87 protein-coding genes (1 of these 87 cut by a window edge) are annotated in these 115343 nt (G+C 67.8%); 60 read left to right on the top strand and 27 right to left on the bottom strand.

Annotated elements, in window-relative coordinates; translation table 11 throughout:
- The first annotated feature begins 14 nt into the window (after positions 1 to 14).
- From LXT13_RS18580 to LXT13_RS18550, 7 genes are all read left to right on the top strand, one after another.
- A complete protein-coding gene (locus LXT13_RS18580; RefSeq protein ID WP_233373444.1) occupies positions 15 to 2987 on the top strand; it encodes a type I restriction endonuclease subunit R in 2973 nt (990 codons plus the stop codon).
- The gene (locus tag LXT13_RS18575; RefSeq protein WP_233373443.1) at positions 2987 to 5626 is read left to right on the top strand and encodes a TrlF family AAA-like ATPase; all 2640 of its coding nucleotides are present in this window, start codon (positions 2987 to 2989) and stop codon (positions 5624 to 5626) included. The genes LXT13_RS18580 and LXT13_RS18575 overlap by 1 nt, the downstream gene beginning before the upstream one ends.
- Positions 5608 to 6762: an RNA-binding domain-containing protein gene (locus tag LXT13_RS18570; RefSeq protein WP_233373442.1), complete on the top strand. Its 1155-nt coding sequence runs from the start codon at positions 5608 to 5610 to the stop codon at positions 6760 to 6762. The genes LXT13_RS18575 and LXT13_RS18570 overlap by 19 nt, the downstream gene beginning before the upstream one ends.
- 5 nt (positions 6763 to 6767) lie before the next feature.
- Entirely contained in the window at positions 6768 to 7973 is a 1206-nt protein-coding gene (locus tag LXT13_RS18565; protein WP_233373441.1) for a restriction endonuclease subunit S, read from the top strand.
- Positions 7970 to 9085 carry an AAA family ATPase gene (locus tag LXT13_RS18560; protein ID WP_233373440.1) on the top strand — a complete coding sequence of 372 codons (1116 nt, stop codon included), beginning with the start codon at positions 7970 to 7972 and terminating at the stop codon, positions 9083 to 9085. Before LXT13_RS18565 ends, LXT13_RS18560 begins: the two co-directional genes overlap by 4 nt.
- Complete coding sequence (locus LXT13_RS18555) at positions 9082 to 10713, top strand: type I restriction-modification system subunit M (RefSeq protein WP_233373439.1); 1632 nt, start codon at positions 9082 to 9084, stop codon at positions 10711 to 10713. Before LXT13_RS18560 ends, LXT13_RS18555 begins: the two co-directional genes overlap by 4 nt.
- Before the next feature lie 314 nt (positions 10714 to 11027).
- Positions 11028 to 11681, top strand: a complete 654-nt coding sequence (locus LXT13_RS18550) for a phospholipase D family protein (protein WP_233373438.1) — start codon at positions 11028 to 11030, stop codon at positions 11679 to 11681.
- Between the two features lie 278 nt (positions 11682 to 11959).
- On the opposite strand, the gene LXT13_RS18545 is transcribed toward LXT13_RS18550, so the two are convergent.
- The 5 genes from LXT13_RS18545 to LXT13_RS18525 form a co-directional block, all read right to left on the bottom strand.
- On the bottom strand, positions 11960 to 13441 hold the full coding sequence (locus tag LXT13_RS18545; protein WP_233373437.1) for a peptide MFS transporter: 1482 nt from the start codon (positions 13439 to 13441) through the stop codon (positions 11960 to 11962).
- Between the two features lie 42 nt (positions 13442 to 13483).
- Positions 13484 to 14671 carry a cyclopropane fatty acyl phospholipid synthase gene (cfa, locus tag LXT13_RS18540; RefSeq protein WP_233373436.1) on the bottom strand — a complete coding sequence of 396 codons (1188 nt, stop codon included), beginning with the start codon at positions 14669 to 14671 and terminating at the stop codon, positions 13484 to 13486.
- 118 nt (positions 14672 to 14789) lie between these two features.
- Positions 14790 to 15740 (bottom strand): 4-hydroxyproline epimerase, encoded by a 951-nt coding sequence (locus tag LXT13_RS18535; RefSeq protein ID WP_233373435.1) that lies wholly within the window; start codon positions 15738 to 15740, stop codon positions 14790 to 14792.
- Entirely contained in the window at positions 15737 to 16651 is a 915-nt protein-coding gene (locus tag LXT13_RS18530; protein WP_233373434.1) for a dihydrodipicolinate synthase family protein, read from the bottom strand. The genes LXT13_RS18535 and LXT13_RS18530 overlap by 4 nt, the downstream gene beginning before the upstream one ends.
- A gap of 57 nt (positions 16652 to 16708) precedes the next feature.
- Entirely contained in the window at positions 16709 to 18274 is a 1566-nt protein-coding gene (locus LXT13_RS18525; protein ID WP_304622825.1) for a methyl-accepting chemotaxis protein, read from the bottom strand.
- Positions 18275 to 18431: 157 nt separating this feature from the next.
- On the opposite strand from LXT13_RS18525, the gene LXT13_RS18520 reads away from it, so the two are divergent.
- Both LXT13_RS18520 and LXT13_RS18515 read left to right on the top strand, forming a co-directional pair.
- Positions 18432 to 19007, top strand: a complete 576-nt coding sequence (locus tag LXT13_RS18520; RefSeq protein ID WP_233373433.1) for a hypothetical protein — start codon at positions 18432 to 18434, stop codon at positions 19005 to 19007.
- 31 nt (positions 19008 to 19038) lie between these two features.
- A complete protein-coding gene (locus LXT13_RS18515; RefSeq protein ID WP_233373432.1) occupies positions 19039 to 19533 on the top strand; it encodes a 3'-5' exonuclease in 495 nt (164 codons plus the stop codon).
- Positions 19534 to 19551: 18 nt separating this feature from the next.
- Here the strand turns inward: LXT13_RS18515 and LXT13_RS18510 are convergent, their stop codons facing one another.
- Together LXT13_RS18510 and LXT13_RS28710 are read right to left on the bottom strand one after the other, a co-directional pair.
- Entirely contained in the window at positions 19552 to 21051 is a 1500-nt protein-coding gene (locus tag LXT13_RS18510; protein ID WP_233373431.1) for a malonate--CoA ligase, read from the bottom strand.
- Between the two features lie 239 nt (positions 21052 to 21290).
- Positions 21291 to 21773 (bottom strand): response regulator, encoded by a 483-nt coding sequence (locus LXT13_RS28710; protein ID WP_233373430.1) that lies wholly within the window; start codon positions 21771 to 21773, stop codon positions 21291 to 21293.
- 250 nt (positions 21774 to 22023) lie between these two features.
- On the opposite strand from LXT13_RS28710, the gene uvrA reads away from it, so the two are divergent.
- The 3 genes from uvrA to LXT13_RS18490 are packed head-to-tail and all read left to right on the top strand — an operon-like array spanning position 22024 to position 31893.
- Entirely contained in the window at positions 22024 to 27663 is a 5640-nt protein-coding gene (gene uvrA / locus LXT13_RS18500; protein ID WP_233373429.1) for an excinuclease ABC subunit UvrA, read from the top strand.
- Positions 27664 to 27712: 49 nt separating this feature from the next.
- Positions 27713 to 30100 carry a sensor histidine kinase gene (locus tag LXT13_RS18495; RefSeq protein WP_233373428.1) on the top strand — a complete coding sequence of 796 codons (2388 nt, stop codon included), beginning with the start codon at positions 27713 to 27715 and terminating at the stop codon, positions 30098 to 30100.
- Positions 30101 to 30150: 50 nt separating this feature from the next.
- Positions 30151 to 31893: a sensor domain-containing diguanylate cyclase gene (locus LXT13_RS18490; RefSeq protein ID WP_233373427.1), complete on the top strand. Its 1743-nt coding sequence runs from the start codon at positions 30151 to 30153 to the stop codon at positions 31891 to 31893.
- A 10-nt stretch (positions 31894 to 31903) separates the two neighbouring features.
- On the opposite strand, the gene LXT13_RS18485 is transcribed toward LXT13_RS18490, so the two are convergent.
- Complete coding sequence (locus LXT13_RS18485; protein ID WP_233373426.1) at positions 31904 to 32593, bottom strand: response regulator transcription factor; 690 nt, start codon at positions 32591 to 32593, stop codon at positions 31904 to 31906.
- A gap of 127 nt (positions 32594 to 32720) precedes the next feature.
- On the opposite strand from LXT13_RS18485, the gene LXT13_RS18480 reads away from it, so the two are divergent.
- Positions 32721 to 33122 (top strand): hypothetical protein, encoded by a 402-nt coding sequence (locus tag LXT13_RS18480; RefSeq protein ID WP_233373425.1) that lies wholly within the window; start codon positions 32721 to 32723, stop codon positions 33120 to 33122.
- Here LXT13_RS18480 and LXT13_RS18475 read toward each other — a convergent pair.
- The gene (locus tag LXT13_RS18475) at positions 33112 to 33663 is read right to left on the bottom strand and encodes a DUF1415 domain-containing protein (protein ID WP_233373424.1); all 552 of its coding nucleotides are present in this window, start codon (positions 33661 to 33663) and stop codon (positions 33112 to 33114) included. The genes LXT13_RS18480 and LXT13_RS18475 overlap by 11 nt on opposite strands.
- Positions 33660 to 34856: a M20 aminoacylase family protein gene (locus tag LXT13_RS18470; RefSeq protein WP_233373423.1), complete on the bottom strand. Its 1197-nt coding sequence runs from the start codon at positions 34854 to 34856 to the stop codon at positions 33660 to 33662. The genes LXT13_RS18475 and LXT13_RS18470 overlap by 4 nt, the downstream gene beginning before the upstream one ends.
- Before the next feature lie 42 nt (positions 34857 to 34898).
- Between LXT13_RS18470 and LXT13_RS18465 the strand changes: the two genes are divergently transcribed.
- From LXT13_RS18465 to LXT13_RS18425, 9 genes are all read left to right on the top strand, one after another.
- On the top strand, positions 34899 to 35210 hold the full coding sequence (locus LXT13_RS18465) for a hypothetical protein (RefSeq protein WP_233373422.1): 312 nt from the start codon (positions 34899 to 34901) through the stop codon (positions 35208 to 35210).
- A 67-nt stretch (positions 35211 to 35277) separates the two neighbouring features.
- On the top strand, positions 35278 to 37269 hold the full coding sequence (locus LXT13_RS18460) for a TonB-dependent receptor (protein WP_233373421.1): 1992 nt from the start codon (positions 35278 to 35280) through the stop codon (positions 37267 to 37269).
- 158 nt (positions 37270 to 37427) lie between these two features.
- Positions 37428 to 38861 (top strand): circularly permuted type 2 ATP-grasp protein, encoded by a 1434-nt coding sequence (locus LXT13_RS18455; protein WP_233373420.1) that lies wholly within the window; start codon positions 37428 to 37430, stop codon positions 38859 to 38861.
- A 4-nt stretch (positions 38862 to 38865) separates the two neighbouring features.
- The gene (locus LXT13_RS18450) at positions 38866 to 39267 is read left to right on the top strand and encodes a hypothetical protein (protein ID WP_233373419.1); all 402 of its coding nucleotides are present in this window, start codon (positions 38866 to 38868) and stop codon (positions 39265 to 39267) included.
- Positions 39257 to 40201 carry an alpha-E domain-containing protein gene (locus LXT13_RS18445; protein ID WP_233373418.1) on the top strand — a complete coding sequence of 315 codons (945 nt, stop codon included), beginning with the start codon at positions 39257 to 39259 and terminating at the stop codon, positions 40199 to 40201. The genes LXT13_RS18450 and LXT13_RS18445 overlap by 11 nt, the downstream gene beginning before the upstream one ends.
- 206 nt (positions 40202 to 40407) lie before the next feature.
- Entirely contained in the window at positions 40408 to 43848 is a 3441-nt protein-coding gene (locus tag LXT13_RS18440; protein WP_233373417.1) for a transglutaminase family protein, read from the top strand.
- Positions 43849 to 43928: 80 nt separating this feature from the next.
- A complete protein-coding gene (locus LXT13_RS18435) occupies positions 43929 to 44774 on the top strand; it encodes an alpha/beta fold hydrolase (RefSeq protein ID WP_233373416.1) in 846 nt (281 codons plus the stop codon).
- An 81-nt stretch (positions 44775 to 44855) separates the two neighbouring features.
- Positions 44856 to 47504, top strand: a complete 2649-nt coding sequence (locus LXT13_RS18430) for a circularly permuted type 2 ATP-grasp protein (protein ID WP_233373415.1) — start codon at positions 44856 to 44858, stop codon at positions 47502 to 47504.
- A complete protein-coding gene (locus LXT13_RS18425) occupies positions 47501 to 48421 on the top strand; it encodes a transglutaminase family protein (protein ID WP_233373414.1) in 921 nt (306 codons plus the stop codon). Before LXT13_RS18430 ends, LXT13_RS18425 begins: the two co-directional genes overlap by 4 nt.
- Positions 48422 to 48436: 15 nt before the next feature.
- Here LXT13_RS18425 and LXT13_RS18420 read toward each other — a convergent pair whose 3' ends face one another.
- From LXT13_RS18420 to LXT13_RS18405, 4 genes are all read right to left on the bottom strand, one after another.
- Positions 48437 to 49726 (bottom strand): YXWGXW repeat-containing protein, encoded by a 1290-nt coding sequence (locus LXT13_RS18420; RefSeq protein ID WP_233373413.1) that lies wholly within the window; start codon positions 49724 to 49726, stop codon positions 48437 to 48439.
- A 153-nt stretch (positions 49727 to 49879) separates the two neighbouring features.
- Positions 49880 to 51010 carry an ABC transporter substrate-binding protein gene (locus LXT13_RS18415; protein WP_233373412.1) on the bottom strand — a complete coding sequence of 377 codons (1131 nt, stop codon included), beginning with the start codon at positions 51008 to 51010 and terminating at the stop codon, positions 49880 to 49882.
- Positions 51011 to 51145: 135 nt separating this feature from the next.
- A complete protein-coding gene (locus LXT13_RS18410) occupies positions 51146 to 51703 on the bottom strand; it encodes a pyridoxamine 5'-phosphate oxidase family protein (protein ID WP_233373411.1) in 558 nt (185 codons plus the stop codon).
- Between the two features lie 93 nt (positions 51704 to 51796).
- Positions 51797 to 55327: an indolepyruvate ferredoxin oxidoreductase family protein gene (locus tag LXT13_RS18405; RefSeq protein WP_233373410.1), complete on the bottom strand. Its 3531-nt coding sequence runs from the start codon at positions 55325 to 55327 to the stop codon at positions 51797 to 51799.
- Positions 55328 to 55438: 111 nt separating this feature from the next.
- Between LXT13_RS18405 and LXT13_RS18400 the strand changes: the two genes are divergently transcribed.
- Both LXT13_RS18400 and LXT13_RS18395 read left to right on the top strand, forming a co-directional pair.
- On the top strand, positions 55439 to 55924 hold the full coding sequence (locus LXT13_RS18400) for an Lrp/AsnC family transcriptional regulator (RefSeq protein ID WP_233373409.1): 486 nt from the start codon (positions 55439 to 55441) through the stop codon (positions 55922 to 55924).
- Positions 55925 to 56095: 171 nt separating this feature from the next.
- A complete protein-coding gene (locus LXT13_RS18395; protein WP_233373408.1) occupies positions 56096 to 57649 on the top strand; it encodes a methyl-accepting chemotaxis protein in 1554 nt (517 codons plus the stop codon).
- A gap of 32 nt (positions 57650 to 57681) precedes the next feature.
- Here LXT13_RS18395 and ccsB read toward each other — a convergent pair whose 3' ends face one another.
- The 3 genes from ccsB to LXT13_RS18380 form a co-directional block, all read right to left on the bottom strand.
- Positions 57682 to 59031, bottom strand: coding sequence for a c-type cytochrome biogenesis protein CcsB (ccsB, locus tag LXT13_RS18390; RefSeq protein ID WP_233373407.1), 1350 nt, complete (start codon positions 59029 to 59031; stop codon positions 57682 to 57684).
- Complete coding sequence (locus LXT13_RS18385) at positions 59028 to 61097, bottom strand: cytochrome c biogenesis protein ResB (RefSeq protein ID WP_233373406.1); 2070 nt, start codon at positions 61095 to 61097, stop codon at positions 59028 to 59030. Before LXT13_RS18385 ends, ccsB begins: the two co-directional genes overlap by 4 nt.
- Before the next feature lie 78 nt (positions 61098 to 61175).
- The gene (locus LXT13_RS18380; RefSeq protein WP_233373405.1) at positions 61176 to 61799 is read right to left on the bottom strand and encodes a c-type cytochrome; all 624 of its coding nucleotides are present in this window, start codon (positions 61797 to 61799) and stop codon (positions 61176 to 61178) included.
- A 69-nt stretch (positions 61800 to 61868) separates the two neighbouring features.
- Between LXT13_RS18380 and yihA the strand changes: the two genes are divergently transcribed.
- On the top strand, positions 61869 to 62561 hold the full coding sequence (gene yihA / locus LXT13_RS18375) for a ribosome biogenesis GTP-binding protein YihA/YsxC (protein WP_233373404.1): 693 nt from the start codon (positions 61869 to 61871) through the stop codon (positions 62559 to 62561).
- Here the strand turns inward: yihA and LXT13_RS18370 are convergent, their stop codons facing one another.
- The 3 genes from LXT13_RS18370 to groES form a co-directional block, all read right to left on the bottom strand.
- Positions 62562 to 64598: a DUF1631 family protein gene (locus LXT13_RS18370; protein WP_233373403.1), complete on the bottom strand. Its 2037-nt coding sequence runs from the start codon at positions 64596 to 64598 to the stop codon at positions 62562 to 62564. It abuts the gene before it with no gap.
- 245 nt (positions 64599 to 64843) lie between these two features.
- The gene (groL, locus tag LXT13_RS18365) at positions 64844 to 66484 is read right to left on the bottom strand and encodes a chaperonin GroEL (RefSeq protein ID WP_233373402.1); all 1641 of its coding nucleotides are present in this window, start codon (positions 66482 to 66484) and stop codon (positions 64844 to 64846) included.
- A gap of 98 nt (positions 66485 to 66582) precedes the next feature.
- Positions 66583 to 66873, bottom strand: coding sequence for a co-chaperone GroES (groES, locus tag LXT13_RS18360; RefSeq protein ID WP_233373401.1), 291 nt, complete (start codon positions 66871 to 66873; stop codon positions 66583 to 66585).
- A gap of 414 nt (positions 66874 to 67287) precedes the next feature.
- On the opposite strand from groES, the gene mraZ reads away from it, so the two are divergent.
- The 19 genes from mraZ (at position 67288) to LXT13_RS18265 (ending at position 88971) form a co-directional block, all read left to right on the top strand.
- The gene (gene mraZ, locus LXT13_RS18355) at positions 67288 to 67719 is read left to right on the top strand and encodes a division/cell wall cluster transcriptional repressor MraZ (RefSeq protein ID WP_233373582.1); all 432 of its coding nucleotides are present in this window, start codon (positions 67288 to 67290) and stop codon (positions 67717 to 67719) included.
- Positions 67719 to 68675 (top strand): 16S rRNA (cytosine(1402)-N(4))-methyltransferase RsmH, encoded by a 957-nt coding sequence (gene rsmH, locus LXT13_RS18350; RefSeq protein WP_233373400.1) that lies wholly within the window; start codon positions 67719 to 67721, stop codon positions 68673 to 68675. Before mraZ ends, rsmH begins: the two co-directional genes overlap by 1 nt.
- Before the next feature lie 4 nt (positions 68676 to 68679).
- Positions 68680 to 68943: a cell division protein FtsL gene (gene ftsL, locus LXT13_RS18345; RefSeq protein ID WP_233373399.1), complete on the top strand. Its 264-nt coding sequence runs from the start codon at positions 68680 to 68682 to the stop codon at positions 68941 to 68943.
- Entirely contained in the window at positions 68940 to 70736 is a 1797-nt protein-coding gene (locus LXT13_RS18340) for a peptidoglycan D,D-transpeptidase FtsI family protein (RefSeq protein WP_233373398.1), read from the top strand. The genes ftsL and LXT13_RS18340 overlap by 4 nt, the downstream gene beginning before the upstream one ends.
- A 76-nt stretch (positions 70737 to 70812) precedes the next feature.
- Complete coding sequence (locus tag LXT13_RS18335; RefSeq protein WP_233373397.1) at positions 70813 to 72282, top strand: UDP-N-acetylmuramoyl-L-alanyl-D-glutamate--2,6-diaminopimelate ligase; 1470 nt, start codon at positions 70813 to 70815, stop codon at positions 72280 to 72282.
- A gap of 8 nt (positions 72283 to 72290) precedes the next feature.
- Complete coding sequence (locus LXT13_RS18330) at positions 72291 to 73670, top strand: UDP-N-acetylmuramoyl-tripeptide--D-alanyl-D-alanine ligase (RefSeq protein ID WP_233373396.1); 1380 nt, start codon at positions 72291 to 72293, stop codon at positions 73668 to 73670.
- Positions 73660 to 74838, top strand: a complete 1179-nt coding sequence (gene mraY, locus LXT13_RS18325) for a phospho-N-acetylmuramoyl-pentapeptide-transferase (RefSeq protein ID WP_233373395.1) — start codon at positions 73660 to 73662, stop codon at positions 74836 to 74838. Before LXT13_RS18330 ends, mraY begins: the two co-directional genes overlap by 11 nt.
- 4 nt (positions 74839 to 74842) lie before the next feature.
- A complete protein-coding gene (gene murD / locus LXT13_RS18320; RefSeq protein WP_233373394.1) occupies positions 74843 to 76609 on the top strand; it encodes a UDP-N-acetylmuramoyl-L-alanine--D-glutamate ligase in 1767 nt (588 codons plus the stop codon).
- Between the two features lie 2 nt (positions 76610 to 76611).
- On the top strand, positions 76612 to 77859 hold the full coding sequence (gene ftsW, locus LXT13_RS18315; RefSeq protein WP_233373581.1) for a putative lipid II flippase FtsW: 1248 nt from the start codon (positions 76612 to 76614) through the stop codon (positions 77857 to 77859).
- Complete coding sequence (gene murG / locus LXT13_RS18310) at positions 77856 to 78932, top strand: undecaprenyldiphospho-muramoylpentapeptide beta-N-acetylglucosaminyltransferase (protein WP_233373393.1); 1077 nt, start codon at positions 77856 to 77858, stop codon at positions 78930 to 78932. Before ftsW ends, murG begins: the two co-directional genes overlap by 4 nt.
- Positions 78929 to 80320, top strand: a complete 1392-nt coding sequence (gene murC / locus LXT13_RS18305) for a UDP-N-acetylmuramate--L-alanine ligase (protein ID WP_233373392.1) — start codon at positions 78929 to 78931, stop codon at positions 80318 to 80320. The genes murG and murC overlap by 4 nt, the downstream gene beginning before the upstream one ends.
- Positions 80317 to 81294, top strand: a complete 978-nt coding sequence (locus LXT13_RS18300) for a D-alanine--D-alanine ligase (RefSeq protein ID WP_233373391.1) — start codon at positions 80317 to 80319, stop codon at positions 81292 to 81294. The genes murC and LXT13_RS18300 overlap by 4 nt, the downstream gene beginning before the upstream one ends.
- The gene (locus LXT13_RS18295; protein ID WP_233373390.1) at positions 81291 to 82118 is read left to right on the top strand and encodes a cell division protein FtsQ/DivIB; all 828 of its coding nucleotides are present in this window, start codon (positions 81291 to 81293) and stop codon (positions 82116 to 82118) included. Before LXT13_RS18300 ends, LXT13_RS18295 begins: the two co-directional genes overlap by 4 nt.
- Before the next feature lie 8 nt (positions 82119 to 82126).
- Complete coding sequence (gene ftsA / locus LXT13_RS18290) at positions 82127 to 83356, top strand: cell division protein FtsA (RefSeq protein ID WP_233373389.1); 1230 nt, start codon at positions 82127 to 82129, stop codon at positions 83354 to 83356.
- 84 nt (positions 83357 to 83440) lie between these two features.
- Complete coding sequence (gene ftsZ, locus LXT13_RS18285) at positions 83441 to 84685, top strand: cell division protein FtsZ (protein WP_233373388.1); 1245 nt, start codon at positions 83441 to 83443, stop codon at positions 84683 to 84685.
- A 217-nt stretch (positions 84686 to 84902) separates the two neighbouring features.
- Positions 84903 to 86861 (top strand): sensor histidine kinase, encoded by a 1959-nt coding sequence (locus tag LXT13_RS18280; RefSeq protein WP_233373387.1) that lies wholly within the window; start codon positions 84903 to 84905, stop codon positions 86859 to 86861.
- An 18-nt stretch (positions 86862 to 86879) separates the two neighbouring features.
- Complete coding sequence (lpxC, locus tag LXT13_RS18275) at positions 86880 to 87815, top strand: UDP-3-O-acyl-N-acetylglucosamine deacetylase (RefSeq protein WP_233373386.1); 936 nt, start codon at positions 86880 to 86882, stop codon at positions 87813 to 87815.
- A gap of 10 nt (positions 87816 to 87825) precedes the next feature.
- Positions 87826 to 88011 carry a hypothetical protein gene (locus LXT13_RS18270; RefSeq protein WP_233373385.1) on the top strand — a complete coding sequence of 62 codons (186 nt, stop codon included), beginning with the start codon at positions 87826 to 87828 and terminating at the stop codon, positions 88009 to 88011.
- A 369-nt stretch (positions 88012 to 88380) separates the two neighbouring features.
- Positions 88381 to 88971: a hypothetical protein gene (locus LXT13_RS18265; protein ID WP_233373384.1), complete on the top strand. Its 591-nt coding sequence runs from the start codon at positions 88381 to 88383 to the stop codon at positions 88969 to 88971.
- Positions 88972 to 89124: 153 nt separating this feature from the next.
- Here LXT13_RS18265 and LXT13_RS18260 read toward each other — a convergent pair whose 3' ends face one another.
- Entirely contained in the window at positions 89125 to 90615 is a 1491-nt protein-coding gene (locus LXT13_RS18260) for a carboxypeptidase M32 (protein ID WP_233373383.1), read from the bottom strand.
- Positions 90612 to 91109 (bottom strand): YqaA family protein, encoded by a 498-nt coding sequence (locus tag LXT13_RS18255; protein ID WP_233373382.1) that lies wholly within the window; start codon positions 91107 to 91109, stop codon positions 90612 to 90614. Before LXT13_RS18255 ends, LXT13_RS18260 begins: the two co-directional genes overlap by 4 nt.
- 97 nt (positions 91110 to 91206) lie before the next feature.
- Here LXT13_RS18255 and dusB point away from each other — a divergent pair, with 97 nt between their 5' ends.
- The 11 genes from dusB (at position 91207) to ruvC (ending at position 101924) form a co-directional block, all read left to right on the top strand.
- Positions 91207 to 92268 carry a tRNA dihydrouridine synthase DusB gene (gene dusB, locus LXT13_RS18250; protein ID WP_349254845.1) on the top strand — a complete coding sequence of 354 codons (1062 nt, stop codon included), beginning with the start codon at positions 91207 to 91209 and terminating at the stop codon, positions 92266 to 92268.
- 7 nt (positions 92269 to 92275) lie between these two features.
- A complete protein-coding gene (locus LXT13_RS18245; RefSeq protein WP_233373381.1) occupies positions 92276 to 92527 on the top strand; it encodes a helix-turn-helix domain-containing protein in 252 nt (83 codons plus the stop codon).
- A 7-nt stretch (positions 92528 to 92534) separates the two neighbouring features.
- Positions 92535 to 94112 (top strand): bifunctional phosphoribosylaminoimidazolecarboxamide formyltransferase/IMP cyclohydrolase, encoded by a 1578-nt coding sequence (purH, locus tag LXT13_RS18240; protein ID WP_233373380.1) that lies wholly within the window; start codon positions 92535 to 92537, stop codon positions 94110 to 94112.
- 369 nt (positions 94113 to 94481) lie between these two features.
- Positions 94482 to 95903, top strand: a complete 1422-nt coding sequence (locus LXT13_RS18235; protein ID WP_233373379.1) for a coniferyl aldehyde dehydrogenase — start codon at positions 94482 to 94484, stop codon at positions 95901 to 95903.
- Positions 95900 to 97549, top strand: a complete 1650-nt coding sequence (locus LXT13_RS18230) for a GMC family oxidoreductase (protein WP_233373378.1) — start codon at positions 95900 to 95902, stop codon at positions 97547 to 97549. Before LXT13_RS18235 ends, LXT13_RS18230 begins: the two co-directional genes overlap by 4 nt.
- 65 nt (positions 97550 to 97614) lie before the next feature.
- A complete protein-coding gene (locus tag LXT13_RS18225; protein ID WP_233373377.1) occupies positions 97615 to 98163 on the top strand; it encodes a GNAT family N-acetyltransferase in 549 nt (182 codons plus the stop codon).
- Positions 98160 to 98549 (top strand): GFA family protein, encoded by a 390-nt coding sequence (locus LXT13_RS18220; protein ID WP_233373376.1) that lies wholly within the window; start codon positions 98160 to 98162, stop codon positions 98547 to 98549. The genes LXT13_RS18225 and LXT13_RS18220 overlap by 4 nt, the downstream gene beginning before the upstream one ends.
- Positions 98550 to 98691: 142 nt before the next feature.
- Positions 98692 to 99588 carry a tetratricopeptide repeat protein gene (locus tag LXT13_RS18215; RefSeq protein WP_233373375.1) on the top strand — a complete coding sequence of 299 codons (897 nt, stop codon included), beginning with the start codon at positions 98692 to 98694 and terminating at the stop codon, positions 99586 to 99588.
- Between the two features lie 128 nt (positions 99589 to 99716).
- Positions 99717 to 100367, top strand: coding sequence for a lysophospholipid acyltransferase family protein (locus LXT13_RS18210; protein ID WP_233373374.1), 651 nt, complete (start codon positions 99717 to 99719; stop codon positions 100365 to 100367).
- The gene (locus LXT13_RS18205; RefSeq protein ID WP_233373373.1) at positions 100367 to 101365 is read left to right on the top strand and encodes a phosphatidate cytidylyltransferase; all 999 of its coding nucleotides are present in this window, start codon (positions 100367 to 100369) and stop codon (positions 101363 to 101365) included. The genes LXT13_RS18210 and LXT13_RS18205 overlap by 1 nt, the downstream gene beginning before the upstream one ends.
- Positions 101366 to 101375: 10 nt before the next feature.
- The gene (ruvC, locus tag LXT13_RS18200) at positions 101376 to 101924 is read left to right on the top strand and encodes a crossover junction endodeoxyribonuclease RuvC (protein WP_233373372.1); all 549 of its coding nucleotides are present in this window, start codon (positions 101376 to 101378) and stop codon (positions 101922 to 101924) included.
- Positions 101925 to 101972: 48 nt separating this feature from the next.
- Here the strand turns inward: ruvC and LXT13_RS18195 are convergent, their stop codons facing one another.
- Together LXT13_RS18195 and LXT13_RS18190 are read right to left on the bottom strand one after the other, a co-directional pair.
- The gene (locus tag LXT13_RS18195) at positions 101973 to 102485 is read right to left on the bottom strand and encodes an FxDxF family PEP-CTERM protein (protein ID WP_233373371.1); all 513 of its coding nucleotides are present in this window, start codon (positions 102483 to 102485) and stop codon (positions 101973 to 101975) included.
- 17 nt (positions 102486 to 102502) lie between these two features.
- Positions 102503 to 105577 carry an ExeM/NucH family extracellular endonuclease gene (locus LXT13_RS18190; RefSeq protein ID WP_233373370.1) on the bottom strand — a complete coding sequence of 1025 codons (3075 nt, stop codon included), beginning with the start codon at positions 105575 to 105577 and terminating at the stop codon, positions 102503 to 102505.
- Between the two features lie 163 nt (positions 105578 to 105740).
- On the opposite strand from LXT13_RS18190, the gene LXT13_RS18185 reads away from it, so the two are divergent.
- The gene (locus LXT13_RS18185; RefSeq protein ID WP_233373369.1) at positions 105741 to 107513 is read left to right on the top strand and encodes an ABC transporter ATP-binding protein; all 1773 of its coding nucleotides are present in this window, start codon (positions 105741 to 105743) and stop codon (positions 107511 to 107513) included.
- Between the two features lie 164 nt (positions 107514 to 107677).
- Complete coding sequence (locus tag LXT13_RS18180; protein ID WP_233373368.1) at positions 107678 to 109465, top strand: ABC transporter ATP-binding protein; 1788 nt, start codon at positions 107678 to 107680, stop codon at positions 109463 to 109465.
- Here the strand turns inward: LXT13_RS18180 and ubiG are convergent.
- Positions 109443 to 110180 carry a bifunctional 2-polyprenyl-6-hydroxyphenol methylase/3-demethylubiquinol 3-O-methyltransferase UbiG gene (gene ubiG / locus LXT13_RS18175; protein ID WP_233373367.1) on the bottom strand — a complete coding sequence of 246 codons (738 nt, stop codon included), beginning with the start codon at positions 110178 to 110180 and terminating at the stop codon, positions 109443 to 109445. The genes LXT13_RS18180 and ubiG overlap by 23 nt on opposite strands.
- Before the next feature lie 38 nt (positions 110181 to 110218).
- Positions 110219 to 110608, bottom strand: a complete 390-nt coding sequence (locus LXT13_RS18170) for a thiol-disulfide oxidoreductase DCC family protein (RefSeq protein WP_233373366.1) — start codon at positions 110606 to 110608, stop codon at positions 110219 to 110221.
- Positions 110609 to 110718: 110 nt separating this feature from the next.
- Between LXT13_RS18170 and ubiM the strand changes: the two genes are divergently transcribed.
- Entirely contained in the window at positions 110719 to 111882 is a 1164-nt protein-coding gene (gene ubiM, locus LXT13_RS18165) for a 5-demethoxyubiquinol-8 5-hydroxylase UbiM (RefSeq protein ID WP_233373365.1), read from the top strand.
- Between the two features lie 128 nt (positions 111883 to 112010).
- On the opposite strand, the gene LXT13_RS18160 is transcribed toward ubiM, so the two are convergent.
- The gene (locus tag LXT13_RS18160; protein WP_233373364.1) at positions 112011 to 112637 is read right to left on the bottom strand and encodes a phasin family protein; all 627 of its coding nucleotides are present in this window, start codon (positions 112635 to 112637) and stop codon (positions 112011 to 112013) included.
- A 177-nt stretch (positions 112638 to 112814) separates the two neighbouring features.
- Here LXT13_RS18160 and LXT13_RS18155 point away from each other — a divergent pair, with 177 nt between their 5' ends.
- Together LXT13_RS18155 and LXT13_RS18150 are read left to right on the top strand one after the other, a co-directional pair.
- Positions 112815 to 114821, top strand: a complete 2007-nt coding sequence (locus tag LXT13_RS18155) for an SDR family oxidoreductase (protein WP_233373363.1) — start codon at positions 112815 to 112817, stop codon at positions 114819 to 114821.
- A gap of 10 nt (positions 114822 to 114831) precedes the next feature.
- Positions 114832 to 115343 carry the 5' portion of a GNAT family N-acetyltransferase gene (locus LXT13_RS18150; protein WP_233373362.1) on the top strand. It continues 34 nt past the right edge of the window, so the window shows 512 of its 546 coding nt (coding positions 1-512); it begins with the start codon at positions 114832 to 114834; its stop codon lies off the right edge, out of view.

Here is a 115343-nt window from a genome sequence, read left to right as displayed (position 1 = left end):
GCAGGAACAGACTCATGACGACCACCGAACACCAAATCGAGTTGGACCTGATCAGCAAGCTCGGCGACCTCAAGTACACCTATCGCCCGGAAATCCGCGATCGCGCCGCATTGGAAGCCAACTTCCGCGCCAAGTTCGAAGCGCTCAACCGGGTACATCTGACCGACAGCGAGTTCCAGCGCCTCCTCGATGGCATCGTCACCCCAGATGTTTACAACGCAGCCCAGACGCTGCGCAACTTCAACAGCTTTGAGCGAGACGACGGAACGCCGCTGAACTTCAGCCTAGTGAACATCAGGGACTGGTGCAAGAACGACTTCGAGGTCGTCAATCAGTTGCGTATGAACACCGATAACAGCCATCACCGCTACGACGTGATGCTGCTCATCAACGGTGTGCCGGTAGTGCAAATCGAGCTGAAGACCCTGGCCGTCAGCCCACGCCGGGCCATGCAGCAGATCGTTGATTACAAGATCGATCCCGGCAATGGCTACGGCAAAACGCTGCTGTGCTTCCTGCAGCTCTTCATCGTCAGCAATCGCAGCGATACCTGGTACTTCGCCAACAACAACGCGCGGCACTTCAGCTTCAACGCTGATGAGCGCTTCTTGCCGGTTTACCAGTTCGCCAGCGAGGACAACAAGAAGATCACGCAGCTCGATAGCTTTGCTGAGAAGTTCCTGGCCAAGTGCACCTTGGGCCAGATGATCAGCCGCTACATGGTGCTGGTGGCCAGCGAGCAGAAGCTGCTGATGATGCGGCCGTACCAAATCTATGCCGTCAAAGCCATCGTGGAGTGCATCCACCAGAACTGCGGCAACGGCTACATCTGGCACACCACCGGGTCAGGCAAGACGCTGACTTCGTTCAAGGCGTCCACCCTGCTCAAGGACAACCCGGACATCGACAAGTGCCTGTTTGTGGTGGACCGCAAAGACCTGGATCGCCAGACCCGTGAGGAATTCAACCGCTTCCAGGAAGGCTGCGTCGAAGAGAACACCAACACAGAAGCGCTGGTACGCCGCCTGCTGTCCGACGACTACGCCGACAAGGTTATCGTCACCACTATTCAGAAGCTGGGCCTGGCTCTGGACGGCACCAATAAGCGCAACTACAAAGAGCGTTTGGAGGCGCTGCGCGAAGCTCGCATCACATTCATTTTCGACGAATGCCACCGCTCGCAGTTCGGCGAGAACCACAAAGCCATCAAAGAGTTTTTCCCCAACGCTCAGCTCTTTGGCTTCACTGGCACGCCAATCTTTGAAAAGAACGCCAGCTATCAACAAATTGAGGGACAGCAGGCCAGCTACCGTACCACCGACGATCTATTCCAGCGCTGCCTGCACCAGTACACCATCACCCACGCCATTGAGGACCGCAATGTCCTGCGCTTCCACGTGGACTACTTCAAGCCCGAGGGCAAGAATCCGCCCAAGCCCGGCGAAGGCATTGCCAAACTGAAGGTCATTGAAACCATCCTGGCCAAGCACGACGCCGCTACCAATGGGCGCAAGTTCAACGCTGTGCTGGCGACCGCCAGCATCAATGATGCTATCGAGTACTTCGAACTATTTGCCAACGTTCAGAAGCAGCGAGCGGAGCAAGACCTCGAATTCCGCCCGCTGAACATTGCCTGCGTGTTCTCCCCGCCCGCCGAGGGTAACAAGGACGTGCAGCAGATTCAGGAAGACCTGCCGCAAGAAAAGGAAGACAACCAGCAGGACCCTGAAGGCAAAAAAGCGGCGCTCACCCGTATCGTCGCTGACTACAACGCCCGCTTCGGTACCAACCACCGCATCGGCGAGTTCGACCTGTACTACCAGGACGTGCAGAAGCGCATCAAGGACCAGCAGTACCCGAACACCGATCTACCAGCTGCGCAGAAGATCGACATCACGATCGTGGTGGACATGCTGCTGACAGGTTTCGACTCGAAGTACCTCAACGCGCTGTATGTGGACAAGAACCTCAAGCACCATGGCTTGATCCAAGCGTTCTCGCGGACTAACCGCGTGCTGAACGACAGTAAACCCTACGGCAACATCCTCGACTTCCGCCAGCAGCAGAAGCCGGTCGAAGAGGCGATTGCGCTCTTCTCCGGCGAGAAGATCGACAACCCGCGCGAAATTTGGCTCGTAGACCCTGCGCCCAAGGTCATCGACAACCTGCAGACGGCCACCCAGAAGCTGGCTGACTTCATGCAGTCACAAGGCGTGGCCAATGCGCCGGAAGAGGTAGCCAACCTAAAGGGCGACGCCGCTCGGGCGCAGTTCGTCAACCTGTTCAAGGAAGTGCAGCGCCTCAAGACCCAGCTCGATCAATACACCGATCTTTCCGAAGAACAGAAGGCGCAGATCACCCAGATTGCGCCGCCCGATCAGCTGCAAGGCTTCAAAGGGGTGTACCTGGAGACTGCCAAACGGCTGAAGGAACAGCAGGATCGCGATCAGGCTCCGCCCGAAGTGCAGCAGCTTGATTTCGAGTTCGTGCTCTTCGCATCGGCGGTGATCGACTACGACTACATCATGGGCCTCATTGCGAAGCTGACGCAGCAAAAGCCCGGCAAGCTCACCATGAACCGGGAGCAGCTCATCGGTCTGATCCAGTCCGACGCCAAGTTCATCGATGAGCGCGGGGACATTGCCGAGTACATCCGGGGCCTGCCGGTCAATGAAGCATTGGACGAGAAGCAAATCCGCAGCGGATTTGACCGTTTCAAGGCAGAGAAGAAAGCACGGGAACTGACCGATATTGCCAACCGCCATGGGCTTGAGCCTGACGCCCTGCAAGGCTTTGTCGATGAAATCCTGCGACGCCGCATCTTCGACGGAGAGAAGCTCACCGACTTTCTAGAACCGCTCGGACTCAACTGGAAGAGCCGGCGTGTGAAGGAGTTGGCCCTGATGGAAGAGCTGGCTCCACTGCTGCAAAAGCTCGCCCAGGGCCGAGAGATCGCTGGTCTGGCCGCATATGAGGAGGGACGATGATGGGGGCCGTCTTTGCACAAGGGGCACAGTGGATTCGCGCAGACTTCCATCTGCACACCCGCGCAGACCGCGAGTTCAAGTTCACGGGTGATGACAACTTCTATAACAGCAACTATGTGGATGCACTAGAGAACGCGGGCATCCAGTTGGGAATCATCACCAATCACAACAAGTTCGACTTCGAGGAATTCAAGGCATTACGCAAGACAGCCCTGAAAAAAGGCATCGCACTGCTGCCCGGTGTCGAGCTGTCGGTCAATGACGGTGCCAATGGCATTCATACGCTTGTTGTCTTTTCCGAGGACTGGTTGGCCGATGGTCATGACCATATAAACCCCTTCCTGGGCGTTGCGTTTGAAGGAAAAGTCCCAGCCCAGTACGAGCAGGAAAACGGGCGTTCCTCTCTGTCGCTGCTGGAAACTATCAAGAAGCTGGAAAGCTACCATCGCGACTTTTTCCTTGTCTTTGCCCACGTCGAAGCACCGAGCGGGCTCTGGGCCGAGCTGGATGGGGGGCGTCTGGCCGAACTAGGCCAGAACGAGTTCTTCCGCCGCCGCACCCTGGGCTTCCAGAAGGTACGCACGTACAACAAGCAGCAAGAGAAGAACAAGCCCTGCCGGACCAAAGCGCAGCAGCATCTAGGTGACTGGTACCCCGCCGAACTCGAAGGCTGTGACGCCAAATGCGTAGAGGATATCGGTCAGGGCAAAGCCTGCTATCTCAAATTGGGCGAGCTGTCCTTTGAGGCGGTCAAGTTTGCCTTGAGCGATCCCGCTGCGCGGGTCGCCACGGAGCCACCCAAGCATCAGGCGTCGCACATCCGCAGCATCCACTTCGACGGGGGCATCCTCGATGGGCAGACGCTGCACTTCTCTTCCGAACTCAACACGCTGATCGGCATCCGGGGCAGCGGCAAGTCATCCATCCTGGAGGCGGTGCGCTACGCCCTCGATATTCCACGAGGTGAGAAAGCGCAGGACACCAAGTACAAGGACGAGTTGATCCGGCACACCCTTGGCAGCGGCGGCAAGGTCACGCTGACAGCCTGCGACGTGTACGGACAGGAGTTCACCATCTCCCGCATCTTCCGCGAAGCGCCGAACGTCTACCTAGGCGGCAAGTTGCAGCCCGGCGTGTCGATCCGGGAGACCGTACTGCGTCGCCCGATCTACTTCGGCCAGAAAGACCTTTCCAGCACCGGCGAAGGCTTCGAGACCGATCTGGTGGAAAAGCTGGTTGGCGAGAAGCTGCGTGTGCTGCGTGACGAGATCGAGGCCCAACGCCAGCGTGTGCGCGACGCTGCTCAGCGCTGGCTCAAGCTCAGCAACACGGCCGAACTCAAGCGCGACTTCGAGACCCAGCTCAATGATGCCAATTTCCGTCTGACCAAGTTCGCGGAGCACGGCGTTGCGGACAAGCTCCAAAAGCGCCTCGGCTTCCAGCAGGACGCCACTGCGCTCGCGCGCATGAAGGAGCGGGCAGACAGCTTCATCCTCGCCCTGGGGCAATTGATTGCCGAGCATGAGGACGAGTTGCGCAACGCGACGAGTTACGTGTCCAAGCAGAACCCAGATTTCTTCACGGCCTACTACGCCGAGTTCTCCAAGCTCGTTGCCAAGGTCGATCAGCTCAAGCAGATCGAGCAAGACGCGCGAGCCATTGCGGGTCGCCTCCAGGCCAAACAGGGCGAGTTTGAAGGCGCAAGCAAGAATCTTCGGGAGGAGTTCGCACAAGTCGAGCGCCAACTGGCTCAGGAGCTCAAGCAAACCGGCATGACAGCTATCCAGCCGGACGACTTCCTGACCCAACAGCAACGCAAGACCAAGTCGGAGCAAATGCTGGAGGCGTTGGCCAAGCAGGAATCACAGCAGACCAGCATCCGCGACGCACTGTTTGCAGAGATAGACAAGCTCAATGAGCTCTGGCTGCGCGAGTTCAACACCATCAAGGCGGAACTGGACGGCGTGAACGCTGGCCACACTGCACTGCAGATCGAAGCCGACTTCAAGGGCGACAAGGAAGCCGCGATCAGCTTCATGCAGCAACTCTTCAAGGGCAGCAACATCCGCGAAACCACCCTGCGCGCAGTAATGGAGGACTATGCCGACTTCGGCGGCCTCCTGCGTGCCCTGCCGGGAGCCTTGGCGAAGGCCGGTAGCACACCCGAGGTCTTCGAAAAGACCTTCATGCAGAACCTGACTGAGTTCGTCAGCTGGCAGGTGCCCAACCGCTTCGTCATCCGCTATCGCGGCAAAGAGTTGAAGCACCACTCTCTCGGGCAGCGCGCTTCAGCGCTGCTGCTGTATGTGCTCAGCCAACGCCAGAACGACGTGATCATCATCGACCAACCGGAAGACGATCTGGACAACCAGACCATCTACGACGATGTGATCAAGCTGCTGCGTGAGATGAAACCTTACGCCCAGTTCATCTTCGCCACCCACAACGCAAACTTTCCAGTGCTGGGTGACGCCGAGCAGGTGCACGCCTGCCAATACCAGGACGAGAAGGTCGCCACGCGAAGCGGAAGCATCGACGCCCGTCCAGTGCAGGACGCCATCATCAAAATCATGGAAGGAGGCCAAGAAGCCTTCAACCGTCGCAAAGAGGTCTACAACTTATGGAAACCACAGAGCTGATCGACCTGCTCAGCCGAGGCGAGGACAGTCGGCAGCAGTTCAAGACGGACATGAACAATGCCGACGCCTTGGCGGCAGAGATCGTTGCCTTCAGCAACACCGCTGGTGGGCGCATCTTCATCGGGGTGAACGACGACGGTTCGGTACGCGGCCTATCCGGCGCCGACGTTTCTCGTCTCAACCTCCTCATCGCCAACGTGGCCTCACAGGTCGTGCGTCCCGCCGTGAACCCGCTCACGGAAAACGTGCCCCACCCGGCAGGCACGGTGCTGGTGCTCTCCATCGCTGAGGGCGTTAACAAGCCCTACATGGACAAGAACGGCGCAATTTGGGTGAAGAACGGCTCGGACAAGCGCCGCGCCACCTCGCGCGAGGAATTGCAGCGGCTGTTCCAGCAGGCGGGCTTGGTGCACGCCGACGAAACGCCCGTGGCGGGCTTGAGCGCGGGCGATGTGGACATGCCCTATTTCGAAGCCTTTTTCGAGCAGCAATTCGGTGAGCCACTCGCCCAGCACAACCAGCCGCTGCCACAGTTGCTGACCAACATGAACCTGATGAACCAGGGGCAGCTCAACGTGGCGGGCGGCCTGCTATTCGCAAAGACACCGCAGTACGCGCTACCCGCCTTCATCGTCAAGGCCGTCGCTTTTGTCGGCACAGAGATCGAGGACGAGCGCTACATCGACAGCCGGGACATCACCGGCAAGCTGGCTGATGTGTTCCAGCAGACGCTGGGCTTCATCGTCGCCAACACCCGAGCCGCGCAGGGCGAGCAGGGCTTCAACACCCAGGGCCAGCCTGAGATTCCGCGCATCGTCTGGGAAGAGTTGGTCGCCAACGCCCTCATCCACCGCGACTACTTCGTCAGCGCGCCGGTCCGTGTTCTGGTGTTTGCGGATCGGGTCGAGATCATCAGTCCCGGCCACCTGCCCAACAACCTGACCATCGAGAACATCAAGGCTGGCAACTCCAATATGCGCAATCCCATCCTGGCATCGTTTGCCGCCAAGCTCCTGCCGTATCGCGGACTGGGTAGCGGTCTACTGCGTGCCTTACGAGCCTGGCCGCAGATTGAACTAATCGACGACCGAGTCGGGAATCTGTTTAAGGCCATCGTCGCGCGGCCGCAGGAGTAACGCGCATGAGTGAAAAAGTAGAATGCCCTTTGGTTCCACGGTTGAGGTTTCCTGAATTCCGAGAAGCCGCAGAATGGGGTAGTGAAAAGTTGGAGCAACTTATCACTACGGTTAGTCCCCCCTTGAAACTGCAATCGTCCAGCTATCGGATGCAAGGTAAGTTTCCCATCATCGACCAGTCCCAAGGACCCATTTGCGGCTGGACTGATGATGAGAGCGCTGTAATTACTGAATCGCTGCCACTCATCGTATTTGGCGACCACACCTGCACCCTCAAGTTTGTTGACAAACCATTTGCACAAGGCGCCGATGGCATCAAAATTCTCAAAGCAAAATCCGCCATCTCCGCTGAATATCTGTTCCATTCCCTCAGCCACCGTCAGTTGGCGATGGAAGATTACAAGCGTCATTTTTCAATACTGAAAGAGCGTGCAGTTGTTTTTCCGGACATCAAGTCTGGAGAACAACAAAAAATCGCCGACTGCCTGTCTTCCCTTGATGAGCTGATCACAGCGGAAACCAGGAAGCTGGACACCCTCAAGACACACAAAACGGGCCTAATGCAACAGCTTTTCCCCCGCGAGGGTGAGACGCTGCCTCAACGGCGCTTCCCGGAATTTGCGGATACAGAGGAATGGCCGGAGTGGAGCATAGGTCAGCTTGGGGAAGTAATCACAGGCAACACTCCGAGCACATCAAAGCGTCAATACTATGGCGGCGAGTTTGATTTCGTTTCTCCTGCCGATATTTCAGATCACCGATTTATTGAGAAAACAAAAACATCCCTAACCAAGCTTGGCCTCGAGCAGACAAGGCAAATTGCAGAAGGCAGCGTTTTATTTGTCTGCATTGGGTCAACGATTGGCAAGGTCGCGCAGAACAAGTTTAGGTGCGCGACCAATCAACAGATAAACTCTCTGGTTCCGTTCGCCGACTTCTCCGGAGATTTCATCTACTACCTGTTACTCCGAGAGTCTGCGCGCATATCGGAGTTGGCTGGAAATCACGCGGTTCCAATCATCAACAAGACAACATTTTCAGAGATTATTGTGCGTTGTCCCAAGAAGAGGGAGCAAGAGCGAATCGCAGAAAGCCTTGGAGCACTCGATAAATCGATTGACATCCAGGCCCAGAAAATAGGCGCACTCAAGACCCACAAAATGGGCCTGATGCAGCAACTTTTCCCCGTACTTGATGGGGTTTCAGCGTGAAGCCAGGCCAGACCGTTGCCGACCTCACTGCCCTTGCCACCCTATTGCGTGCGGAACTGGAAGCCAAGAAAACCATCCTGCTCTACGCCTACAACGGCACCGGCAAGACTCGGCTGTCCATGGCTTTCAAGGACATGGGCAAGCAGGGCGAGGCCCGCGATACCCTGTACTTCAACGCCTTCACCGAAGATCTGTTCCACTGGAACAATGATCTGGCAGACGATTCTGATCGCCGCTTGCTGCTCAATAGGGATTCGCGCTTTTTCCAGGGCTTGTTCGAGCTGGAAATGGACAACCGCATCCGCCCGCTGCTGCGACGTTATGCAGACTTCGATTTCCGCATCGACACTCAAGGCGCCGAGTGGGCAGTGCGCTTTTCGCGCTTGGTAGACGGGCAGACCGTTGACAACATTAAGGTATCGCGCGGCGAGGAAAACATCTTCATCTGGTGCTTCTTCCTGGCCGTGGTCGAACTGGCGATGGACCCGGAGATCGAGGCTTACCAGTGGGTGAAGTACTTGTATATCGACGATCCGATTTCCTCGCTGGATGAGCACAATGCGATCGCCGTTGCCAACCATCTGGCGCAATTGCTTAAACGGCAGGACAACAAGCTGAAGACGGTGATCTCCACGCATCACACTTTGTTCTTCAATGTCCTGTGCAACGAGATGGGCAAGGCCCGCAGGTATGTCGTCAACAAACAATCGGCAAGCGGTAGCTATCTGCTGCGCCCCGAAGATGGCGACACGCCATTCTTCCACCACGTAGCTGCCTTAGCCGAGCTGTACCAGGCTATGCAGGAAGACCGGTTGTTTACCCACCACTTCAACATGCTGCGCACGATTCTGGAGAAGACGGCCAGCTTTCACGGGCACAAGAATTTCTCGGTATGCATCAAGCAAGACGATGACGACCCGGACGGCATTCTGCACACGCGCCTGATCAACATCCTCAGCCACGGCAACTATTCGCTATATGAGCCGCAGCAGATGCTCGATGAGAACAAGGCTTACTTCAAGAAGATTCTGAACGACTTCCTGAATCGCTACCCATTCAATCCCGATTTGTTCCCGCAGGCTCCTGAGGCCGCAACAGCAGGTACATCATGACCGATCTCGAAAAACGAAAACTGGGCGCGACCCTCTGGGCCATTGCCGACCAACTGCGCGGCGCGATGAATGCGGATGACTTCCGCGACTACATGCTGGCCTTCCTGTTTCTGCGCTATCTGTCGGACAACTACGAAGCAGCCGCCCAGAAAGAGCTGGGGTCGGACTACCCGCCGCAGATCGATGGTTCGGTCTCCACGCCGCTGCAGCAATGGTATGAAGGCAATCTAGACGATGTGCCCGAGTTCGAGAAACAAATGCGCCGCAAGGTGCATTACGTTATTGAGCCGCAATACCTGTGGGGCAATATCGCCGAGATGGCTCGCACACAGCACGCTGAGTTGCTCATCACGCTACAAGCCGGCTTCAAATACATCGAGGAAGAATCCTTCGCCAGCACCTTCCGGGGGCTGTTCTCGGAGATCAACCTGGCGTCGGACAAGCTGGGCAAGACCTACGCCGAGCGCAATGCCCGCCTGTGCAAGATCATCGCCGAAATCGCCAAGGGCCTGGGCCAGTTCTCCACCGACAGCGACACCCTGGGCGACGCCTATGAATACCTGATTGGCCAGTTCGCGGCAGGCTCGGGCAAGAAGGCTGGCGAGTTCTACACGCCGCAGCGCATTTCAGACATCCTGTCGGCCATCGTCACGCTGGACAGTCAGGAGCCCGCCACGGGCCAGCGTTCGCATCTGGACAGCGTGCTCGACTTCGCTTGCGGTTCTGGCTCTTTGCTGCTGAACGTGCGCCACCGGATGGGGCCGCATGGCATCGGCACGATTCACGGGCAGGAGAAGAACATCACCACCTACAACCTGGCGCGCATGAACATGCTGCTGCACGGGGTGAAGGACTCGGAGTTCGAAATCTTCCACGGCGACACCCTGCTCAACGAGTGGGACATGCTGCGTGAAACCAACCCTGCCAAGATGCCGAAGTTCGACGCGGTTGTGGCCAACCCGCCATTCAGCTACCGCTGGGAACCGAGCGAGGCGCTGGGCGAGGACACCCGCTTCAAGAACTATGGCTTGGCACCGAAGTCTGCCGCTGACTTTGCCTTCCTGCTGCATGGTTTCCACTTCCTGAAGCAGGACGGCGTGATGGCCATCATCCTGCCTCACGGCGTGCTGTTCCGTGGGGGGGCTGAGGCGCGTATCCGCACCAAGTTGCTCAAGGATGGGCATATTGACACGGTGATCGGCCTACCGGCGAACCTGTTCTTCTCCACGGGCATTCCGGTGTGCATCCTGGTGCTGAAGAAGTGCAAGAAGCCCGATGACGTGCTGTTCATCAACGCGGCTGAGCACTTCGAGAAGGGCAAACGGCAGAACCAGCTGCTGCCCGAGCACATCGACAAAATCGTCGATACCTACCGCTACCGAAAGGAAGAGCCTCGCTACTCGCGTAGGGTGCCTTTGGAAGTCATCGAGAAGGAACACGACTTCAACCTGAACATCTCGCGCTACGTGAGCACGGCCGAGGCAGAGGAAGAAGTCAAACTGGCGGCCGTGCATGCGGAGCTGGTGGCGTTGGATCAGAAGATCAGGGCAGCCACCGATCAACACAATGAATTCCTCAAGGAACTGGGGCTGCCACCGCTCCCTTACGGCGCCGAAGTAGAACGGTAAGGGCTACCGCTGGCAATCTGGCTGCCTTCTTCGAGCTCAATGACTGTGGCTGCTGCTGCGGTGCGTTGATGCAAGTAAGCGTCTGACCATGCGGCGTCGGTCGGCAGCAAGCCATGGCCCTACTTGCTGGTGTCGTATGACGAGATGTCGGAGTCGGGGCGGTTGGCGAATTTTGTGCGGTTCGAGGTGAGCCGGTGCACCCGTGATCAAGTTGCAGCTGGTCGAACAAGTCGCAACTTGCGGGCGTTCCAGGCGTGCAGAATCAGCCGCAATGTACGGACTCAGGGTGGATGTGTTTAACAGGACAAGCGGCAATGCCGATCGCAATCGCAGTTCGTACGCAGTTTTCAGACAGCCATTTTCGTGACGTGCTGATACGCGCACTCAGGTCGTGGGACATCGACAGCATCCATATCGCCTCCGGCTTTTTCAACGATTTCACCGCCGAGCTGGCGGACTGGGCTCCTGACTTCCAGATCGACGAAGAGATGGGCGGAAAGGAGGTGTTCCTGTATGGCGGATACCACGAGAAGGCGGATTCAATGTGTGCCCTCAGGGACGCGCTCGTCAAATGCGGGATCAACACCAGCGCCAATCGACTACGCGCGCCTCGTACTGGCGAGCAAGCACTTAGATGGCACGCGAAAGTCTCAGTTTTCGTCAGTGGGGAGCGACCCGTGCTGGCGATCGTGGGCAGCAGCAATCTCACAAGTCCCACGATGTATGGGAACAGCGAGCACAAGTTCGTTGCGTCACCGGAGCGCGTCAATGTTGAGGCTGACAGCTTCTATTGGCTGCGCACGCACGCAGATGCTGATCAAGCCGTGCACGATGCGTTCCACTACTGGGGCGGCGGTCGACTCGCGCCTCACATCGCGTTTTACGATGAAAAATTCGACGATGAAGTCGAGCGGCTGATGCGACCGCTGCTCAAGACGGTTCTCTCGTACCCCTGGCAGCGTCTCTAGCCTTAGCCATACGACCGCATGTGGCGGGCGGTTCCTATCGCGCTGCGGCATCGCCAAGCGATGGGGAAGTGGTCTGGTCTGGTGTCAGAGTGCCAGTCCGATGCGTCGTCCTTGAAGCTAGGGCTTGCAGCTTATGCGTTAATGTTGGCGGAAACTTGCAGCTTATGGGGGTCGAAGCTTGCAGCTTATGGTGAGTGGAGCTTCGCTAAGTGCTTGTCAGATAAGGGCTTGAACTTGCAGCTTATGAGTCAGCGCACACACGTTGCCCGGCGGTGCCTTCAGCGACTTCCGTCCGTTGCTGCGCTCCGGCCTTCGATCAGTTGCCTCAGCCACGGCCTCAGCCCGAACAGCAGCGCACCGGTCACCAGGCTGCCCACCGCCAACTGCGTGAACAGCGTCGCATAGGCTGCATTGGTGGCCAGCGCCGCGCCTTCCACCGGCTGGGTGACGACGCCCGAGAAGTCGCCGGCGAAGAGCGACGCCAGCCCGGTCACGAGCATCCACGCGCCCATCATGACGCCCTGGTACTGCCGTGGTGCCAGGCGGCCGATCATGGCGTAGCCGACGGGTGAGATCAGCAGTTCGCCCACGCTCTGCAGCACGTAGCTGAGGAACAGCCAGAAGAAGTCCGAGCGACCGGTGGCGGGATCGGCGAAGTGGATGCCCAGCGGCAGTGCGAGGAAGCCCAACCCCATCAGTACCAGCGAGGCCGAGAACTGCGCCGGGATGTCCACCGGCCAGCCGCGGGCGCGCCAGCGTGTAAACACCGCCGCTAGCCACGGCCCGCCGATGACGATGACGACCGTGTTGATGTTCTGTACCCATTGCGGCGCGACCGGCACGCCCCAGACGTTCATCCAGACGTTGCCCACGGCGAATAGCTGCAGCCCGTTGGGCGCCATCTGGTAGAGCGACCAGAACACCAGTGAGCCCAGCGCCAGCACCAGGTAGGCCAGCATGCGGCGGCGTTCGTCCGGCACCGGGTGGCGCAGCGTGACCCAGGCCAGCGCCGCGCCGACCGCGCCGCACAGCGCCTTCATGCCGATGGCAGTGTCGCCGGGCTGGCGCAGCAGCCAGGCTAGCAGCGGCACGAGGCCTGCCAGCACGGCCAGGCCGACGGCGAAGCGGCCCCAGAAGTCCATGCCCTGGCTGCGCGACAGCGGCGTGTCGCGGTCGGCCAGCGAGCGCCAGAAGACCAGCGCCAGCACGATGGCGCCGGCATTGCCCAGCGTCGCGAACCAGAAGATCGTGCTGTAGGCCTCGGTCAGCTGGTACTGGCCCGCCACCGTGAAGCCGACGAAGAAGCCGACGTTCATGCCCGCGTAGTTCCACAGGAAGGCGCTCTCGCGGCGTTCGTCCTGCGGCTCGAAGCGCTGGGTCAGCATCATGTTGATGCACGTGACGTTCAGCCCGCTGCCTGTCAGGAACAGCGACAGGCCCCAGTACAGCCCGTCCAGCGAGCCGGTGGCGATGGTGCCGCAGCCCAGCACCTGCAGCGCCATGCCGCCGACGAACAGGTTGCGGTTGCTCAGGAACCGGCCGCCGAGGTAGCCGCCGAACAGGTGCAGCCCGTAGTTGAACGCGCCGAACAGGCCCATCATCAGCGCTGCCTGGTCGCTCCCGAAGCCCAGGCGCCGCGTGCAGTACAGCACCAGCGTGGACTGCAGCACGGCGAAGCCCAGCGTCGCGAAGACCTGGATGGAGAAGAGGACGGCCGATCCCTCCGGGATGCGGGCCCAACGGTGTTGCAGTCGGTTCATGGGGCCGCGATTGTCCGGCCAAGCTGCAGGAGGTCCCGTGTGTCAGGCCTGCGGTCGGAACGAGCGGTAGGCGCCGCGCCGCTCGGGCCGCGTCAGCACCAGCTGCCACAGCTGCCCCTGGCGCGAGCGGAAGAAGCCCGCGCAGCTGAGCAGGTAGTAGCGGAACATGCGTCGGAATGCCTCGTCATACCGCGGGGCCAGGCGCGGCCAGGCTGCCTCGAAGCGTTCGGCCCAGCACATCAACGTGCGGTCGTAGTCGGTCCCGAAGTTGTGCCAGTCCTCGATGACGAAGCGGCCCTCCACCTCGTCGGCCAGCTCGCGCGGGGAAGGTAGCTTGCCGTTGGGAAAGATGTAGCGCTCGATCCACGGATCGGTGTGCGGCGCGCTGCGGTCTACGCCGATGCTGTGCAGCAGGAATAGGCCGTCCGGCGCCAGCAGCCGTCGTGCCGTGTCGAAGTAGAGGCCGTAGTTCTTCAGCCCCACGTGCTCGAACATGCCGACCGAGACGATCTTGTCGAAGCGACCCTGCAGCGAGCGGTAGTCCTGCAGCAGCAGCGTGACGGGCAGCCCTTCGCAGCGCTGTTCGGCCAGCGCCAACTGCTCCCGGCTGATCGTCACGCCGGTCACGCGCGCGCCGTGGCGCTGCGCCGCGAAGCGCGCCAGGCCGCCCCAGCCGCAGCCGATGTCCAGCAGCGTCTCGCCCGGCTGCAGCTCCAGCTTGCGGCAGATCATCTCGAGCTTGTGTTCCTGGGCCTGTTCCAGGTTCCGCGCGCCGGCGCCCCAGTAGGCGCAGGAATAGATCATGCGAGCGTCCAGCATGGCCTCGAACACGTCGTTGCCGGCGTCGTAGTGGCGCTCGCCCACCTGGTGCGCGCGCTCGGCCGTCTGCAGGTTGAACAGCCGCTGGCGCAGGCTCTCGGCTAGCACCTTCAGCCTGGCTAGGCCCGGCACGGTGCGGTCCAGCTCGGCGCGGATGAGCCGCTCGAACATCATGTCCAGCCGTTCGCAGTCCCAGTCGCCGTCGACATACGACTCGCCGGCTCCGAGCGACCAGTGCGCCAGGATGCGGCGGTAGGCCCGCGCGTCGTGGACGCGCATGTCCCAGGGCCGCGTGCCGTTGATCTGTACGTCGGCGCGGGCCAGCAGCTCGCGCAGCACCTGGGGTGGATGCGCGGCCGGTTGCGGCTGGGGTCGGCGGGGGCGGGTTAGCGCGGCTTGCTCGGACTGCATGAGCGACGGCTCCTTCCAACGACATCGCCAGGCCTCGTGGGCCCGGCTGATGGACCGAGTGTGCCGCCGGGGGCGCATCGCCGCAGCCCCATGGATCAATGTCCCAGTAAACAGCGGGTCAGGCGCTTGCGAGGCCCCAGCCGAACGGGTCTGCCGGGTTGATCAGCAGCGTCGCTTCGGCGTTGATGAAGGCCTGGCCGCGGATCGTGGGCACGATGCTTGCCGCTTCTGCCGCGTGAGCCTCGTACCAGCCCTCGAACACGCTGCCGATGACGCTGGCCTGCCGCCAAACGTGGCCCGGCGCCAGCTTGCCGCGTGCCGCGAGGCAGGCCAGCTTGGCGCTGGTTCCGGTGCCGCAGGGCGAGCGGTCGTATTCGCCGCCGGGGCACAGCACGAAGCTGCGGCTGTCGGCCAGCGCCGGGTCGGCCTCTGCGAACAGTTCGATGTGGTCGATGGCCGCGCCACCGGCGCCGCGGTGGCCCTGGGCGTTCAGCGCCTCGGCCAGCCGGCCGGCGTAGTCGATCAGCGCACCGACGCGTTCGGGTGCGATCACCTGGCCATGGTCGGCGCACAGGAAGAACCAGTTGCCGCCCCACGCGATGTCGCCGGTGACGAGTTGACCCGTTGGCAGCGTCACGGTCACGTCTGCCGCCAGCCGCCAGGCCGGCACGTTGCGCACGCTCACCCGGCCGTCGTCGTGCAGCGTGGCGCGCACGTCGCCTACCGGCGTCTCGATGACGTGCTCGCCCGGCTGGATTTGCCCCAGGTGAGCCAGCGTGGCGACCAGGCCGATGGTGCCGTGGCCGCACATGCCGAGATAGCCGGCGTTGTTGAAAAAGATGACACCGGCCGTGTGCGCTGGGTCCTGCGGCGCGCACAGCAGCGCGCCGACGAGCACGTCGCTGCCGCGCGGCTCCAGCAGCGTCGCGCGGCGGAAGCGATCGTGCTCGCCGGCCAGGCGGTCGCGGCGCTCGGCCATCGAGCCGCTGCCGAGGTCCGGGAAGCCGGCGGTGACGACGCGCGTTGGCTCGCCGCCGGTGTGCGAGTCGATGACGTGGATGCGCTTCACGGCTGCGAGCGGCAATGATCGGGCCGCGTGGCCAGCGCCTTCGCCACGAGTGCCTCCACGCGGGCGCGCTCGTCGCCCACCAGCGGCAGCCGCGGGCGGCGCATGGGCTCACTGCCTACGCCCACCAGCGCATCGATGAGCTTGAGGTTCTGCACCAGCTTGGTGGAGACGTCCAGGTGCAGAAGCGGCGTCATCCAGCGGTAGATCGCGCGGGCCTCGTCCCAACGGCCGGCCTGCATCAGCTCGAACAGCGTGACTGTCTCGCGCGGGAAGGCGCAGCCGACGCCGGCCAGCAGGCCGTCGCAGCCCAGCGCCAGGCCCTCGAACGCGAGGTCGTCCACGCCCATGAAGAGCCGGTAACGGTCGCCCAGCAGGTTGCGCAGGTCGGTGATGCGCGTCACGTCGCCGCTGCTCTCCTTGATGGCGGCGACATGCTCGCAGTCGGCCAGCTCGGCGAAGTGCTCGGGCCTCAGGTCCACGCGGTAGGCGACCGGGTTGTTGTAGACCATCAGCGGCCGCTGTGCCGCGTTGGCGTAGGCGCGCACATTGGCCATCGCCTCGCGGGCATCTGCCACGTAGATGACCGATGGCATCACCATGTAACCCGCCACGCCGAGCGCGTTCGCGCCCTCGATGAAACGCAGCGCCTCGCGCGTGCTGCCCTCCGACACGGTAGCCAGCACCGGCACGCGGCCATTGGCGGCGTCCAGCGCGCAGCGCGCCACGGCCAGCTTCTCGTCCAGTGTCAATGTGCTGGCTTCACCCAGCGAGCCGCAGCAGACCACACCGTGGATGCCGTTGCGGATCTGGAAGTCGATGTGCCGGGCCGTGCCGGCGAAGTCCAGGCTCTCGTCGGCGTGGAACTTGGTGGTGACGGCGGGAAAGACGCCGCGCCAGGGGACGTTGTGCATCGCTGGGCTCCTTGTGGGAGCCCGATGTTCGCTCAGAAGCGGCGCCTGTTGCCGGGGTCAGGCCCGCGCAGCAGCGGCGTCGAGCTTGAAGGCGGCCACCGTCTCCGCCAGCGCCTGGGCCTGGCTGCGCAGGCTTTCGGCCGCGGCGGCACTTTCTTCCACGAGCGCGGCGTTCTGCTGCGTGACCTGGTCGAGCTGGCTGACGGCGTCGCCCACCTGGCCGATGCCTTTGCTCTGCTCGGTGCTGGCGGCGCTGATCTCGCCGATCAGGTCAGCCACGCGGCGCACCTGGCCCACCACGTCGTCCATCGTGCGGCCGGCCTCGCCGACAAGCGCGTTGCCCGACTCCACGCGCTCCACGCTGGCGCCGATGAGCGTCTTGATCTCGCGCGCGGCCTCCGCCGAGCGCCGCGCCAGCGAGCGCACCTCGCCGGCCACAACGGCGAAGCCGCGGCCCTGCTCGCCGGCGCGGGCCGCCTCGACGGCGGCGTTCAGCGCCAGGATGTTGGTCTGGAACGCGATGCCGTCGATGGTGCCGATGATGTCGGCGATCTTCTGGGAGCTGGTCGTGATCTGTGCCATCGTGCCGACGACCTCGTTCATGACGCGGCCGCCGGTCTCCGCGACGCGGGCCGCGGCGTCGGCCAGTTGTGCGGCCTGGCGGGCGGTATCAGTGTTGTGGTTGACCGTGGCGCTGAGCTCCTCCATCGAGGCGGCTGTCTGCTGCAGGCTGCTGGCCTGCTCCTCCGTGCGCTGGCTCAGGTCGGCATTGCCCTGGGCGATCTGCCCGCTGGCCGTGGCGACGCTCTCGGCGTTGCCGCGCACCGAGCTGACGATGCCCACCAGCGAGTCGGCCATGCGCTGCAGCGCATTCAGCAGCTGGCCGGCCTCGTCCGGGCGTTCGCTGGCCAGGTGCAGCCGCAGGTCGCCGCCGGCGACCGTCTCCGCCGCATGGACCGCCTCGCGGATCGGCGCAACCACCGAGCGCGTAATCAGCCACGCCAGCGTCGCGCCGAGCACGCCGGCGGCGATGGCCAGCGCCAGCACGGTGTCGCTTGCGAAATCGACGAGGTCGTTCGCCGACTTGGCCGAGTCCTGCATCAGCTGCCGCTGGAAGTCCATCAGCGCGTTCAGCGTAACGAGCATGGTCTCGCGCTTCTTGCGTGCCTCGCCGAGCAGCAGGCTGCGTGCCTCTGCGCTCTCGCCGGCGCGGTGGAGCTGGATGACGCGGTCGATGGACGCCGCGTAGGCGTCGCGGGCGTCGCCGATCTCTTTGAGCAGCTCGCGGCCCTTGGGACGCTGGATGCTGTTGTCCAGGCTCTTGATGATCTCGGCGTCCGCGCGGCGCACGTCGGCAATCCGCCCGACGCCGCGTTGCGTCTCGGCGTCGTTGTCGGCCAGCACGATGTTGCGCACGGCCAGCGCGATGACGTTGACGTTGTCCTTGAACTGGCTCAGTTGAGCCACCTTCGCGAGGCGGTCGTTGACCATGATCTCCAGCTGGTCATTGATGCGCACCAGCGAATGGCGCGCATACGCGGCGAGGAGGATGCTGAAGGCGATGCAGGTGGCAAACGCGAGCGCCAGCCGCATACCGATGCGCATGTTGTTGAGTAGATTCATCGGGTCTCCCTGATTGGATGTATTGGGGTTCCAGGCCGTCTGGCCAACCAAAAATTGTCTCGTCGGGTGGCGTGGCCGTCCAATTGCAATGCCACGGTGTTCGCCAGGTGGATTCGGCTCATTAACAATGGACGCCTGGCGCGTTCAAGGAGTAGCGATGGCGATGGAAGCGAGTTGGGGCGATCGCGTGCTGGCACTGGTTGCCCAGCCCCCGGAGCCCGTGTTCGAGGCCAGCCCCAGGCCGGCCCATGCCGCAGCGCGTGCCATTGAGGCTGCCGCCAGCAAGGCCGCGCTCGCCGCCGGCACGCTGGCGCTGCCGGCCGGGCCACTGGGCTGGGCCACCATCGCACCGGAGATGATGGCCGTCTGGTACATCCAGCGTCAGCTGGTGGCCGACATCGCCGCGCTCTACGGCCGCAGTGCCGAGCTGGGCCCCGCGCAGATGATGTGGTGCCTATTCCGCCACACGGCCGCCCAGGCCTTGCGCGATCTCGGCGTGCGGGTAGGCGAACGCGTCATCGTGCGGCCCGCTGCCCAGGCGCTGCTGCAGCGTCTGGCGGGTGCCGTGGGCCTGCAGCTTGGCAAGCAGGTGGCCGGGCGGGCCGTGTCACGCTGGATGCCGCTGGTGGGCGCCGCCGGCGTGGGTGCCTATGCCTGGTGGGATACCCGGCAGGTCGGCCGGGCGGCGCTGCAGCTGTTCGAACGGGACATCGTCATCGACAACCCGGCTTGATTCGCCCCTGGCGTCTGTCACACTTGGTAACGTGCAACGCCCCACCATCATCGACATCGAGGCTTCCGGCTTCGGCCGAGGTAGCTATCCCATCGAGGTGGGCTTCGTGGCCCCGGACGGCGCGCTGTTCTGCGGGCTGATCCGCCCGGAATCCGACTGGCTGCATTGGGACGGCGCCGCCGAAGCCTTGCATGGCATCAGCCGCGAGCTGCTGCTGGAGCACGGCCGGCCCGCCCGCTGGATCGCCCAGCAGCTCAACACCCGCCTGGCCGGCTGCACCGTCTATTGCGACGGCTGGGGGCATGACTTCACGTGGCTCGCGAGGCTGTACGACGCCGTCGGCCTGCGGCCCAGCTTCAAGCTGGAGGACCTGCGCCGCCTGCTCAACGAGGACGAGGCCCAGCGCTGGAAGAGCGCCACCGAGGCCGTCCGGGCACGGCAGGCGTTGACACGGCATCGGGCCAGCAGTGATGCGCGGGTGTTGCAGCTGGCGCTGGACGAGGTGAAGGGGGCGGTCAGCTGCTGAGCCGCGGGATGCCCGGGGCTAGGCCAACAACCCGGCGTACCGCTCCCGCAGCGACTTCTTCTGCACCTTCCCCATCGCATTCCGCGGCAACTCGGCCACGACAACAATGCGCTTGGGCACCTTGAACCCCGCGATGCGGGCCTTCAGCTCGTGGATCAGCGCCTCGGTGTCCGGCTCGCCCACCGGCGTGATGACGGCCACGACCGCCTCGCCGAAGTCCGCGTGCGGCACGCCGATGACAGCGGACTCACCCACGCCGGGCAGCTCGTTCAGGAAGCCTTCCACCTCCGCCGGGTAGACGTTGAAACCGCCGCTGATGATGAGGTCCTTGCTGCGGCCGATCAGCGTCAGGTAGCCCTTGGCGTCCAGCCGGCCGACGTCGCCGGTCTTGAACCAGCCGTCCGCGGTGAACTCCTCTGCCGTCTTCTCCGGCATGCGCCAGTAGCCGGCGAAGACGCCGGGTCCGCACACCTGCACATGGCCGATCTCGCCGACATCGCAAGCCGTGCCGTCGTCGCGCAGCACCCGCAGCCCGACGTCCGGCAGGGCCGGGCCGACCGTACCGCCGACGCGTTCGCCGTCTGCCGGCCGGCAGGGGTTGGAGGTCAGCATCAGCGTCTCGCTCATGCCGTAGCGCTCCAGGATCAGATGGCCGGTGCGGGCCTGCCACTGCGTCCAAGTCTCGATGAGCAGCGGCGCCGAGCCGCTGATGAATAGCCGCATGCGGCGCGTGTCCAGCGTTTTTTCCTGCAGCAGCCGCACATACAGCGTCGGCACGCCCATGAAGACGGTGGCCTCGGGCAGCCGGCGTGCCACGGCGGGCGCGTCGAACTTGTTGAACCACAGCATCCTGCTGCCGCTCAGCAGCGCGCCGTGCGACGCGATGAACAGGCCGTGCACGTGGAAGATCGGCAGCGCGTGCAGTAGCACGTCGTCGGAGCGCCAGTCCCAGAAGGTCTTCAACACCTGGGCGTTCGACAGCAGATTGCCGTGGCTCAGCATGGCGCCCTTGCTGCGCCCGGTCGTGCCGCTGGTGTAGAGGATGGCGGCCAGGTCGGCGGGCTCGCGGGCGACCGGCTCGTTGACCGTCGGCATCTGCGCGGCGCGGTCCAGCAGCGTGCCGGTGCGGTCGTCGTTCAGCGTGAACACCCAGCGCACGCCGCGCTGGAAGGCCAGTTTGCTGATCCAGCCGAAGTTGCGGCCGGCGCAGACGACGACGGCGGGCTCGGCGTCGGTGATGAAGTGCTCCAGCTCGCTGGCCTGGTAGGCCGGGTTCAGCGGCAGGTAGACGAAGCCGGCGCGCAGCACGGCCAGGTAGAGCATCAGCGCCTCGACGCTCTTGTCGGTGTGCACGGCCACGCGACTGCCGGCGGGCAGGTCCAGACGGGCCAGCCAGTTGGCGAGCAGGGCGCTGCCGCTGTCGAGGTCGCGCCACGAGTACAGCGCGCCGTCGTGGTCGATGGCGGTCGTGTCGAGGTCGGCCGGGAAGCCGGCGCGCAGGGCGGTGTAGAGGTTCATGGCGACGGGATTATCGGGAGGGCAGTTCGGCGACGCGAGCCAGCAGCCCAGCATCTCGCCGATCAGCTAGGCCCGACCTGCGCGGCATGCAGCTGCTCCGCCAGGTGGAGCGCGGCCCCGACAGGCCCGAGGTCGTCAAGACCGCGCGCAACGTCGGCGATGTCTAAGTGCCGGCGGTTTGACCAGGTCGCCGCGGCCTCCCGGCCGCATCCGGCGAGGCAAGGCCGGACGATTCGCTGTCAGTTCTGGTCGGGTAGTTTCAACCAGCGTTGCAGCCGCGTGCGCAGCGCGACGAAGTCCAGCGGCTTGGTCAGGTGCTCGTCCATGCCGGCGTCGATGCTGGCGGCCACGTCGGCGTCCAGCGCATGGGCGGTCAGCGCGAGGATGGGGAAGACAGGCAGCGTGCCGTCGCGCTGCTGCGCGCGCAGGCGCCGGGCGCATTCCAGGCCGTCCATGCCGGGCATCTGGATGTCCATCAGCACGAGGTCGGGCACGGCCTGTTCACAGGCGGCCAGCGCTTCGATGCCGTTGCGCGCGAGTCGGGCTTCCACGCCCATCAGCGACAGGAATTCCAGCGCGACGACCTGGTTGATGTGGTTGTCTTCCACCAGCAGCACCTGGGGCTGGCGCTGGCTCGATGCGATCCCCTCGGATTCGGGGCGTGGTGTGCCAGCCCCGGAGGCTCCGGAGGTGGCGCTCAGCCAGATCTGATGAAGGGGCACGTGAGCAGCCAGCCTTGAATGATCCATCCCATGTCCTCGATTGCTTTGTTGTTATCTCCCCCGGTAAGGGGGTGACCCATTGTTGCCGCAGGAGGTGGGCGGTGCAACCGCAAGTCGCTGAATTTCACAGAGGCTTGGCCGCTCGCGTAGGCTGGAACGACCGTTGATCGCCCGGGGTCGCTGGCGCGTGCTGACAGTTTCCGGCAGGGCCATCCCTACACTGCTTGCCTTCGCAGTTTTGCCCCCCACCATGTCGTCCCAGTCCGAAGGCCTGATCCGTATCCGAGGTGCCCGCCAGCACAACCTCAAGAACCTCGATCTCGACCTCCGCACGGCGGAGCTGACGGTGGTCACCGGTCCCAGCGGCTCGGGTAAGTCCAGCCTGGTGTTCGACACGCTCTACGCGGAAGGCCAGCGGCGCTATGTCGAGACGTTCTCGGCGTACGCGCGGCAGTTCCTGGACCGAATGGACCGGCCGGCGGTCGACAAGGTGGACGGGGTGCCGCCGGCGATTGCCATCGACCAGACCAATCCGGTGCGCACCAGCCGCTCCACGGTCGGCACGATGACGGAGCTGAATGACCACCTGAAGCTGCTGTTCGCGCGGGCGGCCGATCTGTTCGATCGGCGGACGGCGCTGCCCGTCAGACATGACACCGCACAGAGCATCCATGCCGAACTGTTGGCGCGGGCGCAGGACAGCGACCCGCGGCTCGTGCTGACATTCCCGGTCGAGCTGCCGGCCAACACGTCGGCCGAGCAGGTCGAGCAGTGGCTGTCGGCCAGCGGCTTCACGCGGGTGCAGGCCGAGCGCGAGGTCGACGGCAAGAAGGTGCTGGATGTGGTGGCGGACCGCTTTCGCATCGTGGGAGCCGACAAGCAGCGTGCCATGGAAGCCATCGAGCTGTCACTGAAACGAGGGGCAGGGCGGCTCAATGTCTACGTGGGTGACGAAGGAGCGCAGACTTGGCGCTTCTCGACCGGCCTGCACTGCCCGGAAAGCGATCTGCGCTATGCCGACCCGCAGCCGGCGTTGTTTTCCTTCAATTCCGCCTTCGGCGCCTGTGAGTCCTGCCGGGGTTTCGGCCGTGTCATCGGCGTGGACCTGGGATTGGTCATCCCCGACGAGCGCAAGACGCTGCGCAACGGTGCCATCAAGCCCATGCAGACACCGGCGTGGAAGGACTGCCAGGACGATCTGCTGAAGTACGCCGGCGAGGCAGGCATCCCGCGCGACACGCCCTGGAAGGAATTGAGCCCGGCGTACCGCGACTGGGTCATCAACGGCACGCCGAACTGGAACGGCAACTGGAACAAGCAGTGGTACGGGGTCAAGCGCTTCTTCGACTACCTGGAGAGCAAGGCCTACAAGATGCACATCCGCGTGCTCTTGTCCAAGTACCGCAGCTACACCGAGTGCCCGTCCTGCCGCGGCGCGCGGCTCAAGACCGAGGCGCTGCTTTGGCGCGTCGGGGCCAAGGCGCTGGCCGATGCCGCATTGCCGCCGGCCCAGCGCTTCTTGCCGGTCGGCGTGGACTGGACCCGTGAACAGCTTGAGGCGCTGCCTGGCCTGTCGCTGCACGACCTGATGCAGCTGCCCATCAGCCGGCTGCGCGATTTCGTCGACGGCCTGCAACTACCCAGCACGATGCTGGACGAGGCGCTGAAGCTGTTGCTTGACGAAATCCGCCACCGCAGCCGCTACCTGTGCGACGTGGGCCTGGGCTACCTGACGCTGGACCGCCAGAGCCGGACCCTCTCCGGCGGCGAGGTGCAGCGCATCAACCTGACGACGGCGCTGGGCACCAGCCTGGTCAACACGCTGTTTGTGCTGGACGAGCCCAGCATCGGACTGCACCCGCGCGACATGGGGCGCATCGTGCAGGCCATGCAGCGCCTGCGCGACGCAGGCAACACGCTGGTCGTCGTCGAGCACGACCCGGCCGTCATGCTGGCCGCCGACCGCCTCATCGACATGGGCCCCGGCCCCGGCGAGCGCGGCGGCGCCATCGTGTTCGACGGCACGCCCGAGGAAATCCGCGCAGCGGACACGCTGACGGGCGCCTACCTCGGCGCGCGCAAGCACGTGGGCATGGGCCTGAAGCGGCTGGTGGAAGCGTCCACGCCCAAGCTCATCCTGCAGGGCGTACGTGAGCACAACCTGAAAGACGTGTCCGTCGAGTTCCCGTTGCAGCGCCTGGTCGTCGTGACCGGTGTGAGCGGCTCCGGCAAGAGCACGCTGATGCAGGACGTGCTCTACCCGGCGCTGGCCCGCCAGTTCGGCAAGGCCACCGAGACACCGGGCCAGCACGAGGCGCTGCTGGGCGCGGACTTCCTCGCCGATGCGGTGTTCGTCGACCAGTCGCCCATCGGCAAGACGGCGCGCTCCAATCCGGCCAGCTACGTCGGCGCGTTCGATGAGATCCGCAAGCTGTTCGCTGTCGCGCCGCTGGCTGTCGAGCGCAGCTACAGCGCCGGCATGTTCAGCTTCAACGCCGGCGACGGCCGCTGCCCGACCTGTGGTGGCTCGGGCTTCGAGCATGTGGAGATGCAGTTCCTCAGCGACGTCTACCTGCGCTGCCCGGACTGCGACGGCAAGCGCTTCCGCGCCGAGATGCTGGATGTGAAGCTTGCGCTGAAGGACCGCGACCTGAGCGTGTCCGACGTGTTGGAGCTGACCGTCGCCGAGGCCGTGCACCTGTTCAGCGAGCACCGCGCGGTGCTGCAAAAGCTCCAGCCCATCGTCGACGTGGGCCTGGAGTACGTGCGCCTCGGCCAGCCGGTGCCGACGCTGTCGGGCGGCGAGGCTCAGCGCCTCAAGCTCGCCGGCTTCCTCGCCGAGGCCGCTAGCAGCCCGCGCTTCGGCGTGGCGAAGAAGGGCACGCTGTTCCTGTTCGACGAGCCGACGACCGGCCTGCACTTCGACGACATCGCCAAGCTGATGCGCGCCATGCGCAAGCTGCTGACGGCCGGCCACTCGCTGATCCTCATCGAGCACAACCTCGACGTCATCCGCGCGGCCGACTGGCTGATTGACCTGGGCCCCGAAGGTGGCGAGGCCGGTGGCGAGGTGGTCTGCGTCGGCACGCCGGAAGAGGTGGCCCGGCACGCCACGTCGCACACCGCCGCGGCGCTGCGCGACTACGCGCTGCACATGGACCGCCCGGCCGTCGCCGTGGAGGAAGGCCGCCCGCTGCAGCAGCTCATCAAGGCGCGCCGCCAGACCGACGAGGCTATCAAGATCGTCAACGCCCGCGAGCACAACCTCAAGGGTGTCAACGTCGACATCCCGCGCGGAAAGTTCAACGTCGTCACAGGGGTCAGCGGCTCCGGCAAGTCGACGCTGGCCTTCGACATCCTGTTCAATGAAGGCCAGCGCCGCTACCTCGAATCGCTGAACGCCTACGCTCGCAGCATCGTGCAGCCGGCCGGCCGGCCGGAGGTGGACGCGGTCTGGGGCATCCCGCCGACGGTCGCCATCGAGCAGCGGCTGTCGCGTGGCGGCCGCAAGAGCACGGTCGCGACGACGACGGAGGTGTGGCACTTCCTGCGGCTGCTGTACGTGAAGCTGGGCGTTCAGCACTGCGTGAATGACGGCGCGCCGGTGCGACCCCAGAGCGTCGAGAGCATCGCTGCCCAGCTGATGCGGGACTACCGCGGCCAGCATGTCGGCCTGCTGGCGCCGCTGGTTGTCGCACGCAAAGGCGTTTACACCGACCTCGCGAAATGGGCCAAGGGCCGTGGCCACACGCACCTGCGCGTGGACGGCGAGTTCCTGCCCACGTCGCCGTGGCCGCGGCTGGACCGCTTCAAGGAGCACACGCTGGAGCTGCCCGTCGGTGATCTCGTGATCTCACCCGAGAAGGAACCGGAACTGCGCGAGCTGCTCGCCAAGGCGCTGGATGCCGGCAAGGGCGTGCTGCACCTGCTGGCGCCGCTGGACGGGCTCAGCACCGCGCTGGCCGACGGCGAGACCGGTCGCGGCATCGGCCAGGTCAAGGTGTTCTCCACGAAGCGCGCCTGCCCGGTCTGCGGCACCAGCTACCCCGAGCTGGACCCGCGCCTGTTCTCGTACAACTCCAAGCACGGCTGGTGCACCGGCTGCGTCGGCACGGGCCTGCAGCTCACGCGTGAGCAGCGCAAGGCGCTGGACGACAGCGTGCAGGCCGACGACAACCGCGGCCGCGAGCAGAGCTTCCCGTCTGAAGAGGCCGAGGTCGAAGGGCTGACCGACGCCCCGTGCCCGGATTGCCACGGCACGCGGCTGAATCCCACGGCCCGTTCGGTCGAGTTCGAGGACAAGGGCATAGGCGAGGTCGCCGCGTGGAGCGTGGGCCAGGCGCGCGCGTGGGTGCAGGGGCTGCACCTCGAAGGGCGTGACGCCGACATCGCCCGCGACGTCGTCAGCGAGATCCTCGGCCGGCTGGAATTCCTGGAAGAGGTGGGCCTGGGCTACCTGACGTTGGACCGTGCGGCGCCGACGCTGTCGGGCGGCGAGGCGCAGCGCATCCGCCTGGCCGCCCAGCTGGGCAGCAACCTGCAGGGCGTCTGCTATGTGCTGGACGAGCCGACGATCGGCCTGCACCCGCGCGACAACCAGATCCTGTTGAAGGCGCTGGGCACGCTGGGCGACAAGGGCAACACCCTCGTCGTCGTCGAGCACGACGAAGACACCATCCGCCGCGCCGACCACATCATCGACATTGGCCCCGGCGCCGGCAAACGCGGTGGCCGCGTCGTCGCCCAGGGCACGGCGGCGGAGCTGGCGGCGGTGGAGGACTCCACCACCGGCCGCATGCTGGCCCGGCCGCTGATCCACCCGCTGCAGGAACGCCGCGCCATCGACCCCGCAGCGCCCAAGCTGACGGTGCTGAACGCCGCGCTGCACAACCTTCAGGGCGTGACGGTCGACGTGCCGCTGCACCGGCTGGTGGCCGTCACGGGCGTGTCGGGCTCCGGCAAGTCCACGCTGGCGCGCGACGTGCTGTTGGCCAACATGGCCGTCGCCGTGCCGCTGCGCAAGGCGCCGTCGAAGTGGGCGGGTTGCGACGGCATCGAGGGCCACGTGCAGGTGGACCGAGTGCTGGAGGTCGACCAGACGCCCATCGGCAAGACGCCTCGCTCCTGCCCGGCCACCTACATCGGCTTCTGGGACGCCATCCGCAAGCTGTTTGCCGAGACACTGGAGAGCAAGGCGCGCGGCTACGCGCCGGGGCGCTTCAGCTTCAACACCGGCGAGGGCCGCTGCCCCGGCTGCGAAGGGCAGGGCATGAAGACCATCGAGATGAGCTTCCTGCCTGACGTGAAGGTGCCGTGCGACCAGTGCCATGGCCAGCGCTTCAACCCGGAGACGCTGGGCGTCACGTGGCGCGGCAAGAGCATCGGCGACGTGCTGCAGATGGAGGTCGATGAGGCGGTTGAGTTCTTCGCGTCCATGCCGTCCATCGCCCACCCGCTGCAGCTGCTGAAGGACGTAGGCCTGGGCTACCTGACGCTGGGCCAGCCGTCGCCGACGCTGTCGGGCGGCGAGGCGCAGCGGATCAAGCTGGTGTCGGAACTCGTCAAGGTGCGCGACGATGTGACGCGCCGCGGCCAGAAGGCGCCGCACACGCTCTACGTGCTGGACGAGCCGACCGTGGGCCTGCACATGGCCGATGTCGAGAAGCTGATCCGCGTGCTGCACCGGCTCGTGGCGGGCGGGCACTCGGTCGTCGTCATCGAGCACGACCTGGATGTCATCGCCGAGGCGGACTGGGTGCTGGACCTGGGGCCGGAAGGCGGGGATGCCGGCGGGCGCATCGTCGTGGCAGGGACGCCGGAGCAGGTCGTGGCCAGTGGTAGCCACACCGGCGTTGCGCTGGCGCCGGTGCTGGCGCGTCAGTCCGCATGAGTGCTCGCCCGGCCGTGCGCCCGCGCGACCTGCCCTAAGCTCGTGCCCCATGTGGACCGCCCCGCTGCCCGTTGACGAGGAACGCCGCCTGGCCCGCCTGCGCTCGCTGGCGGTGATGGATACCGCGCCGGAGCCGCTGTTCGACCAGCTCACGGCCTTGGCTGCCCAGCTGTGCGACACGCCCGTGGCGCTGCTGGGGTTGATGGACGAGCGGCGCCAGTGGTTCAAGGCGGCGGTCGGTTTCGGTCGCAGCGAAACATCGCGGGCGCTGACGTTCTGCGCGCACACGCTGGTGGCCGACGGGCTTTTCGAGGTGGCCGACACGCTGCTGGACGAGCGTTTCGTCCGCCACCCGGACGTGCTGACCGAGCCGGCGCTGCGCTTCTACGCCGGCGTGCCCATCCGGCTGGACGATGGCAGCCACCCTGGCACGCTGTGCGTGCTGGACTTTCGGCCCCGCACGCTGACCGAGTCGCAACGCGAGTCGCTGACGCGCCTGGCCAACGCCATTGCGGAGGCGTTGATGATGCGCGAGCGGGCATTGCAGCCCGCTGAACACGCAGAGGCCGAGCAGGCCTTCGGCGTGCTGGCCGCGACGGCACCGCTGGGCATCTTCCGTACGGACGCAGTGGGGCGCTACACCTACACCAACCCGGTCTGGCAGGCCATCTACGGCATCGGCACCCGCGAGGCGATGGGCGACGGCTGGGCGGCGACGCTGGCGCCGGAGGATGCCGACGAGGTGCGCCGTCAGTGGACGCGTAGCGTCGAGCGACGCCAGCCGTTCGACATGCGCTACCGCGTGCGCCGGCCCGGCAGCGCGTTGCCGCGGCAGGTCGCGTCGCAAGCCCGGCCGCTGCTGTCGCCCGAAGGCGAGTTGACCGGCTGGGTGGGCATCGTCGATGACGTGACCGACAAGCTGAGCGCCGAACGTGAGCTGCGCGAAAGCAAGGACCTGCTCGACCGCACGGGCCGCGTGGCCGGCGTGGGCGGCTGGAGCCTGGACTTGAAGACGCACGAGCTGGTCTGGAGCGACCAGACCTGCCGCATGCACGACCGGCCGGCAGGGCATCGGCCCACGATGGAGGAGGCCCTGGCCTACTACCGGCCCGACGCCAGGCCGGTCATCCAGGCCGCGGCGCGACGCGCCATCTACGACGGTGAGCCGTGGGTTCTTGAACTGCCGCTGATCACTGTCACGGGCCGGGAGATCTGGGTGCTGTCGCAGGGGCAGGCCGACTGGCAGGACGGCGAGCCCGTCCGCCTCGTCGGCGCCGTGCAGGACGTGACGGCGCACCACCGCGCGACCGTCGAGCTGGAAGACAGCCGTCAGCGGCTGCGCACGCTGTACGAGTCCACGCCAGCGCTGATGCACTCGGTGGACATCGAAGGACGCCTTCTGACCGTGTCGGATCGCTGGCTGGAGCGGCTGGGCTATCGACGCGAGGAAGTCATCGGCCGCCCACTGGACGACTTCCTGACGCCGGAGAGCAGTCGGCAGTTGCGCGAGGTCTGGCAGCCGGCGCTGTGGCGGGATGGGCATGTCGACGACTGCCCGGCGCAGTTCATCTGTGCCGATGGCCGGCTGCGTGATGCGCTGGTCGGTGCCGTTGCCGAGTACAACGCGGAGGGTCACCCGCTGCGCGCGCTGGCGTTGGTGGACGACATCACCGACGAGCTCAAGCGTCGCGCAGAGCTGGCGCACGAGCAGCAGATGCGCCGCCAGACCGAGCGCCATGTGGAGGCGCTGGACCAGCTGCTGCGCGAGCGGTCCGAGATGCTGGACGTGCTGGCCCATGAGGTGCGCCAGCCGCTTAACAACGCCAGCGCCGCGCTGCAGAGCGCTGCGGCGGCGCTGGCCAGCCGCGGCGAGCGCCAGGTGCACGAGCGGCTGACGCGGGCGCAGGCCGTGCTGGGCCAGGTGCTGGCCGGCGTGGACAACACGCTGGCGGCGGCCAGCCTGCTGGCCGGGGGCGGGCGGATCGCCCGGCTGGACACCGACATCGACACCTTGATGGCCGTCACCATTGCCGACCTGCCGCGCGAGCAGCGCGACCGCGTCGCCATCCACCGCCACACGGCTACGCGCACGGCGCTGATGGACATGAGCCTGATGCGCCTGGCGCTGCGCAACCTGCTGTCTAACGCGTTGAAGTACGCGCCCGGCCCCAGCGCCGTCGCGCTGCACGTCATCGACTTCGACGAGCCGGCGATGCTGCAGTTCGAGGTGGCCGACACCGGCCCTGGCATCCCGGCCGAACTGATGCCACGGCTCTTCACGCGCGGTGCGCGGGGGCACGGCGCGGCCGAATCGGCGCACGGGCTGGGCCTGTACATCGTGCGCCGCGTGATGGACCTGCATGGCGGCAGCGTCGAGCTGCTGCGCACCGGGCCCCGAGGCACCTCGATGCGCCTGACGCTGCCACAGGCCGGGTGAATCGCGGATGCCTTTGACGCCGGCACCGAGCGGATACTGAAGTCATCGCGATGCCTGACACACCTCACGACGTGACCGCCTCACCCGCTCGCCATCTGCCGAGCCTGCGGGGCCAGCTCAGCCTGGTGCTGGGCGGGCTGGCGCTGGCCATCCTGACGCTCGTGGGGGTCTACCTCGGCCGCGTCGCCACGCAGGAGCTCTACACCGCGCAACAGGCCGTCGTTCGTACGACGGCCCAATTCGCCGCCGACCTGCTGGCCACGGAGCTGCGCGACCGAGAACGGGAGATCGAGCTGCTGAGCGTCGCCCCGCATCTCGTCGACGGCCCGCTGGACGCCCCCCGCGTACGCGACGCGCTGGAGCGCCGCGCCGCGCTGCACGACGAGTTCGGCTGGCTCGGCGTGGCCGCGCCGGACGGCACGGTGCTGCAGGCCACCGGCGGCCTGTTGGCCGGCCGGTCGGTGGCGCAGCGCGAGTGGTTCATCGCCGCGCGCGAGCGCGTCTACGTGGGCGACGTGCACGAGGCCAAGCTGCTGGCCAGCATGCTGCCCGTGGCGCCGAACGGCGAGCCGACGCGCTTTATCGACTTCGCTGCGCCCATCCGAGCTGCCGACGGAAAGCTGCTCGGTGTTGTGGGCGCTCATGCGCACTGGCGTTGGGTCACAGGCCTCGTGGAGGGTGTCACGCGCCGGCAGAACCCGGGCGGTGGCATCGACGCCCTCATCCTGGACCGCGACGGTCGCGTGTTGTATCCGGAGGCGCTGAAGGCCGCGCAGGCCGATGGTGCCAACGTGCTGCCCAGGCCGGCCAGTGGCCGCTTCGACGGCGAGCTGGACTTCGGCGGCCAGACCTACCTGACCAGCGAGGCGCAGCTGCAGTCGAGCACCGATGCGGCGCTGGGCTGGCGCATCGTGACCCGTCAGCCGCTGGAGCAGGCGTTGCGACCGGTGCGTGATCTCCAGCGTGAGCTGGTGCTGCTGGGCATCATGGCGGCCGCCGTGCTGACGCTGGCGGCGCTGCTGCTGGCGCGGCGCATCAGCAGGCCGGTCGAGGAGCTGGCGCAGATCGCCGAGCGCGTGGAGGCCGAACGGCGCATGCCGGACTTTCCGCCGGACCCCGGTGCGATGGAGCTGGCCCGGCTCAGCGATGCGATGCGCGCGATGGCCGGCTCGCTGCTGGCCACCGAGCAGGAATTGCAGCAGGCCAACGCAACGCTGGAAGCCCAGGTGCAGCAGCGCACCGCCGAACTGCAGGCGGCCAACGCGGCGCTGGAGCATCTGGCCACGCGCGACCCGCTGACCGGCCTGCACAACCGCCGCAGCCTGGACGCCCGCCTCGCCGAAGCCCAGGCGCTGGACCGCCGCTACGGGCGGCAGCGGGCGCGTGTCCATGCGCTGTTGTTGCTGGACGTGGATCACTTCAAGCGCATCAACGACCAGTTCGGCCACCCCACCGGCGACGCCGTGCTGCGCCAGCTCGCGCACCTGCTGCAGGCCTCCATCCGTGCGACGGACGTGGCTGCGCGCTTCGGCGGCGAGGAGTTCGCCGTGCTGCTGCCGGAACTGGCCGGCCCGCAGGAGGCCGTCATCGCCGCGGAAAAGATCCGGGCGGCAGTCGAGACGGTGAGCTTTGCGCAGGTGGGCCGTGTGACCGTCAGCGTCGGCGTGAGCCTCGCGTCGGTGGACGACCTCGATGCGCGACCGCTGATCGACCGCGCAGATGGCGCTCTTTACGAGGCCAAGCGTGGAGGGCGCAACGCCGTCGTGCTGAAGCTGGCGCCGACGCTCGGCTGAGGGCTGCGGCTCAGATCAGCTGCAGCGGCGCGCGGAAGACGTAGCCCACGCGCGACTTGCTCTGCAGCGGCACCAGCGTGGGCGTGGCGCGCTCGATGCGGCGGCGCAGCCGGTAGATGGTGGCCGACAAGCCGTCGTCGGCGTCACCGTCGGGCACCTCGCGGCCCAGCTTGTTCAGCAGCGCCTCGCGCGTGACCGGCTCACCGCCGGCCTGAGCGAAGCATTCCAGCAGCTGGCGGTCGGCTTCGGAGAGCTGGATGCGCGTGCCATCGGGAACGATGAGCTCGCCGCTGGAGCGGTCCAGCTTCCAGATCGCATCGGCGGCCGACGGCTTGGCGACGCGGCGCTGCACGGCGGCAATCGCCAGCGACACCTGCTCGAACTGCACAGGCTTGACGAGATACATGTCGGCGCCGGCGGTGATGACCTCGCGGAACACCTCGGGCCCCAGCCGCCCGGACACGACGACGATGCCGGCGTCCGTGCGGCGGCGCAGGATCTTGATGAGTTCCACACCGTTGACGCCCGGCAGCATCAGGTCGACCAGATAGAAGTCGAACGAGAAGGCGTCGGGGGCGGCCAGCAGCGCATTGCTGTCGTCGAAGCGGCTCACCCCGATGCCCTGCTCCTGCAGGAACTGGGTCAGGAATTCGGAATACTCAGCGTCGTCGTCGATCAGGGCGAGGGTCTTGGGCTGCATGGCGGCACGGGCTCGGAGCAATCGAGGAGTTTGCCGCATGACTGGGGCGTCAGGCGCTTTTCACGGGCGTTGGCGTGCTGAATTGGACATTTGCAAAGTCATAAATGATCGACACTGCACCGGCGCCGTGAGAAATCCAGAGCTGCACGGCCAGGAGGAGACGACCATGGTGGACACCGATGCCGCGAGTGCTGAAGAAGGCAGCGACGAGATGGCGTGGCTGCTCCCCGGCCACAGGGCAACGCCGCATGACGCGCTCGTGCGCATCCAGCGGCTGTGCGGATGCTGGCCCGACCTCTATGCCGCGATGTTCGTCGTACTGGCGTCGCACCAGGGGCTGCCGCGGGAAGTGCTGGCCGCCGCGATCAAGCAGTTTCGAGCCGACCTGGAGCCCTACACGCGCGACGACGTCGTCAGCCTGCTGACAGCGATTTGGAACGGAGGCAGGAGCGGCTTCGATGCCGTGCTGCGCACACGGGCCAATGCGCCCAAGCGGCCCGGCGGCGGCCTTTCCTGGGTCAAGGAGTAGCGCGCTTCAGGCCCAGCGCCTGCCAGCCGTCGGGGCCCAGGCGCTCAAGCGTGTCGAGGTTGTTCTCGAAGATGGCCGCCGTGTCGGGCATGGACTCGACTGCGCGTGTGATGCTCTCCTCGCGCAGCAGGTGAAGCGTGGGGTAGGGCGAGCGGTTGCTGTAGTTGGCGATGTCGTCGGGCGCGCTGCCCTCGAACTGGTAGTCGGGGTGGAAGTCGGCGATCTGCAGGACGCCGTCGAGCTTCAGCTCGTCGACCAGCGCGTCGGCGGCGTCGAGGAAGTCGTTGAATTCGAGGAAGTCGGTCAGCACGCCCGGGTGGATCAGCAGTGTCGTGTCCACGTCTTCGGGGTCAGCCCGGTTCAGCGCGAGCAGCTCGCGCGCGAGGTCCTTCAGCAGCGCCTCGGGCTCGGTCGCGTCGCTGACGACGTAGCGGATGCGCTCGTTTACATGCACCGCCTTGGCGAAGGGGCAAAGGTTCAGGCCGATGACGGCCTTGACGACCCAGTCGCGGGTGTCGGCGATGACTTGTTCTTGATTCATGGTTTGGGCGTGTTCAGCCACTGTTCGGCCAGCTGCACCCACATGGAGCCGCCCAGCGGGATCAGGTCGTCGTTGAAGTCGTAGCTCGGGTTGTGCAGCATGCAGGGCCCGAGGCCGTGGCCGCCGGTGCGGTGCTCGCCGTCGCCGTTGCCGATGAGGAAGTAGCAGCCGGGCTTGTCCAGCAGGTAGTAGCTGAAGTCCTCGGCGCCCATCGTCGGCTCGAACTCCTGCACGTTGTCGTCGCCCACCATGTCTATCAGCACGCGGCGCACGAAGTCGGACTCGGCCGGGTGGTTGATCGTCGGTGGGTAGTTGCGGCGGAACTCGAACTCGGCTGTCAGCTCGAAGGCGCCGGCCAGCTGCTCGGTCATGTCGCGCATGCGGCGCGCCAACAGGTCCAGAAGCTCCAGCGTGAACGTGCGCACCGTGCCTTCCATGACCACCGAGTCCGGCACGACGTTGGTGGCCTCGCCAGCGTGGATCATCGTCACGGAGATGACGCCGGGGTCCAGCGGCCGCTTGTTGCGGCTGATGATGGTCTGGAAGGCGGTGACCAACTGGCAGGCGGCCGGCACCGGGTCCACGCCCAGGTGCGGCATGGCCGCGTGCGAGCCCTTGCCCTTGAGCGTGATCTTGAATTCATTGCTGCTGGCGAACACCGGGCCGGTCTTGACGGCGAACTGGCCGGCCTTCAGCCCGGGCCAGTTGTGCGCGCCGAACATGGCCTCCATCGGGAACTTCTCGAACAGGCCGTCCTTGATCATCTCCCGCGCGCCACCGCCGCCTTCTTCGGCGGGCTGGAACACCAGGTAGACCGTGCCGTCGAAATTGCGGCTCGTCGCCAGATGTTTGGCTGCGGCCAGCAGCATGGCCGTGTGGCCATCGTGCCCGCAGGCGTGCATGCGGCCGCGGATGGAACTCGCGTGCGGGAACTCGTTGCGCTCGGTGATGGGCAGCGCGTCGATGTCGGCGCGCAGGCCCACGGCGCGGTCCGAGCTGCCGTTCCTGACGATGCCGACCACGCCCGTCCGCCCCAGGCCGCGGTGGACGGGGATGCCCCAGGCGGTCAGGGCGTTGGCGATGACATCGGCGGTGCGCTCCTCGTGGAAGCAGAGTTCGGGGTGCTTGTGCAGGTCGCGGCGGATGGCCGTGATCGACGGCGCGTCGGCCAGGATGGATTCGATGAGCTTCATGACTTCAGGGCTCCGTAACCCACCGAGTTTAGGATTACGCCCGTGAATCTGCGCCGCATCGCACATCGCTGGCTGTTCTGGCTGGCCCTCGTCCTGCCCCTCGCCCAGGCGATGGCGGGCGTGCACGCGCTGTCTCACGTCACCGACCGCTCGACGGACGGCATCGCCCACCTGGTCCACTGCGACCTGTGCCTGACGGCGGCCAACCTCGCCGGTGGCGCTCCGGCCGCCGAGCCGTCGGCGCTGCCGCCGGTTGTGGCGTCGGCCAGCGTTCCCGCGCCGTCGTTCAGCGCCGTTGTCGAGCTTGACGCCGCCTGGCGCCCGCCGGCGCGCGCCCCGCCCGCTTCCACCTGACTCCTTCAAGCCTTCCCGCGCCGTCGTCCGAGCGCGGGTGTTTGTGTTTTCTCGTGGAAGTTTTCTCATGCGTTCCTTCGCCCTGGCGCCGATCGCGGCCGCCTGCCTGTCCGTCTTCGTCTCCGCCACCCACGCCGACCCGACCGAATCCCTCGACAAGGTCGTCGTCACCGGCAACCCGTTGAAGAGCCAGGTGCTGGCCCAGCCCAGCGATTCGCTGTCCGGCGACCAGCTCGTGCTGACCCGCGCCGCCAACCTCGGTGACACGCTGCAAGGTCTGCCCGGCGTCGCGGCCACCAACTTCGGTCCCAACGCCAGCCGGCCCAGCATCCGCGGCCTGGACGGCGACCGGGTGCGCATCCTTAGCAACTCCGGTGCGTCGGTGGACGCGTCCAACCTCAGCTTCGACCATGGCGTGGCCATCGACCCGCTGGTCATCGACAAGGTCGAGGTGCTGCGTGGCGCGGCGGCGCTGCTGTACGGCGGCAATGCCGTCGGCGGCGTCGTCAACACGCTGGACAACCGCATCCCGCGCACGCTGATCCAGGGTGTTAGTGGTGCGGCGGAGGTGCGCCTGGGCGGCGCCTCGCAGGACAAGAGCGGCGCGCTGGTGCTGGACGGCGGCAGCGGCCAGCCGCATGCCGGCTGGGGCTGGCATGTGGACGTCGCGGGCCGCGACGCCGGCGACCAGCGCACGCCGCGGTTCGACAGTCCGACCGACGACGGCACCGAGAGCCGCACCAGCGTGCGCAACTCCGCAGCGCGCAGCCACGGCGGCGCGGTGGGCGGCTCGGTGTTCTTCCAGGGCGGCTTTGCGGGTGTGTCGGTCGACGACTTTCACACCGACTACGGCACCACGGCCGAGGCCGACGTGACGATCCGCATGCAGCGCCAGCGCCTGGCGACGGCCGGTGAATGGGCTACGGCGGACGGCCCCATCCACCGCGTCAGCTGGCAGCTCAGCCGCAACCGCTACGAGCACACCGAGATGGAGGGCGACGTGACGGGCACCACGTTCAAGAGCCGCGGCACCGATGGCCGCCTGGAGGTGGAACACGCGGCGCTCGGCCCGGTCAAGGGCTTGATCGGTTTGCAGACCGAGCAACTGGACTTCTCGGCGCTGGGCGAGGAGGCCTTCGTGCCCAGTACGCGCACGCGCAACACTGGCGTGTTCGTGCTGGAGCAGGCGCGGCTGGCCGGCGTCGACTGGTCGGCCGGCGCGCGGACCGAGCGCGTGGCGGTGGATTCCGACGGCGGTGACCGCTTCGGCGTCGCGCAGTCGCGGCGCTTCAGCCCGCTGAGTCTGGCGCTGAGTGCCGTCGCGCCAATGGGCGGCGGCTGGAGCGCCAGCGTCAACCTGAACCGCACGCAGCGCGCACCGGCCTACTACGAACTGTTCGCCAACGGGCTGCACGTGGCCAGCGCGGCCTACGAGCGCGGCGATGCCGGCTTGGGGCTGGAGCGCTCCAAGGGCGTGGACCTTGGGCTGAAGTGGGAGTCGGCCCAAAGCCACCTGCACCTGAACGTCTACGAGACACGCTTCTCGAACTACATCGCGCTGCAGGCCACCGGCGAGCTGGCAGACAACGACGGGCAGAGCGTGCCGGTCTATGCCTTCACGGCGGTGCCGGCGCGGCTGCGCGGCGCTGAGGTCGAAGGCCGCTGGCAGGTGCACCCCGCCGTGGCGCTGCTGGGCCAGCTTGATGCGGTGCGCGGGGACAACCGTGCGACCGGCGAGCCGCTGCCGCGCCTGGCGCCGTTGCGGGCCATGGTGGGCCTGGAAGCGCGCCGAGGCGACTGGTCGGGCCGGCTGGAGTGGCGTGGCGCAGCGCGCCAGGACCGGGTCTCCGCGTTCGACACGCCCACCGCCGGCTACGGGACGGTACGGCTGTCGCTGGCCCGGCAGTTCCGCTGGGGCACGACCGACGCGCTGTGGTACCTCAAACTCGACAACCTCGGCAACAAGCTGGCCTACAACGCGACGGCGGTGCCCACCATCCGCGACCTCGCGCCGCAGTCGGGCCGCTCCGCCAGCACGGGCCTGCAAGTGCGGTTTTGAGCGTCGACTGAGCTCGCGCCCAGGGCGCGGGTGTAAAAGCGGTGCCCTGGCACACGGGCGACGGGCGCCAGGCACCACAATGGTGCCTGGCGCACCACGAGCCACCGCCTTCGGGTGGGCGCGGAACTTGCGTCGTTGCGTGTGCACGAGGAGCAACGATGCAAACCGCCTTTGACGAGATGAACTCCGCGGGCACCAAGACCCGCGCCCATTACGAGGCCTACGCCCGGTGGCTTGCCGACCAGCCCGAGTCGCTGATGCGAGAGCGGCGCGAGCAGGCGGAGCTGATCTTCCGACGCGTGGGCATCACGTTTGCCGTTTACGGCGACAAGGATTCGGGTGAAGGCACCGAGCGCCTGATCCCGTTCGATCTGATCCCGCGGGTCATTCCAGCCGGCGAATGGACGAGCATGCAGGCGGGCCTCGCCCAGCGAGTGACAGCGCTGAACCGCTTCATCCACGACGTCTACCACGACCAGGAAATCCTGAAGGCCGGCATCGTGCCCGCCGACGAGATCACCAAGAACGCGCAGTTCCGCCCTGAGATGATGGGCGTGGACGTGCCGGGCAATGTCTACAGCCACATCGCCGGCGTCGACATCGTGCGCGCCGGCAACGCCGATGGCTCGGGCGACTACTACGTGCTGGAAGACAACCTGCGCGTGCCCAGCGGTGTGAGCTACATGCTTGAGAACCGCAAGATGATGATGCGGCTCTTCCCCGAGCTATTCGTCAATCACCGCATCGCGCCAGTGGCGCATTACCCCGACCTGTTGCTAGACACGCTGCGCAGCGTGGCGCCGTCGGGCGTGTCGGACCCGACCGTCGTCGTGCTGACGCCGGGCATGTACAACTCGGCCTACTTCGAGCACGCCTTCTTGGCCCAGCAGATGGGCGTGGAGCTGGTCGAGGGTCAGGACTTGTTCGTCGACGGCGGCTTCGTCTACATGCGCACGACGCGCGGGCCGAAGCGTGTCGACGTCATCTACCGCCGGCTGGACGACGACTTCCTCGACCCGCAGGTCTTCCGCGCCGACTCCCAGCTCGGCTGCGCCGGTCTCGTGAACGCCTACAAGGCCGGCAAGGTGACGCTGTCCAACGCCATCGGCACGGGCATCGCGGACGACAAGTCCATCTACCCCTATGTGCCGAAGATGATCGAGTTCTATCTCGGCGAGAAACCCATTCTGCAGAACGTGCCGACCTACGTCTGCCGCGAAAAGGACGACCTGGCCTACACGCTGGCCCACCTGTCCGAGCTGGTCGTCAAGGAGGTGCATGGCGCAGGCGGCTACGGCATGCTGGTTGGCCCGGCGGCGACGAAGGACGAGATCGAGTCCTTCCGCGCCCGGCTGGTGGCCAACCCGGGCAACTACATCGCGCAGCCGACGCTGTCGCTGTCCACCTGCCCGACGTTCGTCGAAAGCGGCGTGGCTCCGCGTCACATTGACCTGCGACCCTTCGTGCTGTCGGGCTCGACGGTGCGCATGGTGCCGGGCGGGCTGACCCGCGTGGCGTTGAAGGAGGGTTCCTTGGTGGTGAACAGCAGCCAGGGCGGTGGGACGAAGGACACCTGGGTGCTGGAGGACTGATCCGATGCCAATGTGGCCTGAACGTTTTTTTTCTGCTGAAGCTCAGTCGTCCCGATCGCTGAAGACGCCGCCCGAGCCGAACCAGGGTGCTCCAGAGTCCGATGAATCAGCGCGCTTGTCTGAGCGCTCTCGCAACTTCGCGTATGCCCAGACGATGATCGCCAGGAGGCATAACGAAAAGATCAGTGGCATGAGCAGTGATGCGATCCGGTTGGGTGACCTCGCATCTGAGAAGTGGTACGCAGTGCCTGCCACAGCAATGATGATGAACAGGGATCTCATGACTTTCTCGTCCACGTTTCGCGGGCCGATTTTGTTTGCGCGGCAAGCTTTCCTCACCCTTCGGCGTGTGTCGATTGCCATTGGCTTCGCAACGGGCGATCAGGAGTTGTCTTATGTTGTCTAGGACTGCAGACCATCTCTTCTGGCTCAGCCGCTACATCGAGCGTGCTGAAAACACGGCCCGCATGCTGGACATTGCGTACCAGACGTCGCTGCAGCCGCAGTCGGTCGACGAGTCCGAGCAGACCTGGCGCAGCCTGATCTCCATCTCCGAGCTGAACAGCCTGTACGGGGCCAAGTACTCGTCGATCAACGGCCGCAACGTCATGGAGTTCATGGTGGCCGACGAGACGAACCTGTCGTCCATCTTCAACTGCCTGCGTGCGGCACGCGAGAACGCGCGGGCGGTGCGTGGGGCGCTGACGACCGAGGTCTGGGAGACGATGAACCAGACCTGGCTGGAGTTTCGTCGGCTGCTGCGCGAGGGCGCGCTGACGCGCGACCCGGCGCAGCTGTTCGAGTGGGTCAAGTACCGCTCGCACCTGTCCCGCGGCGTGACAGTAGGCACGATGCTGCAGGACGAGGCCTTCCACTTCATCCGCATCGGCTCCTTCCTGGAGCGGGCCGACAACACCGCGCGGCTGCTGGACGTGAAGTTCTATCGCCAGGAGCAGACGCAGGGCGAGCATGACGCGGCGCGCGATTTCTACTACTGGTCCGCCGTGCTGCGCTCGGTGTCGGGCTTCGAGATCTACCGCAAGGTCTACAGCAATGTCATCCAGCCGGACAAGGTCGCGGAGCTGCTGATTTTGCGGCCGGACATGCCGCGCTCGCTGTCGCACTGCATCACGCGCATGCTGGCCAATTTGAAGCGCGTTGCCAACGCGCAGTCGGCGGAGACGCTCAGGCGCGTGGGCCGCTTGGAGGCCGAGCTGAACTTCGGCCGCATCGACGAGATCCTGGCGCAGGGGATGCATCCGTTTCTGGACGGGTTTTTGTCGGAGGTGGCGGATCTGGGCGCGCGAATCAGCCGCGACTTCCTGGTGCCCTCGGCTTGAGGAGCTGAAGAGATGGCGGCTCTTGTCGGAAGGACTTACGAGAGTGGCTTTCCGCCACCGCCCAGCTGGGAACTCGCACCGGCGGGTGACTTGCCTATCGGGCGACCAAAGAACGGGTCGCCCGCCGGAGCGAACTCCCGGCATGGGCCTTGGCATCAAACGATCCGCGGAATGAGCTGCGCCCAGCTGCGCGGCGAAGGACATCCATGAGCATCCACGTCGCCCTCAAACACGTCACCCGCTACAAATACGACCGCCCGGTCAACCTCGGCCCTCAGGTCGTCCGCCTGCGCCCTGCGCCGCACTGCCGCACGCCCATCCTCAGCTACTCGCTGCGGGTGGAACCCACCAACCACTTCATCAACTGGCAGCAGGACCCGTTCGCCAACTACCTGGCCCGCCTCGTCTTCCCCGAGAAGACCACCGAGCTGACGGTCACCGTCGACCTCGTCGCCGAGATGGCCGTCTACAACCCGTTCGACTTCTTCCTCGAACCGCACGCGCAGACCTTCCCGTTCCAGTACGACGAGGCCCAGCAAATCGAACTGGCGCCCTACCTGCAGACCGGCCCGGCCACACCGCTGCTGGCCGCCTACCTGAAGGACATCCCGCGCACCGAGCGCGCCACCATCGACTTCCTCGTCGACCTCAACCAGCGTGTCCAGAACAGCGTCTCCTACCTGATCCGCCTGGAGCCCGGCGTGCAGACGCCCGAGGAGACCTTGGAGAAAGCTTCCGGCTCATGCCGGGACTCCGGCTGGCTGCTCGTTGAGCTGCTGCGCCACCTGGGTCTGGCCGCGCGCTTCGTATCGGGCTACCTGATCCAGCTCGCCCCCGACGAGAAAGCGCTCGACGGCCCTAGCGGCACGGAGGTCGATTTCACCGACCTGCACGCATGGTGCGAGGTCTACCTGCCCGGCGCCGGCTGGATCGGGCTGGACCCGACCTCCGGCCTGCTTGCTGGCGAGGGCCACATCCCGCTCGCGGCCACGCCCATGCCGGGCAGCGCCGCGCCGATCAGCGGTGGCGTGGACAAGTCCGAGGTCGAGTTCGGCCACGAGATGAGCGTCACGCGCATCTACGAGTCGCCGCGCGTCACCAAACCCTACACCGACGACCAGTGGACCGCTGTGCTCCAGCTCGGCGAACAGGTGGACCGCGAACTCGTCGTCAACGATGTGCGGCTGACGATGGGCGGCGAGCCGACCTTCGTCGCCGTGGAGGACCGCGACGCGGCGGAGTGGAACACCGACGCGCTGGGCCCCACCAAGCGGCTCTACGCCCAGCAGTTGACGCACCGGCTGCGCGCCGAGTACGGCCAGGGCGGCTTCCTGCACTTCGGCCAGGGCAAGTGGTACCCCGGCGAGCAACTGCCGCGCTGGGCGCTGTCCATCTACTGGCGCGCCGACGGCCAGCCCTGCTGGCGCAACCCAGACTGGTTTGCCGATGAGCGCGAGCCGCATCACTACAGTAGCGAGGACGCCGAGGTCTTCATGAAGGCGCTGACGCGGCGCCTCGGCCTGCCCGACACCCATGTGCAGCCGGGTTACGAGGACACCTGGTACTACCTGTGGCGCGAGCGCCGCCTGCCGGTGAACGTGGACCCGTTCGATTCCCGGCTGGACGACGAACTGGAGCGGCAGCGGTTGCGCCGCGTGTTCGACCAGGGCCTGTCCCACGTCGTCGGCTATGTGTTGCCCATCCGCCATGCCGGCGATTCGCCCACGCTGGCCGGCACGCGCTGGCAGACGGGGCCGTGGTTCTTCCGTGACGAGCGGCTCTACCTGTTCCCGGGCGACTCCCCGATGGGCTGGCGGCTGCCGCTGGACTCGCTGCCCTGGGTCACGAAGGGCGACTACCCCTACCTGATCGAGCAGGACCCGTTCGCACCGCGCGGCATGCTGCCGGCACCGGCCGCGCTGCGCGCCCAGGTGCAGGGCGTCACGCCGGCCGGCGCGTCGTGGCCGGGGGCTGCCGCCGCCGGCGGGGCGGGCGTCGCGAGCACGTCGACCGGCACGGGGCATTCGCATGCCGATAACGGCCGCCAGCCGCCCGGCCGCTTCGAGAACGCGCACGGGATCACCCGCACCGCGCTGTGCGTCGAGGCTCGCGACCCCCGTCGCGCGAATGGCCCGAAGGCGGAGACCCAGGGCAGCGCCAGCGGTGTGCTCTACGTGTTCATGCCGCCGCTGGAGAAGGTCGAGCACTACCTGGAGTTGCTGACCGCCGTGGAAGCCGCGTGCGAGGACACGGGTTACAAGATCGTGCTGGAAGGCTACCCGCCGCCGCGCGACCCGCGGCTCAAGCTGCTGCAGGTCACGCCGGACCCCGGCGTCATCGAGGTCAACATCCACCCGGCGCACAACTGGCGCGAGCTGGTGCAGCACACCGAGTTTCTGTACGAGGCCGCGCGCCTCACGCGGCTGTCGACCGAGAAGTTCATGATCGACGGCCGCCACACCGGCACCGGCGGCGGCAACCATTTCGTGCTGGGCGGCGCCACGCCGACGGACTCGCCGTTCCTGCGCAAGCCGAGCCTGCTCGCCTCGTTGCTGGCCTACTGGCACAACCATCCGAGCCTGAGCTACCTGTTCAGCGGCCTGTTCATCGGGCCGACGAGCCAGTCGCCGCGCGTGGACGAAGCCCGCAACGACCAGCTTCGCGAGCTGGAGATTGCCCTCGGCGAGATCTTCAAGGCCGAGGAGCGCTACGGCGAAGCCATGCCGCCGTGGCTGGTGGACCGCACGTTGCGCAATGTGCTGGTGGACGTGACCGGCAACACGCACCGCAGTGAGTTCTCCATCGACAAGCTCTACTCGCCCGACTCCAGCACCGGCCGGCTGGGTCTGCTGGAGCTGCGCGCGTTCGAGATGCCGCCGCATGCGCGCATGAGCGTCGTGCAGCAGCTGCTGCTGCGCGCCTTCATCGCCCGCTTCTGGAAGACGCCGTACAAGACGCCGCTGGTGCGCTGGGGCACCGAGCTGCACGACCGCTGGCTGCTGCCGCACTTCATCCGCGAGGACTTCGCCGACGTCATGGAGGACATGGCCGAGGCCGGCTATGCCTTCGATGCGGCCTGGTTCGCCCCGCATGTCGAGTTCCGCTTCCCGAAGTACGGCGAGTTCGCCGCGCGCGGCGTGCACGTGACGCTGCGCGGCGCGTTGGAGCCTTGGCACGTGATGGGCGAGGAGGGCGCGGCCGGCACCACCGTGCGCTATGTGGACTCGTCGCTGGAGCGGCTGGAGGTGCACGTCAGCGGCCTCATCGACCCGCGCCACCGCATCACCGTCAACGGCCATCCGCTGCCGCTGCAGCCTACCGGTCGCGTCGGCGAGTTCGTGGCCGGCGTGCGCTATCGCGCGTGGCTGCCGCCATCGGCACTGCACCCGACCATCGGCATCCATGCGCCGTTGACGGTGGATCTCATCGACACGTGGCAGCAGAAGAGCTTGGGCGGCTGCCGCTACTACGTCGCCCACCCGGGTGGCCGCAACTATGCGACGCTGCCGGTCAACGCCTACGAGGCCGAGAGCCGGCGGCTGGCGCGCTTCGCCAACAGCGGACACACCCCGGGCCGGCTGGAGATCGGCGAGCCGCAGCGCAGCCTGGAGTTCCCGTTCACGCTGGACCTGCGCAAAGTATCCTGACCGGCTCCTAATCCGCCAGGCCCGCCCTCCGCCGCTGCGCCGCATGGCCGTCCGCGGCGGGGCGGTCCGTCGTTTCCTCCATGTACATCGAGATCCAACCGGGCGTCCGCCTGTTCGTCGACGTCGAGGGCCTGGGCTTCGTCCCTGACGGCCGCAGCCTGCGCGAGAAGCCCACGCTCGTCCTCATCCACGGCGGCCCCGGCTTCGACCACACGGCCTTCCGACCCTTTTTCAGCCGCTTCGTCGACACCTGCCAGGTCGTCTACTACGACCAGCGCGGCCATGGCCGCAGCAGCCCGCGACCGTTGGGTGAATGCCGGCTGGACACGCTGGCCGACGACGTCGTACGGCTGTGCGATGTGCTGGGCATCGAGAAACCCATCGTGCTGGGCCAGAGCTTCGGCGGTTTTGTTGCGCAGCGCTATCTCGCGCGGCATCCGGCGCATCCGCGCCGGGTGGTACTGTCCAGCACCTCCCACCACTTCGGACTGGAGCGCAAAGTCCACCACTTTGGCCGGCTCGGCGGCCCGGAGGCTGCCGCGGCCACGCGCGCATTCTGGACGCAGCCGGGGCCCGACACCTGGGCTGCCTACGAGCAGCACTGCCGCCACCTCTACAACACCCGCCCCAAGGACCCGGATGCTGGCGGCTGGATGAGGTTCCAACCCGACATCCTGTTCGAGCACACCCGCACCGAGCTGCCCGACATGGACCTGCGTCCGGGCCTGGCCGGCGTGCAATGCCCGGTGCTCGTCATGGCCGGCGAAGAGGACCCCGTCACGCCGCCCGAAGATGCCGCCGAGATCGCCGCCGCGCTGCCACCGCGGTGGCTGGCGGGCTTCGAGCGCTTCCCGGGTGTGGGCCACGGCGCATGGCGCGACGACTCTGCCGCCGCGGAGCGCGTGTTGCGTGGCTTTCTCGCCTGAACGTCGCATGGCGCCGGGCCGCGCGCGCCGCGTCAGCCTGCACATTGCTTGACAATGCCACCCCACCCCCCACGAGCCACCATGCCCGAGCTCACGCCCAGCCAGTGGAGCCTGCTCCCCGACGACCCGGAGGTCGCCCCGACGCCGGACCCGCTCGCGCAGGCGCTGTCGGCGGCGCTGCGCAGCCGTGACGGGCACTTCTACGAGCTCACCGGCCAGGTCAACCGGCCCGGCGAGCCGCAGGGCGGGCTGACCGAGCGCTGGCAGCGGTTCTTCGCGGCGGGCGGCGCCTCCGGCTGGCAGGACCTCAGCGCCAAGGCCTTGCGCGTGCAGCGCCGCGTGCTGGAAGACGGCGCCAGCTACAACGTGCACAGCGACGCGCCGCCGCTGCCGGGCCAGGACGCCAAGGAAGGCGCGCCGCTGGCCCGCCACTGGCCGCTGGAGCTGCTGCCCATGCTCATCGAGCCGGACGAGTGGCGCCACATCGAGGCCGGCATCGCGCAGCGCGCGCGGCTGCTGGACGCCGTCATGGCCGACACCTACGGCGAACGCCGGTTGCTCAACGAGGGCCTACTACCTGCCTCGCTGGTGCTGGCGCATCCGCAATACCTGCGGGCCATGCACGGCGCGCAGCCGCCGGGCGGCGTGCACCTGCATGTGCTGGCCTTCGACCTGACCCGCTGCGCCGATGGCCTGTGGTGGGTCGTGGGTCAGCGCACGCAGGCGCCGTCGGGCCTGGGCTATGTGCTGGAGAACCGACTCATCATTGCGCAGCAGTTCCCGGAGGCCTTCCGCCAGATGGCCGTGCAGCGGCTGGCCGCCAGCTACCGGGACCTGATGCAGTCGCTGATGCGGCTGTCGCCCGCCGGCGAGCGCAGCCGGATCGCGTTGCTGACGCCGGGGCCGCGCAACGAGACCTATTTCGAGCAGGCCTTCCTGGCGCGCTACCTCGGCATCGCGCTGGTGGAAGGCGCCGACCTGACCGTGCGTGCCGATAAGGTGTACCTGAAGACGCTCGCGGGGCTGGAGCGCGTGCACGTGCTGCTGCGCCGCGTGGACGACACCTGGCTGGATCCGCTTGAGCTGCATCCCGACTCCATCCTCGGCGTGCCGGGGCTGCTGCAGGCTGCGCGCGCCGGTGAGGTCGTCATCGCGAACGCGCCGGGTGCCGGCTGGCTGGAAAGCCCCGGACTTGCCGCGTTCTGGCCCGGCGTGGCCGAGAGCCTGCTGGGCGAGCCGCTGCAGCTGCCAGCGATCCAGAGTTGGTGGTGCGGCGAGGAGACCGCCTGGCGCGCGCTACGCCCCCAGCTGGCGGACTACGTCGTCGTGCCGACCTTTGCGGCCAGCAGCACGACGCGCAGCTTTGACCCCATCATCGCGGCCGAACTGAGCGGTGACGAGCTGCTCGACCTGAGCGACCGCATCGACGCCGACCCCACCGCTTACACACTGCAGGCGCGCGTGAAGCCCGCCAAGCAGCCGGTGTGGACGCGCGGCGCGCTGGAGCCGCGCGTGGCCGTGTTGCGTGTCTACGCAATGACCGACGGTCACGGCGGCTGGTCGGTGCTGCCGGGCGGCCTGACGCGGGTCGCGCCGCGCCGCGATCCGCAGGCCGATGCCTGGTTGTCCATCCAACGCGGCAGCCTCAGCGCCGACACCTGGGTCATGACGGACGGCGAGGTGGACCCCACCACGCTGCTGTCCCAGCCGCTGCAGGCCGCCGACTTGCGCGATGTGCACTGGACCGTGACCAGCCGCGCGGCCGAGAACCTGTTTTGGCTGGGCCGCTACACCGAGCGCGCAGAGAACAGCGCGCGGCTTGCGCGACACGTTATCGAGGCCAGCGTCATGGTGCAGCGCGGCGCGATGGCGCCTCCCATGCTGCCGCTGCTGGACGTGCTGGCCCGCCGCCACGGCCTCGTCGGCCCCGAGGCGCCGCATGCGCAGGACGACCCGCGCGGCTTCGAGCGTGCGCTGCTGGCCGAGCTGCTGCCGGGCTCCGGCGTGACGAGCGTGGGCTGGAACCTGCGGGCGCTGCTGTCCTGCGCGCAGGCGCTGCGCGAGCGGCTGTCGTCCGAGTCCTGGCGGCTGATCCACGAGACCTCGGCGCAGTTCGAGCAGCACCTGCGCGCCGTGCTGGACCGCCCGGGCACCGGCACACCCGTCACCGACGTACTCAACGTGCTGGCCCGCGCCGACACGCACCTGGCCGCCATCACGGGCGCGCAGACCGACCGCATGACGCGCGACGACGGCTGGCGGCTGCTGTCCATCGGCCGGCAGATCGAGCGGCTGTCATTCCACGCCGACGTGCTGGCCGAGACCTTCGAGCAGGGGCTGGCGGTCAGCGAGGACGGCTTCGCGCTGCTGCTGGGGGTGTTCGACTCGACGATCACCTACCGCGCCAAGTTCCAGGCGCGCCGCGAGGCGCCGCCGTTGCTACACCTGCTGGTGCACGACACCGAGAACCCCCGGTCGCTCGCCTGGGTGGCGCGCACGCTGCGGGACCGCTTCGCCAAGCTGGCCCGGCACGATCCGGGCTGGGCCACCGACATCGCAGCCGACCTGCCGGTTCCCGAGGCATGGCCGCTGGCCGAACTGGCCGCGCCGGGCCCGACGCTGGTGTCGCAGTTGCGCCGTGCGGTGGCACAGGCGGGCGAACTCTCGAGCCTCATCAGCCAGCGTTATTTCGCGCATGTCATCGGCGCCGAACAGCGGGTGTGGCAATGACGGTGCGACTGTCGGTCCACCACGTCACCGAGTACACCTATGAGGACTCGGTCGAGTGGGCGCACCATGCCGCCTGCCTGGCGCCGCGCGACACGCCGTGGCAGAAGGTACACGGCTGGCAGCTCAACATCGACCCGCTGCCCGACGGCTGGGGCGTCGAGGGCCTGGAGCTGGATGCCGCCGAGCTGGCCCGTCACCTGCGGCGCGACCCCTGGGGCAACCGGCACCTGAGCTTTGGCCACGCGCGCGTGCACGAGAAGCTGGTGGTGGACAGCCGTTTTGTCGTCGAGCTGAAAGATCGCCCGGTGCCCGACCCGCAGCGCAGCCCGGCCTGGGAGGCGGTGGCCGCCAGCTTGCGCTACCGCGCCGGCCGGGCGCTGCAGGAGGCCGACGAATTCGCGCTGGCCTCCACCTACACCGCGCCCGCTGCCACACTGGCCGCGTACGCCCGCCGAGCCTTCCCGCCCAACCGCGCGCTGGCCGCTGGGGGGCTGGCACTGATGCGCCAGATCCACGTCGACCTGCGCTACCTGCCGCAGAGCACGACGGTCGCCACACGCGCGGCCGACGCGCTGGCCCAGCGCAGCGGCGTCTGCCAGGACTTCGCCCACGTCTTCATCGCCGCGTGCCGCACGCTGGGCCTGGCGGCGCGTTATGTGTCGGGCTACCTGCTGACGCACCCGCCCGAGGGCCAGCCCAAGCTGGTCGGTGCCGACGCCTCGCACGCCTGGGTGGAGCTGTGGTGCCCCGAGCAGGGCTGGCTCGCGCTGGACCCGACCAACAACGTGCCGGCCGGACTGGACCACGTGACGCTGGCCTGGGGCCGCGACTACGCCGACGTGGCCCCGCTGCGCGGCGTGCTGCGCGGCGGCGGCGTCGCGACGTTGCGGGTGGGCGTGACGGTCGAGCCGCTTTGAGCTGAGCCGGCCGCGTCAGCGCGCCTCCTCGCTGCGGGACTCGCGATGAGCCTCGGCCCTGTCCTTGTCTCTTTCCTTGCCCTTTTCCTCGTGCGGGCGATGCGCGTCGCGGCCGTGCTCGTCATGCGGCGCCGGCGCGTGGCCGCCAGGCGCCAAACCTGCCGGCGCATGGGGTGACGGCTTGTCGGCGGGGCGGGGCGGATGCGACGCCGGCCGCTCGTGCGCAGCGTCATGGTGCGGCAGTGTGTCGGGCCGGGCCTCGGCGGCCACGGGCCTGGGCGGCATCGGTGTGTGAACCTCGTGTGGCGCCGTCACGGGTGGCGCGGGCGGCATTGCCACCGTCGCGGTCGGCGGCTGGACCGGGGCCGTGGCCGGACGCGGTGCCGGCATTGCAGCATGCGACGGCGCGTGCTCGGCCGCGGCAGGCATCGCCTCCGGCGCGGCGGTCGGCACCGGTCGCGTCGCGTGGATCGGGCGCTCCGCGGCCTGGGGCTGCGCATGGGGGGGCGGCGCGAAGGCGCGCACCACGGGTGGCAGGGCTGCCGCAAGATGGGCCTGGGCCGGCATGTGGCCCTGGAAGGCCTGGCCGTTGGCGGTGGCCGTCGGCGGTGCAATGACGGTGACCTGCGTCACGTTCGTGACGTTACTGATGTTGGTGACGCGGTTGTCGACGTGTACGTTGTTGACCGTGGTGTTTGTCACCCGCATGCCGACGTTGACGACGGGCGGCGCGCTGACCACCACCGCGGGCGCCGTGCCTACCGGTGCGGGCACCACCAGCCCGGGCCGCGAGCCGGGCGGCGGCGGCACGAAGACGCCGGCGGGGCCCATCGGGCGGGCGCCGCCGTCGATGGATACCTGCAGCGACAGGTGCAGCATCGGCGGCGGCGGCACGAACGTGACGCCCGGTGCGGCCCAGTGGCCCGCTACGAAGATGACGGCGCCGTCGCGGTGCTCGTAGTAGGGCTGGGTCCAGCCGTAGCCCGGCTGGGGCGGTAGCCGCCAATGGCCCGAGCACCAGACCCAGCGGCTGCTCTGCCAGCCCCAGTAGCCACCGATCCAGACCGCTTCGGGCGCGGGCGGCGGCGGTGGCGCTTCGACGAGCATCGGCGGCGGTGCCACGTCCACCAGCACCGGCTCGGGCTGGACGAGTGGTGGATTGATCTCGACGCTGACGACCGAGGGGGGCACAACGGCGGCGACGCGTACCTGGGCGTGGACGTCGGCGACCCGCGGCGCGGCGCAGCCGGCAAGCATCACGAAGCTGGCAGCGGCCAGCGCAAGGGGGGCGAGGAGACGGGGCATCGGTGCTCCCGGAGTAGCGATGCTGCTCTATCGCGCCGCGACGGTTCTCCGTTGACGGCCGACGGCGTCCCGGCGGCTTGCCGTCAGCTGCAGGCAAACGAGTAACGGGGTGCGTCGCCCACGCACCGCCGTGGCGCGCTCGCGCCGGGGCGGTTAGCGCCGGACCTTGCCGTCGGCCGTCAGCATGGATAGCTCGACGAAGCTGGAGCCCGCATGGCGAGTCGGGTTGAAGTGCAGCCGGTAGCCCCGGGCGTCGTAACCCGACAGCGTCTCCATTGCTGCGATGAAGCCGTCACGCGTCGGTCGGCCGTTCACGCGGCGAAGTGCATCGACGACCACGCGCGCAGCGAGATAACCCTCGATGCTCGTGTAGTTGGGCTCAGCGGACGGGTCCACGCGGGCCAGCGCCTGCTGGTATTCGTTGACCAGCCCGGCGGCGGTGCCGAAGGGGGAGGGCATGACTTGCGAGACGACGACGCCGGCGGCGTCCTTGCCCAGCTCGGTGGCCAGTGCTTGTGTGCCGACGAAGGACACGTTGTAGAACTGGCCGCCGTAGCCGGCCTTGCGCGCTTCGCGGATGAAGGCGGCGCAGGCCTTGTAGGCGCCGATCTGCACGATGGCCTCGGGCTTGGCCGCAACCAACGCCTTCACTGCGGCGTCCACGTCCACGCTGTTGCGCTCCACCGTTGCCACGGCCAGCGGCTTCAGGCTGCGCTTGTCCAGGGCACGTTGCACGCCCTTCAGGCCGGCCTGGCCATAGGCATCGTTCTGGTGGAAGACGGCGATGTTCTTCACGTCCAGCTGCGTCAACTGCTTGATGATGAGTTCGGTCTCGTCGAAGTAGGAGGCGCGGATGTGGAAGACCAGCCGGTTGAACGGGTCGCGCAGCGACTCGGCGCCGGTAAACGGCGCGATGAACGGCGTCTTGGCGGCCAGCGCCAGCGGTAGCGCCGCGACCGACGTGGGCGTGCCCACGTAGCCGAACAGCGCGAACACGTCATCCTGCAGCAGCTTCTCGGTGTTGGCCTTGCAGCGGGCCGGCTCGTAGCCGTCGTCCAGCGTCTTCAGCACGATGCGTTGGCCACCGACGCCGCCGGTGGCGTTGACGGCCTCGAAGCAGGCCCTGGCGCCGAGCTGCATCTGCAGACCCAGTTGCGCCGCCGGCCCCGTGAGCGGGGCCGACTGCCCCAGCACGATGCCGCGCTCCTGGGCTTGGCTGGGGGCGACAGCCGGCAGGGCCAGGCTGGCGAGGGCGTATTGGTGAAAGCGGCGGCGGGACTGCATACCCGAATCATCCGTCGGGCAGGCTTTTCGCGGTGTGAACAAATCAGGCGTTCAGGAAACTTCCGTGTTGTTCCCGCCGTGGCTTTGTTAGCAAATTTATCGTCCTTGCCTCGTCGAGCGCGTGATCACGGCCTGTCAGGGCGTGAGGTTCCCGACCTCGCCGTCGTCGAAGCGCTTGCCCAGCGCGGCGCCGACGATCATCTTCAGGCCGGCCACGGCGTCTCCATGCTTGTTGTCCCAGTAGCGACCATGCGTCGGTTGCACGCAGAGGACACTGATGCATGGATCGTCCTTGCCCTGCTCGAACCACACGCGGTCCATGGGCTTCCATAGCGTGTCGATCAGTGCGTGGTCGTGCAGCACGCTGGCCTGCCCGGCGAGGTGCATGAAGCCCGAGTGCTCGGTGGCCTGGAAGTACAGCTCGACTTTCGGATTGGCTTCGATCTCGGCGTTTTTGTGGCTGTGCCTGTCGCTGAGGAACCAGAGCGTGCCGTCCTCGTCGCATTGGCGAACGGACATGGGGCGGACGCCGCCGTCCGTCACGAAGAAGCAGGTCTCGGCCTTGTCGATGACGTCGCGGATCTTGGCGATGGCCTCCGCCGCCGCGAGGTCGTGGCGGGCGTCGGACTGCATTGGGTCGGCATGGCCGGGGTTGTGGGCCGTCGGGGCGGCGGGATGGCGGTCGGTGTCCATGAGCGTTCCTTGGCGGTTGGCGAGTGACCTCAAGATAGGTCACTCGCCGGAATGCACCTGTCGGCCGTTGCGCCTTGACAGCGTCGGACGCGGCTACAGCTCCGCCACGCTCTTCACGCGCACCGGCCGCGGCAAGGGGGTCTCGGCGACCGGTGCCGCGCGTCCATGGAAGCGGTCGAGCAAGGCCTGCCATTGCGCCTTGATCGCGCGGACATTGGCGAGCTTGACAGGCCCGTAGCCGCGGATCTTCTCCGGCAGGCGGGCCAGTTCGATGGCGGTCTGCAGGTTGTCGGCGGTCAGTGCCGGCATCAGCTCCTCGATCAACCGTTCGTAGTCGGTGATCAGCTGGCGCTCCATACGGCGCTCCTCGGTCCGGCCGAACACGTCCAGCGCCGTGCCTCGCCAGCGCCGGAGCGCCGCCAGGCCTTTGAAGGCGGTGAACACCCAGCCGCCGAACGCGATCTTGCGCGGGCGTCCATCACCGCCAGGCCGGGCGAGCAGTGGTGGCGCGAGATGGACGCTCAGGCGCTCCCAGTTCTCGAATTGCGCCTTCATGGCCGCCTCGAAGCGGCCGTCGGTGTAGAGCCGCGCGACCTCGTACTCGTCCTTGATCGCCAGCAGCCTGGCGTAGTGGCGCGCGACGGCTTGCGACAGGCGCTGGCCCCGCTGAAGCGGCGCCTCTGCGGCACGCACGCGTTCGACGAGCGCACGGTAGCGGGCGGCGTAGGCAGCGTCCTGGTAGTCGGTCAGGAAGCGCACACGCCGCTCGATCAGGCCGTCCGGGCCGTCGAGGCGGTCGAAGTTCAGGACCTTGACGATGCTCGTGTCGCCGGCCAGCCGCAGCAGCGCTTCCGGTGCGGCGATGGCGAGACGGCCCAGCGCGAAGGCCGTCCTGTTGGCTTCCACGGCCACGCCATTGAGCTCGATGGCACGCATCAGCGCAGCCTCGCCGACGGGCACCAGGCCGCGCTGCCAGCAGGCGCCCAGCATGACGATGTTGCTGGGCAGCGTGTCGCCCATCAGGCGCTGGGCGATGTCCTGCGCATCGAGGGTCTGCAGCCGGTCGCCTTCGCCGACAGCGAAGCGCATCTTGGCGAGCAGGGCGTCGGCCTGCAGCGAGGCGTCGGGATTGCGCACGAAGCCGGCGGTAGGCAGCTCGTGCGTGTTGGCGAGGATGACGGTGCGGCCGGGTTTCACGGTGCCGAGCGCGTCTGGCGACGCGCCAACGACCATGTCACAGGCCAGCAGCACGTCGGCCTGCTGGGTGTCGATGCGAACCTGGTTCAGCAGGTCGGGCGTCGGCGCGATGCGCACGAAGCTCAGCACGGCGCCACCCTTCTGCGCGAAGCCCATGAAGTCCAGCACCGAGGCCTGCTTGCCTTCGAGGTGTGCCGCCATCGACACCAGGGCGCCGACGGTCACGACGCCGGTGCCGCCGACGCCAGTGACGAGAAGGTCGAACGGCGCCGTCCAGCGCCACGGCGCGGGCGGCTGCAGCGCGGCCAGTTCGCGCGCGAGGTCCTGCGGCGTGTAGGCTGCGCCAGCCTTCTTCTTCAGCACGGCGCCATGCACGGACACGAAGCTGGGACAGAAGCCGTTGACGCAGGAGAAGTCCTTGTTGCAGCTGCTCTGCTCGATGGCGCGCTTGCGGCCCCAGTCGGTCTCGACGGGCACGACGGACAGGCAGTTGCTGGCCACGCCGCAGTCGCCGCAGCCTTCGCAGACGGCCTCGTTGATGAAGAGGCGCTTGGGCGGATCAGGAAACTCCTGCTTCTTGCGGCGGCGCCGCTTCTCGGCCGCGCAGGTCTGGTCGTAGATCAGCACCGTCACGCCTGCGATGTCGCGCAGCTCGCGCTGCACGGCGTCCAACTCGCTGCGGTCGTGAAAGGTGGTGCCCGGCGGGAACAGGCCCTCGTGGCCGGAGTACTTCGCCGGCTCGTCGGACACGATGACAAGGCGCTTGACGCCCTCGGCCTCCACCTGGCGCGCGATCTGCGGCACGCTGGTGCTGCCGTCCACCGGCTGGCCGCCGGTCATCGCGACGGCGTCGTTGTAGAGGATCTTGTAGGTGATGTTGGCCCGGGCCGCGATGGCCTGGCGGATGGCCAGGTAGCCCGAGTGGTAGTAGGTGCCGTCGCCGAGGTTCTGGAAGACGTGCTTCTCCGTCGTGAAGCGCGAGTGTGCCGCCCAGTCCACGCCCTCGGCGCCCATCTGGATGAGGCCGGACGTGCCACGGTCCATCCAGCTCGCCATGAAGTGGCAGCCGATGCCGGCCAGTGCACGCGAGCCCTCGGGCAGCTTCGTCGACGTGTTGTGCGGGCAGCCCGAGCAGAAGTAGGGCTGGCGGCGCACGGCATCGGCGGCGTTGGACAGCAGCGGCGGCGTGAGGAAGTCGACGACAAGGTGGCGGCGGTCCAGCGCGGGGTTGAGCCGCGCGAGCCAGTCGGCCACCGTGCCCATGATGCGGCTTGGCCTCAGCTCGCCCAGCGCGCTGAGCACCGGGCGGCCTTGCTCGTCCGTCTTGCCGACGACGCGGGGACGTTGGAAGTCGGGCAGGTGGTACAGCAGCTCCTTGATCTGCCGCTCGACAACGGGCGCCTTCTCCTCGATGACGAGTACATCGGTCAGGTTGCTGCAGAACTCGACGATGCGTGTCGGCTCCAGCGGGTAGACCAGGCCCACCTTATAGACGCGTACGCCGGCCGCGGCGAGCGCGTTGGGGTCCAGGTCCAGCCGGCGCAGCACCTCCATGAAGTCGTAGTGGGCCTTGCCGACGGTGACGATGCCCAGCGTGGCCGCCGGGCTCGTGACGATGTGCTTGTCGATGCTGTTGACGCGGGCGAAGGCCTTCACCGCGTCGAGCTTGTGCGACAGGCGCGACTCCAGTTCCAGCGACGGCAGGTCCACCGCGCGGATGTGCAGATTCGTCGGAGGCGTGAAGTCGATTGAATGCTCGAAGTCCAGCGGCACGGCATCCAGATCCACCGTCATGCCGCTTTCGACGACCTCGGAGATCGCCTTGAAGCCGACCCAAGCTCCCGAAAAGCGGCTCAGCGCCCAGCCGTAGAGCCCGAACTCCAGGTACTCGGCCACGTTGGCCGGGTGCACGACGGGCATGCTCCAGGCCTGCAGTGCGAGGTCGCTCTGGTGCGGCGTGCTGGATGACACGCAGCCGTGGTCGTCGCCGCAGACGACCAGCACGCCGCCCTGCGGGCTCGTGCCGTAGACGTTGCCGTGCTTCAGCGCGTCGCCCGAGCGGTCCACGCCCGGGCCCTTGCCGTACCACATCGCGAACACGCCATCGGCGGTGCGCTGCGGGTCCAGCGCCACGCGCTGCACGCCCAGGCAGGCCGTGGCGGCCAGGTCCTCGTTGATCGCGGGCAGGAACTCGATGTGGGCTGCATCGAGCAGCGGCTTGGCCTTCCACAGCTGCTGGTCCACCATGCCCAGTGGCGAGCCGCGATAGCCAGAGACGAAGCCGGCGGTGTTCAGGCCGGCGGACTCGTCAAGACGCTTCTGCGCGAGAAGCAGCCTCACCAGCGCCTGCGTGCCGGTCAGGAAGACGGCGCCGCTGTCGGCCTTGAGGTTGTCGCTGAGCTGGTAGGGGCGCAGGGTGTCGGGCATAGCAGGCTCCGGGGTGGGCGCAAATTCTTCCCTCGCGCTTCCGCAGTAACTTGCCTAAATTCACGTCATGGACGATAGCGATGAGAACATTCCTCTCAAAGGAGCCGCCAAATGGAAATGAATGAACTCGACCGCGCTAGCCTGCTGATCCTGGAAGTGCTGCAGGCGGACGCACGGTTGTCGACGCAGGCGCTGGCTGACAAGGTCGGCCTGTCGGCCACGCCGGTGTGGCGGCGCTTGAAGGACATGGAGGACCGCGGCGTCATCCGCGGCCAGGTGGCGCTGGTGGACCGCGAGAAGCTCGGCCTGTCCATCCTCGTGCTGGCCCATGTGAGCCTTGTGCGCCACAGCGAGGGCGCCGTGGAGCAGTTCGAACAGCTCGTCGTCACGCGGCGCGAGATCATCGAATGCCATGCCATTACCGGCGAGGCCGACTACGTCATCAAGGTCGTCGCGGCCGACATGAAGGTCTACGACCAGTTCCTTCAGCAACACATCTTCAAGCTGCCGGGCGTCAGCAGCGTGCGCAGCAACGTCGTACTGCGCGAGGTGAAGTACGAGACAGCGCTGCCCGTACCGCAAAGAACGGCGGGATGACTCCGCGAAAGCGTGAACAAGTTGGAGGTCCTTCCCTGCGGGCCGGGCAGTCTTGACTGCGACCTAATGCCTCAGTTGCATAGAGTCTGCACCGGTTGCGGTGCCATGGTGCGCCGCGCAGATGGCAGTTTCGGGAAGAGAGAATTTATGTCGTGGTTGAGTGGAGTCCGCGTGAGCACCAAGCTGATCGGCGGCTTCGTAGGTGTGGTGCTGATGGGCACCTTGGTGGCAGCGGTCGGCATCTTCGGCATGCACCGCATCAACGAATACAACGACGCGCTGTACCAGCGCGAACTGCTTGGGATCTCCTATGTGAAGGAGGCCAACATCAACCTCATCTACGCCGGCCGTGCCCGCGCGAACTTCATGCTGGCGACGTCCGAGGATGCGCGCACCAAGGCGCGCGGGGATTTCGACAAGGCGGTTGCGGACCTCAGGCGCTGGCTGGAGAAGTCGCGTCCGCTGTTCGTCACGGACAAGGGCAAGGCGCTTTACGCAGACACCATCGCCGTCGTCGAACCCTGGCTCGCCGCGGTGACCAAGGTCTTGAACGTGGCCTCGACGCGGCCCTACCTGTCGAACGACGCGGAGCTGCAGGCGCTGGTCAAGGCTTCCAGCCAGTTGAACCGTCAGCTCGACGAGCAGTTGACCGCGCTCACCAAAGAGAAGGAGTCGCTGGGCCTGGCCACTGCGCAGGAGGGATTGCAGCTGTACGAGCGTCTGAGTTGGCTGATGATCGGCCTGACCGTGTTCAGTGGGCTGTTCGGTCTGGTGGTCGGCGTCATGTTGACGCGCGGTTTGAACCGTCAGCTCGGCGGTGAGCCCGGCGACGTGGCAGCACTGGCCGGCGCCATCGCGCAGGGAGACCTGACCACATCTATTGATGTGAGCGAGGCCAAGCCCGGCAGCGTGGTGGCCGCGATGGACGGCATGCAGAGGGCGCTGCGTGACGTGGTCGCCAGCGTGCGAGCCGGCAGCGAGAGCATCGCGACCGCCAGCGCGCAGATTGCCCAGGGCAACTCAGACCTGAGCCAGCGCACGGAGGAACAGGCCAGCGCGCTGGAAGAGACCTCGGCCACGATGCAGCAGCTCAATGCGACGGTCCGTGCAACCGCCGAGAGCGCGCATCAGGCCGATTCACTGGCCCGGGCCTCCAGCGCCAAGGCCACGGAAGGCGGGGGCGTGGTGGACGATGTGGTCCAGACGATGCGGGGCATCCAGCAGAGCAGCGGCAAGATCGCCGAGATCATCAACGTCATCGACGGCATCGCCTTCCAGACCAACATCCTGGCATTGAACGCCGCTGTGGAGGCGGCCCGGGCCGGGGAACAGGGCCGCGGCTTTGCGGTCGTGGCCGGCGAGGTGCGCACGCTGGCCCAGCGTTCGGCGACGGCAGCGCGCGAGATCAAGTCTCTGATCACGGCGAGCGTGGAGCAAATCGAACAAGGCACAACCCAAGTCGACACGGCCGGCGCGGCGATGCAGGACATCGTCGGGTCCATCCAGCGCGTGGCGGACATCGTCGGCGAGATCAGCTCAGCGAGCCGTGAGCAGAGCACCGGCGTGAGCCAGGTGGAGGGAGCCGTCGCCCAGATGGACCAGGTCACGCAGCAGAATGCGGCGCTGGTCGAACAGAGCGCCGCGGCGGCGGAGAGCCTGCGTCAGCAGGCCCAGCAGCTCCTTCAGGCGGTGGCCGTGTTCAAGCTGCAGCGCGCGGCGCCGTGACCGGCCGGCCGGACTGACGCCCCGTTAGCCCGTCAGAGCGTGCCGTAGCTGTGCAGGCCTGAGAGGAACATGTTGACGCCGAGGAAGGCGAAGGTCGTCACCAGCAGGCCCACCAGCGCCCACCAGGCGGCGACGGTGCCGCGCAGACCCTTCATGAGCCGCATGTGCAGCCAGGCCGCATAGTTGAGCCAGACGATCAGCGCCCAGGTTTCCTTCGGGTCCCAGCTCCAGTAGCCGCCCCAGGCCTCGGCCGCCCAGAAGGCGCCAAGGATGGTGGCGATCGTGAAGAACGCGAAGCCCAGCGCGATGGCCTTGTACATGAGGTCGTCCAGCTGGACGAGCTCGGGCAGCCGGCGCGTCACATGGGTGCGCAGCACGATGGCCAGCGTCATGAAGGCGGCCACGCCCGCGATCTTGCCGGCCCAGCCGTTCAGGCCTGTGATGGTCGCGTCGTCCAGCGTGGCGCCGAAGCGCACGGCCAGGATGACCGCCACGATGCCCAGCGGCATCGCGACCAGGCCGATGGCCAGATGGCGCGTCGTCGCTGTCTTGAGCAGGTAGGCCAGCGCCACCATGGCCGCCAGCGAGAAACTGCCGTAGCCGACGAAGTTGGCCGGCACGTGAATCTTCATCCACCAGCTTTGCAGCGCCGGCACCAGCGGCTGGATCTCCTGCGCCTCGCGCGCGACCGTGTACCAGAGCAGGAAGCTGACGGCGCCGCTCACCACCAGCATGACGAAGGCGCCGAGCGAGCGCGTGGCAAAGCGCTCCTCGTAGTACAGGTGGAACAGCGTCGTGAGCCAGCAGAACAGCACGAAGACTTCGTACAGGTTGCTGACGGGGATGTGGCCGATGTCCGGACCGATCTGGTGGCTCTCGTACCAGCGCACGAGCGTGCCGACCAGCGCCATGAAGACGCCGCCCCAGGCCAGCTTGGAGCCCACCGTCTCGGCCATGCTGTTCCGGCCCGCGCCGGTGAAGAAGCCGCCCCAGTAGAACAGGGTGCTGAGGTAGAAGCACAGGCTCATCCACAGAATGGCGCTCTGGCTGGACAGCAGGTACTTCAGCCAGAACACCTTCTCGCCGGCGGCGAGGTCGGCGCCGAAGTCGTCGGTGTGCTGGGCATACAGCGCGATGGCCAGCAGAGTCGCGCCGCCGGCCGCGACCGTCAGCAGCCGCAGCGGCCGCCAGAACCAGCCCAGCGCGACGAGCGCCGGCATTGCGCACAGCAGGATGCCCTGCTCGTAGCCGTTCATACTGGCGTGGTAACGGCTGAAGGCATAGGCGCCGCCCAGCAGCACCAACGCGGCGAAGACCCAGTCCAGCGCGTCGCGGCGCTGCAGCGCATGGCGGCGCGGCAGGTCGAAGGTGGTGGTGTTCATGCGTGCTCCTTCAGGATGGCGGCCTTGAGCTGCGCGAACAGCGTGGCGTTGTCGGGCGACTCGCGGGTGCTGGACATGGCCATGCGCACCTGCGAGCTGGCAGGGTCGGTGCCTGGCGTGATCCACACCCACAGGCGCCGCTCCTTGATGTAGAGCATGGCGAAGACGCCGACGATGAGCAAGAGGGCGCCGAGGTAGACCAGCTTCTGGCCCGGCGCGCGGGTCACCTGGAACACGCTGGCTTGCACCTGCTCGAAGCCGTCGAGCTGCAGAAGCACGGGGGACGGGTAGTAGAGGCTGTCTGACAGCGACAGCACCGCCTGCGTCATGAAGCCCTGCGTGGCGGCGTCCACGGGCGACGGCGGCAGGCCGGCGTGTTCGCGCGCCAGTTGGTTCAGCTCGAACAGGCAGCCGTTGAGGATGCGCAACAGAACCTCGGAAATGCGCTGGCGGTCGGACTCGGGCACGTCGCGCTCGACGAACTGCGACAGTGCAGGCAGGCCGCCACGTACCTCGTCGCCCGGTTTGGCCGCGGCGCCCGAGAACAGCGTGAGCGCGCGCTGCGCGGTGAGCTGCAGCTGCTGCTGCATCTGCGCCTGGTTGGGCGGCGTGGCCGCGGCGGCATAGGCGTGTGCAGCGGCCTCGCGCAGCGCGGGGTCGGCCAGCGCCTGGCGCAGGCGCAGCCAGCCGTCGATCTTGTCGTGCTCGTCCGCCGGGATGCGCAGGTAGCGGAAGGCGTCCGCCGGCGACTCGCGCATGCCGGCCAGGAAGACGCGCCGTCCTTCCAGCTCGATGGGCAGCATGTAGTTGCTGTATTCGCGGGCCTGGCCGGCCGCGTCGCGCAGCTTGTAACTGAAGCTCGGGCCGACGTTGTGCAGCGACTTGTCCTTGTCGCCCTTTGCGCCGCTGCCGAGATGCTGGTTCAGCCGCTCGCCGAGGTCCACCTTGCGCACGTCCGCCCCGCTGGCGTTCTCGCTGCCGCCCATGTTCTCGACGTTGATGACGCGCAGGCCGTCCAGCTCCAGCATCTGGTCGCCGAACTTCAGCCGCGAGCCGACGCGACCTTCGATGGCGGCCGGCGCGCCGCCGGCCAGCGGCAGCACCTTGAGCTGCAGCTTGCTGCCGCCATCCTCGAAGCTGCTCTGGAAGATGGCCAGGCCGTCGTGGATGACCGGTTCATTGACCTTGACCGTCGCCTCGCGCGTCTGGTTGCCGTCGTGGATGACGATGTCGCTGGCGAAACTCTTGGGCATACCGGTGGGGTAGTAGTCCACCTTGAAGGCCTTGAGCTCGATGTCGAAGGGCAGGTCCTGCAGCACGACGCCGCTGGGCAGGTTGACGACCGCGATGCCCTGGCGTTGGTGCTCAGGCACCGACACGTTGGCGCGGAAGCTCGGGTTGGCCGTGCTCAGTCGGTATTCGGGCTTGATGTCGCTGATGAAGCCGGCACCCGTATAAAGCTGCTTGCCCTGCGCCCACATGGCCAGCTTCACCATCGCGTTGCCGTCCAGCACGCCGCCGACGAGAATCAGCACGATGGCCGAGTGGGCGGCGAGGTAGCCGATCTTGTTGGCCGCGCCGCGGCGGGCCGCGATCATCGTGCCGTTCTCGCGCTGCTGCACGCGGGCCTTCCAGCCGAGTGCCGTCAGCGCGTTGCCGATCTCGGCCAGCGCCATCGCTGGGTTGCTGGGAACCTCGCCGATGGCCTTGTGGTGGTGCGCCTGCAGCGACTGCTCGCGCACGCCTTCCTTGTAGCTCTTCAGGTCGGCCAGGATCTTGGGCGTGTTCCGGGCGATGCACAGGCTGGTGGACACCACCAGGAAGGCCAGGATGACGAGGAACCATGGCGCGCTGTAGACCGTGTAGAGGCCGAAGCGGTCGAACACCTCGGCCCAGAAGGGGCCGAACTGGTTGATGTAGTTGCCCATGGGCTCGCTCTGGCGCAGCACGGTGCCGATGACCGAGGCGATGCAGATGACGCTGAGCAGCGCAATGGCGAAGCGCATGGACGCGAGCAGGTCGAGCAGCTCGCGGGCGGGGGAGGGGCGTTGGGCGGCGGCGGACATCGAGCGCAGGAGTGTCGGGCAAGAAAAAAGGCCGGTGTGTTGCACCGGCCTTCGTTCAGAGAGGCAGCTTGTTCTGCGTCAACGCAGACCCGCGACGTAATCCGCGACAGCCTTGATTTCCTTGTCGTTCATCTTCGCGGCGATGGCTGCCATCTGCGGCGAGTTGGCACGGGCGCCGCTGCGGAAGTTGTTCATCTGCAGCTCCACGTAATCGGTGTGTTGACCGGCCAGGCGCGGGTACTGGGCGGGGATGCCGGCGCCATTGGGGCTGTGGCAGCCTGCACAGGCGGGCACGTTGCGCTCGGCGATGCCACCGCGGTAGATCTTCTGGCCCAGCGCGACGGTGTCCTTGTTCTTGGCAAAGCCGGGCTTCACGCCGCTGACGCCAGCGTAGAACGCGGCGACGTTGCGGATGTCTTCTTCCGACAACGGCGCGGCCATCGCGTTCATGACGGCGCTCTGGCGCTTGCCGCTCTTGAACTCGGTTAGCTGCTTGGTCAGGTATTCCACATGCTGCCCGGCGATGATCGGGTTGGCCGGGCTGCCGCGCGAGCCGTCGGCCGTGTGGCAGGCCGCGCACACCTGCTTGGACAGCTCACCACCCTTGGACAAATCCGGCTTGGCCGGGGCCGCGGCGGGCTCGTTGGCGTAAGCCGTGGCAGCCAGCAACAGACTCGACAGGAGGATGGCGACAGTCTTCATGGATTTTTGGGTTTCGTTGGGCGCAACCTTCAAATTTTACAATGCCGGATGACCGCGTCCGACCCAGCCATGAACAATCCAATCCCAGAAGCGCCAGTGACCGAGAAGCTGGCGCTCGCCTGGACGCATACCGCGCGCTTCCTGACCACGGCCAGCCAGCTCGTCCACCTGCCGGCCACGGAGCTGCCCGAGATCGCCTTCGTCGGCCGCTCCAACGCTGGCAAGTCCACCGCCATCAACACGCTGGCTCAGCAGAAGCGCCTGGCCTTCGCGTCCAAGACGCCGGGCCGCACGCAGCACATCAACCTGTTCGAACTCGGCCCGAAGGATGCGGCGGACGCGCTGTTCGCCGACCTGCCGGGCTACGGCTATGCGGCGGTCAACAAGTCCGCCAAGCAGCGCTGGCAGAAGGTGATGGCCGACTACCTCGAAGTCCGGCGCAGCCTGTCTGGCGTCGTGTTGATGGTGGACTCGCGGCTGGGACTCACCGACCTGGACAGGCAATTGCTCGAGTTCGTTGCCGCGCGGGTCGCCACCGGTGAGATCAAGCTGTTGGTGCTGCTGACCAAGGCCGACAAGCTCAACCGCAAGGAGGCCGATGCGGCGCTGCGTGCGACGACCGAGTTCCTCGCCGGCATGACGACGGAAACCTCCGACGTGTCGGTGACGCTGTTCTCGGCACTGAAGAAGCAGGGCGTTGGCGACGTGGCGCTGGTGCTGCACGAGTGGACTCACGGCGCTGCCGAAGTCGCCACCGCCTGATCAACCGCCGTCCAGGTCACTCATCAGCGTGTCGACGGCGCGCTGCACGACGCTGTCGTCTTCCAGCGCGGTGATGAGGCCGTTGGCCAGCAGCGCCTCCAGCGCGCGTCGCGTCAGCGGCAGGCGCTCCTCGGCGTCGCGGCCGACGAACAGCGTGAACTGGCGGCCCTCGCTGATCCAGGCGATCTGCGCGGTATGCCAGTCGCCCTGGATGAACATGTGGAACCAGCGGCCCACCTGCAGCTCGTCGATCCAGCGCTGCAGCGCTGCACGGGCGTCCGGCGAGTCGTGCTCCTTGTAGAGCTGCACCGGCACGGTCGGCAGCTCGCCGCGGTCCACGTCCGCGCTGAGCCAGTGTGACGGCAGCTGCGAATCGCGCTCCTCCATCAACCGCTTGACGATCTCGTCGGCGGACGCCGGTGCGCCGGCGGCGGGAGCCGGTGCCGGCGGCGGTGCGGGGCGGCGCGCGGACGGGTCCAGCGCCGGCAGGCCGCGCAGCAGGCGTGCGTGCTGACCCATCAACTCGGCCAGCGCGGGCTCTCGCTTGGTCTCGCTGATCTGGATGCTGTCGCAACCGGCCACCAGCCGTTCGATGATGACGGGCAGCCTCATGCGCAGCGCCTCACGGGCGGCCATGTCACGCGGCGTCATGAGGCTGTCCAGCACGGCGTCGACGAGTTCCACGGCGTCCTGTGCTTCGCGCGATTCCCGGCCATGCTTGACCATCGCATTGACGATGACCTCGACCCACGCGATCTGCATGAAGCGTTGCATGCGCGGGCCGAGCGGCGCGTCGGCGATCTGATGGTCGATCTGCTCGCGCAGCAGCTGGCGCCATTCGTCGCGTTGCTGCCCGCGCTCCAGGGCCGCCAGCGCGTCGGCGTTGCGTTCGCCGCTCTGGCGTGCCTGCTGGTCGATGTGGGCATCCACGCGCACCAGCACCTGCTGGAACAGCGCGGCCGTGGGCGTCGGCGCGTCGACGAGCAGCTGCGCCTCGGCTTCCATGAAGCGCAGGAACTCCACGAGGCGCGGGTCGTCCGCACGGCCGAAGGCCATGCCGTGGGCGGCCACGCGGTTCAGCAGCGCCCAGGTGGGGTGGTCCTGCCGGCGCAGGAGCGTCGAGTCGGTCCGTGCCAAGCGCACGACGGCGATCTGCAGCCGGGCGAGCAGCGCCTTGAGCGGTGGCACGAGGCGCGGGTCGGCCAGGATCTGGTCGTACAGCCGGCTCAGCATGTCCGGCCCGGTGGTCCGCACGAAGGGCGCGGGCGCCTGCGGGTCACGCGGCGCCGCGGCCGCGAATGGCATCGGACGTGAGTTGAAGGCGTCGACGCGGCGCGACAGGCCATCAAGCGTGCCGGGCATGGAGTTGCGCGTGCCGATGCCCCGTGCGGCAGCCAGCCGCTGGTGGGACATCGGGTTGGTCTGCACGCGGCCGTGCGAGGCGACAAGGTCGCCGATGTCGGCGGCCCGCAGCGCGGCGCAGAACTGCCCATAGAGGCGGTGCAGGGCGCGCGCCATCGGCACGGCGGCCGCGCGCATCAGTTCATACTGGGCCTGCGGGCTCAGTGCGCTGGCGGCCAGTGCATGGTGCAACGCGTGGGCGTAGAGGGCCGGGCGCAGCGGGTTGTCGCGCTCGCGGGCGCGGGCGATGCCGCGCAGCGCCGCGTAGAAATTGCCGAGCTGGTGCAGCTCGGCGCGGCTCTGCTCTTCGGCCGTATGGGCGACATGGGCGATGGCGACGTCCTGCAGCGCCTGGCTTTCATCGACGAGGCTCAGGCCCGCCAGGCCGCCCGCCTGGCGGGGTGCGCGTTGCAGCGGGTCTTCGCCGCGGCGGCCGCTGTGCAGCAGCTCGATGAGGCGGCCTTCGAAATCGGCGGCAAAACGGGTGCGGATCTTTCTCCAGCTTTCCCGCAGCGCGAAGTACTGCGGGTCGGCATCGAGTTCGTCCTGCACCAGATTCATCAGCTCGCGGGCCAGGGGGCCGGCCTCGGTCAGGGCTTGATCGAGGAGTTCATGGGGGTGCAGGCTGATGGACATGGATACGACTTGAAACGAGTTGAAATTATCTGATGCATGTTTCGCGTGGCCGGCCGTTTCACTAGTCCTGACGCCCCCCGTTCGGAAGGGCTGGTAGCGCTCCCCACGACAGTTTTCACGCTTTGGCCCTGCTGCCCCCCGGTTCGGGCGGGGCAAGTCGCGTGCCGAGGCCTTGTCGCGCGTGCAAAGAAAAAGGGCTGCCTTGCGGCAGCCCTTTCATCAGCGGAAGGTCGCTGGGCGCGGACTTACATGTCCATGCCGCCCATGCCGCCCATGCCACCGGGCATGGCCGGCGCAGCGCTTTCGTCCTTCGGCGCTTCGGCGACCATGGCTTCGGTCGTCAGGAGCAGCGAGGCCACGGAAGCGGCGTTCTGCAGCGCGGTGCGGGTGACCTTCGTCGGGTCCAGGATGCCCATCTCGATCATGTCGCCATAGGTGTCGTTGGCAGCGTTGAAGCCGTAGTTGCCCTTGCCTTCCAGCACCTTGTTGACGACCACGCTCGGCTCGCCGCCGGCGTTGAAGACGATCTCGCGCAGCGGCGCTTCGATGGCCTTCAGGATCAGCTTGATGCCAGCGTCCTGGTCGGCGTTGTCACCCTTGATCTCGCCGGCGGACTGGCGGGCGCGCAGCAGGGCCACGCCGCCACCGGCGACGATGCCTTCCTCGACGGCGGCACGCGTGGCGTGCAGCGCGTCTTCCACGCGGGCCTTCTTTTCCTTCATCTCGACTTCGGTGGCGGCACCGACCTTGATGACGGCGACGCCGCCGGCCAGCTTGGCCACGCGCTCTTGCAGCTTCTCGCGGTCGTAGTCGCTGGTGGCTTCCTCGATCTGGATGCGCACTTGCTTGACGCGGGCTTCGATGTCGGCAGCAGCACCGGCGCCATCGATGATGGTGGTGTTTTCCTTGCCCACTTCGACGCGCTTGGCCTGGCCCAGGTCAGCCAGCGTGACCTTCTCGAGCGACAGGCCCACTTCCTCGGCGATGACCTTGCCGCCCGTCAGGATGGCGATGTCTTCCAGCATGGCCTTGCGGCGGTCGCCGAAGCCCGGGGCCTTGACGGCGACGACCTTCAGGATGCCGCGGATGGTGTTGACCACCAGCGTCGCCAGGGCTTCACCCTCGACTTCTTCGGCAATGATCAGCAGCGGACGGCCGGCCTTGGCAACGGCTTCCAGCGTGGGCAGCAGGTCGCGGATGTTGCTGATCTTCTTGTCGAACAGCAGCACGAACGGGTTCTCGAGAACGGCGGCCTGCTTCTCGGGGTTGTTGATGAAGTAGGGAGACAGGTAGCCGCGGTCGAACTGCATGCCTTCGACGACGTCCAGCTCGTTGTTGAGGCTCTTGCCGTCTTCGACGGTGATCACGCCTTCCTTGCCGACCTTGTCCATCGCATCAGCAATGATCTGGCCGACGTCGAAGTCGCTGTTGGCCGAGATGGTGCCGACCTGGGCGATTTCCTTAGACGTCGTGGTGGCCTTGGAGGCTTTCTTCAGCTCGGCGACGAGGGCCGTCACGGCCTTGTCGATGCCGCGCTTCAGGTCCATCGGGTTCAGGCCGGCGGCCACGTACTTGGAGCCTTCGCGAACGATGGCTTGGGCCAGCACCGTGGCGGTCGTGGTGCCGTCACCGGCGTTGTCGCTGGTCTTGGAGGCCACTTCCTTCACGAGCTGCGCGCCCATGTTCTGCAGCTTGTCCTTGAGCTCGATTTCCTTGGCGACGGACACGCCGTCCTTGGTCACCGTGGGTGCGCCGAACGAGCGCTCCAGCACCACATTGCGGCCCTTGGGGCCCAGGGTCACCTTGACCGCGTTGGCCAGGATGTTCACGCCTTCAACCATGCGTGCGCGGGCTTCGCCGCCGAAGACTACGTCTTTTGCTGCCATGTGTTTCTCCAGATTCTTAAATTGAGGTCAGAGTCGAATTTCGACGTCTCGATCAGCCGGGGCGGCGCATCGCGGTGCGATGGCTCGTCCCTGTGTCATTACTTTTGAACGACGGCGAAGAGGTCTTCCTCGCGCATGACCAGCAGTTCCTCGCCGTCGACCTTGACGGTCTGGCCGGAGTACTTGCCGAACAGCACGCGGTCGCCCACAGCGACGTTCAGGGCGACGAAGTCACCCTTGTCATTGCGCTTGCCCGGGCCGACGGCCAGCACTTCGCCCTGGTCAGGCTTCTCGGCGGCGTTGTCAGGGATGACGATGCCGGAGGCGGTCTTGGTTTCTTGTTCCAGGCGGCGAACGATCACGCGATCGTGCAAGGGGCGCAGCTTCATGGGTTCTCCTTCAGAGTTGGAACTGCGGCGGCCGGTGTTCGTGAGCGCCGGCGCGCCAGAAAAACTGGGTCGATACGCCGACCCGATTTCGTTAGCACTCGCACTTGGAGAGTGCTAGCAGCTTTGCATTATAGGGACGCACGATGTCGATTCAAGACCGTCGGGCGTCTTGCCGCGCTGTGAGATGTGGGATGCGGGCAAACGCCGAATTTGGCACCCAATACTTCAAGCACCACTTCGCAATCGAGTGGCAAGTCCTTATTTGGAAACGATATTTCCATTGCATACTGTGCTTTTCAACAGTCGCTCGTAAGTGATTGATTTCATTGAAAAAACGAGCCCCGAACCTTGACCCGGTCGATCAGCCCACTTAAAGTGGGAGGAAGTGTCGTTACGTGGTGAAAAGTGTCGGAAATCGTCTTTCAAGGTGCCTCGAACTTGGCGTTGGACGCCAAGGGGCGCCTGAGCGTCCCGACGCGGCATCGTGAGGTGCTGCAGCTGCTCTGCGAGGGGCGGCTGACGATCACCAAGCATCCTGACGGTTGCCTGATGCTGTTCCCGCGCCCGACGTGGGAGGTCTTCCGCGACAAGGTCGCCGCGCTGCCGATGTCGGCCGCTGGCTGGAAGCGCGTGTTCCTGGGCAATGCGATGGACGTCGAGATTGACTCGGCGGCGCGCGTGCTGATCTCGCCCGAACTGCGCGAGAGCGCTGGCCTCGACAAGGAGGTGGTGCTGCTGGGCATGGGCAGCCACTTCGAGATCTGGGACAAGAAGGCCCATGCCGCCCAGGAGGCCGAGGTGCTGGCCGGGCCGATGCCGGATTCGCTCAAGGACTTCAGCTTCTGATGGCTGCCGACGTGAACGAGAGCGCCACGTTCCGCCACACCACCGTGCTGCTGGACGAGGCGGTGGACGGCGTGCTCGCGCGGCCGGACGGCGTCTATGTGGACGGCACATTCGGCCGCGGCGGTCATTCGCGCGCGCTGCTGGCGAAGCTGGCGCCCGAGGGGCGGCTGATCGGCATCGACCGCGACCCTGAGGCCATCGCCGCGGCGGCCGCCATCGACGACCCGCGCTTTTCCATCGTGCACAGCGGCTTTGCCGATATGGCCGACGAGCTGGCCGCGCTGGGCGTGCACCAGGTGGACGGCGTGCTGCTGGACCTGGGTGTGTCCAGCCCCCAGATCGACAACCCGGAGCGTGGCTTCAGCTTCCGCTTCAACGGCCCGCTTGACATGCGCATGGACACGACGCGTGGCCAGAGCGCGGCGGACTTCCTCGCGCGAGCCGACGAGCGTGAGATCGCACAGGTGATTCGGGACTATGGCGAAGAACGGTTTGCTGGCCAGATTGCAAAGGCGCTTGTTGCTCGCCGACAAGCCGGTGCGCCGCTCACGCGCACCGACGAGCTGCGCGAACTCGTGGCTCGCACGGTCAAGACCCGCGAGCCCGGGCAGGACCCGGCCACACGCACCTTTCAAGCTCTTCGGATTCATGTCAATGCCGAGCTGGAGCAGCTCGAGCAAGGGCTAAAGGCGGCGCTGCGGTTGCTCGCGCCCGGCGGGCGCCTGTCCGTCATCAGCTTCCACTCGCTAGAAGACCGGCGCGTGAAGCAGTTCATCGCCGCGCACAGCAAGGCCGAGGTGGACCGCCGCGCGCCGTTCGCGCCGCCGCCCGCGCTGGCGCTGAAGGCGCTGGGCCGCGTGATGCCGAGTGCTGCCGAGGTGGCCGCCAATCCGCGCGCGCGCTCGGCGGTGCTGCGCATCGCGGAGCGCACCGACGCGCCGCTGAAGGCGGCCTGACGCCGTGGCCAAGCTCAACCTCCTGCTCATCCTCGCCGTGCTGGCCAGCGGCGTCGTCCTCGTGCACAGCGCGTACGAGTCGCGTCGCCTGTTCGCCGAGCGTGAGCGCGCCAAGGCGGAGGGCCAGCGGCTGGCGGCCGATGCCGAGCGGCTGAAGGCCGAGCGGCATGCACAGGCCACCAACCTGCGCGTGGAGCAGGTGGCGCGCGAGCGGCTGGGCATGCGGGTCATCACGCCTGCCGTCGTGGCCTCGGGGGTCAATCCATGACCCGCCCCGGCAAGCAGAACAAGTCCGGCGCACGCGCACTCGGAGCCGGCCGCGGCGTGACTTACTCGACGAGCCCGCTGCTCGCGTCCAAGACGCCGCCGTGGCGCTCGCGTTTCCTCGTGGCCCTCGTGGGACTCGCCTTCTTGGGGCTGCTGGCCCGAGCCATCTACGTGCAGGTGCTGCACACCGACTTCTTCCAGAAGCAGGGCGAGGCCCGCTACGCGCACACGCTGGAGCTGCCGGCGAGCCGCGGCCGCATCAACGATCGCACGGGCCAGACGCTGGCCGCCAGCGTGGCCGTGCCGTCGATCTGGGCCATCCCAAAGGAAGTTGACGCGGACGGCGACAAGCGCCAGGCACTGGCCCAGGCACTGGGCCTGTCAGCGAGGGAGCTGGACGCCAAGCTCAACCCCGAGTCGCACTTCGTCTGGCTGAAGCGGCTGGCGGACGACGAGACGGCCGCCAAGGTCAAGGCGTTGGCGCTCAAGGGCGTGTTCCAGGACCGCGAATACCGCCGCAAGTACCCAGAGGGCGAGGCCGCGGCGCACGTGGTGGGCTTCACCAACGTCGAGGACAAGGGCCAGGAGGGCATCGAGCTGGCCTTCCAGAAGGAGCTGCAGGGCCGCGACGGCTCGCGCTCCGTCGTGCGCGACCGCCTGGGCCGTGTCGTCGAGGACATCGGCGACATCGTGCCGGCCGCCAACGGCCAGGACATCGACCTGTCCGTCGATTCCAAGGTGCAGTTCTTCGCCTACCAGCGCATCCGCGACGCGGTGGCCGAGAACAAGGCCAAGGCGGGTTCGGTCGTCGTGCTGGACGCGCAGACAGGCGAGGTGCTGGCGCTGGCCAACTTCCCGAGCTACGACCCGGGCAACCGCCAGAACCTGTCCGGCGAGCAGTTGCGCAACCGTGCGCTGACCGACGTGTTCGAGCCCGGCTCGACGATGAAGCCCTTCATTGCCGGCCTGGCGATGGAGACGGGCCGCGTGACGCCCGACACCTTGGTGGACACCGGCAACGGCAAGTACGCCTTCCAGGGCGCCGTCATCAGCGACACGCACGCGCACGGCCTCATCCCCGTGCGCGAGGTCATCAAATTCTCCAGCAACATCGGTGCCACCAAGCTCGCGATGCAGATGCAGCCGCGCGAGATGCACGAGATGTTCACGGCCATCGGCCTGGGCCAGCGGCCGCAGATCAGCTTCCCCGGCGCGGTTGGCGGCAAGCTGCGGCCGTGGAAGACCTGGCGGCCCATCGAGCAGGCGACGATGAGCTACGGCTACGGCCTGTCGGCCTCGCTGTTCCAACTGGCGCGCGCGTACACGGTGTTCGCGCGTGATGGCGAGATCATCCCGGTCAGCATGCTGCGCCAGCCGCACGACCAGCCGGTGCCGGGCATCCGCGTCTTCAGCCCCAAGGTCACGCAAGACCTGCGCCTGATGCTGCAGGCCGCAGCCGGCCCCGGCGGCACGGCGCCCGAGGCGCAGGTGCCCGGTTACAGCGTCGGCGGCAAGAGCGGCACGGCCCACAAACAGGAAGGTCGCGGCTACGCCAGCCACAAGTACCGCGCGTGGTTCGTCGGCATCGCGCCGATCAGCAAGCCGCGCATCGTCGTCGCCGTCATGGTGGACGAGCCGACCGCCGGCAGCTACTTCGGCGGCAAGGTGGCCGGCCCGGTATTCAGCCAGGTCGCCGCGCAGACGCTGCGCCTGCTGGGCGTGTCGCCCGACCTGGACGTCAAGAGCCAGATCGTTGCCAACAAGAACGCCGTGGCCACCGAGGAAAGCTTCTAAGCATGATGCCCCCACGCTCGCTTCGCTCGCTGCCCCCCGCGGGGTCTTCATCGCCCTTGGGGCGGCCTGGCGGTCGATGATGCTGACCCGATTGAAATCCCCCGACGCCGCCGCCCGCTGGCTCACTGAATGGTGCACCGGCACGCTGCGGACCGACAGCCGCCACGTGCAGCCGGGTGATGCCTTCATCGCGTGGCCCGGCTATGCGCGCGATGGCCGCGAATACGTCGCCGCGGCGCTGGCGGCGGGCGCGTCGACGTGCCTCGTGGAAGACGCCGATGTCGAGCGTTTCGGCTTCGTGGACGCCCGTGTCGCGTCGCTGCCGGGCCTGAAGGCGCGCACCGGCGAGATCGCTGCGGCCTTCTTCGGCAAGCCGACCGATGCGCTGGACGTCATCGCCGTCACCGGCACCAACGGCAAGACCTCGTCGGCCTGGTGGATCGCGCAAGCGTCGGCCCAGCTCGGCAAGCGTTGCGGTGTCGTCGGCACGCTGGGCATCGGCGAGCCGCCGCGGCTGGACTACAACGGCCTGACGACGCCTGACCCTGTGCTGCTGCAGGCCGCCTTCGCCCGCATGCGCGACCAGGGCTTCGCCGCCTGCGCCATCGAGGCGTCCAGCATCGGCATCGTCGAGGGCCGTCTGGCCGGCAGTGCGGTGCGCGTGGCGGTCTTCACCAACTTCACGCAGGACCACCTGGACTACCACCAGAGCATGGACGCCTACTGGGGGGCCAAGCGCGCGTTGTTCAGCTTCCCGGGCCTTCGCGCGGCGGTCGTCAACATCGACGATCCCAGGGGGCCGGGCCTCGCCGCCGAGCTGGCGGCACTGGACGTCTGGACCACCGGTGTCGAGCGGCCGGATGCGCGTCTGGCCGCGCTGGGCCTGCACTACACCGGCGAGGGTCTGGCCTTCACGCTGCAGGAGGGCGCCGAGCGCGTCGATGTGCAGACCGGCCTCATCGGCGACTACAACGCCGCGAATCTTCTGGGTGTGGTCGGCGCGTTGCGCGCGCAAGGACACGCGCTGGCCGACATCGCCCGCGTGCTGGCCCATGTGACGCCGGTGCCGGGCCGCATGCAGCGCGTGGGCAACGGCCGCGAGCTGCCACAGGTTGTCGTCGACTACGCGCACACGCCGGACGCGCTGGACAAGGCGCTGTCCGCGTTGCAGGGCCTGGCGCGCGCGCGCGATGGCGAGCTGGTCTGCGTGTTCGGCTGCGGCGGCGACCGCGACCGCGGCAAGCGGCCGCAGATGGGCGCCATCGCGACGCGGCTGGCCAGCCGCGTCGTCGTGACGACGGACAACCCGCGCACCGAGGCGCCAGCGCAGATCCTGGCCGACATCACGGCCGCGGCGCCTGGCGCGACGGTCATCGAGGCCCGCGAGGAGGCCATCCGCACGGCGATCGCCGCGGCCGGCGCGCGCGACATCGTGCTGATTGCAGGCAAGGGCCACGAGGACTACCAGGAGGTGCAGGGCGTGCGCCGGCCGTTCTCCGACGTGGCCGAGGCGCGTGCCGCGCTGCTGGAAAGGGCGGGCTTGTGACGGGTTTCATGACGCTCGCCGAAGCGCAGGCGCTGCTGCCTGGTTCGACGCTGGTCGGCGACGGCGCGACCCGCTTCGCCCGAGTGCACAGCGACACGCGCACGCTGCAGCCGGGCGACCTGTTCGTCGCGCTGCGTGGCGAGCGCTTCGATGCGAACGACTTCCTCGCCCAGGCTCAGGCCTCGGGCGCCGTGGCGGCATTGGCCGAGCGCGGCCTGGTTGAGGCCGGCCTGCCGGGCCTGCTGGTGGGCGATGCGAAGGCCGGGCTGGGCCAGTTGGCCGCCGCATGGCGCCGCCAGCAGCATTTGCCCGTCATTGCTGTCACCGGCAGCAACGGCAAGACGACGACGACGCAGATGGTCGCCAGCATCCTGCGCGCCTGGGTCGGCGACGATGCGCTCGCCACACAGGGCAACTACAACAACGACATCGGCGTGCCGCTGACGTTGCTGCGGCTGCGCCACGACGACGAGCGCAGCCACCGCGCCGCCGTCGTCGAGCTGGGCATGAACCACCCCGGCGAGATCGCGCCGTTGGCCGCGATGACGCAGCCCACGGTGGCGCTGGTCAACAACGCGCAGCGCGAGCACCAGGAGTTCATGGCCACCGTCGAGGCCGTGGCACGCGAGAACGGCGCCGTGCTCGCAGCGTTGCCGCCCAGCGGCTGCGCCGTCTTCCCGGCCGAGGACGCCTGCGCGCCGATCTGGTTCGAGATCGCCGGCAACCGCCCGCATTTGACGTTTGCGCTGCGCGGAGAAGCCGACGTGACCGGCACCGCTCAATGGATGGAGCAGCACTGGGCGCTGGAGCTGCACACGCCCGCCGGCACCGCGCCGGTCGCGCTGCAGATGGCTGGCGAGCACAACGTGCGCAACGCGCTGGCGGCGGCGGCCTGCGCGCTGGCCGCCGGTGCGCCGCTGACCGCCATCGCGCAGGGCCTGGAGTCCTTCCGTGCCGTCAAGGGCCGCAGCGAACTCAAGCGCGATGCGCGCGGCCGCCCCCTCATCGACGACAGCTACAACGCCAACCCCGACAGCGTGCGCGCGGCCATCGATGTGTTGGCCGCGCTGCCGGGCGACAGTTGGCTCATCCTGGGCGACATGGGTGAGGTTGGCAACGACGGCCCGGCCTTCCACCGCGAGGTGGGCGCGTACGCGGCCGAGCGCGGTATTGCCTATATGTGGACGGCCGGCAGCGCCGCGCGCGATGCAGCGGCCGCCTACGGCCAGCGTGCCCGCAGCTTCGACACGACTGCGGCGCTGATCGCCGCGCTGCAAGAACAACCCGACGCGGCCCAGACGCTGGTCAAGGGCTCGCGCTTCATGAAGATGGAACACGTGGTCTCCGCACTGCAGAACAACAAACCAGGAGCACCGCATGCTGCTTAGCCTCGCCCAGTGGCTGCAGGGCCTGTACCCCGACCTGGGCTTCCTGCGACTGCTCAACTACATCACCTTCCGTGCGGTGATGGCCGCCATGACGGCACTGCTGATCGGCCTGGCCTTCGGGCCGTGGGTCATCCGCAGCCTGACGGCGATGAAGATCGGCCAGCCCGTGCGCAGCTACGGCGTGCAGGCCCACCTGGCCAAGAGCGGCACGCCCACGATGGGCGGCGTGCTGGTGTTGATCGGCATCGGCGTGTCGACGCTATTGTGGTTCGACTGGAGCAACCGCTTCGTCTGGGTCGTCATGCTCGTCACCATGGGCTTCGGCGCCATCGGCTGGGTGGACGACTGGCGCAAGGTCGTCGACAAGAACCCCGAGGGCATGGCCAGCCGCGAGAAGTTCTTCTGGCAGAGCCTGATCGGCCTCGTGGCTGCGCTGTACCTCGCGTTCAGCGTGTCGGAGACGAGCTTCCTGGGCGTCGTGCAGCTGTTCATCCGCTGGGTCAGCAGCGGCTTCTCGACTGAGCTGCCGCCCAAGGCTGACCTGCTGATCCCGTTCTTCAAGACCATTTCCATGCCGCTGGGCGTGTGGGGCTTCGTCGCGTTGGCGTACTTCGTCATCGTCGGCACGAGCAACGCAGTCAACTTCACCGACGGGCTGGATGGCCTGGCCATCATGCCGGTCGTCATGGTCGGCTCGGCGCTGGGCCTGTTTGCCTACCTGACTGGCTCGTCGGTGTTCGCCAAATACCTGCTGCTGCCCTACATCCCGGGTGCCGGCGAGCTGCTGATCTTCTGCGCGGCGCTGGCCGGCGCGGGCCTGGCCTTCCTATGGTTCAACGCGCATCCGGCGCAGGTGTTCATGGGCGACGTGGGCGCGCTCGCGCTGGGCGGCGGCCTTGGCACGCTGGCCGTCATCACGCGCCAGGAAATCGTGCTGGGCATCATGGGCGGCATCTTCGTCGCCGAGGTGCTGAGCGTGATGATCCAGGTGAGCTGGTTCAAGTTCACGAAGAAGCGCTTCGGAGAGGGGCGCCGCATCTTCCGCATGGCGCCGCTGCACCACCACTTCGAGAAAGGTGGCTGGAAGGAGACGCAGGTCGTCGTCCGCTTCTGGATCATCACGATGCTGCTGTGCCTCGTCGGCCTGGCCAGCCTGAAGCTGCGGTGACCGCATGAAGCTCGACCTGCCGCAATTCGCCGACCAGCGCGTGCTCGTGCTGGGCCTCGGGGACTCCGGTCTCGCGATGGCGCGCTGGTGCGCGCGTCTCGGCGCGCAGGTCACCGTGTGGGATTCGCGTGCGCAGCCGCCGCAGCTCGGCGCGCTGGGCGACACGGCGGTCTTCATTACCGGGGAGCTGACCGCCGAGGTCGTGGCCGGCTTCCACAGCGTGTTGAAGAGCCCCGGGCTCTCGCCGCTGGATACACGCCTGAAGGCCGTCTACGAGTATGGCCCCGCAGTGCGCGGCGAGCTGGACCTTTTCGCCGATGCCCTCGCCGCATTGAAGGTGCAGCACGGTTACGCACCCGCTGTGCTGGCCATCTCCGGCACCAACGGCAAGACGACGACGACCTGCATGACCGGCCTGCTCGTCGAGCGTGCCGGCAGGCGCGTGGCCATCGCCGGCAACATCGGCCCGACGCTGCTGGACACGCTGACCGAGGCGCTCGACAAGGAGCCGGACCCTGCGCCCGCTGAAGAAGCGGCGGACGAGCCGGCCGCGCCGCTGGCGACGGCGATGGCTACGGCGGATGAGGCGGCGCCTGCTGGCGTGGATGAGGCCGGCGAGCCCGAGCCAAGTGACAAGCCGGACGACACGCCGCACGCCGCCGCAGAGGCCGAGCCGGTGCCGGCAGTGGTGCAGCCTGAAGACGCGCCGCTGCCCATTGACCCGCCGCCACCACGCGGCCCGGTGTTCGAGACCTTGCCAGAGGTCTGGGTGCTGGAGTTGTCCAGTTTCCAGCTCGATGGCGTCAGCAACTTCGAGCCGACCGCCGGCGCCGTGCTCAACCTGACGCAGGACCACCTCGACTGGCACGGCGACATGGCCGCCTACGGTCGCGCGAAGGCGCGCATCTTCGGACGCGAGTCCGTCATCGTCGCCAACCGCGACGACGTCGAGGTCGAGGCGCTGGTGCCGCAGCCGGTTTTCGTGAAGGGCACGCGCGGCAAGCCGGGCCGCACGGTGTCGCGCCGCGTCGTGCGCTTCGGGCTGAATGCGCCGCGCGCACCGGGGGACTTCGGCCTGGTGGAAGAGGGCGGCCTGGCCTGGCTGGTGCGCGCCCGCGAGCTGGACCCGACGATCAAGCGCCGCAAGGGCGACGAGGACGAACCGCTGGTCATCCAACGCCTGATGCCCGCCGATGCGCTGCGCGTGCGCGGTCGCCACAACGCGGCCAATGCGCTGGCGGCGCTGGCGCTGGCGACGGCCGCCGGCTGCGAGCTGGCGCCGATGCTGCACGGCCTGCGCGAGTACAGCGGCGAGCCGCACCGCGTGGAGCCGGTCGGCAGCATCGACGGCGTCGAGTTCTACGACGACAGCAAGGGCACCAACGTCGGCGCGACGGTCGCCGCCATCTCCGGCCTCGGTGCGGACCGCGCACCGGCCAAGTTGGTGCTGATCCTCGGCGGCGACGGCAAGGGCCAGGATTTCGCGCCGCTGGCCGACGGCGTGCAGCGTCACGCCCGCTCTGTGGCGCTGATCGGCCGCGACGGACCGCAGATCGAGGCGGCGCTGGCCAACACCGGCGTGACGATGCAGCGCCACGACACGCTGGAAGCCGCGACGGCCTGGTGTCTGGAACAGGCCCAGCCCGGCGACAGCGTGCTGCTGTCGCCCGCCTGCGCGAGCCTGGACATGTTCCGTAACTACGCCCACCGCGCCGAGGTCTTTGTCGCGACGGTGCAGCGGCTGGCCGACGACCGCGGGGTGGCGCTGTGAACATGGCGCTCGGAGGCATCACGACCCGGCTGCAGTCGCTGTGGAAGCGCGACGCCGAGGACGCGAGCGTGCCGGTGCGCGACTGGGTGTCCACGTCCGCCGGTCGGCCGACGCAGTTGCAGGGTTTCGACATCACGCTGGTCTGGGTCGTCCTCGCGCTGATGGCCTTCGGCTTGCTGATGGTCTATTCGGCGTCCATCGCGCTGCCGGACAACCCGCGCTTCGCCAAATACCTGCCGACGCATTTCCTGACGCGCCACATGGTGGCCATCGGCTTCGGGTTGGTCGCCGGCCTCGTCACCGTGCAGATCCCCGTGTCGATGTGGGAGCGCTATGCGCCGTGGGTGTTCGTCGCGGCGCTGGTGCTGCTCGTCGCGGTGCTCATCCCGCACGTCGGCAAGGTCGTCTACGGCGCGCGGCGCTGGATCCCGCTGGGCGTCATGAACTTCCAGCCCAGCGAGCTGGCCAAGTTCGGCATCGCGCTGTACGCGGCCAACTACATGATGCGCAAGATGGACGCCCGGGAGAACTTCTTCCAGGCCGTTACGCCGATGGCGATCTCGCTGGCTTTCGTAGGCCTGCTGCTGTTGGCCGAGCCGGACATGGGCGCTTTCATGGTCATCGCGGCCATCGCGATGGGCATCCTGTTCCTCGGCGGCGTCAACGGCCGCATGTTCTTCCTGATCACGATGGTGCTGGTCGGCGCCTTCGTGCTGATGATCACGCTGAGCGATTTCCGCCGCGAGCGCATCTTTGCCTACCTGAACCCCTGGGACGACAAGTACGCCCAGGGTAAGGCTTACCAGCTGACGCACAGCCTTATCGCCTTCGGCCGCGGTGAGTGGTTCGGCCAGGGCCTGGGCAGCAGCGTCGAGAAGCTGCACTACCTGCCGGAGGCGCACACCGACTTCCTGCTGGCTGTCATCGGCGAGGAGCTGGGCTTTGCCGGCGTGGCCGTCGTCATCCTCGCGTTCTTCTGGCTGACGCGCCGCTGCTTCCTCATCGGCCGCCAGGCCATCGCGCTGGACCGCATTTTTGCCGGCCTGTACGCGCAGGGCATCGGCATCTGGATGGGCGGCCAGGCTTTCATCAACATGGGCGTGAACCTCGGCGCGCTGCCCACCAAGGGGCTGACGCTGCCGTTGATGAGCTTCGGCGGGTCGGCCATCCTGATGAACTGCGTGGCGCTGGCGGTCGTGCTGCGGATCGACTTGGAAAACAGACAGATGATGAGGGGAGGTCGCTCGTGAGTGATCGACATCTCGTCGTCATGGCCGCCGGTACCGGCGGCCACGTCATTCCCGGCCTGGCCGTCGCCGAGGAGATGCAGCGCCGCGGCTGGACGGTGTCATGGATCGGCACGCCCAGGGGCATGGAGAACCGGCTCGTGCCGGCCCGTGGCATCGACATCGATGCGCTGCCGTTCGCCGGCCTGCGCGGCAAGGGCCTGGGCCATGCGCTGCGCGGTGTCGTCGGCTTCTTCCAGTCGCTGGGCCAGGCCGCGCGTGTGTACCGGCAGCGGCGCGCGACAGCCGTGCTGGGCATGGGCGGCTATGTCTGCGTGCCGGCGGGCCTCGCCGCGGCATTCAGCGGCCGGCCGCTGATGCTTGTGAATGCTGACGCGGCCATGCTGAAGAGCAACGCGGCGCTGAAGCCCTTCGCCAAGCGCATTGCCTTCGGGTTCGATGGTGCTGCGGCCGCGTCGACGAAGGGGGCCATCGTAAGCGGCAACCCGGTGCGTGCGGAGATCGAGGCGTTGGCGCCGCCTTCCGAGCGCATGGCCGATCGCATTGGCCCGCTGCGCCTGCTCGTTCTGGGCGGCTCACTAGGTGCCCGCGCCATCAACCAGGCGCTGCCGGTGGCGCTGAAGCTCTGGTCCGCGGAGCAACGACCTCAGGTGCTGCACCAGGCGGGGCAGGATCACCTGGGCGCCGTTTGGCAGGCCTACACCGACGCCGGCCTGACGGCTGAGGTGCGGCCCTTTATCGATGACATGGCCGGCGCGCTGGCCTGGGCCGACGTGGTGGTGTGCCGCGCCGGCGCCATCACGGTCAGCGAGCTGTGCGCGGCCGGGTGTGCGGCGGTGCTGGTGCCGCTGGTCGTTAGCACCACCTCGCACCAGCGAGACAACGCCGTCTTCATGGCGCAGCACGGCGCGGCCGTCCACCTGCCGCAGACGGAGCTGACACCGCACAAGCTGCACGAGCTGCTGGCCGGCCTGGACCGCGGAGCGCTGCTGGCGATGGCCGAGAAGGCCCGTTCGCTGGCCCGCCCGCGGGCGGCGGCGCGCGTGGCCGATGAGATCGAAGGAATGTTGAAGTGAAGCACGCGGTTCAACGACTGCATTTCGTCGGCATCGGCGGCGCCGGCATGAGCGGCATCGCCGAAATCCTGCACAACCTGGGCTTCACGGTCAGCGGGTCGGACGCCGCCGAGAGCGCGACGACTGAGCGGCTGCGCTCGCTGGGCCTGCGCGTGGAGATCGGCCATGCGGCGGCGCACATCGGCGACGCGCAGGCGTTGGTCACGAGCACGGCCGTAGCGGCGGACAACCCCGAGGTCGTCGCCGCCCGCGCGCGCCATGTGCCGGTGGTGCCGCGCGCCGTCATGCTGGCCGAGCTGATGCGGCTGCGCCGCGGCATCGCCATCGCGGGGACGCATGGCAAGACAACGACGACCTCACTCGTCACGGCCATCCTCGTGCAAGCTGGGCTGGACCCGACCTTCGTCATCGGCGGCAAGCTCAATGCGGCCGGTGCCAACTCGCGGCTGGGTCAGGGCGAGTTCATCGTCGTCGAGGCCGACGAAAGCGATGCGTCCTTCCTGAAGCTGAGCCCCGTGCTGGCCGTCGTCACCAACATCGACGAAGACCACATGGACACCTACGGCCATTCGGTCGAGAAGCTGCACGATGCCTTTGTCGAGTTCCTGCACCGCATGCCGTTCTATGGTGCGGCCGTGGTCTGCGCGGATGACCCGGGCGTGCAGGCCATCGTCGGCCGCATCGAGCGGCCGGTCGTGACCTACGGCCTGTCGTCCGGCGCCAGCTTGCGGGCGACGCGCGTGCAGGCGCTGGCCGGCGCACAGATGCGCTTCACCTGCGAGCGCGAAGGCGCGGCCGATTTGGACGTGCTGCTGAACCTGGCCGGCGAGCACAACGTGCGCAACGCGCTCGCGGCTATCGCGATCGCGATGGAGCTGGACTGCGCGGACGACGCGATCCTCAAAGCGCTGGCGCAGTTCTCCGGCGTGGGCCGCCGCTTCGAGAAGCACGGCGACTGGCCCGCGGCCGGCGGCGGTCGCTTCGCGCTGATTGACGACTACGGTCACCACCCGGTAGAGATGGCCGCTGTGCTGGCCGCCGCTCGTGGCGCCTATCCGGGCCGCCGTCTCGTGCTCGCCTTCCAGCCGCATCGCTACACGCGGACGCGCGACTGTTTCGCGGACTTCGTCAAGGTCATGCAGCAAGCCGATGTCGTGCTGCTGACCGAGGTGTATTCGGCCGGCGAGGCGCCTATCGACGGGGCGACCGGCCGCGCGCTGGCGGAGGCCGTCGGCACGCCGCATTTCGTCGCGACAGTGGGTGACATGCCTGCTGCGCTGGCCTCAATGACGCGGGATGGCGATGTCGTCATCGGCATGGGCGCGGGGTCGATGAGCGCGCTGCCGCGGCTGGTGGCTGCGCATTTCCCTGAAGGAGTTTCGGCATGAGCGCAAACACGCCGATCAATCTGGACATCGACGTCGCGGCGTTGGGCAGGGTGGCCGTGCTGTTCGGCGGCCGCAGCGCCGAGCGGCCCGTGTCGCTGATGAGTGGTAACGGCGTACTGGCCGCGCTGACCTCTGTCGGCGTCGATGCCCATGCCTTCGATCCGGCCGAGCAGCCGCTGCAGGCGCTGAAGGACCAGGGGTTCGATCGCGCCTTCATCGCGCTGCACGGCCGCGGCGGCGAGGACGGCACGTTGCAGGGCGCGCTCGAATGGCTGGGTGTGCCCTACACCGGCTCCGGCGTGACGGCGTCCGGTGTCGCCATGGACAAGACGATGACCAAGCGGCTGTGGGCGAACGAAGGCCTGCCCACGCCGCAGTACCTGGCGCTGTCGCGCGCCGAGCTGACGCGAGAGCGCGTGCGCACCATCCCCGACGAGCTCGGGTTGCCGGTCGTGGTAAAGCCGCCGCATGAGGGCAGCAGCATCGGCATCACGAAAGCCGCGGGCTATTCCGAGATGCAGGGTGCGGTGGAACTGGCGCTGGGCTTCGACGATGAGCTGCTGTTCGAACAGTGCATCGACGGCCCCGAGCTGACCTGCGCCGTGCTGGGCGAAGGCGCCGCGGCCGTTGCGATGCCGCTGATCGAGATCCGCGCCGAGGCCGGCAACTACGACTTCGCCAACAAGTACGAGACCGACACGACGCAATACGTGTTCGGCTCGCTGCCGGCGGCGCTCGAGGCCGAGATCCAGCAGCTGGTGCTGAAGGCCTATCGGCTGCTCGGCTGCCGCGGCTGGGGCCGTGCGGACCTGATGCTGCGCAAGGCCGACATGAAGCCCTTCCTGCTGGAGATGAACACCAGCCCCGGCATGACGTCGCACTCCCTCGTGCCCAAGGCCGCGCAAGCGGTGGGCATCGACTACCCGCAGCTGTGCCTTTGGCTGCTGTCGCAAGCGAGGCTGGACCGCCAGTGAATACAGCCGCCGCCAGCGTTGTCCTGCCGCCCGACGTCCGCCTGATGAATGCGGTGTCGGCGCTGCTGTTCGCCGCGCTGATGGCGACGGTGGCGTGGGGGCTGGCGCGCTGGGTGGTGCGGCTGCCGGTGTTCAACTTCCGTGCGATCCAGGTGGAGGGCGACGTCAGCCGCAACAGCGTGGCCTCGCTGCGCGCCAACGCGCTGCCGCGTCTGCATGGTTCGTTCCTCAGCATGAACCTGAAGGACGGCCGCGCCGCGTTCGAGGCCGTGCCCTGGGTACGGCACGCGCAGTTGCAGCGTGTGTGGCCCATGCGGCTGAAGGTCAGCCTCGAGGAGCATCGCGCCGCGGCCTACTGGGAGACGCGCATCGAGGGTGCCGACGCCAGCAGCGAAGCGAGCACCGACCGCGCACTGATCAACAGCTTCGGCGAAGTCTTTCAGGCCAACCTCGGCGACGTGGAGGACGAAGACCTGCCGGTGCTGGCCGGTCCGGCCGGCTCGGCGGCCAGCATGTTGCGGATGTGGCAAAGCTTGGCGCCCGCGGCCGAGAAGCTCGGCGAAAGCATCGAGCGGCTGGACCTGTCCGGCCGCGGCTCGTGGCGGGCGACCTTCGGCAGCGGTGCCGTCGTCGAACTCGGTCGGGGCAGCGAGGCCGAGGTCGTCGAGCGCTTCGGCCGCTTCGCCCGATCCATCACGCAGGTCACGACGCAATACCGCAGCCCGCTGCTGTCCGCCGATCTGCGCCATGCCGACGGTTACGCGGTCAAGCTGCGCGGCGTGACGACACAGACTCCGGGTAAACCCGTAAATAGAAAACGCTGAGGACGGACATGGCCAAGGAATACAAGGATTTGGTCGTCGGGTTGGATATCGGCACCGCCAAGATCATGGCGGTGGTGGCCGAGGTTTTGGCGGGCGGTGAATTGCGCATCGCCGGGCTGGGTGTCGCGCCTTCGCATGGCTTGAAGCGTGGCGTGGTCGTCAATATCGATGCCACTGTGCAGTCCATCCAGCAGGCCTTGAAAGAGGCCGAAATGATGGCTGACTGCAAAATATCGCGGGTTTACACGGGGATCACCGGCAGCCATATCCGCGGTCAGAACTCCACCGGCATGGTCATCGTGCGTGACAAGGAGGTCACGCCGGTCGATGTGACCCGCGTCGTCGAAACCGCCAAGGCCATCAATATCCCCAACGATCAGCGCCTGCTGCTGGTCGAACCGCAGGAATTCGTCATCGACGGCCACGAGGTCAAGGAACCGATCGGCATGAGCGGTGGTCGGCTGGAGGTCAAGGTCCATATCGTGACCGGCGCCCAAAGTGCGGCGGAAAACATCGTCAAATGCGTGCGACGGTGTGGTTTGGAAGTCGATCAGCTGGTTTTGAACCCCAGCGCCTCCAGCCACGCGGCGCTGACGTCTGACGAGCGCGACCTGGGCGTGGCGCTGGTGGATATCGGCGCCGGCACAACCGATGTCGCGATATTCACCGGTGGCTCGATCCGGCATACCGCCGTGATACCCATCGCGGGCGACCTGATCACCAGCGACATCGCGATGGCGCTGCGCACCCCGACCAAAGACGCCGAGGAAATCAAGGTCGAGCACGGCGTGGCCAAGCAGCTGCTGGCCGACCCGGCGGACCAGGTAGAAGTGCCCGGCCTGGGAGACCGCAGCCCCCGCATGCTGTCCAAGCAGGCGCTCGCCGGCGTCATCGAGCCGCGGGTGGAGGAAATCTTTTCCCTCGTCCACCAGGTCATCCGGGAATCGGGCTATGAGGAATTGCTGTCCAGCGGCATTGTGCTGACTGGCGGCTCTGCCGTCATGCCGGGGATGGTGGAACTCGCCGAGGATATTTTTCTGAAACCTGTCCGGCGCGGCCTGCCGACGTATTCCGGCGCGCTTTACGACATGGTCGCGAACCCGCGTTCGGCCACCGTCATGGGGCTGCTGGAGGAAGCGCGGCTGTCGCGCAGTCGGGGTTTCAAGGCGGCCCAGCAGGCGGGCTCCGTGCAAACCCTGCTCGGTCGAGTCAAGGATTGGTTCATGGGGAATTTTTGACCCCCCAAACCCACTAAAAAGTTGTTTCTGCAACTAGTCAATCACACAGTGCCGCGGCACAATTGCACCAGTTAGGAGGTTGATATGCCCATTGAGATGATCGAAGAGTTTGACCAAGGCACCCAAATCAAGGTGATCGGGGTCGGTGGTGGCGGCGGCAACGCCGTGGACCACATGATCGCCCAGGGCGTTCAAGGCGTTGAATTCATCTGCGCGAATACCGACGCTCAGGCTCTCAACCGCTCCAAGGCCGACCAATTGCTGCAACTCGGCACGTCCGGTCTGGGTGCCGGCGCCAAACCCGAAATGGGCAAGGCGGCTGCCGAGGAAGCCGAAAACCGCATTCGCGAATCCATCGCCGGCGCCAATATGCTGTTCATTACCGCCGGCATGGGCGGTGGCACCGGCACCGGCGCCGCCCCGGTGATTGCACGCGTCGCGAAGGAAATGGGCATCCTGACAGTCGGTGTCGTCACCAAGCCGTTCGAGTTCGAAGGCGGCCGCCGCGCCAAGGCTGCCGATACCGGCCTGGCCGAACTGGAGGCCAATGTCGACTCGCTGATCGTCGTGCTGAACGACAAGCTGCTCGATGTGCTGGGCGATGACGTCACGCAGGATCAGGCCTTCGCGCATGCCAATGACGTGCTGAAGAACGCCGTTGGCGGCATTTCGGACATCATCCACATCCCCGGTCTCGTGAACGTCGACTTCGAAGACGTGAAGACGGTGATGAGCGAGCCGGGCAAGGCCATGATGGGCACGGCCCAGGCCACCGGCCCCGACCGTGCCACCAAGGCCGCCGAAGCGGCCGTCGCTTGCCCGCTGCTAGAGGGCATCGACCTGTCCGGCGCGCGCGGCGTGCTGGTGCTGATCGCTGCAAGCCGTGCGAACTTCAAGCTCAGCGAGTCGCGTAACGCGATGAACGCGATCAAGCGCTATGCGTCGGAAGACGCGCACATCATTTACGGCACCGCCTATGACGAGAGCCTGGGCGATGCGCTGCGCGTGACCGTCATCGCGACGGGCCTGACGGCCGGCCGTGCCCGCCAGCAGGCACCGCTGCAGGTGGTGCAGACGACGCAAGTCGTGCGCAACGGCACCGATGGCATGGCCATGCCGGTTCTGACGCAGGCGGTGGCCATGGCCGCGCCGGCGACGGCGCAGCAGGCCAACGTTGGCCTGGGCCTGGGTGACTTCGCCAACGCCAACGTGCCCAGCGTCTGGCGCCATGGCCGCTCGGGCAGCGCGGCCGCCAAGGTCGAGGCGCTGTCGTCCAACGGCATGGACGAGATCGAGATCCCGGCCTTCCTGCGCAAGCAGGCCGATTGACGATCGCCACCTCTTCGATCGCCGAAAGAAGGGCGGGCCGGCAGGTCCGCCCTTCTGCTTTGCGGATCTGCTTTGCGTGGCCTAGGCCGTCGGGCCGGTCGGGCAAGCCTCCTTCCCTCCGAGGCGAACGGAGACTGCCGTCCACCGCACCAGATTGGGACGCTGCCTGACGCTGTGGCATGCTCGCGGCCCATGTCGACACCCACGATTCGCCAGGATGTCTGAGCTGAGCGCCGTGCTGCGTGGCTGGCTGCTGCTGCTTTTGCTGATCAGTTGCCTGCCCGCCGGGGCCCAGCGCCTGCCTCAGCCCAGCGCGCCGGCGGATGAGGCAGCGCCGGCCGAACTCGCCACCACCGCCTGGACGCGCGACCAGCTGGACGCCTGGTGGGCGGCGCTGCGCCACCAGGCCGTCGGTGGCAATGGCGTGGTGGAGCTGTCACCGGAGCTGATGCCGCCGGAGGACGCGGCGGCCTGGCGGCCGGTCACGCTGCCCGACGTACGGGCGCGGCCCAGCGCGGCGGTCGTTGGCAACGACCGCACCTACGAAATGCGCTGGTACCGGCTGCGGCTGCCGCCGGGCCAGGAGGACCCGCAGGCGCTCTACCTGCCCCGGTTGGTGACCTTGTCGGCGGCCGTGCTGATGCATACCGAGAGTGGCTGGCAGATGCTGCTGGACAACCAGTATGCCGAGCGCGAGCAGTGGGTGCAGCCCATTTACCTGCCGCTGCCGGGCAATGGCGCGCGGGGGCTGGAATTGGTCGTCGCGCTGCCGGTGCCGGCGGGCAGCTACCACGCGGTGTCGCGCATGTGGCTTGGGCCGCGCGACGTGCTTGAGAAGCGCTGGCAGTGGCGCGTGCGCATGCAGAGCGGTTTGCCGCAGGCTGTCACGCTGACGCTGGCCGTGCTGGGCTTCTTCGCGCTGACGCTGTGGCTGCGCCGGCGCGACGAGGCGATCTACGCGTTGTTCGGGCTCACGGCGTTGGCCTGGATGGTGCGCAACCTGCACTACTACGTCAGCTTGCCGGCCTCACCGCTGGCCCAGGACTGGTTCTGGTGGGGCACGCATGCATCGATGGCGTGGGTCATGCTGTCGGCCTTGCTGTTCGCTATGCGCTTTGCTAAGCAGCGGGCGCGACGCTTCGAGCAGGTGCTGATCGGCGCGGTCGGCTTGGTCAGCGTCGTCAGCATGCCGCTGTGGCTGCGCCAGATCGACATGGTCGTGCTGCAGTACACCGTGACGGCCCTCGTCGCAGGCACCGGCACTACCTGGCTCGCGGTCATGGGTTGGCGCGAGCGGCATGCCGAGGTACGCCTGATGGCGCTCGCACTTGTCGTGGGACTGCTGATCGGCGTGCACGACCTCGCCGTACTGGCCGGTTGGGCCTGGCCGGAACATGTGTTCCTGATGCCCTTCGCCACGCTCGTCGTCATGCTGAGCTTCCTGCATGCGGTGCAGCGCCGCTATGTGGGCACCGTCGAGGAGGTGCAGGCGCAGAACAGCCAGCTGCAGGAAGACCTCGACGAGCAGATCTCCGTGCTGCAGGTGCAGAACGAGCAGCTGCGCGAGGCCGAGCGGCAGCAGGCCTTGCTGCTGGAGCGTCAGCGCATCATGGCCGACATGCACGATGGCCTCGGTTCCTCGCTGCTGTCGGCGCTGGTCGCCGTGGAGCAGGGCAACATGTCGCACGAGAAGGTCGTCGAGGTGCTGCGCGAGTGCGTGGACGACCTGCGGCTGGTCATCGACTCGCTGGAGCCCGTCGGCCATGACCTCGTCTCGCTGCTGGCCACGATGCGCTACCGCCTCGGCAAGCGGCTGCAGACCGGTGGGCTCAAGCTCGACTGGGACGTGCAGGACCTGCCCCCACTCGAATGGCTGGAGCCGCCCGATGCGTTGCACGTGCTGCGCCTGATGCAGGAGGCGCTGAACAACGTGCTCAAGCATGCGCGGGCCAGCCGCGTGCGCATGGTCACGCGGCACCATGGCAGCTATGTCGAGATCCGCGTCGAGGACGACGGCGCCGGCTTCGACTTGCAGAACATCCAGCATGGCCGCGGGCTGAAGAGCCAGATCAAGCGCGCCCAGCGACTGGGTGGCAAGCTGCGGATCGACTCGTCGCCCGGCAATGGGACGCGGCTATCGCTGCGATTGCCTGTAGAGCGCAAGCCGCCGGGCTGATTCCGGGACAATCCCGGCATGGTCAAGCAACGCACTTTGAAGTCGATCACGCGCGCGGTTGGCGTGGGCATCCACAGCGGCCAGAAGGTCGAGCTGACGCTGCGGCCGGCGCCCGCCGACACCGGCATCGTCTTCCGCCGCGTGGACCTGTGCCCGCCGGTTGACATCCCAGTGGGCGTGATGTCGGTCAGCGACACCCGCATGGCCACGACGATCAGCCCCGGCGGCGACCCAGGCGCGCCGAAGGTGCAGACTATCGAGCATCTGCTGTCCGCCTGCGCGGGCCTCGGGCTGGACAACCTGGTCGTGGACATCAATGCCGACGAGGTGCCGGTGCTGGACGGCTCGGCGGCCAGCTTCGTCTTCCTGCTGCAGTCCGCGGGCATCGCGATGCAGGACGCGCCCAAGCGCTTCCTGAAGGTCAGGAAGCCCGTAGAAGTACGCCAGGGCGAAGGCAAGCGGCTGATGTGGGCCCGGTTGGAGCCGCATCACGGCTACACGCTGAGCTTCGAGATCGAATTCGACAACCCGGCCGTTGCCGCCACCGGCAGCCAGTTCGTGTTCGACATGGGCTCGGGTCTCTACAAGAAGGAGATCGCGCGTGCCCGCACCTTCGGCATGACGGCCGACATCGACCTGATGCGCTCGCGTGGACTGACGCTGGGCGGGTCGATGGACAACGCCATCGTCGTGGACGACTACAAGGTACTGAATGCCGACGGCCTGCGCTACGACGATGAGTTCGTGAAGCACAAGATCCTCGACGCCATCGGCGACATGCAGGTCGCCGGCATGCCCCTGCTGGCGGCCTACACGTCGTTCAAGGGCGGCCACGCGTTGAACAACAAGCTGCTGCGCGCGCTGATGGCCGAGGAGGCCGCCTACGAAGTCGTCACCTTCGACGACGAGCGCCAGGCGCCACAGGGCTTCGCCGAGCTGGCGCCGGCGTGGTGAGGCGCGTCGCATGATGTTTGCCCGCCTGCTCATCGGCCTGCTGCTGTTCTCGGCCATCGTCTGCCTGGCCTTGTCCGTCGCGACGGGCCAGAGACGCTGGCGGCGGCTCGGGCTGATCATCCTGAAATGGACGGTCATCGCCGGTCTCGCGTTCTTCGCCGTGTTGATCCTGGAGCGATTGGCGCTGTTGCTGTGACGGCGTTCACGGCCGGCCCCATCACCCCTGGGCTTACGGGGGTGCGAAGCACGCCGGCCGTGCTCAGAATGGCGCCACGGTCGATGCCCGCAGGCATCGGCCCAGCCCGGACAACAACAATCCCGGGTGCCACGCGCGGAGATGGCCGGGGGGCCGGGGAAGCGCGATGGATTGGAAGAGATCGTTCGCTAAGAACTTGAGCCGTCCTCATCAGGCGGCTTATTTTTTGCCGGTGCAGGGGTGCTGTCTGCAGGCTGTCGGGTGTTACAGCCGCTCACGCAAACGCGCGCCGCCACGTCGTCGCAGGGCCGCATCAGAGGCGTTGTCTGCTCAGGCCAGCCGTCGCTGACCGCTGAAAGGACCCTCACCATGAAGATCGCCCTCATCGCCTCCGCCACCCTCGCCCTGTTTGCCAGCGCCGCCATGGCGCAAGCCCCTGCGGCCCAGTCCACCGTCCAGCGTGACGTGAACCAGCAGCAGCGCATCGAGAACGGTCTACAGAGCGGCAAGATCACCACCCGCGAAGCCGCCCTGGTCGAGCGCGACGAAGCCAAGGTGGACAAGCTGCAGGCCCGGGACATGAAGGACGGCAAGCTCAGCGCGACGGAGCGTCGCGAACTGCGCACTGCGCAGAACAAGGCCGGCCGCGACATCAGGACGGCCGAGTCCAACGGCGTCAATGGCAACCCGCTGTCAGCCTCCAGCCAGCGCATGCAGGCCGACGTGCAGCGCAACGTGAACCAGGAGAAGCGGGTCGAGAACGGCCTGCAGACCGGCGCGCTGACGAAGCATGAGGCCGCGCGACTGGAGCAGGGCCAGGCGCATGTCGACCGCGCCGAGGCGCATGCCGCCGCCGACGGCCATGTGGGCGCGGGTGAGCAGCAGCATGTCCAGCGCGCGGAGAGCCGCCAGAGTGCGCGCATCCACCGCGCCAAGACCAACGGCACGACGGCTGGCTGAAGTAGAGCCCCTCGCCCGATACCGCCCTGAATGCGGGCGGTATCGGACAGTCCCCCGAGAGGGCGACGATGTTTGCAGCAATGAGCCGCAACCACATCGCCCACCGGGCCGGCTTGGGGCGGCCCGGCGCTCGGCCTGAGTACCGTGCGCTGCTTAGGCGCCCAGGTAGCGCCCGCGCAAATGAGCCTCGAAGTGGGCCGGGTTCAGTGGCTCGCCGCTGGCACGCCGGACCAGCTCCGGCGTCTCCCAGCGGCTGGCTTCCTGCCAGACGTGGGTGGACAGCCAGTCGAACACGCCGCCCAGCTCACCGCGGGCGATGCGGGCGTCCAGGTCGGGCTGCTGCGTGCGCATCGTCGCGAACCACTGCGACGCGTACATGGCGCCCAGCGTGTAGCAGGGAAAGTAGCCAAACAGGCCGGCGGGCCAGTGCACGTCCTGCATCGGGCCGTCCTTGAAGTTGCCGCGCGTGTCCAGGCCGAGCAGTTCGGCCATCTTCGCGTCCCACAGCGCCGGGATGTCGTCGACCTCGGCATCGCCTTCGATCAGCGCGCGCTCGATGTCGAAGCGCAGCAGGATGTGCGCGGGGTAGGTCACCTCGTCGGCATCCACGCGGATGAAGCCAGGCTGTACGCGGGTCAGCAGCTTGTGCAGGTTCTCGGGCTCGAAGGCCGGCTGGGCACCGAAATGCTCGACGAGCAGTGGCGCCAGCAGGCCGGCGAATGCTGCGTGGCTGCCCAGTTGCATCTCGAAGCTGAGGCTCTGGCTCTCGTGGATGCCCATCGAACGTGCGAGCGCGACCGGCTGGCCCAGCAGCTCGCGCGGCAGGCCCTGCTCGTAGCGGCCGTGGCCGGTCTCGTGGATGACGCCCATCAGCGCGGGCAGGAAGTCGTCCTCGCGGTAGCGCGTCGTCATGCGCACGTCCTCGGGCACGCCGCCGCAGAACGGGTGCGTGCTTTCGTCCAGCCGGCCGGCCGCGAAGTCGAAGCCCATCAGCTGCATCGCGGCCAGGCCCAGCGCCTTCTGCGCCGCGATGGGGAAAGGGCCTTGCGGACGGATGACGGTCTCGGTGGCCTGCTTCGCGAGGACGTCGCGGATCAGCCCGGGCAGCCACTGGCGCAACGGCGCGAAGGCGCGCTCCACGTCGGCGCTGCGCATGCCCGGCTCGTACTGGTCCAGCAGCGCGTCGTACTTGCTCAGGCCGGTGCTCTGCGACAGGCAGTCCGCCTCCTGCCGTGCGATCTTCAGCACCTCGCGCAGGTTGGGCGCAAAGCCCGCCCAGTCGTTGGCCGGGCGCTGCGCGCGCCAGGCGTGCTCGCAGCGGTTGTTGGCCAGGCTCTTGGCTTCCACCAACGCCTGCGGCAAGGCATTGGCGGCGCGCCAGGCGCGGCGGATCTCGCGCAGGTTGGCGTGCTGCAGCTCGTCCAGCGGCTCGGCGTCAGCCGCGTCGAGCAACCCCTTCAAGGCGGGGTCGGTCGCCAACTGGTGAAGCAGGCCGTTCATCTCGGCCAGCGCCAGGCTGCGCGCCTCGTTGCCCTTGGACGGCATGTTGGCCGCCTGGTCCCATTGGGCGATGGCTTGCAGGTGGGCCAGGCGGTAGAGGCGCTGCTGGCGTGCGGTGAGGTCTTGATAGGCGGGCGTGTTCATGACAACCAGGATTCCGGAATGAGCCACAGCAAGGCGGCGGTGTAGAAGACGAAGCGTAGGAACTTGCCCACTGCCATGTAGGCGACGCAGGGCCAGAACGGCAGCTTGAGCCAGCCGGCCACGGCGCACAGCGGGTCGCCGACGATGGGCAGCCAGCTCAGCAGGCAGGCCTTGGGGCCGAAGCGCTGCAGCCAGCGCATCGCCCGCGAGTGGGACGGCTCATGATGCTGTACGGCCTCGACCGCCTTCTCGGCGCCGTAGCCGATCCACCAGCTCGTGATGCCACCCAGCGTGTTGCCGATGGTTGCGACGACGATGACGGGCCAGAACATGCCCGGGTCGGCCTTGACGACAAGGAACACAGCCGGTTCCGACCCCAGCGGCAACAGCGTCGCCGAGATGAACGCGATGACGAACACCGCCACCAGCCCCACCTGGGGCAGTGCGAGGGCGGCGAGCAACTGGGCGATGTGTTCAGACAGCCAAGCTTCCATGGAGCGGCATTGTGGGCTGGCGCGAGGCGACTTCGTGTCGGACAAGGCTTCGGCAGGCAGCTCGCTACAATCCCGCCTCTTTTTTAAGCAGAACCTCGTGCAGATCGGCCCCCACACCCTCCCTGAAGTCGCGGGGACAGCGCTGTTCGTCGCGCCGATGGCTGGGGTCACGGACCGTCCGTTCCGCCAGCTGTGCCGGCGGCTCGGTGCGGGCTATGCGGTCAGCGAGATGGTCACGTCGCGCAAGGAGCTGTGGAACAGCCTGAAGACCTCGCGCCGGGCAGACCATGCTGGCGAGCCCGGGCCGATCGCCGTGCAGATCGCCGGCACCGACGCCGCGATGATGGCCGAGGCGGCCGCCTACAACATCGACCGCGGCGCGCAGATCATCGACATCAACATGGGCTGCCCGGCCAAGAAGGTGTGCAACAAGTGGGCCGGCTCGGCGCTGATGCGCAACGAGGTGCTGGCGCTCGACATCGTCGAGGCGGTCGTGGCGGTGTGCGCACCGCGCTGCGTGCCGGTCACGCTGAAGATGCGCACCGGCTGGAGCGCCGACGAACGCAACGCGCTGCGGCTGGCCCGCCTCTTCGAGGCCGCAGGCATCGCGATGCTCACCATCCATGGCCGCACGCGCGAGCAGGGCTACACGGGCCTGGCCGAGTACGACACCATCGCCGCCGTGAAGGCCGCGGTGGTGATCCCGGTCGTCGCCAATGGCGACATCGACTCGCCCGAGAAGGCCCGCGACGTGCTGGCCTACACGCAGGCCGACGCGCTGATGATCGGCCGCGCCGCTCAAGGGCGGCCGTGGATCTTCCGCGAGGTCGCACACTTCCTGTCCACCGGTGGCCACCTGCCGGCCCCCACGGTGGCAGAGGCGCGTGACGTGCTGACCGAACATCTTCACGACCACTACGGCCTGTACGGCGAGCTAAGCGGCGTGCGCAGCGCCCGCAAGCACATCGGCTGGGCCGTGCGCGGCCTGCCCGGCGGCGACGCCTTCCGCCGCCACATGAACACCCTGGAGCGCTGCGAAGAGCAGTTGCAGGCGCTCCGCGACTGGTTCGACGACCTCGGCCAGACCTACCACCGGCTGCCGGCGACCCCGGCGGCCAACGACGAAGACGCGCCGGCTGACCCCGCCTGTGCCGCCTGAACCAGCCATGAGCGCCCAGAAGAACACACCGCCCAATCCCATCGACGCCTGCGTGCGCGACAACCTCGAAGCCTTCTTCCGCGACCTCGGCGGTCAGGAGCCGCACTCGATGCACGAGATGCTGGTCAAGCTCGTCGAGAAGCCGCTGTTCGAGATCGTCATGCGCGAGGCCGGCGGCAACCAGAGCAAGGCTGCGCAATGGCTGGGTATCAACCGCAACACGCTGCGCCGCAAACTCACTGATCACAACATTGGCTGACTCCACCATGGCACTGACCGCACTCCTCTCCGTCTCCGATAAGACCGGCATCCTCGAATTCGCCAAGGAGCTGCACGCCCTCGGCGCGAAACTGCTGTCCACCGGCGGCACTGCGAAGCTGCTCGCCGACAACGGCCTGCCCGTCACCGAGGTGGCCGAGCACACCGGCTTCCCAGAAATGATGGATGGCCGCGTGAAGACGCTGCACCCCACGATCCACGGCGGCCTGCTGGCCCGCGGTGACGTGGCCGAGCACGTGGCCGCGATGGAGCAGCACGGCATCACGCGCATCGACATCCTGGCCGTCAATCTCTACCCGTTCGAGGCCACGGTGGCCAAGCCCGGCTGCACGCTGGAAGACGCCATCGAGAACATCGACATCGGCGGCCCAGCCATGGTGCGCAGCGCGGCCAAGAACTGGAAGGACGTGACGGTGCTGACCGACGCCGCCCAGTACGCCGGCGTGCTGGCTGAGTTGAAGACGAACGGCAAGACCAGCGATACCACCCGCTTCGCCTGCAGCGTCGCCGCGTTCAACCGCATCGCGCAGTACGACGCGGCCATCAGCAACTACCTGTCCGCGCTGCAGGCCGGCGGCGCCAAGGCCGAATACCCGGCGCAGATGAACTCCACGTTCGTTAAGGTGCAGGACCTGCGCTACGGCGAGAACTCGCACCAGTCCGCGGCGCTGTACCGCGACCTGTTCCCGGCCCCCGGCTCGCTGGTCACGGGCAAGCAGCTGCAGGGCAAGGAGCTCAGCTACAACAACATCGCCGACGCCGATGCCGCGTGGGAATGCGTCAAGGCCTTCGACGCGCCGGCCTGCGTCATCATCAAGCACGCCAACCCCTGCGGCGTGGCTGTGGGCGCGAACCCTGCCGAGGCCTACAGCAAGGCCTTCAAGACCGACCCCACCAGTGCTTTCGGCGGCATCATCGCCTTCAACCGCGAGCTGGATGGCGTGGCCGCGCAGCTTGTCGCCAAGCAGTTCGTCGAGGTGCTGATGGCGCCCAGCTTCAGTGCCGAGGCGCTGGAGGTGTTCAAGAGCAAGGTCAACGTGCGGCTGCTGCAGATCGCGCTGCCGGCCGGTGGCTCTCGCCCGTGGGACCAGGGCCGCAACGCGCAGGACGTCAAGCGCGTCGGCTCGGGCCTGCTCGTGCAGACGGCCGACAACCACTTCCTGAAGCGAGAGGACCTCAAGGTCGTCACGACGCTGCAGCCCACTGCGCAGCAGCTGGACGACCTGATGTTCGCCTGGACCGTCGCGCAGTACGTCAAGAGCAACGCCATCGTCTTCTGCGGCGGTGGCATGACGCTGGGCGTCGGCGCCGGCCAGATGAGCCGCGTGGACTCCACCAAGATCGCCGCCATCAAGGCTGCCAATGCGGGGCTTGCACTGCAGGGCTCGGCCGTGGCCAGCGACGCCTTCTTCCCGTTCCGCGACGGCCTGGACGTCGTGGCGGATGCCGGCGCCAGCTGTGTCATCCAGCCGGGCGGCTCGGTTCGTGACGAGGAGGTCATCGCCGCCGCCAACGAGCGCGGCATCGCGATGGTCTTCACGGGAGTGCGGCACTTCCGGCATTGAGCAAGGACCCAGAACAGGCCCTGCGGCCTGTTCGACGCCTTGCGAGGGACTTGCGCCAAGCAGGGCGTGAGGCATGACGATTCCCACGTCCTGGCCGCTGCGCTGAACGCGGGCGGTCCGAACGATCCCCTGGGGGGATGGCGATGCTGGCGTCAACGAGCCGCCAGCACCTCGCCAGACGGGCTGGCTTGGGGCGTACCGGCGCTCTGCCCTAAGGAAAGCCCGACGGTCTCCGCTGAACACCGGCACGTGCGTCGCGTGTCAGTGGCGGGACTAGACCGATCGCTCTACTCCAGGGCGCACCCCGTTGGTGAGCCCGGGGCTTGGGAGTAGCCTCCGAGACTTCACAAGAAGCCGCCGGAGACACCCATGGACACCGCGCTGCAGGAACGCCTGCACCTGGCGCTGCTCGCCCAGCGTCGCGCCTTCGAAGCCGAGCGGATGCCGTCCTACGAGGTGCGCCGCGACCGCCTTCTGCGGCTGCTGGCGATGACGCGCCAGTATGGCGACGAGCTCGCCGCGGCGATGGCGCAGGACTTCGGCCACCGTGCGCGGCAGGAGTCGCTGCTGGCCGACCTGTTCACCGTCGAAGCCGGCGCGCGGCATGCGATGAAGCACTTGCGCCGCTGGATGAAGCCGCGGCGGGTGGCCACGCCGCTGCACTTCCTGCCGGGGCGCAACGTGCTGATGCGCCAGCCGCTGGGCGTCGTGGGCATCGTCTCGCCCTGGAACTACCCGTACTACCTCGCGATGGAGCCGGCCATCGCCGCGTTGGCCGCCGGCAACCGCGTGCTCATCAAGCCGTCGGAGTTGACGCCCGCCACGAGCGAGCTGATGGCACGGATCGTCGCGGAGCATTTCCGGGCCGAGGAGATGCAGGTCATCACCGGCGGCGCCGACGTCGGCAAGGCCTTCACCGAGCTGCCGTTCGACCACCTGTTCTTCACCGGCTCCACGGCCGTCGGCCGGCACGTGGCGCAGGCCGCGGCCAGGAACCTCACGCCGGTGACGCTGGAGCTGGGGGGTAAGTCCCCCGCCATCGTCGACCGCAGCTGCGACATGGACCTGACCGCGTCGCGCCTCGCCTTCGGCAAATTGTTCAACGCCGGGCAGACCTGCGTCGCGCCGGACTACCTGCTGGTGCCGCGCGAACTGGTGGAGCCGCTCAGCCAGCGGCTGATGGCCGAGATGGGGCGGCTCTACCCGCACATCGCCGGCAACGCCGACTACACGGCCATCGCCACACCGCGCCACCTCGCGCGGCTACAGGCGCTGGTTGACGATGCAGCGCGGCGCGGCGCCCGTGTGCTGCGCACGCACGACGAGCAGCCGGACCCGGCCCAGGACCGCCGCCTCGTGCCGGCGCTGCTTCTCGATGTGCCGCCGGATGCCACCGTCATGCAAGAGGAGATCTTCGGCCCTCTGCTGCCCGTCGTCGCCTACGACCAGGTGGACGAGGCGCTCGCCCATGTCAACGCGGGCGATCGGCCGCTGGCGCTGTACTGGTTCGGCAGCGACACGTCCGTTCGCGACCACGTCATGCAGCAGACCCATGCCGGCGGCGTGACCGTCAACGACTGCCTTTGGCACCTCGGCCAGGAGGAGCAGCCCTTCGGCGGCGTGGGCGCGAGCGGCATGGGCGCCTACCACGGCGAGTGGGGCTTCCGCACCTTCAGCAAGGAGAAGCCCGTGTTCCTGCAGTCTCGCCTGGCCGGCACGGCGCTGCTGCGGCCGCCGTATGGAGCGACGTTCGAGCGGCTGCTGGCGCTGCTGCGGCGGATCAGCGGATGACGGCGCCTGACCCGGTCCGCTTCGACGAGACCCATGACATCCTCGTCGTGGGGGGCGGTTCGTCCGGTGCTGCACTGGCCGGGCGGTTGAGCGAGGACCCATCGTTGCAGGTTGCCGTGCTGGAAGCCGGGGCCGACGTGAACAACTGGCTGGGCAGCGTGCCGACGGCGGCCGTGCTGATGGTGCCGAGCAAGCTGCACAACTGGGCCTTCCAGACCGTGCCGCAGCCCGGGCTGGGCGGCCGCTGCGGCTATGTGCCGCGCGGCAAGATGCTGGGTGGCTCGTCGGGCATCAACGCCATGGTCTACATCCGCGGCCAGCGCGAGGATTACGACGCGTGGGCCGCGCTCGGCAACGCCGGCTGGGGCTGGGACGACGTGCTGCCGTACTTCATCCAAAGCGAGGGCAACGACAGCTTCGGTGCGCCGCTGCACGGCCAGGCCGGCCCGCTGAAGGTCAGCCGGCTGCGCACCGACAACCCGCTGCATGCAGCGTGGCTGGCCGCGGGGCTCGAGGCCGGCCATGCGATCAACGATGACTTCAACGGCGCCACGCAGGAAGGCATCGGCATCTACCAGGTCACGCAGGACCGCGGCGAGCGCTGCAATGCCGCGCGCGCCTATCTGCGCCCGCACCTGCACCGGCCCAACCTTCGCGTGCTGACGCAGGCCCATGTGCAGCGCATCCTGTTCGACGGCCGCCGGGCCGTGGGCGTGGAGGTGCGCGTCGGCGGCGAGCTGCGCCGGCTGCGGGCGCGGCGCGAGGTCGTGCTGTCGGCCGGCGCCATCCTGTCGCCGCAGCTGCTGATGCTGTCGGGCGTGGGCGATGCCGAGCAACTGCGTGCCCAGGGCATCGAGGTTCGCCATCACCTGCCCGGCGTTGGCGCCAACCTGCAGGACCATCCCGACTTCGTCTTCGGCCTGCGCAGCCGCGACCCGGTCCATAGCTTCGGCCTGTCATTGCGTGGCGGCCTGGCCTTCGGCGCTGCGGTGCGCCGCTACCGCGCCGAGCGCCGCGGCATGCTGACGAGCAACTTTGCCGAGGGCGGCGGCTTTCTCCGTGCGTCGCCCCGCGAGAGCCGGCCCGACCTGCAACTGCACTTCGTTGTCGCCGGTGTCGAAGACCACGCGCGCAAGATGCGCTGGGGGCATGGTCTGTCCTGCCATGTCTGCCTGCTGCGGCCGAAGAGCCGTGGCGCCATCACGCTGGCCAGCGCAGATGCCGGCGTGGCGCCGCGCATCGACCCCGCCTTCCTGCAGCATCCGGACGACGTGGCGGGCATGGTGGCGGCCTTCAAGCTCACGCGCGAACTACTGCATCAGCCGTCGTTGCGGGCGCAGTGGGTCCGTGAGCTTTGGAGCACCGAGACCCGCAGCGACGCCGAGATCGAGGCGCTGCTGCGCCAGCGAGTGGACACGATCTACCACCCGGTGGGCAGCTGCAAGATGGGGGCGGACGCGATGGCCGTCGTCGATGCTCAGCTGCGCGTGCACGGCCTGCAGGGCCTGCGCGTGGTGGACTGCTCCATCATGCCCACGCTCGTCAGCGGCAACACCAACGCGCCAGCCATGATGATCGGCGAGAAGGCCGCGGAGCTGATGCGCATGGCGCCGGAGCGGGTAGACGAGGTGGTGACGGCGGTCTGAGGGCTTGTGTGCCATTCGGGCACCGCCGGATAACGCTCAAACACCGAGCACGGCACACTGCGGCCATGCCCGCCGATCTCAAGATCCGCCCTGCGCGCGCGTCGGACGCCGCGCCGCTCGCCGCCTTCGCCACCCGGTCCTTCACGGACACCTATCGGGGCCTGGATGACCCGCAGGACATTGCCGACTACGTCGCCGAGCATTTTCGCCCCGACGTCGTTGCCGGCATCCTGGCCGATTCCGCCTGCACCGTGCTGCTGGCCGAGGCCGATGGCGCGCTGGCGGGCTATGCCATCGTGCGCGACATCGCGCCGCCCGCCTGCGTCACCCGCCCGGCGCCGCTGCAGCTCTGGCGGCTCTACCTGGGCACCGACTTCATCGGACATGGCCTGGGCTCGCGGTTGATGGCCGCGGCCCACGCCGAGGCCTATCGGCGCGGCGGTCAGACGCTCTGGCTGGGCGTCTACGATCGCAACGTGCGGGCCGTTGAGTTCTACAAGCGCGCCGGCTTCCGGCAGGTGGGCACGCGGGACTTCCTGTTCGGCGGCCGTATTTACATCGATCCCATCTACGCCGCGCCCGTGCGGCCGCCGACCCAGGAGACCCATCCATGATCGAAGGCAGCTGCCACTGCGGCGCCGTGCGCTGGCGTTTCGATGGCCAACCGGACGGTGCCACCGCCTGCAACTGCACCATCTGCCGTCGCTACGGCGCGCTGTGGGCCTATGACTACGTGGACGAGGGCATCCACGTGAGCGGCGCGACCGAGGCGTACATCCGCGGCGTCGCGATCGAGTTCCACTTCTGCCCGCGCTGCGCCTGCGTGGCCTACTGGCGCGGACTGCGGCTGGAGGACGACGGGCGGCGGCGCATCGCCGTCAACCTGCGGCTGGCCGAACCCGGCGACGTGGCCTCCATTCCCATCGACCACTTCGACGGCCTGGACACGTTCGACGACCTGCCTCGAGACGGGCGCTGGGTGGGCGACTACTGGTTCTAGCGACTTCTGGTCGGGTCCGGTCTAGGACGGCGCCTACGCCGGGAACCTTGAAATCGGAAAGCCCGGCGCCAGATCCAGGGCGCAAACTGCCGGTTCGGCCACGCGCGTGCTGCGCGTGGACGCTGGCCTGAGGAGAGTCGACATGAAGTTCCCCCGAATGCTGCTGATGGGCCTGGCGCTGCTGTCCGCGCTGTGGATGGGTGCGGCGAACGCGCTGCCCACCGTGGATCAGGTGCAGGCCGCCGCGCGCAGCGGCGACTACACCGGTGCCGAGAAGATGATGCGCGAGGTTGTCGAGGCCAAGCCCGACAGCGCGCGCGCGCACTACGTGCTGGCTGAGATCCTGGCGCATGAGCGCCAGTTCCGCGAGGCCGCCGAGCATGCCCGCCGTGCCCGCGCGCTGGACCCGGCGATCAAGTTCACCGATTCGGCCAAGTTCACTGCCTTCGAGCAACTGCTGCAACGTGAGCAGACCGGCGAGGCGCGTGCCGTCGCACCGTCGTCGCTGGGCAGCCCGGCCGCACCGGCGCCTCGCGCCGCGCCGCCGGTGGAACGCGCGGAATCCGGCGGTGGCGTGCCGGTCTGGCTGCTGGCCGTCGGTGCGGTCGCGTTCATCGCGCTGGCAGCGAGCTGGATGCGGCGTCGTACCGCTCAGCAGGTGCAGCAAATGCCCCAGCCGGCGATGGCAGGGGGTTACGGCGGTGGTGGCTACGGCATGGGCGGCTATGGCCCCGGCGTGCAGCCCACGTCCGGCGGCCCTGGCTTGATGGGCGTGGGCCTGGCGGCGGCCGGCGGCGTGGCCGCGGGCATGCTGGCCGAGAAGCTGCTGCATGAAGGCCATGATGAGCGCAGCGTGCCGCGCGATGCCGACGTGGGTGGCGGCAGCGGCCTCGTTCCCGGCGCCTTCGGCGGCGGCGACATGGGGGCGGCCGACGAACTGACCCGCCGCGACATCGACTTCGGCAGCGGCGGCGACAGCTGGGATGCCGGGGGCGGCGGGGGCGACTTCGGTGGCGGCGGCAGCAGCGACGACTGGTGACGTCCCCGGGCCAAGGAAACCTTGGCCGATCTCCTTGCGGACGCTGATGCCTTGCTTGGCATCAAGCCGCCAACGCACTGCCAGAGCGCGCCGGCCCGCAACGTCACCGGCCGCGATAATCGCGTCCCATGACGCTTGCCGCCTTCACCGGCCAGTTGCTGTCCTTCATCGCCCGGCTCATCACTGGCGCGCAGGGCCACTGGAAGGGCTGCCCGCCAAAAGCCGAGCAGCGCATCTACATCGCCAACCACCAGAGTCACTTCGACCTCGTCCTCATCTGGGCAGCATTCCCGCATGACCTGCGCGCGTCGACGCGGGCCATCGCCGCCAAGGACTACTGGACGACCAGCGCCTTCAAGCGCTGGCTGACGACCGAGGTCTTCAACGCCATCTACGTCAGCCGCACGCGCAGTAACCCCGACGAAGACCCGCTGGAGCCGCTGGCCGAGGCGCTCGCCAACGGCGACTCGCTCGTCATCTTTCCCGAGGGTACGCGCTCCAGCAAAGGCCATCCGATGCCTTTCAAGAGCGGCATCTACCACCTCGCTCAGCAGTTCCCCGACGTGCCGCTGATCCCTACGTGGATCGATAACGTGCAGCGCGTCATGCCCAAGGGCGAGGTCGTGCCGGTACCCATCCTGTGCACTGTCACGTTCGGCGAGCCCATTCAGCTGCGCGAAGGCGAAAGCAAGGCCGACTTCCTGTGCCGCGCCCGCGAGGCCGTCATGGAGCAGCGTCCCCATCCCGAGCTCGTGGGCCACGGTGGGGAGTCCGACTGATGCGCTGGCTGAAAGCGCTGACGGCCAGCGAACAGGTGGCCCTGCTCTTCGTCGTGCTGTTCGGCTTCCTGATGTTGCTGACGGCCGGCCTGTTCCTGAACTCGCTGCGCGAGCGCGAGGACGACGCCGCCCGCCGCGCCTCAGAACTGGCCTGGGAACGGGTGCGCCGCGATTTGCGCGCGGCCTGGATCGGCGGCTGCATGTTCTGGATCGCGTGGGTGTCCGGCCCGCTGGGCGCGACGCTTCTGTTCGCGCTGTTCTCGTTCCTCGCGCTGCGCGAGTTCATCACCCTCGTGCACACGCAGCGCAGCGACCACCGCACGCTCATCGTCGCCTTCTTCGTGCTGCTGCCCGTGCAGTACATGATCTGCGGCACGCGCTTCTTCGACCTCTTCACCGTCTTCCTGCCCGTCTACGGTTTCCTCGTGCTGCCCATCGTCAGCGCGTTGTCGGGCGACCCGCAGCGATTCCTGGAGCGCAACGCCAAGATCCAGTGGGGCATCATGGTCTGCGTCTATGGCCTGTCGCATGCGCCGGCGCTGCTGTTGCTGGACATTCCGGGCTATGCCGGGCGCGGCGCCTTCCTGCTGTTCTTCGTCGTCATGGTCGTGGCGGCCTCGCAGATCGCGCAGGAGATTGCGACGCGGACGCTGCGCCGCCGTCCGGTGGCCCGGCAGATCAGCCGCAGCTTCTCGATGCGCGCCTGGTGGGTCGGCACGCTGACCGGTTCGGTGGCCGGCCTGCTGCTGTACTGGATCACGCCGTTCAAGGCCGGCCAGGCGTTGGCGATGGCCTTTCTGACGTCCGGCGCGGCGGGCTTCGGCGGCCTGGTCATGAAGGCGCTGAAGAAGGATGCCGGCGTGCTGTACTGGGGCAACCGCAGCTCCATCACCGGCGCCGTCGGGCTGCTCGACCGCATTGCCGTGCTGTGCTTTGCGGCGCCGGTGTTCTTCCACTCGGTGCGCTGGTACTTCCAGCTGCCGCTCGGCTACCGCTGACTGGCCCTCTATGAGAATTCTGGGAATTGATCCTGGCTTGCAGACGACCGGTTTTGGCGTCATCGAGGCCGATGGCCCGCGGCTGGCCTATGTCGCCAGCGGCACGATCAGGACGAGCAGCGTCGCCGTCGGCGACCTGCCGGCGCGGCTGAAGATCCTGTTCGACGGCATCCGCGAGGTCGCGGCGCGCTACGAGCCTCAGTGCGCGGCGGTCGAGATCGTCTTCGTCAACGTGAATCCGCAGTCCACGCTTCTGCTGGGCCAGGCGCGCGGCGCGGCATTGACCGCGCTGGTGTCGGCCAACCTCGCGGTGAGCGAGTACACCGCACTGCAGATGAAGAAGGCCATCGTGGGCCATGGCCATGCGAAGAAGGAGCAGATCCAGGCCATGGTGCAGCGGCTGCTGAACCTGCCGGGCTTGCCTGGCAAGGACGCGTCCGATGCGTTGGGCCTGGCCATCATGCACGCGCACGCCCGCGTGAGTTTCGACGCGATGAGCCGCAGCACGACGCTGCAGCGCCGCCAGCACGCTCAGTTCAAGGGTGGGCGCACGTACTGAAAGCGAACGGCCCGCCGAAGCGGGCCGTTGCGTGAGGGCGAAAACCCGTCAGGCCTTGCGGCGGCGTGCGATCCAGCCGATGACGCCGAGGCCGCCCAACATCAGCGCATAGCTCTCGGGTTCGGGCACCGGGGCGAAACTGAGCGTCGCGGCGCCCTGGTCGCTGAAGTCGCCATTGGCGTAGTAGGTGAATGCCGGGAAGTCGCCGACGGGACTGGCCGTCACGAGGCTATAGCCGGTGCCGAACGAGGCCACCATCTCGACGCCCGCCACCGCGCTGCCGTTGAATGTGACGGCGCTGGCCGCCAGCTCCGTACCAGTGACGCTGTAGGCCTGGCCGTTCAGCATGAAGCTCAGGCTCTTGACCGGCGCCAGCATGGTGTTCCAGACAGGGTCGGTGAACAGCGTCGTGTCGTCGTAGACGAACTGGCCGGTCAGCACCTTGCCCCCCAAGCTGCCGTCGTCGAACGGCGTGCTGCTGAAGTTGATGACGACGTCGGCGGCCTGCACGTGCAGCGCGACGGCGGCGATGGCCGCCGCGAGGATGGTCTTGCGGATCATGTGTCTTCCTGTCGGGATCAGAACTTGTAGCTCGCCGCCGTCAGCGCGCCGCAGGCGACACCGCGCAGTTGCAGCAGTTGGAGGGCGCGCTGCGGGCCGGCGGCGCCATCGCGGTCGATGGCGATGACGGCACCGGTCGGCGACGCGGTGCAGGTCACGTGGCCACTGGCCAGCGGGTCGGCGCTGGCGATGCCCAGCGACTTCAGCAGTCGCGTCAGCACCAGCGTGTCTTTGCCCGGCACGAAGTCGGTGATGACGTCGCCCGCATCCAGCATGCTGCCGTAGACGAACTGGTTGTTGCCGCCGTTGCCGGTCAGCGTGTCGGCACCGGGGCCGCCTTCAATGACATCGTCGCCAGGCGTGCCAACGATGGCGTCACGGCTGTCGGTGCCGGTGAGGCTCTTCAGCAGATTCAGCCCCATCACCATCGGGTCATGGTCCGACGAGCGGTACGGCGTGGCCGTGTAGAAGTCCGGGCTGCCGCTGCTGGAAAAGGGCACCTTGAACTCCGTGTTGTAGTCGATGAAGCTCGGCTCATCGGCATTGATGTGCCAGGACGTGGCGTACACCACCTTCGGCGCGAGCGCCGCGGTCGTGAGGCCGTGGTCCAGCCGGCCCGAGGCGCCGTCAAACACGTAGGAGTAGTCCAGCGGGTCGAAAGCCGCCACCGCGTCGACGATGCTTCCGTCGCTGGTCAGCGCGTCGATCGGGTCTTCCTTGGCGTAGCTGTTGAAGTCGCCCAGCAGCACGACTTGTTCGGTGCCGGCGGTGGACTTCACGGTCTGCAGGAAGGTCTTGAGACGCTGGGCCTGCTGCACGCGGCGTGCGTTCCAGCAGCCCTGCAGGCCGTCGTCGGCGTCGGGGCCGGCGCCGCTGGGGCAGGAGCCCTTGGACTTCAGGTGGTTCACGATGACGGCGAACTTCTCACCGTTGGGCAGCGCGAAGCCCTGGGCCAGCGGCGGGCGGTTGTTGATCGCATCGGCGTCCGACAGCGTCGCGCCATTCAGCGTCAGCTTGCCCGGCTTGTAGATCATCGCCACGCGAATGGCGTCGCTGCCGGTGCCCTGGTCGGGCAGCGGCACGCTCGCGTAGGTGCCTGCGCCGAGCTTGGCGTTCAACTGGCTGACGAGGTAGTTCACCGTCGTGCTGCCGCTGTTCTGAATCTCCATCAGACCCACGACGTCGGCGTTCAACGCGCCAAGCTCGGCCACGGTCTTGGCCAACTGGCGGTTGAACTCGGTCAGGTTGTCCGCGCCGCGGCAGTTGCTGTTGGATGTGGCACCGTCGAGCGAGCAGCCAGCCGAGCCGGCCACCAAGCTGCCGTTCGTGAAGCTGGTGAAGAAGTTCAGCACGTTGGCGCTGGCGATGCGCACGTTGCCGCCGGTAACCTGCGGCTTGGCCACGCGCAGGTTGGTGCGGGCGAAGCTCACGCCCGCCACGTCCAGCGGGTGGAGCTTGTACATGCCGAAGTCGGTATTGCTGCTGGTGGCCAGACCGTAGTCGACGACGCCGGTGATGCTGCCCGTCGTGTCGCCCGCGCGCAGCGTGTTGCCGGTGCCGATGTAGGGCGCCGGGTTGGGGTTTTGCGCGGTGCTGCCGTCGTCCAGCAGGATGCTGCGGCGCGCGTTGTCGGCCTGCAGCGCCAGCGCATCGGGGCCGGGGCGGTAGACGTTGGTCGGCGTGAAGACGCGGCCGCCCGCGGCGATCGTGACCTGGCCGTAGCGGCCCTGGAAGTAGTTCTGCTGCGCCATCAGCGGGCCGCGCAGCGTCACGAGCATGCCCTCGTAGGCTTCCAGGCCGCCGGCCGGCAGTGTCGCCAGGTCGAGCTCGACCGGCGTGACGGCGTTGCCGCTGCCCAGCAGTGTGATGCCGGTCGGGCTGGCCAGCTGCGTGACGGTGTGAGCCAGCGTGTCGGCATTGCCCGCCGCGCCGGTGTTGAACTCGGTGACCTTGCCGGACAGCCTGACGGACTGGCCCACGCTGACCGTCGGCGCGGTGCTCGTGAACACGAAGATGCCGTCGGAGGCGGCGCCGTCATGCCGGCCCAGCGGGTCCTGCAGGTAGAAGCCGTTGCTCATCAGCTTTGTCACGACGCCACTGGTCGTGACGGTCGCGCCCTCCATCGGGCTCCTGGCGCCGGTGCCCTGGATGGCCGAGATCTTCGTCACGCCGCTGACCGACAGCTTGAAACTGCAGCTGGCAGTCTGCGCTTCGTCGTTGGCCCATTTCAGGCCGAGGTCGTAGTTGCCGGCCGCCAGCGTGTTGGCCACGTTGAACTGCTGCGTCGCAGCCGCGCCGTCGCCGCTGGCCGCGGTGAAGCTGCCCAGCGTGATGCCGTCGGGCAGCGGGCCAACGAGCGTCGCCGCCGTGATGCGGCTGTCGGCGTCGGTGGCGCTGACGCTGAAGCTCGTGGCGCTGCCGGCGGCGACGCTGGCGTCCGGGCAGCTCGGCACGATGGGCTGGTTGATCGGGCCATTGCAGCTCAGCGTCGTGGCGGTGTTGCGCGGTGCCGGCGCGCCGGTGCTGAAGTCGCTGGCGTTGCTGTTCGTGTCGGTACAGCCATTGGCGGCGCGCAGCAGGGCCGTCGAGGTGGTGGTGGCCGGTGCGGCCGAGCCTTCGGCGAAGTTGGCATTGCCGTAGCCGACGAGGTCTTCAATCTGTGCCAGCTGGGTCGACGAGCAGACCGACGAGCCGCCGTTGCAGGCCAGGCCCGTCGTCACGTTGGCGAGGATGACCTTGCCCGCCGAGCCCGACAGGTTGAGGCTGCCGGTGGCGTCGGCCGCCGGCAGGGCGGGCCCGGTCGTCGTGGCCAACTTCACGAGGTAGAACTGGCCCGGCTGCAGCAGGCCGGACAGTGCCACGACACCGTTGCCGGCAAACGAGCCGGTGCCGGTGGCGCTGGCGTACTGGATGGAGAACCTGCTCAGGTCGACCACTGCCGCGCCGGTGTTGTGCAGCTCCACGTAGTCGCTGGCGAAGATGTTGCCGTTGGCGCCGTACACCTGGCTGATGACGACGCCGGACGCTGAGGCCAGCGCGACGGGGGCGGCCAGCGCCGCGGCAAGGAGGGAAACCAGGGGTTTGAGCTGCATGACGGAGAGGCAGAGGTTCGAGGCGGCGCGATGCTAGGCAGCGTTGATGACGGTTTCATGCGCCGCGGCATAGGCCGGTCGTCATGGTGTCCCTGACCATCGGGTCACGCACACCCACCGCCGCGCGCAGCCGCTGTTGCGGCTGCGGCGACACTGTCGCGCCATGTCTGCCGCTTCCGATGCTCCCAGCCTGACCCGCATGCTCGCCGCCTTCGTGCGCGAGCACTGGCGGGCCTACGGCTCGGCGGCGGCGATGCTGTCGTGCATCGCCGCGCTGACGGTCTGGATCCCGCGCCAGGTGGGCCATGTCGTCGATGCGCTCGTCGCCGGCGGGCTGCAGGGGCCGGCACTGCTGCAGCAACTGGCGCTACTGGTGGCCGCAGGGCTCGTCATCTATCTGCTGCGCGTGGGCTGGCGGCTGATGCTGTTCAAGGCGGCCTACCGGCTCGGCGCGCGGCTGCGCACGCGGCTCTTTGCGCGGCTGTCACTGCAGGGCCCGACCTACTTCCAGGCGCAGCGCACCGGCGACCTGATGGCGCTGGCCACGAACGACATCGACGCCGTCGAGCAGGCCGCCGGCGAGGCGATGCTGGCCGGCTTCGACGGCACGCAGACGCTGCTGCTGGTGCTGGCGATGATGACCGTGGGCATCGACTGGCGGCTGGGCATGGCGGCACTCGTGCCGTTCCCGGTCATGGCGCTGGCGTTCTGGTGGATCTCGCAGCACCTGCACCAGGCCGCGCAGGACTCGCTGACCCGCTTCGGCGACCTGAACCAGCAGGTGCAGGAGAGCCTGGCTGGCGTGCGCACGCTGCGCGCGCTGGGCCAGGCGCCGCGCAGCCAGGCCCGCTTCGGCGAGCTGGCGGAGCAAGCGGCGGAGGCGGCCTTCCGCTCGCAGCGCTGGGAGGCCGCCTACGAGCCGGCCGTGGGCATGACGCTGGGCGCCGCGTTCTTCATCGCGCTGGCCGTCGGCGGCTGGCTAGTGGCTCGGCAGCAGATCACGATTGGCCAGCTTACGGCCTTCACGATGTACCTGGGCCAGCTGATCTGGCCGATGTTCGCGGCCGGCTGGGTGATGGCGCTGCTGGAGCGCGGCCGCGCCGCCTGGACGCGGCTGGCGCCCGTGCTGGATGCGCCGCTGACGCTCACCGACGAGGGCCGGTCGGCACTGCCGGCCGACGCGACGCTGCGGTCGGAGGGCCTCACGTTCACCTTCCCCGGCGCGAAACGGCCGGCGCTGGAGGGTGTGGACTTCTCGATCGCACCGGGCCGCACGCTGGGCATCGTCGGCGCGACGGGCGCCGGCAAGTCCACCCTCGTGCGCCTGCTGCTGCGGCAGGCCGAGCCCGACGGCGGCCGGCTGACGCTGGGCGGCGTGGCTCTCCCACAGCTGCCGCTGGCCACGCTGCGCGCCCACATCGCCTGGGTGCCGCAGGAGCCCTTCCTGTTCTCGGCGTCGGTGGCCGACAACATCGCGCTGGCGCGGCCCACCGCCACGCCCGCCGAGGTCGAGGCCGCGGCGCGGCTGGCGGCCGTGCACGACGACATCGCTCGACTTCCCGACGGCTACGCCACCGAGGTCGGCGAGCGCGGCGTGACGCTGTCGGGCGGCCAGCGCCAACGCGTTGCCATCGCGCGGGCGCTGCTGTCGGACAGCGCGCTGCTGGTGCTGGACGACGCGCTATCGGCCGTCGACACCGGCACGGAGACGGCAATCCTCGACCACCTGCGCGAGCTACGCACCGTGCGCCCCGGGCGCAGCGTCATCGTCATTGCGCACCGGCTGTCGGCAGTCATGGAGGCCGACGAGATCCTTGTCTTGAAGCAGGGGCGCGTCGTCGAGCGCGGCACCCATGCTGAGCTGCTGGCGCTGCAGGGCTGGTATGCCTCGCAATGGCGCTATCAACAGATCGAGGCCAGCCTTGAAGCCGCCTGACAGGAGACCCCCCGCCCAGCCGTACGCCGCTGAACGCGGTGCGTCTGGCCGGTCCCCCGAGGGAGCGGCGATGCTCGAGGCATCGAGCCGCGAGCCCATCGCCAAAGCGGGCGGGCTCGGGAGCGGCCCAGCGCTCGACCCGCAGAACCGGATGGACCACTGAGATGGCGAAGCCCCACGAGAAGCCCTGGCAAAGCGTCGGCCTGCTGATGGACGCCGCCCGCCCCGAGCGGCCGCAGCTGGTGCGCGGTGCGCTGTGGCTGCTGCTGGCCGCCGGCCTGGAGGCGCTGGGCCCGATCCTCGGCAAGCGTTACATCGACCACCACCTGCTGCCGGGCCGTTACGACTTCGTCGAAATGGGCACGCTGCTGGCGATGGTGCTGGCTGTCAGCTGGGCGGCGAGCTGGACGCGCTATGCGCAGCTGTCGCGCATGGCCGGGGTCGCGCGGCGTTCGGTGCTGCGGCTGCGCGAGCGGGTCTACGCGCATGTGCTGGCGCTGCCGATGGCGTTCTTCGACAAGGCCATCACCGGTCAGCTTGTCAGCCGCGTCACCAACGATACCGAGGCGGTGAACCAGCTGTACCGCCAGGTGCTGTACGTGATGCTGGACTCGTCCATCGTCGTCGCCGGTTCGCTGGCGGCCATGGCCTGGCTGGACTGGCGGCTGATGCTCATCGTCGCAACGCTGGTGCCGGCCATGGTGATCATCATCAAGGGCTACCAGCGGTTGTCCGCGCCGGCCGTGGCGCGCACGCGGCAGTTGCGCAGCGACATCAATGCGCAGATGGCCGAGAGCATGGCCGGCATGGCGGTGCTTCAGGCGGCTGGCGCGGCGCAGCGCTTCGGCGCGCGCTTCGAGGCGGTGAACGGCGAGCATCGCCTCTCGCGTATCGCCGAGCTGCGCGCCAACGCGTGGCTGCTGCGGCCGGCGCTGGACCTGCTGAACGTGCTGCTGCTCGTCACGGTCATCTACGGTTTCGGGCTGCGCGAGCTGTCGGGCCCGATGGGGGCCGTGGAGGTGGGGCTGCTGTATGCCTTCCTCAGCTACATCGCGCGGGTCGTCGAGCCGCTGATCCAGATCACGATGCAGTTCGGCCAGCTGCAGCAGGCCATGGTGGCGGCCTCCCGCGTGCGGGCGCTGCTCGAGGAGGATGAGCATCGCGGTCCGCCGCAGGACGGCCGTGCGATCGCCCACGGCGCGCTGCGCCTCGAAGGACTGACCTTCGGCTATGACCCTGCACGGCCCGTGCTGCACGGCGTGGATGTCGACATCCCGGCCGGCGACTTCTGCGGCATCGTGGGCCATACCGGCAGCGGCAAGAGCACGCTGCTGTCGCTGCTGCTGCGCTTCTACACGGCGCAGCAGGGGCGCATCACCGTCGACGGTCAGCCGCTTGCGGCGGTGCCGGATGTGGCCTTCCGCGACGCAGTGGGCCTGGTGCCGCAGGAACCCTTCCTTGTGGCGGCCAGCGTGCGCGAGAACATCGCGATGGGCCGGCCGGGCATCACCGACGCCGCCGTAGAGGCGGCGGCCCATGCTGCCCGCGCGCACGACTTCATCACTGCGCTCCCGCAGGGCTACGACACGCGGCTCGGTGAAGGTGGCGCGCGCGTCTCCACCGGCCAGAAGCAGCTGATCGCGATGGCCCGGGCACTGGCCGGTGCGCCGCGCATCCTGTTCCTCGATGAAGCCACCAGCAACATCGACAGCGCGACCGAACAGCTCGTCGGCGAGGCGCTGACGGCGCTGCACGGCCGCGTGACGGTGGTGGCCATCGCGCACCGGCTGTCCACCATCCGCGCGGCGGACCAGATCCTCGTGCTGAACCATGGCCGGCTACAGGAGCGCGGCACGCACGAGGTGCTGATGGCCTTCGACGGCGGCCTGTACCGCAGGCTCGTGGAGCTTCAGACGCTCGAAGAGGTGGCTAGCGCCCCGCCGGGCGGGTGAAGCTGGCCAGGTAGTTGACCGAGGTGTCGTGCGTCCAATGCGCGCGGTGCAGCAGCGGCAGGTAGCGCATGCCCAGCCGTTGCTGCGGCTGCAGGCCGGCCACGCGTGCAGCGGCCTCCAGTTCATCGGGCGTCACGAACTGGCGCCAGCGATGCGTGCCCACTGGCAGCACGCGCAGCACGTACTCGGCCATGCCGATGGCCAGCAGTGCGCTGCGCCAGGTGCGGTTGATGGTGGACGCGACCATCAGTGCGCCCGGCGCCACGGCCGCGCCCACTTGGGCGACGAAGGCGGCCACGTCGGCCACATGCTCTACCACCTCCAGCGCCAGCACGAGGTCGAAGCGCTCGTCCGGCCGCAGCGCGGTGGCGGGCTCGCCGTGGCGATAGTCCAGCCTTGCGGCGATCTCGGGCGACGCCGCGGCATGGCGGCGTGCGGCACCGATGTTGCCGGCCGATGCATCGATGCCCACCACGTCGGCGCCGGCCCGGGCCAGCGCCTCGCTCATGAGCCCGCCACCGCAGCCGACGTCCAGCACGCGCAACCCGGCCAGCGGCCGGCCGAAATGGCGCTCGGCGGCGTCGCGCACCCAGCGGCCTCGCAGCGCCTGCGTCACGTGCAGCGGCCGCATCGGGCCGCGAGCGTCCCACCAGGTCGCGCTCCAGGCGTCGAAGCGGGCGATTTCGTCGGCGCGTGCGGTGCGTAGCTCAGCCATCGAGACCTGCCGTCACGGCCAGCGGGCGGCGAGGGGGCTCATCGCGCCGGGCGCCAGAGCCGGCGCAGCCTCAGGAAGGCGGTGTAGCCGAAGTCCAGTAGCTTGACGAGCAGCGGCCGGTCCAGCACGCTTGCCAGCCGGGCCAGCAGCGGGTAGCCGGGCAGTGCGGCCCACAGCGCGAGGAAAGCGGCGGCGCCCTGCACCAGCTGCCCGTCGGGCCGGCGCAGGTGCAGGCGAGCCAGCGCCTGGTTGCGCGGCAGGTCGTGGCCCAGCGCCACAGGCGGGCAGGCGCTCGCATCGACCCAGCACAGTGCGTCGGCGCCCGCGCCTCGCCGGTACAGCGCAATCTCGCGGCGGCAGACCGGGCAGGCGCCGTCGAAGTAGACCGTAGGCCGGTCGGGCAGCGGCGGAGTCATCGACTTGTCCATGAGGCGACATCGTGCCGCCGATGCCACAACCCCGTCATGTGGCAGGGCATGCGCGGGAGGGATGATGTGGATCAAGGCGGGCCAAGGGGCGCCTGTCCTAGGCTGGCAGCATGGATGCAATGGACGATGCCGGCACCGATGTGCTGATCTGTGGGGCCGGCCCGGCTGGGCTGGCGCTGGCCTGCGCGCTGCACGACCGCGGCCTGCGTGTGCGCGTGCTGGAGCAGGCCGACGAGGCCACGCTGGCCCAGCCGGCCGACGATGGTCGCGAGATTGCGCTGACGCACCGCTCGCGCCGGCTGCTGGAACGCCTGGGCCTGTGGCAGCGACTGCCGGACATCGCGCCGCTGCGTCGCGCCAGCGTGCGCTCCAGCGGATCAAGCACGCCGCTGCCTTTCGAGGCGCGCGGGCAGGACCTGGGCTGGCTGGTGTCCAACCGCCACCTGCGTGCGGCAGCCTGGGCCGGTGCGCGCGAGCGCGGCGTGCCGGTACTGTGCGGACGCCGGGTGGCCGGCTTCGAGGCGACCACGGGCGACGCCAGTCTGCGCACCGCCTGCGGCGAAGTGCATGCGGCGCCGCTGGTGGTGGCCGCAGACAGCCGCTTCTCCGTGCTGCGGCGCCTGGCCGGCATCGGCGCACGCCACCGGGACTTCGGCCGCAGTGCGCTGCTCGTGCCGCTGGCGCATGACCGCGACCACGGCGGCCTCGCGCAGGAGTGCTTTCTGGCCGGCCACACGCTGGCGCTGCTGCCGATGAACGGCGGGCGCAGCTCGGCCGTGTGGACGGTGGCCAATGCGGCGCTGCCGCGGCTGCAGGCGCTGGACGACGCGGCGCTGGCCGCGGAGATCGAACAGGCGGCCGAGGGGCGGCTGGGGGCGATGCGCGTGGCCGGCGGCCGGCATGTGTACCCGCTGGTGGCGGTGTGGGCCGAGCGCTTCGTTGCGCCGCGCTTTGCGCTGATCGGCGACGCCGCCGTGGGCATGCATCCGGTCACGGCGCATGGCTACAACCTCGGGCTCTACGGCATCGAGGCGCTGTCGCGCCGGCTGGCGCCGGGCCGCGACCCGGGCGAGCTGGGCGCGCTGCAGGCCTACGAGGCCGAGCACCGCCGCGCGGCCGGGCCGATGTACGCGGGCACGAACGCGCTGGTGCGCTTCTTCACCGACGACCGCGCGCCGGTGCTGGCGCTGCGCCGCGTCGTCATCGACGTGGCCCGCCACCTGCCGCCGCTGCGCGCGGCGATCACGCGCCGGCTGGTCGACGCTGCGGCCTGAGCGCGGCCCGGCCGTGCCCGCCTGTTGCGGCGGGCACCCGCAGACGACAACGCCACCGCTCCGCGGTGGCAACGCGATGGCGTGAGCGCTGCAGCGGCCGCCCGGTGCAGGGCGGCCGGCAGGAACCGTCAGGCGCCGGTGGTCGGCGCGGTGGCCTTCCTTGCCGGAGCTTTCTTGGCGGCCGGGGCCTTCTTGACCGCGGTTTTGGCCGTGGTCTTTGCGGGCGCCTTGGCGGGCGACTTGGCGGCGGCCTTCACAGGAGCCACCTTCTTGGCCGTCGGGGCGGCCTTCTTCGCGGGCGCTGCCTTCCCGGCCGTGGCGGGCTTCTTGCCGCCGTCGAGCGCATCCAGTCGCTTGGCCAACGCTTCCAGCTCGGCAGCCGTCGGCACGCCGAGGCTCTTCAGCGCCTTGGCCACGCGGCCCTCGAAGATGGCTTCGAGCTTGTCCCACTGCTGGCCGGCCTTGGCGCCGACGTCGCCGGCCACGCCGCTGACCTTGCTGGCCACAGCGCTGAGCTTTTCCTCGGCGGCGGACTGTGTCTTCTTCTGCAGCTTCATGCCCTCGGAGACCAGCGCCTCGAACACCTTGCTGCCTTCGCCCTGCGCCTTGGAAAAGGAGGCCAGGCCCGCGGCCCAGATGTGCTGGGCACTGTCCTTGATGTTCTGGGCCATCTCGCTGTCGAGCAGGCCGGCCGGGAAGCCGCTGGCCGCCGCGGCCTTCTTCTTGTCCGCCATCTTCTGGAGCTTCTTGACCATCGCAGTGTCCTTTCGGGTGAGCGCGTTGACTGTGCCGCCTGACTGTAGCGGCGGCGTCCCGCGCCGGCACGTCGAGTCCTAGTGAGAAGGCCCTACGCCGGCCCTGGGGAAAGTGCGCACCGGGCCGCCGCGGGCGCTGGGGAAGAATGGTCCGAAACCTACGATCAGGAGACCCGAATGCAGTATTTCGTCACCGGTGCCACGGGCTTCATCGGCAAGCGGCTCGTCAAGAAGCTGCTGGCCCGGCGGGGCAGCACGGTCTACTTCCTGATGCGCGAGGAAAGCGCTGCGAAGCTGCCCGACCTGCTGACCTACTGGGGTGTGTCCAAGACACGGGCCATTCCCGTCTATGGCGACCTGACGGCCCGCAAGCTCGGCGTGGCGGCTGACGTCATCAAGAGCCTCAAGGGCCAGGTCGACCACCTCTACCACCTGGCCGCGGTCTACGACCTGGGCGCCGACGAGGCCTCGCAGGTGGCCGTCAACATCGAAGGCACTCGGAGCATGGTGGAGTTCGCCCAGGCCATCGAGGCCGGGCATGTGCACCATGTCAGCTCGATCGCGGCGGCAGGGCTGTACGAGGGCGTGTTCCGCGAGGACATGTTCGACGAGGCCGAGAACCTGGGCCACCCGTATTTCATGACCAAGCACGAGAGCGAGAAGATCGTGCGCAAGGAGTGCCGGCGGCCATGGACTGTCTACCGGCCCGCGATGGTGGTGGGCGACTCGCACTCCGGCGAGATGGACAAGATCGATGGCCCGTACTACTTCTTCAAGCTGATCCAGCGGCTGCGGCAGATCCTGCCGCCGTGGATGCCCGGGGTGGGCCTGGAGGGCGGGCGCATCAACATCGTGCCGGTGGACTTCGTCGTCGACGCGCTCGACCACATCTCGCACAAAGTCCACAAGAGCCAGGGCTGCTACCACCTGGTCGATCCCAAGGGCTACCGGGTCGGCGACGTGCTGGACATCTTCAGCAAGGCCGCGCACGCGCCGAAGATGAACCTGTTCATCAACGCGGCGCTGCTGGGTTTCATCCCGAAGAGCGTGAAGAAAGGGCTGATGGCGCTGGCGCCGATGCGCCGCATCCGCAACGCGGTGATGAAGGACCTGGGGCTGCCCGATGACCTGTTCACTTTCATCAACTACCCCACGCGCTTCGACTGCCGCGACACCGACGCGATGCTGAAGGGCAGCGGCATCGCCTGCCCGGACCTGAACGACTACGCCTGGCGGCTGTGGGACTACTGGGAACGTCACCTCGACCCGGACCTGTTCATCGACCGTAGCCTGCGTGGCGCCACGGCCGGGAAGGTCGTGCTGGTGACGGGGGGCTCGTCAGGCATTGGTCTGGCGGCGGCGATCAAGTTCGCCGAGGCCGGTGCCATCACGCTGATCTGCGCGCGTGACGAGGCCAAGCTGGCCGACGCCGTCGCCGAGATCAAGGCCAAGGCCGGCAAGGACGCGCGGGTGCATGCGCTGGCCTGCGACATCGCCGATGAGGCCGGCGCGGCCAGCCTTGTCGAGTGGTGCGCGCGGGATTTTGGCGGCGTGGACTTCCTCATCAACAACGCCGGCCGCTCGATCCGCCGCGCCATCGAGAGCAGCTACGACCGCTTCCACGACTTCGAGCGCACGATGCAGCTGAACTACTTCGGCTGCCTGCGCGTGACGATGGGTCTGCTGCCGGCCATGGTGGCCAGGAAGCGCGGCCATGTCGTCAACATCAGCTCCATCGGCGTGCTGACGAACGCGCCGCGCTTCAGTGCCTACGTGGCCAGCAAGGCGGCGCTGGACGCGTGGACGCGCTGTGCGTCCAGCGAGTTCGCCGATGTCGGCGTGACTTTCACGACGATCAACATGCCGCTGGTGCGCACGCCGATGATCGCGCCCACGAAGATCTACAACAACGTGCCGACGCTGTCGCCTGAAGAGGCCGCGGACATGATCGCGCAGGCCTGCATCGCCAAGCCCGTGCGCATCGCGACCAAGCTGGGTGTGTCCGGCGAGCTGCTGCATGCCGCGGCGCCACGCATCGCGCAGATCGTCATGAACACGAGCTTCCGCATGTTCCCCGACAGCGAGGCAGCCAAGAACCTCAAGCCCGGCGAGAAGCTCAAGGGCGGCGGCCTGTCGCCCGAGGCCATCGCGCTTCAGCAGATGATGCGCGGCATCCACTTCTGATCCGATCACCATGCTCCGAGGACAACGTATCGGCCTTCGCCACGTCACCGAAGAAGACCTGCCCTGGCTCAAGCGCACGACGGGTGACCCGCAGCTGCGTGGGCCCTTCCTCGGCTCGCGCATGCTGGCGCCGCGCGAGGTGGACCGGCGCTGGCAGGAGAACGGCTTCTCCGGCGAGGACGCCGAGCGGCTGCTGATTTGCCACCTGCTGGACGGCAGCGTCATCGGCGACGTGGTGCACTTCACCGCCAGCCGCTACACGACGGCGCGCGAGATCGGCTGGATGCTGGCCGACGTATCGATGCGCGGCCAGGGCCTCGCGACCGAGGCAGCCGCGCTGCTGGTGGACTATCTGTTCGAGAACCTGCCGGTCAACCGGCTGTCCTGCGGCATGACCGTACACAACCACGCGTCGCGCCGCGTGGCCGAGAAGGCCGGCTTCAAGCACGAGGGCATCCAGCGCGGCATCGTCTTCGTGAACGGCGAGTACGTCGATTGCCATTCGCTGGCACTGCTGCGCAG

The organism is Pelomonas cellulosilytica (assembly GCF_021353265.1).
Taxonomy (GTDB): domain Bacteria; phylum Pseudomonadota; class Gammaproteobacteria; order Burkholderiales; family Burkholderiaceae_C; genus Pelomonas; species Pelomonas cellulosilytica.
Note: the sequence above shows the minus strand (reverse complement) of the source record. Positions and strands in the feature narration are given on the sequence as shown.

Bases quoted from the DNA above. Each gene is read 5' to 3' on its own strand.
- LXT13_RS18455 (WP_233373420.1), top strand. From the start codon at position 37,428: ATGCAAACCGCCTTTGACGAGATGAACTCCGCGGGCACCAAGACCCGC.
- LXT13_RS18245 (WP_233373381.1), top strand. From the start codon at position 92,276: ATGAGCGCCCAGAAGAACACACCGCCCAATCCCATCGACGCCTGCGTG.
- LXT13_RS18330 (WP_233373396.1), top strand. From the start codon at position 72,291: ATGACGCTCGCCGAAGCGCAGGCGCTGCTGCCTGGTTCGACGCTGGTC.
- LXT13_RS18215 (WP_233373375.1), top strand. From the start codon at position 98,692: ATGAAGTTCCCCCGAATGCTGCTGATGGGCCTGGCGCTGCTGTCCGCG.
- LXT13_RS18300 (WP_233373391.1), top strand. From the start codon at position 80,317: ATGAGCGCAAACACGCCGATCAATCTGGACATCGACGTCGCGGCGTTG.
- LXT13_RS18380 (WP_233373405.1), bottom strand. From the start codon at position 61,799: ATGAAGACTGTCGCCATCCTCCTGTCGAGTCTGTTGCTGGCTGCCACG.
- ruvC (WP_233373372.1), top strand. From the start codon at position 101,376: ATGAGAATTCTGGGAATTGATCCTGGCTTGCAGACGACCGGTTTTGGC.
- LXT13_RS18580 (WP_233373444.1), top strand. From the start codon at position 15: ATGACGACCACCGAACACCAAATCGAGTTGGACCTGATCAGCAAGCTC.
- ftsW (WP_233373581.1), top strand. From the start codon at position 76,612: ATGGCGCTCGGAGGCATCACGACCCGGCTGCAGTCGCTGTGGAAGCGC.
- LXT13_RS18205 (WP_233373373.1), top strand. From the start codon at position 100,367: ATGCGCTGGCTGAAAGCGCTGACGGCCAGCGAACAGGTGGCCCTGCTC.
- LXT13_RS18225 (WP_233373377.1), top strand. From the start codon at position 97,615: ATGCCCGCCGATCTCAAGATCCGCCCTGCGCGCGCGTCGGACGCCGCG.
- LXT13_RS18450 (WP_233373419.1), top strand. From the start codon at position 38,866: ATGCCAATGTGGCCTGAACGTTTTTTTTCTGCTGAAGCTCAGTCGTCC.
- ftsA (WP_233373389.1), top strand. From the start codon at position 82,127: ATGGCCAAGGAATACAAGGATTTGGTCGTCGGGTTGGATATCGGCACC.
- LXT13_RS18545 (WP_233373437.1), bottom strand. From the start codon at position 13,441: ATGAACCGACTGCAACACCGTTGGGCCCGCATCCCGGAGGGATCGGCC.
- LXT13_RS18155 (WP_233373363.1), top strand. From the start codon at position 112,815: ATGCAGTATTTCGTCACCGGTGCCACGGGCTTCATCGGCAAGCGGCTC.
- LXT13_RS18180 (WP_233373368.1), top strand. From the start codon at position 107,678: ATGGCGAAGCCCCACGAGAAGCCCTGGCAAAGCGTCGGCCTGCTGATG.
- LXT13_RS18195 (WP_233373371.1), bottom strand. From the start codon at position 102,485: ATGATCCGCAAGACCATCCTCGCGGCGGCCATCGCCGCCGTCGCGCTG.
- ftsZ (WP_233373388.1), top strand. From the start codon at position 83,441: ATGCCCATTGAGATGATCGAAGAGTTTGACCAAGGCACCCAAATCAAG.
- LXT13_RS18335 (WP_233373397.1), top strand. From the start codon at position 70,813: ATGATGCTGACCCGATTGAAATCCCCCGACGCCGCCGCCCGCTGGCTC.
- rsmH (WP_233373400.1), top strand. From the start codon at position 67,719: ATGGCTGCCGACGTGAACGAGAGCGCCACGTTCCGCCACACCACCGTG.
- LXT13_RS18415 (WP_233373412.1), bottom strand. From the start codon at position 51,010: ATGCAGTCCCGCCGCCGCTTTCACCAATACGCCCTCGCCAGCCTGGCC.
- uvrA (WP_233373429.1), top strand. From the start codon at position 22,024: ATGTCGTCCCAGTCCGAAGGCCTGATCCGTATCCGAGGTGCCCGCCAG.
- LXT13_RS18490 (WP_233373427.1), top strand. From the start codon at position 30,151: ATGCCTGACACACCTCACGACGTGACCGCCTCACCCGCTCGCCATCTG.
- LXT13_RS18265 (WP_233373384.1), top strand. From the start codon at position 88,381: ATGAAGATCGCCCTCATCGCCTCCGCCACCCTCGCCCTGTTTGCCAGC.
- groL (WP_233373402.1), bottom strand. From the start codon at position 66,484: ATGGCAGCAAAAGACGTAGTCTTCGGCGGCGAAGCCCGCGCACGCATG.
- LXT13_RS18405 (WP_233373410.1), bottom strand. From the start codon at position 55,327: ATGCCCGACACCCTGCGCCCCTACCAGCTCAGCGACAACCTCAAGGCC.
- purH (WP_233373380.1), top strand. From the start codon at position 92,535: ATGGCACTGACCGCACTCCTCTCCGTCTCCGATAAGACCGGCATCCTC.
- LXT13_RS18485 (WP_233373426.1), bottom strand. From the start codon at position 32,593: ATGCAGCCCAAGACCCTCGCCCTGATCGACGACGACGCTGAGTATTCC.
- LXT13_RS18280 (WP_233373387.1), top strand. From the start codon at position 84,903: ATGTCTGAGCTGAGCGCCGTGCTGCGTGGCTGGCTGCTGCTGCTTTTG.
- LXT13_RS18370 (WP_233373403.1), bottom strand. From the start codon at position 64,598: ATGTCCATCAGCCTGCACCCCCATGAACTCCTCGATCAAGCCCTGACC.
- LXT13_RS18160 (WP_233373364.1), bottom strand. From the start codon at position 112,637: ATGGTCAAGAAGCTCCAGAAGATGGCGGACAAGAAGAAGGCCGCGGCG.
- cfa (WP_233373436.1), bottom strand. From the start codon at position 14,671: ATGCAGTCCGAGCAAGCCGCGCTAACCCGCCCCCGCCGACCCCAGCCG.
- LXT13_RS18340 (WP_233373398.1), top strand. From the start codon at position 68,940: ATGACCCGCCCCGGCAAGCAGAACAAGTCCGGCGCACGCGCACTCGGA.
- LXT13_RS18475 (WP_233373424.1), bottom strand. From the start codon at position 33,663: ATGAATCAAGAACAAGTCATCGCCGACACCCGCGACTGGGTCGTCAAG.
- murD (WP_233373394.1), top strand. From the start codon at position 74,843: ATGAAGCTCGACCTGCCGCAATTCGCCGACCAGCGCGTGCTCGTGCTG.
- LXT13_RS18210 (WP_233373374.1), top strand. From the start codon at position 99,717: ATGACGCTTGCCGCCTTCACCGGCCAGTTGCTGTCCTTCATCGCCCGG.
- LXT13_RS18435 (WP_233373416.1), top strand. From the start codon at position 43,929: ATGTACATCGAGATCCAACCGGGCGTCCGCCTGTTCGTCGACGTCGAG.
- LXT13_RS18385 (WP_233373406.1), bottom strand. From the start codon at position 61,097: ATGTCCGCCGCCGCCCAACGCCCCTCCCCCGCCCGCGAGCTGCTCGAC.
- LXT13_RS18190 (WP_233373370.1), bottom strand. From the start codon at position 105,577: ATGCAGCTCAAACCCCTGGTTTCCCTCCTTGCCGCGGCGCTGGCCGCC.
- LXT13_RS18530 (WP_233373434.1), bottom strand. From the start codon at position 16,651: ATGCACAACGTCCCCTGGCGCGGCGTCTTTCCCGCCGTCACCACCAAG.
- LXT13_RS18270 (WP_233373385.1), top strand. From the start codon at position 87,826: ATGATGTTTGCCCGCCTGCTCATCGGCCTGCTGCTGTTCTCGGCCATC.
- LXT13_RS18525 (WP_304622825.1), bottom strand. From the start codon at position 18,274: ATGAATCTACTCAACAACATGCGCATCGGTATGCGGCTGGCGCTCGCG.
- LXT13_RS18185 (WP_233373369.1), top strand. From the start codon at position 105,741: ATGTCTGCCGCTTCCGATGCTCCCAGCCTGACCCGCATGCTCGCCGCC.
- LXT13_RS18235 (WP_233373379.1), top strand. From the start codon at position 94,482: ATGGACACCGCGCTGCAGGAACGCCTGCACCTGGCGCTGCTCGCCCAG.
- yihA (WP_233373404.1), top strand. From the start codon at position 61,869: ATGAACAATCCAATCCCAGAAGCGCCAGTGACCGAGAAGCTGGCGCTC.
- ccsB (WP_233373407.1), bottom strand. From the start codon at position 59,031: ATGAACACCACCACCTTCGACCTGCCGCGCCGCCATGCGCTGCAGCGC.
- LXT13_RS18260 (WP_233373383.1), bottom strand. From the start codon at position 90,615: ATGAACACGCCCGCCTATCAAGACCTCACCGCACGCCAGCAGCGCCTC.
- LXT13_RS18520 (WP_233373433.1), top strand. From the start codon at position 18,432: ATGGCGATGGAAGCGAGTTGGGGCGATCGCGTGCTGGCACTGGTTGCC.
- LXT13_RS18570 (WP_233373442.1), top strand. From the start codon at position 5,608: ATGGAAACCACAGAGCTGATCGACCTGCTCAGCCGAGGCGAGGACAGT.
- LXT13_RS18470 (WP_233373423.1), bottom strand. From the start codon at position 34,856: ATGAAGCTCATCGAATCCATCCTGGCCGACGCGCCGTCGATCACGGCC.
- LXT13_RS18510 (WP_233373431.1), bottom strand. From the start codon at position 21,051: ATGAACCTCTACACCGCCCTGCGCGCCGGCTTCCCGGCCGACCTCGAC.
- LXT13_RS18445 (WP_233373418.1), top strand. From the start codon at position 39,257: ATGTTGTCTAGGACTGCAGACCATCTCTTCTGGCTCAGCCGCTACATC.
- LXT13_RS18425 (WP_233373414.1), top strand. From the start codon at position 47,501: ATGACGGTGCGACTGTCGGTCCACCACGTCACCGAGTACACCTATGAG.
- LXT13_RS18410 (WP_233373411.1), bottom strand. From the start codon at position 51,703: ATGGACACCGACCGCCATCCCGCCGCCCCGACGGCCCACAACCCCGGC.
- ubiG (WP_233373367.1), bottom strand. From the start codon at position 110,180: ATGGCTGAGCTACGCACCGCACGCGCCGACGAAATCGCCCGCTTCGAC.
- LXT13_RS18170 (WP_233373366.1), bottom strand. From the start codon at position 110,608: ATGGACAAGTCGATGACTCCGCCGCTGCCCGACCGGCCTACGGTCTAC.
- LXT13_RS18575 (WP_233373443.1), top strand. From the start codon at position 2,987: ATGGGGGCCGTCTTTGCACAAGGGGCACAGTGGATTCGCGCAGACTTC.
- LXT13_RS18230 (WP_233373378.1), top strand. From the start codon at position 95,900: ATGACGGCGCCTGACCCGGTCCGCTTCGACGAGACCCATGACATCCTC.
- LXT13_RS18440 (WP_233373417.1), top strand. From the start codon at position 40,408: ATGAGCATCCACGTCGCCCTCAAACACGTCACCCGCTACAAATACGAC.
- lpxC (WP_233373386.1), top strand. From the start codon at position 86,880: ATGGTCAAGCAACGCACTTTGAAGTCGATCACGCGCGCGGTTGGCGTG.
- LXT13_RS18420 (WP_233373413.1), bottom strand. From the start codon at position 49,726: ATGCCCCGTCTCCTCGCCCCCCTTGCGCTGGCCGCTGCCAGCTTCGTG.
- groES (WP_233373401.1), bottom strand. From the start codon at position 66,873: ATGAAGCTGCGCCCCTTGCACGATCGCGTGATCGTTCGCCGCCTGGAA.
- mraY (WP_233373395.1), top strand. From the start codon at position 73,660: ATGCTGCTTAGCCTCGCCCAGTGGCTGCAGGGCCTGTACCCCGACCTG.
- LXT13_RS18400 (WP_233373409.1), top strand. From the start codon at position 55,439: ATGGAAATGAATGAACTCGACCGCGCTAGCCTGCTGATCCTGGAAGTG.
- LXT13_RS18220 (WP_233373376.1), top strand. From the start codon at position 98,160: ATGATCGAAGGCAGCTGCCACTGCGGCGCCGTGCGCTGGCGTTTCGAT.
- LXT13_RS18460 (WP_233373421.1), top strand. From the start codon at position 35,278: ATGCGTTCCTTCGCCCTGGCGCCGATCGCGGCCGCCTGCCTGTCCGTC.
- LXT13_RS18255 (WP_233373382.1), bottom strand. From the start codon at position 91,109: ATGGAAGCTTGGCTGTCTGAACACATCGCCCAGTTGCTCGCCGCCCTC.
- ubiM (WP_233373365.1), top strand. From the start codon at position 110,719: ATGGATGCAATGGACGATGCCGGCACCGATGTGCTGATCTGTGGGGCC.
- LXT13_RS18555 (WP_233373439.1), top strand. From the start codon at position 9,082: ATGACCGATCTCGAAAAACGAAAACTGGGCGCGACCCTCTGGGCCATT.
- LXT13_RS18565 (WP_233373441.1), top strand. From the start codon at position 6,768: ATGAGTGAAAAAGTAGAATGCCCTTTGGTTCCACGGTTGAGGTTTCCT.
- LXT13_RS18550 (WP_233373438.1), top strand. From the start codon at position 11,028: ATGCCGATCGCAATCGCAGTTCGTACGCAGTTTTCAGACAGCCATTTT.
- LXT13_RS18430 (WP_233373415.1), top strand. From the start codon at position 44,856: ATGCCCGAGCTCACGCCCAGCCAGTGGAGCCTGCTCCCCGACGACCCG.
- LXT13_RS18495 (WP_233373428.1), top strand. From the start codon at position 27,713: ATGTGGACCGCCCCGCTGCCCGTTGACGAGGAACGCCGCCTGGCCCGC.